This window comes from Microbacterium sp. CSI-V, assembly GCF_001984105.1.
Taxonomy (GTDB): domain Bacteria; phylum Actinomycetota; class Actinomycetes; order Actinomycetales; family Microbacteriaceae; genus Microbacterium.
On record NZ_MTQM01000009.1, the window covers coordinates 282,570 to 396,099 of the forward strand.

The window sequence follows — 113,530 nt, forward strand, 5'->3', positions numbered from 1 at the left end:
CGCGGCGGCCCTCATCCGCAAGAACGCGGAACGGCTGCGCGGCGCCGGTGCGAGCGGCACGGCCCGGGTGCACCGCGCCAACGCCGCGACCTACCTGGAGACCTCCTCCGCCGAGTGGGACCTCGTTTTCCTCGACCCCCCGTACGACGTCTCGGACGACGAGATCGCCCGGGTCCTCGCCGGGGTCGCCCCGCGACTGAGCGTCGATGCCGTGGTCATCGTCGAACGGGCGAAGCGTTCCCCCGCCCCGGACTGGGATGCCGCCGGCCTCGAGGCCGATCGCCACCGCACCTACGGCGACACGACGCTGTGGTGGGGGCGCCCCGCGCTTCCGCGCGCGTGAGTCGCCGCTCCCGCGCGCGTGAGTCGCCGGTGCCGCACCCGTCAGCCGCGGCCGGCGTCCCAATCGCGGTACGGATCCCATCCGGTGCGGCCGGTCCACGGGCGGCGGTCGACCGTCACGGCGACCTCGCCACGGGCGACGACCGTGCCGACACGCCGCCCCGGGCCGACGGTCCCCGCGGGGTAGGTCACGAGGAAGCCGTGGTCTTCTCCCCCGCCGAGCGCTCGCTCGAGGTCGTCTCCCAACGCACCCGCGTCGAACGCGATCGTCACACCGGACGCGTCGGCCAGGCGCTCGGCATCCAGGGCCAGTCCGTCGGAGACGTCCATCATGGCGGTGGCTCCCGCGTCCGCGGCGCGCAGCGCGTCGGCGATCGGCGGACGCGGGCGCAGCTGCCGGTCCAGGCCTTCCGCGTCCTCGGCTCCGAGTGAGGCCCGCGCCTCGGGAGTCACCGGGATCGGCGCACCGGCCGCATCGACGAAGCGGGTGAACAGCACGTCGAGGCCCCGGCCGGCCAGGCCCAGATCGCCGATGACGTGCACGGCATCCCCCGCCCGCGCTCCGGATCGGCGCACCGGTTCGCGGCCGTCGAGACTCCCCAGTGCGGTGACGGCGATCGTCAGCGTGTCCGAGACGGTGAGGTCGCCGCCCTCCACCGCACAGCCCGGCGCGAGCTCGGCGCACGCCTGCGCGAGACCGTCCGCCAGCCCGCGGACGAACGACAGCGGGGTGCTGTCCGGCATCGCGAGCGCCACGAGCAGCGCGATGGGCCGGGCGCCCATCGCGGCGACGTCGGCGAGGTTCACCGCGGCCGACTTGTACCCGAGGTCGACCGCCGACGACCAGGCCAACCGGAAGTCCGGACCGTGAACGAGCGTGTCGGTGGTGGCGACGACACGGCCGTCGGGGACGGCCAGAACCGCCGCATCGTCACCGGGGCCCACGGGCGCGGTCGAGGCGGGCAGGCGGTTCAGGATGCCGCGGAGCACCTGCCCCTCGGACAGCTCCCCCACGGTGGTCTCGGCGTCGGTCACCCTCCCACGCTATTAGCCTGGAGGGGTGCTCCGCTCCCGTCGCCCCCTCGCGCTCCTCGCCGTCCTCGCCCTGCTGCCGGGACTCGCCGCGTGCACCACGACGGTCTCGATGGAGCCGGCCAAGGCGGCGAACGACCCGGCCTGCGCGCAGATCACCTCGCGTCTGCCGAAGTCGATCTCGGGCCAGGACCGTCGCTGGACGGACGCACAGGCGACCGGCGCGTACGGGAATCCGGCCAGCATCCTCATCACATGCGGCCTCGAGGCCCCGGGTCCCTCGACCCTGCCGTGTCGCACGTTCGACGGGGTGGACTGGCTCGTGGACGAGTCGCAAGCGACCGATCAGAAGTACACGCTGACGACGTTCGGGCACCAGCCGGCCATCCAGGTCTTCCTGAATGCCGGTACTGCCAGCAGCGCCGACATCGCGCGGGCGCTGGCGCCGCTCATCCGCGACTACCTGCCCGCGACCGGTCAGGTCTGCACCTCCCCGGCGGACGCGACCCCCGCGCCGACCCCCTCGTCCTGAGCGCGGGCGCCGGTCGAGTCAGTCGCGCGTCAGAGCCGCGTCGAGCAGGTCGCTGATGAGCTCGGGGTACGACAGGCCCGAGGCGATCCAGCAGGTGGGGAACATCGAGATCGGCGTGAACCCGGGCATGGTGTTGACCTCGTTCACGTAGAACTCGGTGCCGGTGTAGAAGAAGTCGACGCGCGCGAGCCCCTCACCGCCGAGTGCCTCGAAGGCCTGGGCGGCGATCCGCTGCATCTCGGCGAGCTCGCCGTCCCGGAGGTCGGCCGGGCACACGAGGTCGACGCCGGGCGCGTTCATGTACTTCGCCTCGAAGTCGTAGAACTCGCGCCCCGTGACCACGATCTCGCCGGCGACGCTGACGCGCACCGGTCCGCCGTCGCGACCGGGCAGCACACCGCACTCCAGCTCGCGCCCGACGACGGCCTGCTCGACCAGCACGAGGCGGTGCTCGGCGAAGGCCGTGTCGAAAGCGGCATCCAGGTCTTCCCAGCGCGAGACCTTCGTGACGCCGACGCTGGAACCGGCCTCGTTGGGCTTGACGAAGACCGGGAGGCCGAGCGAGCGGATGCGGCGCTCCCACAGGTCGCGGTTGCGCGCGAGATCGGCCCGGGTGACCGCGACCCACGGCACGACCGGCACACCTGCGGAGCGCAGTACGCGCTTGGTGACGTTCTTGTTCATGCCGATCGCCGACATGAGGACTCCCCCGCCGGCGTACGGGATGCCGAGGAGCTCGAGGAGCCCCTGGATCGTGCCGTCCTCACCGAACCGACCGTGCAGGATCGGGAGCACCACGTCGATGTCGCCGAGGGAACGTTCGCCGTCGGTATCCGTGACCGTCCACTCCCGCGAGAGCACGGATTCCGGCAGTCGCACGCGGGTACCGTTGTCGCGCACCTCGGGCAGCGCCTCGGGGCGCAGCGCAAACTTGTCGGGGTCGTCGTCCTCGAGCACGAAGGCGCCGTCGCGGGTGATCCCGACGGGGATCACGCGGAAGCGGTCACGATCGATCGCCCGCAGCACCCCTCCCGCCGTGGCGGAACTGATCGAATGCTCGCTGGAGCGCCCGCCGAAGAGCACCGCCACCGCCGGTCTGGTCATTCTGCGTCCTCTCGCCCTGCGGCTGGTCGTCGTCGGTCGTGAGATGGGGCGCGATGTCGCGCGGGTCCATGGTGCCGTCCAGCACCATCTTCACCTGCCGCACGATCGGCATGTCGACACCGACCTCGCGGGCGAGCTGCAGGACGGGGGCCACGGATGCCAGCCCCTCCGCCGTCTGCTGCATCTGCTTCACGACGTCCTGGTAGCCGTAGCCCTGACCCAGCAGGCGTCCCGCCGTGTTGTTGCGGCTCAGCGGCGACTGGCACGTGGCGATGAGATCGCCCAGGCCTGCGAGACCCTGGAGGGTCTCGGGCTGCGCCCCCTGCGCGACGGCGAAGTCCGTCATCTCCACCAGCCCGCGCGTGATGATCGACGCCTTGGTGTTCTCGCCGTATCCGACGCCGTCGACGATGCCGATGGCCACGGCGATGAGGTTCTTCAGCACACCGCCGAACTCGGTGCCGATGACGTCGGTGTTCACGAAGGAGCGGAAGTAGCGGTTGCGCGCGCGCCGGGCGACGGCTTCGGCGGTCTCGGGGCTCAGCGAGCTGATGACGGCCGCGGTCGGCTGCTCGCGCGCGATCTCGAGGGCGAGGTTGGGTCCGGATGCCACAGCGATACGCGCCGGATCGCATTCGAGCACCTGCGCGATGACCTGACTCATCCGCAGCCCCGTCGACTTCTCGACGCCCTTCATCAGCGACACCAGGGGGACGTCGGTGCGCTCGACGAGGGGGCGGATCGCGGCGAGGTTCTCGCGCAGCGACTGGCTGGGCACGGACAGATAGATCTGCTCCGCGCCGTGGAGGGCCTCGGCGAGGTCGGTCGTCGCCGTCATCGTGCGCGGCAGGTTGATGCCCGAGAGATAGCGGCTGTTGCGCTTGGACTCGGTGATCTCGGCGGCCAGTTCGGGCCTCCGTGCCCACATGACCACCGATGCGCCGCCGTCGGCGAGGATCTTGCCGAACGTCGTGCCCCAGCTACCGGCACCGACGACGGCGACCTTGGGCGCGGGAGCTTCGCTCTTACGACTCAAGGCGGCCCGTCTCGTTCTGCCCGTGCTGCGACGGGTTCCAGCGCTCGGCCGGTGCCGGCAGACCCCGGAGGCCCGAGAGCATCTCGGAGATGCGGGCCATGAGCGCATCGGTCGCGCGCGTGAGCGTGGCCGGCTGCGTCGCGGTCGCGCGGTACTCGGCGACGTCGAGCGCCGGACCGAACTCCACGATCACGTGGGCGCGTCGGGGGAAACGGAGCTTGCCGTAGCGCGGAAGGATCTGCTGCACGCCCCACTGCGCCATGGGGATGAGCGGGAGGTCGCCACCGAGCGCCAGACGCACGGCCCCGGTCTTGCCGCGCATCGGCCACAGCTCCGGGTCGCGGGTCAGCGTGCCCTCGGGGTAGACGATGACGCCGCGGCCGTCGCGGGCGATGTCCTGCGCCGCCGTGATCGACTGGTTCGCGCTCGTCGACGTCCGGGGAACGGGGACCATTCCGGTCGCCCGCAGCGACGCGCCGAGGACGGGGACCTTGAACAGGCTCTCCTTGGCCATGAACCGCGGTGCGCGACCGGCGCGCCACACCGAGACGGCGACGATGAGCGGATCGAACTCCGAGTTGTGGTTGGGCGCCAGCACGTAGGCGCCCTCCCGCGGGAGGTTCTCCACGCCGCGCATCTCGATACGGGCGAAGAGACCCGTGAGCGGCACCACGATCGCGGCGAGAGGCCAGAAGGCGCTGGGCCGGCTCTTCTCCGGGGAGGCCGCCATGGGTCAGCCCACGACGTCGAAGTCGGCGTCGAGAGCGGTCAGCTTCTCGAGGAACTTCTCGTATCCGCGACGGATGATGCCGATGTTGCGCACCGTCGATTCACCCTCGGCCGCCAGAGCGGCGATGACGTAGCTGTAGCCGCCTCGGAGATCCGGCACCTCCACGTCCGCGCCGTGCAGGGGCGTCGGGCCGTTGATGACGGCGGCCTGCTCGAGGTCGCGGCGCGGAACGCGGCGGTCGGGGCTGTCGAGACCCTTGGGGTGCACGACGATGTCGGCGCCCATCTTGTTGAGCGCCTGCGTGAAGCCGAGGCGGTTCTCGTACACCGTCTCGTGCACCGTCGAGGTGCCGTGCGCCTGCGTGAGGGCGACGATGAGCGGCTGCTGCCAGTCGGTCATGAAGCCGGGGTGCACGTCGGTCTCGACCATGACGGGCTTGAGGTCGCCGCCACGGCGGAACAGGATGCCGTCCTCGCGCACGTCGAACCACCCGCCGGCCTTGCGGAAGACGTTGAGGAACGTGAGCATGTCCTGCTGACGTGCGCCCTTGGCGAAGATCTCACCGTCGGTGGCCAGGGCTGCGCACGCCCACGACGCGGCCTCGTTGCGGTCGAAGATCGCGCGGTGGTCGTATCCGGCGAGACGGTCGACGCCCTCGATGAAGATCACGCGGTTGGGCTCGTACGAGATGATCGCGCCCATCTTCTGCAGCACCGCGATGAGATCCATGATCTCGGGCTCGATCGCGGCGTTGCGCAGTTCCGTGACGCCCTTGGCGCGGACGGCCGTGAGCAGAACCTGCTCGGTCGCGCCGACGCTCGGGTACGGCAGGGTGATGTTCGCCCCGTGCAGACCGTTGGGGGCCGTGATGCGGATGCCCTCGTAGCTCTTGTCGACCACCGCACCGAAGGCGCGGAGCGCATCCATATGGAAGTTGATGGGGCGGTCGCCGATGCGGCATCCCCCGAGGTCGGGGATCAGCGCTTCGCCGAGCAGGTGGAGCAGCGGACCGCAGAAGAGGATCGGGATGCGCGAGGCACCCGCGTGCGCGTCGATCTCCTCGAAGTGCGCGGCGACCGCTCCCGACGGGTCGAGGTGGAGCGTGCCCTCCTCGTCGCCCTCGGTGACGGTCACGCCGTGCACCTCGAGGAGCGACCGGACGACCTTGACGTCGCTGATCATCGGGACGTCGCGCAGCGTGCTCGTGGTGTCGCCCAGAAGGGCGGCGACCATCGCCTTGGTCACGAGGTTCTTGGCCCCCTTGACCTCGACCGTTCCGCGGAGCGGTCGGCCGCCGCGGATCGAGAGGGTCTCCGCCGCTTCCCAGTCCGGCTGCCCGGGGATCTGATCTCCGGATTCGGTGACGAGTGTGCTCATAGGGGGGTGGACCTCACTTCGTGGACGAGGGGCGGCGGACCGGCCCGATCGGGCCGACCGGGCTTAGCGGACCGGAAGGGTCCGCGGCCGCCATGCCTCGCGGCGCGCCTCGAACTGCGCGATCTTGTCTTCGTCGCGCAGAGTGAGCCCGATGTCGTCGAGCCCTTCGAGAAGCCGCCACCTAGTGTAATCGTCGATCTCGAATGAGACTCGGAGGTCGCCGAGTACGGCGGTGCGCGCCTCGAGGTCCACCGTCATCTCCACACCGGGCTGCGCCTCGACGGCCGCCCAGATGCGCTCGACGTCGTCCTCGGTGATCACACTCGTGACCAGGCCCTGCTTGCCGGAGTTGCCGCGGAAGATGTCGGCGAACTTCGGGCTCAGCACCACCCGGAAGCCGTAGTCGCGCAACGCCCACACGGCGTGCTCGCGACTCGACCCGGTGCCGAAGTCCGGTCCCGCGACGAGGATGGATGCCGAGCGGTAGGCATCCTGATTCAGGACGAACTCGGGGTCCTGCCGCCAGTTGGCGAACAGCGCGTCCTCGAAGCCCGTCTTGGTGACGCGCTTGAGGTAGACCGCGGGGATGATCTGGTCGGTGTCGACGGCCGAACGCTTGAGGGGGGCGACGACACCGGTGTGCGTGGTGAACTTCTCCATGTCAGGCCTCCGCCCCGGTCGTGACGGCCTCCGCGGGCAGCGGATCCAGGTCGGCGGGGCTCGACAGGGTGCCCCGCACGGCGGTCGCCGCCGCCACGAGCGGCGACACCAGGTGCGTGCGACCGCCCTTGCCCTGGCGGCCCTCGAAGTTGCGGTTCGACGTCGAGGCGCAGCGCTCGCCCGGAGCGAGCTGATCGGGGTTCATGCCCAGGCACATCGAGCAGCCGGCGAAGCGCCATTCCGCGCCGAAGGCGGTGAAGACCTTGTCCAGGCCCTCCGCCTCGGCCTCGAGCCGCACACGGGCCGAGCCCGGCACCACCATCACGCGGACGTTGTCGGCCTTGGTGCGCCCCTGGATGACGGAGGCGAACGCGCGGAGGTCCTCGATGCGGCTGTTGGTGCACGAGCCCATGAAGACGGCATCCACCGGGATGTCCTTCATGGGGGTGCCCGGCGCGAGGTCCATGTACTGCAGGGCGCGCTCCGCGGCCGCGCGCTCGTTCGCGTCGGCGATCTCGGCCGGCGTCGGCACGACGTCGGATAGCGACACGCCCTGGCCGGGGTTCGTGCCCCACGTGACGAACGGCTCGAGCTCGTTCGCGTCGAGGAAGACCTCGGCGTCGTACACGGCGCCCTCGTCGCTGGGGAGCGTGCGCCAGTAGGCGACGGCGTCGTCCCAGTCCTGACCCTGCGGGGCGTGGGGCTTGTCCTTGACGTAGGCGAAGGTCGTCTCGTCGGGGGCGATCATGCCGGCGCGGGCGCCCGCCTCGATCGACATGTTGCACATCGTCATGCGCCCCTCCATCGAGAGGGAGCGGATCGCGCTGCCGCGGAACTCGAGGACGTAGCCCTGGCCGCCGTTCGCACCGATCTTGGCGATGATGGCGAGGATGATGTCCTTCGCGGTGACGCCCGGCTTCAGCTCGCCCTCGACCGTGATCGCCATCGTCTTGAACGGCTTCAGCGGCAGGGTCTGCGTCGCGAGGACGTGCTCGACCTCGCTCGTGCCGATGCCGAACGCCATGGCGCCGAACGCGCCGTGGGTCGAGGTGTGGCTGTCACCGCACACGACGGTGATGCCCGGCATCGTCAGCCCCAGCTGGGGGCCCACGACGTGCACGATCCCCTGTTCCTTGTCGCCCAGCGAGTGGATGCGCACGCCGAACTCGTCGGCGTTGCGTCGCAGCGTCTCGATCTGCGTGCGGCTGGTCAGGTCGGCGATCGGCTTGTCGATGTCGAGCGTCGGGGTGTTGTGGTCTTCGGTGGCGATCGTCAGGTCGAGGCGGCGCACGGGGCGCCCCTCGGCGCGCAGGCCGTCGAAGGCCTGGGGGCTGGTGACCTCGTGCACGAGGTGGAGGTCGATGTAGATCAGGTCGGGCTGACCGTTCTCGCCCTTCACTACCAGGTGGTCGTCCCAGACCTTTTCGGCCAGGGTGCGCGGGCGATCGGGAACCTGGATGCCGTCGATCGATGTCGTGCTCATGAGACTTGCGTTTCTCCTCGGATGGGATGTGAGGCCCGCGACGAACTCCGCGACGAGAAAGGCCTAGAACAAGGTCTCGTCGCGGCCGCTAAGGAGGAGGCCGGCGATCCGCACGTCGCCACGATACCACCGGGCGAACGGACCCCTCCGCGTAACACGGCGCCGCACGGTTGGGCGGCGGGTGGGCCGACGTGCGAGCCTGTCGCCACGCCGTTGGAAGGAGAGTGCCGCATGAGCGCGCAGGAAGACACCGGGTTCTCGACCCGTCAGGTGCACGTGGGAGCGTCGGTCGCCCCCGCCTCGCCCCGGGCGACGCCCATCTACCTGACCGCCGGGTTCACCTTCTCCGACCTCGACGAGTCCGCCGCGCACTTCGCCACCGGGAGCGGCTTCGGGTACACCCGGACCGGGAACCCGACGGTGCAGGCGGTCGAAGAGCGCCTCGCGTCCCTCGAGGGAGGCGACCAGGCGATCCTCGTCTCCAGCGGGCAGGCGGCGGTCACGGTCGCGCTCCTCGGACTCCTGGATGCCGGCGACCACATCGTCGTGTCCGAGCACATCTACGAGGGCACCCGCGGCCTCCTCCTCGACAATTTCTCGCGTCTGGGTGTCGAGGTGACCTTCGTCGACACGGACGACCTCACCGCGTGGCGCGCCGCCATCACGCCGCGGACCAAGGCGCTCTTCGCCGAAACGCTCTCGAACGCCCGCAACGACGTGCTCGACGTCGCCGCCGTTGCGGCGATCGGCGCCGAGCGCGGCGTCCCGCTCGTCGTCGACAGCACGTTCACGACCCCCTACCTCCTCCGGCCGATCGAACACGGCGCGGCGATCGTCGTGCACTCGGCGAGCAAGTTCCTCGCCGGGCAGGGGGCCGTGCTCGGCGGCGTCATCGTCGACGACGGGCGCTTCGACGCGACCGCCTCGGGACACCTTTTCCCCCACCTCGTCCAGACCGACCGGCTCGGCGGGGCGAGCTACGCCGAGAAGCACGGGCGCCGCGCGCGGGGGCAGTACCTGCGCGAGAGCGTCGCCCCGCGGTTCGGCCCCTCGCCGTCGCCGCTGAACGCCTTCCTGATCGGTCAGGGCGTCGAGACGCTGAGCCTGCGGGTCGAGCGGCAGTCCGCCAACGCACTCGCCGTCGCGCGGTGGCTCGAGGGCCGACCCGAGGTCGAGCGTGTCGACTACGTCGGCCTCCCCTCCCACCCGCACCACGAGCTCGGTCGGCGGTACCTCACGCGCGGCAGCGGCTCGGTGTTCACCGTGACCCTCCGCGGCGGGCTCGAGGCTGCGCGGCACCTCGTGCAGTCCGTCCGCCTCGTGACCCACATGACGCACCTCGGCGACGTGCGTTCCCTCGTACTGCACCCGCAGAGCACGAGCCATTCCGCCCGGACCGTGCCCGAGCGCGAGCGCGCCGGGGTGTTCCCCGGCACGATCCGACTCTCGATCGGCATCGAGGACGTCGACGACATCATCGGCGACCTCGCCCAGGCTCTCGAAGGGCTGGCATCCCTCGGTCTTGACGACGAGCTCGCGGGCGCCCTGGACGAGCGCGAGGTCGTCGTCCTGTGAGCCGTCTGCAGCACTTCGGCTGGTTCCTCGCGCGCGGCTTCGGTCCGCACGGCTGGGGTCACCCGTACCTCCGCTGGAACCACCGTTGGACCGAGCCGGGGCTGTACCAGGACTCGGCGCGCACGCTCGAGCAGGCCGGCTTCGACCTGCTGATCATCGAGGACGCCCCCTCGCTCGGCAGCGCCGAGACGATCGATCTGCGCGTCCGGCACGCGTTCGGCGGTCCGAAGCACGATCCGCTGCTCCTCGCGCCCTATCTGTTCGCCGCGACGCAGCACCTCGGCGTCGTGCCCACCGTGAACCCCGCCGCGTACCTGCCGTACACGGCGGCGCGCCAGTTCGCGACTCTCCAGCACCTCAGCGGCCACCGGCTCGGCCTGAACGTCGTCACCGACACCGGCAGCGCGCGGCACTTCTCGACCGCTCCGCAGCTCGGCCACGACGCCGCCTACGACCGTGCGGAGGAGTGGATCGACGGCCTGCGCGCCCTCTGGCGCAGCTGGGGTGACGGCGCCCTCGTCGAGGACGAGGAGTCCGGCGTGTACGCCGACGGGACGCGGCTCGCCGACACGGAGCACCGCGGCGAGTACTTCGGCTTCGACGGTCCGCTCAACGCGGTGCCGTTCACCGACGGCGAGCCCGCGATCGTCTCCCCCGGCGGGTCCGGACGCGGACTCGCGTTCGCCGGACGCAACTCCGACGTGCAGCTGGCCCTCGCCCCGCTCGACGAGCAGAGCATCCGCGCCTACCGGGGCCGCATCCACGCCGCCGCCGAGGCGGCCGGGCGCACGCCGCGCGACGTGAAGATCCTCTTCGCGATCCAGCCCGTGCTCGTGTCGTCACCGGAGGAGGCCGACCGCCTGGTCGCGGCATCCGCGGATCCCGACGAGGCGGCGCTGCTCGCCATCGCGCGCAAGCAGTCCAGCGACCTCGAGACCGACCTCACCGGACTCGACCTCGATCAGCCCCTGGACCGCGCGATCTTCGGCGAGCACGTCTCGGAGGGAAGCGTGCGCCGTCTCGTCGGGAAACACGAGCCCGACGCTCCGCTGCGGGCGATCCTCGCCGCGCACGCGCGTCTCGGGCGTCTGAACGACGGCTCGGGCTTCGTCGGCACCGCGGACGAGTTCGCCGACCGCATCGAGGAGCTCGGCGACTGGGGCAACGACGGCGTCCTGCTGTGGGGCGACCTGCACCCGGTCACCGTGCACCGGCTGCTCGACGAACTCGTCCCGATCCTGCGGCGCCGCGGCATCCTCCGCGAGGAGTACGTCGAGGGCGGTCTGGGCGCGAACCTCCGCGCCTTCTGAGCCCGGTCAGTCCTTCGCGTCGACCTTCTGGGGGATCGTCAGGCTCGCGATCGTCGCAACCGCCATCGACAGCACGATCACCGCGAGCGACACCCACGTCGAGATCTCCGGAGCCCACTCGATCGGCTCACCGGCATTGAGGAACGGCAGCTCGTTCACGTGCAGCGCGTGCAGGATCAGCTTCACGCCGATGAAGGCCAGGATGAACGCGATGCCGTAGTGCAGGAACCGCAGTCGCTCGAGCAGGTCGCCGAGCAGGAAGTACAGCTGCCGCAGGCCCATCAGCGCGAACAGATTCGCGGTGAAGACGATGAACGGGCTCTGCGTGATGCCGAAGATCGCCGGGATCGAGTCGATCGCGAACAGGAGGTCGGTCACGCCGATCGCCGCGAACACGATGATCATCGGCGTGAACACCCGCTTGCCGTCGATGCGCGTGAGCACCTTCTTGCCGTCGTACGCCTCGCTGATGGGGAGCACGCGGCGCAGCATGCGGACGATGAGGTTCTCTCGCTGGGTGTCGTCCTCGTGGTCGTCGCCGGGGAACGCCTGACGGATCGCCGTGTAGATCAGGAACGCCCCGAAGAGGTAGAAGATCGGGCTGAAGTTCTCGATGATCGTGGCGCCGACGAGAATGAACGCGCCGCGCAGGACGAGGGCGATGATGATGCCCACCATCAGCACTTCCTGCTGATAGCGCCGCGGAACCGAGAACTGGCCCATGATCAGCACGAAGACGAACAGATTGTCGATCGACAGGCTGTACTCCGTGAGCCAGCCGGCCACGAACTGTCCCGCGACCTCTCCCCCGGCGACAACCACGAGCACGCCCGCGAACGCCAGCGCGAGCACCACGTAGAACACGACCCACAGCGTCGATTCCTTCGGCGAAGGGATGTGCGGACGGGCGAGGATGATCAGCAGATCCGCGGCGAGGATCAGTACGAGCACCACGAGGGTGACCGTCTGGAACACCGGGTCCAGCTGCAACTCCATGACGGGCCTTTCGTTCGGGGAAACGCTCGAGTTTATCCGCCGATCACGGGCGCGCATTGGATTCCGCACGTAGTGCTCATTGCGCGCGTACTTCCGTGAGACGTTCCGGCGCGAGCGGACACCTCTGAGTGAGAGAGTGCTCGCACGGGTGCCGGATCGAGGGAACGGATGCCATGACCGACGACGTCATCGACGACAGGGCGCTGGTCGCGCGCGCCGCCGGCGGGTCGGAGGACGCCTTCCGCTCGCTGTACCGCGCCTACGTGCGGCCGGTGTACTGGATCGCGTTCGGACTCGTCCACGACGAGAGCGATGCGGAGGACGTCGTGCAGGAGACCTTCGTCGTCGCCTGGCGGAAGATCCCGAAGCTGCGGTTGGAGGGGGCGTCCCTCCTCCCGTGGCTCGCCACGGTCTGCCGCCTGCAGGCGCAGAATCGGCTGAGGTCGAAGCGCCGACACGGAGGCACCACGGAACTGGACGAGCGCATCCCCGCACTCGTCGACGTCGAGAACCAGGTCGTCGAAGCCGAGACGGTGGCCGCGATCCTGGCCGCCGTGGAAGGGCTCGGCGATCTCGACCGCGAGATCTTCCGCCTGTGCGCGGCCGAGGGCTACGGCTATCAGGCTGCGGCCGAGACCCTCGGCGTCTCGCACGGGACCGTGCGCAACCGCCTCTCCCGCATCCGTTCCCGGGTGCGCGCCACCGCGATGGAGACGGAGACCCCATGACCACCCCCAGCCTTCCCCCCCTCCGCGCCGAGCGCGTGGATGCCATCGAGTCCGCCGTGTTCGCGCGGATCGCCGACGAACGAGCGGCCCGCCGTCGCCGCCGGCGCAACATCTGGACGGGCGTCGGCGCCGCGGCCGCCGTGGTCGTCGTCGCTGCCGTCGTCGGGCCGGCGTTGACCGCCTCGACCGGCACGTCGGGGTCGTCGGTGTCCACCGTCGGCGAGGCCGGCGGTGCCGTGGACCCCGGCATGGGCACCGAGGCCGGCACGCGCGACATGAGCGCACCGCTCGTCCCCCAGGGCGCCGCGGGCGGGTCGGCGGACTCTTCGACCTCCTTCGCCGCCTCGGACTCCGGGACGTCTACGACCGATGGCACGCGAGACATCGTCGCGACCGGATCCAGCACCGTGGAGGTCGAGGACGTGCCCGCGGCGATCACGCAGATCTCGGATGCCGCGACCTCCGCGGGCGGATACGTCGAGTCCTCGCAGGTCGGGGGCGGCTACGGCGTGGTGCCCCTGGACGCGACGGCGTCGCAGCCGGCTGTGTCGTCCGGCTGGGTCACGGTGCGGGTGCCGGCCGAAGCCCTGACCTCGGTGATGGACGGGCTGTCCGCCGTCGGTGACGTCACCGCGACCAGTGTGAACCGCTCCGACGTCACCGAGCAGACGGTCGATCTCCGGGCCCGCGTCGCCGCCGGCGAGGCATCCGTCGCTCGTCTGACCGAACTGATGGCGCAGGCCGGGTCGGTGTCCGACCTCATCGCCGCCGAGTCCGCCCTGTCGGAGCGTCAGGCACAGCTGGACTCCGATCGCGCGATCCTGACCTCGATCGAGTCGCAGGTCGCGATGTCGTCGCTCAGCGTCCAGCTGAACATGCGGTCGCAGACCGTGGCGGCCGATCCCGCGGGCTTCGGCGACGGACTCGTCGCCGGGTGGAACGGCCTGATCGCCACACTGAACGGCGTCGTGATCGGCCTCGGCTTCCTGCTCCCGTGGATCGCCGTCGCGGGCATCGTGGTGCTGATCGTCTGGGGTGTCCGTCGAATCGTGCGAAAGCGTCGGGGGTCGCGCGAGGCGTAGGACGACAAGGCGTACTCGTCTCGCGCGATCCGCGGGCATCTGCGCTCCCGCGGAACCTCCGTCGGAAAGACGACGGTGGCGCGAGTCCTCGGCTAAGGAGCTTTCGGGAGTCCGTACTTGTTCCGGCGCTCATCGGGGAGAGCGGCGATCGGATCGAACCCGCGACGCGTCCAGTATTTGCCGGTGGAATCACGAAAGGCGATGTTGGGCAAGTAGCGGGTATCTCCGAATGGCACGAGGAACTCGAACGCGGCGCTGTCGTCCGGGAGCAGCACGATCCATCCAGGAGCAGTGTCGAGTTCGAGCTTCTTACTTTCGTCAAACAGTGTCACTCGGATCGAACTGATGATCTCAGCGCTGCGGTTGTGAACGCGCACGACGACCGTCCGAGCCTCTTCACTGACGTACGGGACACCGCTCTCGTGCCCGTAGGTCATCCCCTGCAACGGCACAAGCGCTGCCTCTTGAACCCAGGGCTTTGGCACTTCCGTGCCCCCGAGGATCACAGGATGCCCAGCATCGAGCGTGGCATACACCAGGCGGGCCTGTGCTTCTTCGCGCACACGCACGTCGTCACTGTATGCCCGAGCCGTCAACTCGTTAGATCTCGCGGCGGCGTCCGCCGCATCCCGCGCGTGGGCGTTCGCCGCCTCGTTGTACTTGAGCGCCCAGAACGCCGCACCCGCAGCAGCGACTGCGACCCCGGTAGTCACCCACTCGGCGATCGATCCCCACTCAACGCACATCGGCGGGCTGTTCCAGGATGTCGCGGAGGTGCGGCTGCTTTCCGTCGCACACGGCACGCATGAAGGCATCCACGAGCGCAGCGCGCTGGTCGAGGAACGCCTCGAAGTCGGGCTGCACTGCCGCACGCAGTTCAGCGCCCGCAGGCTGATCATATGGACCCGAGTTCGCGATGATCTCGTAGGGCACGAGGTGGGACTCCAGCCGATCTTTGATGTCGCGCGGATCAGGAGCGTTCTTCGCGCGGTTCTCCAGATACGTCAGAGGGTCGAGACGACCGATCGAGCGGTTCGTCTTCCAGGTGATGAGCGCGCAGTTGAGCGCAAGCATCGATTCGATCCCCGCCTCTGAGAGCAGTTGGTTCGGGAAGATGTGGTGGTACTCGCGCTTGACGACGTTCTCTCCAGACAGCGGAGTGTCGTCGGCGAAGTCCCGAGCGCCGAAGAAGTTCGATGCCGCGAGGATCGCTCGCGCGAGCGAGCGCTTGCTCTTCGCCCAGCCCGCGCCCTTAAGCTCGCGCAGGCTCGGCAACGGGTACAACTCCTCGTCGAACAAGGGTACGTCAGAGACGGAGCCCTCACAGGCGAGAAGCGCAGTGAGCCCCCGGAAGTCAGCATACGCGCGGGTCGCGGCTGTCGCCTCGTAGCGGTTCGAGAAGAAGGAGCGCCACAGGTACTGACGAATGACCTTGTCAACGGTCGCGCGGCGGTCGCCGTCTTCTGTTTCATCCGCAAGCAGAGCGGCGATCACCGGGATCGGGATAGCGGAGGGGAGACGGTCTCCGTCGAAGATGCGCATCGACTCGACGACCTGAACCGCGCGTCGAAGCCCGCGTGTCATCCGCTCCCAGTTCCCGACGAACACCGAATAGTCCATGTCGTAGAACCCGCGTTGGTTCGGCAGCTTGCCCTGGAGGAGCGCAGAGGTCTGGAGCACAGCGCTGTCAAGCGAGAGGTATCCCGCGAGGCGTGGCAGTTCGACGTCGAGGCTCGCTTCCATCTCCTTGAGCCGGTGACCGGTTGCACCTTCGAGTTCGGCGACCACGATGTCGTACGCCTTGAGCGGCTTCGCATTCGTGTTCATGTTGACGAAGACGCTCAGCGCGATGTCCTTGCTCGTCGAGGCAGGCAGCCGAAGGTAGGGCAGGTTGAAGTGCCGAACCGTCTCGCGCTTCTCGCTGATGACCTTCTTGAGGTGGTCACGCAACTCGGTGACTCTGGTGGACATCGAGCGGTACTCCGCGATGTCCGTCACATCGTCTCCGGGTTCGAGATGCGCCGTGGCGGCTTCCACCCACGAGGTCGTCTCATCTCGCGACGGATCGAGCAACCGCACGGGGACGAGCCCCCGCCGCAGACACTCCTCGGGCGAATCCACCCAGAGCGGGTACATCGTGCCGTCCCGGCTCTCCCAGCGCTTCTCGATGCGGATTGCGGGCTCCTCGTCGTCGTTCCTTGGCTCATCGTCGAGATCAGCGAAGTGAACGAAGTAGGTCTGCTTGCGGTCATTGTCTCGGAGGGCGCGGTAGAGCGCGGTGAGGCGCTGTTGCCCGTCGAGAAGGTGCTCGGTGACCGCCTCCGTCGTCTCCGGCGCAGACACCAGGGGGCGAGAAACGAACTGCTCCTTGTCGCCGACGTTGAGCACGAGCGCGACGCCGAGCGGGAGGTCGTGGATGATCGTGTTGAGCATCGAGACGACGCGCTTCGGCTCCCAAGCGACGCCGCGCTGGAAGCTCGGGAGACGAAGCTGCCCTCGGTCAATGCTGACCATCCAGTCCTTGACCGTCCGATTCTGCGCTTCGCTACCTGCACCCATCCTCTGTCCTTCCTCAACGAACCGTAGGATCGCTCACTTGGTTTACTGCGCCTTACTAAACAGCCCAACCATGCGATCTGACGGTATCCAGCTATTCGTTGGACACGACATTAGGTCCGCGCGAACCGCCTTGCGACAATCTGAGCAAGATCGCGCCGACGACATGAACGGTGAACCACACGTCCTCCCGGCTCGCCTCGTCGGCGTTATGCGCGTCGCCGGTGTTGCTCCGGTCGGCGGACGCCCACCGACACGCCTTGTCGATGGTCTGGAGCAGCGGGGCGTCATGTGACGCGATGATCCCCTTGTTCTTCGCCGAGGTCGTTAGGTCTCCGAGCTGATTGCCTTCTGCTCCGAGGTGGGCGAGCGCTTCTCGGAGCGCGGTTCCCGTGTCGGTGATTGCGTCGGTTCCGTCGCCGCGCGCGATCTGCGAGAGCGCGCTCTGGTAGCTCTTCTCCACGCGCTGCCATCCGGGCTTCGCGAGGAGCCGTAAAACTGGTTCAACAACCTCGATATGAAGCTCTCGTGACGCGAACGGCACCATCTCACCGTCGATCAACTCAAATGCGATCCGATCCTCCGCGAGGACACCGTTGATCTCGCGAATCAGCGAGGCATTGAACGGGATGCGCGAGCCGCTCGGGACAAGCCCCGAGGCGAACGCTTCTCTAGCCGCATTCTGCTGGAATGCGGTTGCGTACCCCTCCATAAACGCTTCAATGACCGAGGGCACCATGTCGTCGTCGCACTCAGCGAGGTAGCGGAAGAGGTGTTCCCGCGAATCCCCTTGACCGTTGCCGAGGAGCGCGAGCTGACCAAGGTCTGCAAGCAGGACGCGCTTCGCCGCCTCCATTGTGCGGTAGTCGCTGCCACCGTCGCTGTGCGCCATCACCAACAGGAGCCGGTTCCGGATCTCTGTGGAGAAGGACTCCGTCCAGAAGGACTCTCCCTGGCGCTCACACTCTTCGAGCGCAGCAAGCGCGCGACGACGCTTGAAGAGGGGGACACGATTTACCTACCTGTTCGACACATGACTCGGCAACAGCTTCACGTTACGCGAGGGCCTCTGCACGGGAGAAACACCGCCCCCGTTGAACTCGATGTGGTCACCAACCATCTGCACTCCGAGGAGATTGGGATCGGGAAGAGGTCTCGGCACGAACCTCGCATCGTTTGGGGTGGTGGCAGACCCATTCCCGAGCGCCGCGCACGGTCATCTCGTTGAAGAGCTTCTCGACGGCTGTCGTGCCCTGCATCGTCTGGTCAAAATGACCAGCGCGCACGCGCCCGACCGGCACGATGTCGGCAAACGCCATCGGGTCGGACATCATGATGCCTGCCTTGCGCGTCAACGAGAATGTGATTCCGCACGCGCCCATGAAGCCAACGCCGCCCCACGGATTGTCGTCTTCATCATCGGGGTGCGGGATGAGCCCGACCGGCGAATCCGAGACGATCAGCGATCGCTGATCGAAGCCATGCACCGTCCACGGGCGAACCGAAATGTACGCCAAGAGCCCCTGTGTGGTCGTGACGATTTGCTTGACGAAAGCAAGGTTGGTCATCGAGGCGACGACGGCACCCGGCTCCATGGCCCGATCCCAGAGCGCTTCGACTTCGTCGTCAATGGGCTCGTGTTCCGCCCCTTAAGCGACCTTGCGTCGCAGCGCCTCTTTGCCGCTAGCGCCGATCGTCGATCCCAGAACCTCGCTCGCGACGTGCTCCATGCTGCGCTTGGTCTCTGGTCCGCGAGCCGCTTGGAGCGCTATGAAGAACGCGAGCCTGCTGCGATCCTCTTCACTCAGGCGCACACGTCCCTCGACGACCTGACGGATGATCCGACTCGCGTCGGCTTCCACCTCGCCGAGGGACTTCTCGAACGCATCGAGTGCTTGTCCCTCCGCCTCAACGGAGTAGAAGTGCTTCTGCGCACCGTTGCTCTTCGTTGTCGCGGTGAACGTGGTGTCACCAGGCAGGCGGACGGCGGTGATCATGTCCCTGTCAGTTGCGAATCCGCACAGCAGCATCCGGGGAACATAGTGGTGCCATCTCGCCAGGTTCGGCTCCGTGGCCATACGCACCTCCCGCTTCTCGCCCTCACATGCCGAAAACAAAGGCGAAGGTCGACGCGCTGGCGTCACGCCCTAAGGAGGGCGTACCGAAACCGGTAGCTTCGAAGGTATGCCATTAGCCGTGCCGCTGACACTTAACGAAGTTCGCGAGAACCTGTCGAAGTTCTCTGTGGAATGGAAGGGCGCGGACTACGAGCGCGGTCAGGCTCAGGGGTTCTGGCGCGAGTTCTTCGTGTGCTTCGGCATCGGCGGCAAAAGCGCCGTCCTCTACGAGCACCAGGTCAAGAAGCTCGGAGGTGCGAAGGGCTACATCGACTCGTTCATCCCCGGCAAGCTCATTGTCGAAGCGAAGAGCAGCGGGAAGAACCTCAACTCGGCGTTCGACCAGGCATCCGAGTACGCACTCGCACTCACGGAAGCGGAGCGTCCTCGCTACGTCATCGTCTCCGACTTCCAGCGGTTCGTCCTCACCGACCTGTCCAAAGACAAGGTCACCGAGATCACCCTCGGCTCTCTGGCATCGAACGCCGAGAAGTTCCGCTTTCTCATGGAAGACGCGCCCGAGGAGATCGCCGAGGAGCGTGAAGCCGATCGCGCGGCTGCCTACCGTGTGAGCAAGCTCCACAAGATGCTCCTCGATGGTGGGCTCAGTGGAGAAGCCCTCGACGTGTTCCTCACGCGTCTGCTGTTCCTGTTCTTCGCCGATGACACAGGTCTGCTGAATGTCAACGGATCGTTCCACCGGCTGCTCAAGAAGACCCCAACGAGCGTGCTCTATGGCACCCTCTCGCTGCTCTTCCGCACTCTCGATCAAGACCCCGCGAAGGGTGAGCGTCCCGCCGCCCTCGACGAGGACATTGCGCGGTTCCCGTACATCAACGGTGCGCTGTTCAAGAAGCCAGGTGACTTCCCTGTGTTCGACGAGAAGACCCGAAACTTGCTCGTCGAGTGCTCGTCGCTCGACTGGTCGACGATCTCCCCGGCGATCTTTGGCGCGATGTTCCAAGGCATCCTCGAAGGCGAGTTCAAGACAGAGGGAGACGAGCCTGTAAGCCGACAGGCGACTCGTCGCGAGATGGGTGCTCACTACACGTCCGAGCGCAACATCATGCGCGTGATTCGACCGCTGTTCCTCGACGAACTGCGCGCTGAGTTCGAGGCGGCTAAGGGTGACGCCACCGCGCTCAAGACCCTCTACGACCACCTCCCGACGATCACGTTCCTCGACCCTGCGTGCGGCTGTGGTTCGTTCCTCGTGGTCGCGTACCGCGAACTGCGGCGGCTTGAGCTGGACATCATCGACACGATGCTGCACGACAAAGACCTCTCGAAGGTCGATGTCGGTGCATTCATCCGTGTGCGCGTGAACCAGATGCACGGGATCGAGTTGTTCGACAGCCCGGCACAGATCGCAAAGGTTGCGCTCTGGATCACCGACCACCAGATGTCGATGGAAGCCGCAGCCCGATTCGGCTCGTCGCGCCGATCGCTGCCGCTCGCTGTCTCGCCGACCATCAAGGTAGGCAACGCATTACGGGTGCCGTGGGAAGAGGTCATCCCGGCGACCTTCTGCGACTACGTAATCGGCAACCCGCCGTTCCGTGGGAAGCAGTACCAGACCGACGAGCAGAAAGCCGACCTCGACATCGTGTTCGGGAAGGGCAAGCACGAACTCATCAAGGGTCGTGGCGTGCTCGACTTCGTCACGGCGTGGTTCGTGAAGGCGGCGCAGTACATCGAGAAGTCGTCCTCGACCGCGCGTGAACTCGATCTCTTCGCCACAGACGCGAGCGCATGGGGATCGCGTGGCAACGAGGCAATGATCGACATCGACGCTGGCTGGCAGAACTGGAAGCCGACTCGCGTGGGTCTCGTCTCGACGAACTCGATCGTGCAGGGCGAGCAGGTCAGCATCCTGTGGGACTGGATGCTCGCGCAGGGAATGCAGATCACGTTCGCGCACCGGACGTTCTCGTGGGCGAACGAGGGCAAGGGTAACGCGGCTGTCCATTGCGTCATCATCGGATTCAGCAGTGAGGCTGCCGAGACAAAGCGGCTCTACTTCTACCCCGATCTCAAGGGTGAGCCGGTGGAGACGAACCCGTCCAATATCAGCCCCTACCTGGTCGACGCTCCGAACGTCGTCGCTGTGGGTCGCACAACGCCGCTGTCGCCTGTTCCTGGGCTTCGATTCGGCAGTATGGCGAACGATGGAGGGCACCTCGTCCTGAACGCAGCGGAGCGCGCTGCGGCGATCGCCGCCGACGCGACTCTGGAATCCCTCATCCGACCCTTCGTCGGCGCTCAAGAGATGCTGAACGGAGACGAACGATATGCGCTCTGGCTTGCCGATTCAACACCTGAGCAGCGCAACCGCCCGCTCGTGGTCGAGCGGGTCAGGGAGGTGCGCACCTACCGCGAGAAGTCGAAGCGAGACACGACCCGCAAGCTCGCGGCAACACCGTTCCTGTTCGGTGAGATCAGGCAGCCGAAGACCCCGTACCTGATGATCCCGCGTGTGTCGAGCGAGCGTCGGCAGATCATCCCGATCGCGTACTGCGAGCCGGAGATCGTCGCGAGCGAGCAGGTCTTCACGCTCCCAGACGCGACACTCGCGCACTTCGGTGTCCTCACGTCAACGATGCACAACGCTTGGGTGCGCACGGTCGCCGGTCGGCTCAAGAGCGACTATCGGTACAGCGCGGGGCTCGTGTTCAACACCTTTCCGTGGATCGACCTCGACGACGACCTCGCGACGATCGAGACGACGGCGCAGGCGGTGCTCGATGCTCGTGCGCTCTACCCAGACTCAACGCTGGCAACGCTCTACGACCCGAACCTGATGCCCGCCGAACTCGTGAAGGCGCACGCGGCGCTCGACCGAGCAGTGGACAAGCACTACGGCTACAAAGCGGAGCAGAGCGATATCGCTCGGGTGTCATTCCTCTTCGAAAGGTACGCCGCACTCATTGCGACCGCAGCCGCCAACGCGCACGATGCCGCAGAGTAGGGCGCACTCTACTTTGTGCAGGGTGAGGGTCAGAACGGCTCCTCGTCGTGCAACTGCTCGATCGGGACTCGGGGAACGCCATCAGCGCCTTGTACGCCGCGAGTTCGTCAGCGATCAGTTGCCCGTCAAACCGGTCCCCCACCTCGACGATGAGCTCGCGCACGCGATCCGCGTGCAGGTCGTACAAAAAGCGCCCCTCGGGGCGGCTGAGACCGTCCGGGCGAACATGCCAGAGCATTCGAGTGCGTTACCGCTCGATGACTGAGTAGCCGCGACACGAGACGCGCAGTCCCTCGGAGTGCATCCGCGCTCGAATCCACTTGCCGTACGTCGAGAGCGCGGCGTCCTTCGTGATGAGCGCACCGCTCGTCCCCCAGGGCGCCGCGGGCGGGTCGGCGGACTCGTCGACCTCCTTCGCCGCCTCGGAGTCCGGGACGTCTACGACCGATGGCACGCGAGACATCGTCGCGACCGGATCCAGCACCGTGGAGGTCGAGGACGTGCCTGCGGCGATCACGCAGATCTCGGATGCCGCGACCTCCGCGGGCGGATACGTCGAGTCCTCGCAGGTCGGGGGCGGCTATGGCGTGGTGCCCCTGGACGCGACGGCGTCGCAGCCGGCCGTGTCGTCCGGCTGGATCACGGTGCGGGTGCCGGCCGAAGCGCTGACCTCGGTGATGGACGGGCTCTCCGCGGTCGGTGACGTCACCGCGACCAGTGTGAACCGCTCCGACGTCACCGAGCAGACGGTCGACCTCCGGGCCCGCGTCGCCGCCGGCGAGGCATCCGTCGCTCGTCTGACCGAACTGATGGCGCAGGCCGGGTCGGTGTCCGACCTCATCGCCGCCGAGTCCGCCCTGTCGGAGCGTCAGGCACAGCTGGACTCCGATCGCGCGATCCTGACCTCGATCGAGTCGCAGGTCGCGATGTCGTCGCTCAGCGTCCAGCTGAACATGCGGTCGCAGACCGTGGCGGCCGATCCCGCGGGCTTCGGCGACGGACTCGTCGCCGGGTGGAACGGCCTGATCGCCACACTGAACGGCGTCGTGATCGGCCTCGGCTTCCTGCTCCCGTGGATCGCCGTCGCGGGCATCGTGGTGCTGATCGTCTGGGGTGTGCGTCGCATCGTGCGGAATCGTCGGGGGTCGCGCGAGGCGTAGGACGGCGGCGGCCCCGGCCCGCAAGGGTCGGGGCCTGGCCGGCTCGTCCGGCTACGGCACTGAAGCGAGAAGAAGCCCCGACCATTCGGTCGAGGCTTCTTCTCATTGGTGACCCCAGCGGGATTCGAACCCGCGTTACCGCCGTGAGAGGGCGGCGTACTAGGCCGCTATACGATGGGGCCGCGTCGCAACCGTTCAAGTATGCACTACGGGTGCCGCGCACGACAAATCGGGCCGCGAATGACTCGCAGCCCGGGCGTGTCCGGCCCACCGTACCGCGACCGCGGCTCCGAGGGAAGAGCCGGGCCGGAGCGGACGCACGACGTTCACCCTGTGGCATCCCGATGACTCGCCGTCCAGCGGTTGCAGGCTCCCGCACCGCGGAGTTGACTCGAGCGCATGCAGGTCACCAAACGCGAACACGCGGCCCTCGTCCTCACGGAGGCCGGACACACCCTGGTCATCGATCCCGGCGTCTTCACCTCGCCGCTCGAGGAGCTCACCGGACTCGTCGGCGTCGTCATCACGCACGAGCACCCCGACCACTGGACCCCCGAGCACCTCACCCGACTCCAGAAGGCGCACCCCGGCGTGCCGATCTACGGCCCCGAGGGCGTGCAGAAGGCGGCCGCGGGCTTCGATGTCGTCGCGGTCCACCCCGGTGACTCGCTCGACCTCGGACCGTTCCACCTGGAGTTCTTCGGCGGCAAGCACGCCGAGATCCACTCGTCGATTCCGATCGTCGACAACGTCGGCGTCCTCGTGAACGACGCGTTCTTCTACCCCGGCGACTCGTACACGGTCCCGAAGGGGGCGCACGTCTCCCTCCTCGCCGCCCCGGTCGGCGCCCCGTGGCTGAAGATCTCCGAAGCGATCGACTACGTGCTGGCCGTCAAGCCCGCCCGCGCTTTCGCGACCCACGACATGACGCTCTCGGTCGCCGGGAAGCAGATGGGCGACGCGCGCCTCACGTGGGCCGTCGAGCAGAACGGCGGATCGTTCGTCGACCTGGGCCCGGGCGACTCGACCGAGGTCTGACACCACCCGCAGACGGAACACCGGATGCCACGACCCCTGGGGGCCGTGGCATCCGGTGTTCTGCGTGCGACGTGCTTACTGCGCGTCGAGGTCGGTCTCGAGCAGGGCGACCAGCTCGTCGAGCGCCTGCTCGGCGCCCTCGCCCTCGGCCTTCAGCGTCACGACGGTGCCGTGACCGGCGCCCAGGCCCATGAGCGACAGGATGCTGCCGGCGTTGAGGTCGGGACCGCCCGCGGCCGCGATGGTGACGGGCACCTTCTTCTCCTGCACGGCCTGCACGAAGAGCTTCGCGGGGCGGGCGTGGAGACCCGAGCTGCTGGCGATGGTGGCCTGACGTTCTGCCATGGTGATTCCTTTCGAACCGTTGGGGCCTTATGCGGCGACCGGGACCGCCGTGGCGGACTCGGCGACGGGGGCTTCTTCCTTGCGTGTGCCACCGATCCGCTTGAGGGCGACGACGAGCACCGCCGAAACGACCGTACCCACGATGATCGCGAGCGGGAAACCCCACACGGGGTTGATCGCGAAGAGCACGAAGATGCCGCCGTGCGGAGCGTACGACTGGACCCCGATGAGCATGCTCAGACCACCGGTGATCGCGCCGCCCACCATCGAGGCGGGGATCACGCGCAGCGGGTCGGCCGCCGCGAACGGGATCGCGCCCTCGGAGATGAACGAGGCGCCCAGGAGCCAGGCGGCGGCGCCGTTCTCGCGCTCGACGGGCGTGAACCGGCCACGGGCGAGGACCGTGGATGCCAACGCCATCGCGAGCGGGGGCACCATGCCGGCGGCCATGACCGCGGCCATGATCAGGTACGGCGCGGTGTTGGTCTGCGTCGCCGCGGCGAGGCCGGTGGTGGCGAAGACGTAGGCGACCTTGTTGACGGGTCCGCCGAGGTCGAAGCACATCATGAGGCCGAGGATGACACCGAGCAGGACAGCACCGGCGCCCGAGGCGGCGAGCGACGTCAGGCCCTCGGTCAGCGCGGCCATGAGCGCGGCGATCGGACGACCGAGGAACAGGATCATCAACCCCGAGGCGAAGATCGAGCCGAGGAACGGCACGATCACCACCGGCATGAGGCCGCGGAGCCAGCGGGGAGCGTCGAAGCGACCGAGCCACCAGGCGATGAAGCCGGCGAGCAGACCGCCGATGATGCCGCCGATGAAGCCGGCGTTCATGAGCACCGCGACGGCACCCGCGACGAAACCGGGCGCGATGCCGGGCCGGTCGGCGATCGCGTAGGCGATGAAGCCCGCGAGGACCGCGACGATGAAGCCCATCGACGTGGCGCCGATCATGAAGGCCACCGACCCGAGGTACTGCCCGAGCGGGCCGAGCGACGAGGTGATGTTCTCGGTCGGGAGGTCCCACAGCGAGTTCTGGATGATGACGTTCGCGGCATCCTTGGTGACCTGGTATCCGCCGAGCAGGAAGCCCAGCGCGATGAGAAGGCCACCGCCGGCGACGAACGGGATCATGTAGCTGACACCGGTGAGGAGCCACCGCTGGATGCGACGTCCCACGGACTGCTGGACGACCGGAGCATCGGAGGCGGATGCCGCCGCCGCGCCGCCCTGCACGCGGGCGGCGTTCGGGTTCTCGCTGGCGGCGACGGCCTCGGCGATGAGCTGCTTCGGCTGCTCGATGCCGCGCTTGACACCGGCGCGCACGACGGGCTTCCCCGCGAAACGCTGCGGCTCGCGCACGTCGACGTCGACCGCGAAGATCACGGCGTCGGCGTCGTCGATGACGCTCTGCGGGAGGGCCTTGTAGCCGCTCGAGCCCTGCGGCTCGACGACGAGCTCGACGCCGTCGGCCTCGAGGCCCGCGGCGGTCAGGGCGTCGGCGGCCATGAAGGTGTGGGCGATGCCCGTGGCGCACGCGGTGACCGCGACGATCTTGGTCGTCTTCGTCGCCGTGGCGGTGCGGGCCTCGGCACGCGTGGCCGCGGGAGCCGCGGCCGCAGGCGCCTCGGGAGCGGGGGTGATGGCATCCGTGATGATCCGGACCGCGTCGGACGGCGTCGCCGCGGCGCGAAGGCCGCCGGTGAACTCGGGCTTCATGAGGCTCCGAGCCAGCTGCGACAGGACCGCGAGGTGGGCCTCGTCGGCACCGGCGGGCGCGGCGATGAGGAACACGATGTCCGCGGGACCGTCGGGCGCGCCGAAGTCGACACCCGGGGTCAGGCGCGCGAACGCGAGGGTCGGTTCGGTGACGGAGGCGCTGCGGGCGTGCGGGATGCCGATGCCGCCCGGGAGGCCCGTCTCGTCCTTCTGCTCGCGGGCCCACGCATCGTCGAAGAGTTCCTGCGCGCTGGTCGCGCGGCCCTGCGCGACGACACGCTCGGCCAGAGCACGGATGACCGACTGCTTGTCGGCCCCCAGGGGCGCGTCGAGGCTGACGAGCTCCGGTGTGATGATGTCGGACATTTTCTGGTGACCTTTCGTGGTCAGGGTGTTGCGGTGGGAGGGGAGAAAACGGTCACGGCGATCGGCCCGGCGGGCAGGTCGGCCGGTGTCGGGGCTTGCGTCCCCGGCAGGGTCGCCGCAGCCGCGCCGTACGCGATGCTGCGGGCGAGTCGATCGGGGGCGGCGGCCCCCTCGAGGTCGGCGAGGAGGTAGCCGGCGAGCGAACTGTCGCCCGCGCCCACCGTGCTCGCGACCTGGATCTTGGGGGCGCGCCCGCGCCACGTGCCGTCCGCGTCGAACAGCAGGGCACCGTCGGCCCCGAGGGTGACGAGGGCGGATGCCACGCGCCCGGGGACCAGCTCGGCGGCCCGGCGAGCGGCCGCGGCGATCACGTCGAGGTCGTCCGCGGCGTCCTCGCCGACGAGCTCGGCCAACTCCTCGTGGTTCGGCTTGATGAGGTCGGGATGCGCCGATGCGACGACGGCGGCGAGGGCGGCGCCCGAGGCGTCGACGGCGATGCGCGGAGCCGCGGCCCCCCACCGATCGCGGACGGCGGCGATGAGGTCGGCATAGAACGTCGCCGGCACACCCGGCGGCAGCGACCCGGCGAGGACGAGCCAGGTGGCGTTCTCCGCCGCCGCGACCACACCCGCGGTGAGCGCGGCGGCCTCGGAGGACGAGAGCTCGGCGCCGGGGAGGTTCAGCTTCGTCGTCTCGCCCGTGGGATCGGTGATGGTGAGGTTCGCCCGCACTCGACCCGCCACCGGCACGATCGCCACGTCGACCTCGGCGTCGTCGAGGAGCAGACGGTACGGGTCGTGGTCGTTGACCGGCACGACGGCGCGCGCGGGAGCGCCGGCGGCCGAGACGACCCGGGCGACGTTGACGCCCTTGCCCCCGGCATCCTCCCGCGAGGACTCGGCGCGCTGGACCTCGCCGGGAACGAGCGGGCCGGTGAGCTGCACGGCGCGGTCGGCCGACGGGTTGGCGGTCAGCGTGACGATCATGCGACACGCACCTCGGCGTCGGCGTCGGCCAGAGCCTGTGCGAGCGATTCCGGCGGTGTGCCGTCGGTGACGAGCACGTCGATCTCATCGAGGCGGGCGAAACGCACGAGCAGTTCCTCTCCGAACTTGGCGGTGTCAGCGACGACGACGACGCGGCGGGCGGCACGGATGATCGCGGTCTTCACCGCGGCCTCCTCCGGGTCGGGCGTGCTGAGGCCGAACCCGGCGCTCAGCCCGTTGGTGCCGACGAAAGCGATATCGGGGCGCAGCTCGCCGATCGACCGCACCGTGTGCGCGCCGACGGCCGCCGCGGTGACCCCGCGGATCTTGCCGCCGATCACGGTGAGCGAGACACGGTCATCACCGGCCAGGATGTGGGCCGCCTCGAGCGAATGCGTGACGATCTCGACCGCGCCCGCGCTGTCCCCGAGAACCTGCGGCAGTTCGGCCGCGACCGCGGCCGGCGTGGTGCCGGCGTCGATGAAGATCGAGCCGCGGAAGCCGGGGGTGAGCAGCCGCGCCGCCGCGATGCCGATCGCGCGCTTGGCCTCGCCCTGCCGCAGACGGCGCTCGGAGAGGGATGCCTCGGTCGTGCTCGCGCGGTCCACACCCACGGCACCGCCGTGGACGCGCCGCAGTGAGCCGGTCTGCTCGAGGCGGTCGAGGTCACGGCGCACGGTCTCGGTGGTGACGTCGAAACGACGAGCGAGGTCAACGACGCTGACGCGTCCGATCTCTCGCAGTTCGCGCTCGATGAGCTGCTGGCGCTCCATTGCGTACACGGGATCCCCTTCGAAGATTCCCACACGATACAACACGAAGTCACACGAATCAACACCCTTTCGAGACAAACACAGACCGCGGCGCAACCCTAAGGTCACGCCGCGGTCGTTGCCCCGTCACCGGAAGCGTCGCGCGCAGGCGAGAGGCGGCGGAAAGCCGCCTGTCGACGCGGCTCGTGTTACGCGTCGGCCGCGCGCGACCCGGACTCGCGAAGGGCGATCGGTGCGGATGCCGCGCGGATGTCCCGCACCTGCGTGCGACGCAGTTCGGCGTCCGCGCCGAGGTCGCGCGCGAGGGCGGGGCGAAGACGGGACAGCCGGTCGACGAACGCGATCGGCAGCGTCAGGACCGTCACGACGGTCGCGGCCGTGGCCGTGGTGAGCGAACGCTCGCGTGTCAGCGCCGAGGTTCCGAGCCAATCGCCGCGTTCCACCGTCCCCGGGAGAGGCTCGCCGTCGGGCCCGGTCAGGATCACCCGCCCCTCGAGCACCCGGCGGACGGATGAACCCATCTCGCCCGCCCGGTCGATCGTCTCCCCCATGCCGAACTGCTCGACGCGGCACTCCCGGAGCGCGTCGTCGCGGAGGGCATCGTCGAGATGCAGCGCCCGCGAGGCACTCTCGAGGGCGTGGCCGAGCGCCGCCTCGCGCACCGCGGCATCCACGGGGATCTTGTCGAGAGAGAGCCCGCGGCGGCGAGCGGCGTACCAGAGCCAGGAACGGAAGGTGCTCAGCGTGCTGTCGGCGTAGACCGGCGAGTCGAGCGGGATCGCGACGGTCCACGAACCGCCGCCGGCGTTGGTGACCTCGATCTCGCCGCCCGGAGTCAGAGTCGGGAGGTCACCGGCCACCTCCCGCAGCGTCGCGATCACGACGTGCGGAGGATCGGCGGGGGCGAATGTCGCGGTGGCGACCGCGGTGAACGGTCCCGGCGGACGGCTGAGGTTCAGGAACGACGCGTCGGCAAGGCCCGAGTTCGGGATGATCTGGAGACCCGAACCGGTGTCGATGTGCAGCGCGCGCCAGTTCACCTCGACGACGCGTCCGGTCGTGCCCCCGGTCGTGATCCAATCCCCCTGACGGAACGGCTGCTCGAACAGCACCAGCAGACCCGACACGATGCCGCCGGCCGCGTTCTGCAACGCGAGGCCGATCACGATGGAGGTCACCCCGAGCGCGGCGATGACCCCCTCGACGTCGGCTTCCCACACCCACTGGAACAGGAAGGCGACGCCGACGACGACGAGCAGGAGCCGCACGATCTCGATGAAGATCTGCGGAACGCGCTGCCGCCACGATCCGCGGTCGGCGGTGGCGAAGAGCGCGTAGTTCAGGACGCTCAGAGACAACAGGATGACGAGGAAGCCGAAGATCGTCGCCACGACGCGCGGCCACACGAGATCCTGGTCGGAGCGCGTGGCGAACACGAGAAGCCCGACGAGACCGCCGAACGGGACCACCCAGTTGCGCAGCAGGAGGAGCGGTTTGACCGCCGGACTCCGCCGCCGACGCAGGATGCCGATGACCTCCGTGAGGATCACCATCAGCACCGGCACCGCGACGACCGACGCGATCGCCCACCCGATCGCCGTCCCGTCGAACACGGGAGTCATCACGCCACCCGCCAGACCGCGGTCGCCTGGCCGTCGACCTCGACGGCATCCGCCTCGACGAGGTCGAACAGCCCCTCGACGCGCGTGCGCACGGCATCCGTCACGAACACCCCCGGCTCCTCCCCCGCACGGCGCAGCCGCGAGGCCAGATGCACCGCGTCACCCCACAGGTCGTACGCGAGACTCGCCCGCGCGACGATACCGCTGGTCACGCTGCCGGTGTCCACCCCGGCGCGCAGGTCGAGGGTCGCGCCCGTACGGTCGTTGAAACGCTGCACGCTCTCGCGCATCCCGACGGCGAACTCGACCGCGCGGCGCGCGTTGTCCACCCGCGGGACGGTCAGACCGCTACTGGCGAGGTAGCCGCCACGGAGCGTGCGCACCGACTCGACCCCGCAGCGCGCGGCCACCTCGTCGAAACCGCGCATGAGGTCGTTCAGCGCCGACGTCTCCTGCGCTCCATCGAGGTCGCGTGAGAAGTCGTCGAACCCGAGGAGCTCGGCGAAGACGACGGCGACGTCGTCGTGCCGCTCGGCGAGCGTCTCGGCGCCCTCGCGATACTTCTCGGCGAGACTCTCGGGCATGATGCTGCGCAGCAGACGCTCGTTCTCGTCACGCTGGTGGTCGATGAGCTCCTGCTTGAGGCGCAGCCCGGACGCCATCTCGTTGAACGACGACGCCAGGTCGGCCAGTTCGTCGGTACCTCGGGTCTCCACGCGCGTGTCGTAGTCGCCGTCCGACACCCGGCGCACGGCGGTCGCCAGGCGCCGGATCGGTCGGGTGAAGCTCTGCGACAGGATCAACGACAGCAGGCTCACCAGCAGCATCAGGCCAAGGGTCGAGAGCAGCAGCGTGCGGGTGAAGTCGGTGACGGGCGCGAACGCCTCCTGCGACTCCATGCGCGCCACGATCACCCAGTCGACACCGTCGATGTCGAGCGGCGCGTACGCCGTGATGCTCTCGCCGCCGATGTAGTCCTGCGTGACCTCCGCCCCGGTCTGGCCCGCGACAGCCGCGTCCACCGCGGCGCCGCGCGTGGGTTGCAGCAGAACGGTGCCCCCGGCGCGGACGATCTTGTCCGCGGTGTCGGCGGTCGTCCCGTCGGCGATCACCGCCGCGGCGTAACCGTCAGGATTCTGGATCAGGCTGCGCGAGTTCGACCGCATGAGGTGGTCGGCTCCGGCCAGATAGGTCTCCCCCGTCTCGCCGAATCCCTGCTTCTCCCACTCGCCGTAGCCGGTCATGACGTCGTTGATCCACTGGATCGGCACCTGCAACGCCAGCACACCCGTGATCCCCTCGTCATCGCCGATCGGCGAGACGACCCACATCACCGGAAAGCCCAGCGCGGGCGTCCACTCCTCGATGTCGGTGGTCACGACGTCGTTCACGGAGTTCGCCGCGACGACCTCGCTGAACCCCTTCGCCAGCTGGCTCTCGCGGAACGGCCCATCGGTGAGGTTCGAGCCGAGATCGACACCGCCCGCGGCGGTGTAGACGACGTCGCCGTCGAGATTGGCCACGACGACGTCGGTGTAGCCCACCGTCTTCACGAGCTCGGAGAAATAGGAGTCGGCCTCGAGGTAGGCCTGCGAGTACGGGCTCCCGTCGCCGGGGTCGGACACCGGACGGTCGGCGGCCCCGTCCTGACGGGTGAAGAGGTACTGCGCCATACGGCCCGCGGGAGAGGGGGGCACGAAAGCCCGATCCGCGAAGTCCTCGCCGGTCGCCCCCTCCAGTCGCGGCAGGAAGGTGTCGGCGTAGAACGACGACAGCGCGGCATCCTCCGTGGAGGTGAGCGAGCGACCGGAAAGCTCGTCCCAGCCGGCGTTGAGGGCGACGGAAGCCCCGCGGGCGCTGGCGTTGTTACTCGCCAGCGCGGACTCGCGCTGCACCTCGCCGAGCAGCGACGTGATCTCGCCCGTACGGAGTTCGCGCATCGCGGTGAGCTTGTCGACCACCTCGGCACGCAGGGATTCCCGCCCGTTGACGTACCCGACCGCCCCGACCACCGCAGCACTGACCAGGCTCACCGCCAGCAGCATGATCAGGAGCCGGGACTGGATACTCAGGCCCCCGCGTCGTCTCTCGTCCGTGCGCGCGCCTGCGGAATCGTCATGCCCCATGTCGCTCACAGTACGGAGGGAAGGGTCGTTTCACCCCGCTTTTCGCCCCGTGGCGGAATTCAAGGGGCGACGACGTCGACAGTGAAGCGGATCTCTCGACCGTCCGGAGCGGTGAGTGTCGCCGTCGTCGATCCGATCCCCCTCGCGACGAAGCCGGGGCGGAAGGTCGCCCCCTCGTCGGATCCGCCCGCCGAGAACTCGGCGATCGTGACGTCGGCGGTCGTCCCGTGCCACTGGTCCTCGGTGCCGTCCTCGACGGCGATGACGAGCGCGGTTCCGATGACGACGGCGATGTCGGTGCCGTCGAGCTGGCCGGGCGACACGATCGTCGGAGGAAGAGCCTGCAGACCCGCGGTCGCGGTCGTGCTCGACGACGGGGCGGGAGCGGCGGGGACCGCGGGCTCGGTGGTCGCCGTGCAGCCGCTCGTGACGAGCGCGACAGCGATCACGGCGGCGACGGCGAAGGAGGAGCGGATCACGCCGACCCCCTTTCCGAATCACACCTGGATCGGATGCTATCGCGACGCGCGGTCCCCCTTACACGATCCGACGTACCCGGCGCACGCCTTTGCCGTGCCGCTGCGGGTCGGGAAGCATCGGGTGTTCAGACCCGGGGGGGGGGAAGGCCGAACGCATGTCCGATGAGCCGAACAACACGCCGGAGGGCTGGTACGCCGACCCCTGGGACCCGCGCCGGTTGAGGTATTGGGACGGCACGACGTGGACGGGGCACGTGCACCCGGCATCCACGGGCGCATCCGTGCCCGCCGGCGTCGCCTCCGCAGAGGCGACCGGACCGACGTCCGCCGATGCGCCGGCGACCCCCGTATCCGACGAGCCCACACCGCGCCGCCGCCGCGGGCTGAAAGTCGGGCTCCTCGTCGGCGGCATCGCCGTCGTCACCGTCCTCGCGGTCATCGCCGCCTTCGTCATCGTCCCTGCGGTCACCGGATCCAACGAACGCATCTACGCCGACCGCTCGACGCTGTACGACTTCACCGAACCGCAACTGGGTCTGCCGCGCGACCACGAGTTCGAATTCGACGCCGACTACGACTTCGACGCGGTCAACGCCGCTCACGAGGCGGAGAACCCCACTCCCGACCCGGACAAGAATCCCGAGGCGGACGCGCCGGACTGGGCGATCGAGGTCTACTACGACGCGGCGTTGACGAGGCCCGCGGAGTTCCGTGCCTACCAAGCCGATCCGGGCGGGAAAGTTCTGGTCAGCGGCGACGAATCGGGGAGAGCCTCCGACGGGGCCGGCAATCGCCAGATCCAGGAGAGGGACGGTGATCTCGCATTTCCCTGGGGCCTGCACGAGGACTACTTCCTCGTGCGTCACCTCGAGAAGGACGGCACTCCGCGCGCGAAGCCGCTGGTCACCCGGTTCACGGTCGAGTCGACGCTCGCGACACCCGACGTCACCTTCGGCTCCGGCGCCGAAGCCGGCAGCCTCACCATGTCGTGGGCGCCCGTCAGCGGTGCCACCAGCTACCTGATCGTGACCAATGAGGTCGAGCGCGACGGGCAGGCCATCCAGAAGGTCGTGGCCGAAGTCAGAGAGACCGAGTGGTCGTCCGCGGGCCAGACCGAGAACAATCAATCGAATCGGGCCTCCTTCGTCACGGCCCAGAACCTGGGGCTCGAGGGCTTCAACTACCGCGCCCTCACACAGGACCAGGTCGACGGCGGAGACACGCTCGACTCCGAGGAGGCCGCGCGAGTCGCACAGTCGCTCGGCTCGGACATCGGTGTGATCGCCACCGACGGCACGCGCTATTCGTCCTATCAGGCCAACGACCTGGAGCAGGTGGCGGGATGGATGCCGCTGGAGGTCGCCTTCAACGCCGCCTCCGCGCTCAAGAACTGGGGAGCGAGCGGGTTCATCGAGGGCATCGAGAACGTGCAGAAAGTCCTCCCCGTCACCTCGGTCGACGGGCGCACGCGAAGCACCGTCGCCTTCCTCGACGAGAATGCCGTGCTCGACTACGGCGACCGCTGGATCATCGCCCTGCGCGGCCGGAACACGCTGTTGGGAGAATGGATCCCGATCACCAAGATCTCCACCCCCGACCCGGCAGCGGCCATCGCCCAATTCAACGCCGCGGCGCTGGCGGTAGCGCCGCCGACCGGTCAGCCGCGGTTCGAGTCGTTCGAGGTGCCCGAGGACAGCCGCGACACTCCTGTCTCGGAGACTCCCGAACTCGGCTACCCCGTCTACGGGAGCACCGAGTTCACGCGCTACCTGGGGGCGCATCTGATCGCGCAGACCAAGGTGATCGACATCTCGGCCTACGTCGACCAGCCCGGCGCTCCGGATCCGTACGACGCCGTCTACGAAGCGCGGTACCAGAACCCGTACGCGTTCAACATGAACTACGTCGGACTCCGCAACGGCGGCAAGTCGTTGCTGGTCACGTATTCGCTTCCCACCGACCAGGTGCGCACCCTGCAGGCGGAGATGAAGGCCAAGGTGGACAGCGTCGTCGGCGAGGTGACGAACGACGCGATGAGTCCCCGCGACAAGGTCGCCGCGCTCAACGACTGGCTGATCTCGAACGCCGAATACGACGACGAGGCGTTCGCCGCTCTCGAGTCCTACGAGTTCGACGGCACACCCCCCGGATACGAGGCGGCGTGGAACGCCACGGGAACGCTCCTCGACGGCACCGGTGTCTGCGCGAGCTACGCCTACGCGTTCTCCGCCCTCGCCAACGCCGCGGGGGTGGAGACGGTCGTCGTGGCCGGTGACGTCCTCTCCGGCGGCCCGCACGCATGGAACAAGGTGCGTGTCGACGACCAGTGGCTGGCGGTCGACGCCACGTGGAACGACGGCGGCGACCCGACCCGATACCTCATGATCCGGGATGCCGACTTCACCGACGTCTCCGCGCGGACGCAGTCCGAGTACTGGATGATCGACTCCGCCATCCCGGCGTACGCGACGCCCTGATCCCGTCCCCGCCGCAGACGCCCCGCCAACCGGGCGGAGGCGTCTGCGGCGACACACTGACGCCGTGTTGCGCGTGCAGCCGCCCCGCGGCGCGCGGTGGACCACCATGGACGAGTGACGCGAACGCAGGAGAGCACCGCCCACTGGGGGACGTTCCAGGTCGAGATCTCGGATGATGGCCGCACGGTCGTCGAGACGCGACCGTATCCGGACGACCCGGATGCCGCCCCGGCGATTTCCGCAGTGGCGGAAGGGCTCCGTCACCGGTCGCGTGTCACGCGTCCCGCGGTCCGCCGTCGCTGGCTGGAACGGGGCCCCGGGCCCGACCCGCTCCGCGGCTCCCCCGACGACCCGTACGTCGAGGTCGACTGGGACGAAGCCCTCGACCTCCTCGCGGACGAGCTCCGTCGTGTGCGCGCCGCCCACGGAAACCGGGCGATCTTCGGCGGGTCGTACGGCTGGGGAAGCGCCGGCCGGTTCCATCACGCGCAGAGCCAGTTACACCGGTTCCTCAACTCCATCGGCGGTTACACCCGCTCGATCAACGACTACAGTCGCGGCGCGAGCCTCGTCCTGCTCCCCCATCTCATCGGGCCGATCGGTATGCGCGAGCTGCGCAACCGCCCGCCGTCCTGGGGACACATCGCCGAGCACACCGACCTGCTGATCGCCTTCGGAGGACTCCGCCGATCCAACACCTGGGTCGTGCCGGGCGGGCACGACCGTCACGTGGGGACGCGTTTGGCGCGCGACGCCGCCGCTTCGACCCGCATCGTGTCCGTCTCGGCCCAGCGCGACGACACCCTGACCGAACTCGATGCCGAGTGGGTCGGCATCCGCCCCGGCACCGACACCGCGGTGCTGCTCGCCCTCACCCACACGCTGGTGGCGGAGGGGCTCGCGGACGACGCCTTCCTCGCCACGCACACGGTCGGCGCCGACCGCGTCCGGGCCTACCTCCGTGGCGAGACCGATGGCGTCGAGAAGACGCCGGAATGGGCGGAAGCGCTCAGCGGGGTTCCGGCCCGGACGATCCGCGACCTCGCCCGGCGCGCGGCCTCAGGACGCACCCTCGTGAACGTGACTTACTCCCTGCAGCGGGCGGAGCACGGAGAGCAGGCGGTGTTCGCGGCGGTGACGTTTGCCGGGTTCCTCGGCCAGATCGGACTGCCCGGCGGCGGGTTCACCCACGGGTACGGGTCGATGGGCGACTACGGCGTGGGCGTCGCACCGGTCCCCCTGCCGACCTTCCCGCAGGGCCGGAACCCGGTCACGGACTTCATCCCGTGCGCGCGCATCACCGACCTCCTGCTCCGCGGCGGTGAGACGATCCCCTACGACGGCGGGACGCTCGACCTCCCCGACATCCGGCTCGTGTACTGGGCGGGCGGCAACCCCTTTCACCATCACCAGGATCTCCGTCGCCTCAGCGAGGCCCTCACCGGGGTCGACACGCTCGTGGTCAACGAGTTCCACTGGACCCCGACGGCCCGCCACGCCGACATCGTGCTGCCCGCGGCAACGGGCCTCGAACGAGACGACCTCGCGGCCGGCGCCGGCGACACGCGCCTTCGCACCATGCCGCGGGCCGTCGACCCCGTCGGCGACGCGCGCGAGGAGTTCTGGATCTACGACCAGCTCGCACGACGACTGGATGCCGACTACGCCGAGGGCCGCGACAGTCGCGAGTGGCTCGAGAAGATCTACGAGGACTGGCGCGAGCGGCCGGACACCCCGAACGCCCCTCCGTTCGCCGGCTTCTGGCGGGACGGCAGCACACCCCTCCCCCAGCATCACTACCGCGACGGCGCCTTCACCGACTTCCGCGCGGATCCCGTCGCGCACCCGCTCGACACCCCCAGCGGCCGCATCGAGCTGTTCTCCGACACCCTCGACGGGTTCGGACTCGACGACACCGCCGGGCACGCCGTGTGGATCGACACCGCGGAACCGCCGGGTTCGCCCTACGACCTGCAGCTGCTGTGCACGCAGCCGTCGCACCGGCTGCACAGCCAGCTCGACATGGCCGCCCCCAGCCGCTCGAACAAGGTCGCCGGGCGCGAACCCGTCCGGCTGCATCCCGAAGATGCGGCGGCACGCGGCTTGACGGACGGCGACGTCGCTCTGGTCCGCAGCGCCCAGGGCAGCCTGCTCGCGGGCGTCGTGACCACCGACACGCTGCTGCCGGGCGTCGCGCGAATGCACACGGGAGCCTGGTACGACCCCAGCGCTCCGCGGATCGCCGACTGCATCAACGGCAACGTCAACGTCCTCACGAAGGACATCGGCACCTCGCAACTCACGCAGGCGTCGAGCGGTGCGCGGGTGGCCGTGTCGATCGCGCGGTACGACGGGGAAGTGCCGCCGATCCGGGCGTACGAGCCGCCGCCCCTTGGGACGCGCTGAGACAGGGGTCAGCGCGTCAGCGTGTACACGAGCTGGAGCGATCCCCCGGCGGTGACGTTCACGTCGGCGGTGATGCCCAGACCCTCGGATGCCACCGCGGGAAGGCTCACGGTGGATGCGACACCTTCCCTGCGCCCCGCGTCGCCGACCTGGTCGCCCAACGTCGCGAGGTCGGCATCCGTCCAGCCCCACGCGGTCGCACGGGAGCGGAGATCCGCGGAGATCGCCGACCACGACCCGCTGGATGCGGGCTCGACGGAGATGCGGGTCACCCTGTCCTGACCGGTCGTGATCTCGAAGTGCGACACTCCCCCGAAGGCGATGTCCTCACCGCCCGTCCGGATATCGAGCGACAGCGGGACGAGCGTATCGACGGCGGTGGTGCCGGCGAGGGGAAGACCGAGATCGGATGCCGAGGTCGTCGAGGACAGATCGACGGTCACTCGTCCCTGCCGGTTGAAGAAATCCTGACCCGCCTGATCGAAGCGCGACTGGCCGTCGGGCAGCTGCTGATCGGACGCGGCGACCGGCGATTCCTCGGTCCACCACGAGGTGTTCATGGCGTAGGCGCCGACTCCGATCACCGCGCAGATTACCGCGGCGATAGCCAGCGTGATCCACGTCAGCAGCCGGTTCTTCCGCGCGGCGCGCGCGCTCGGCGACTCTTTCCGCGGGCGAGTGGCGGTGGAGGTCATGCTTCGTGCCTATCAAAGCTCGCGCAAAGCCTCCAGGGGCTCCAGAATCCTCGGAGGAAAAGCAAGAGCCCCGGCTCTTCGCAGAAATGCGATGTGACCGGGGCTTTCGTCTTGCTGGGGTACCTGGACTCGAACCAAGAACAACGGAACCAGAAACCGCCGTGTTGCCAATTACACCATACCCCAAGGCGCTGAACCGAAGTTCGTGCCGAGGATCAAGCTTACGTGACGCGGGGCCGAGCGCCAAACCGGCACCCACCCGCGCGCGTCGCGCGGCGCCGTGACCCCCGCTTCGGTGTCCAGAACACGCGGATGCCGAGGCATGGCATCCGCGTGTCTGGGACACTCGACGAAGGCGCGGGGGTGCGCGCGACGCGGGCTCAGCCCAGGTGCTGCACCAGGGCGTCGAGGCGGCGAAGGGTCGCGGCCTTACCGAGCAGTTCCATCGACTCGAACAGCGGCGGCGACACGCGGCGTCCCGTCAGTGCGACGCGGGGCGGGCCGTAGGCGACACGCGGCTTCAGGCCGAGTTCGTCGACGAGAGCGACTGACATCGCCTCCTGCACGGCCGCGGCGGTGAACTCCCCCTCGGGGACGAGCTCGAGCGCGCCGACGGAGGCCACGAGCACCTCGCCCGCGTTCGCGGGGAGACCCTTGAGCGCGTCCTCCGCGTACGACACCTCGTCGACGAAGAGGAACCCGAGCATCCCCGGAACCTCGCCGAGCAGCTGAACGCGCTCCTGCACCAGAGGCGCGGCGGAGGCGATGATCGCGCGGTGCTCCTCGGACGGCTCCTCGGACACATACCCCGCGCCGGCGAGGTACGGCACGATGCGGGCCGCGAAGTCGTCGGCATCCAGCAGACGGATGTGGTCGCCGTTGATCGCCTCGGCCTTCTTCTGGTCGAAGCGGGCCGGGTTCGGGTTCACGTCCGCGATGTCGAAGGCCGCGACCATCTCATCGAGCGAGAACACGTCACGGTCGCTCGAGAGCGACCAGCCGAGCAGCGACAGGTAGTTGAGCAGACCCTCGTGGATGAAGCCCTTCTCGCGCTGCAGGAACAGGTCGGCCTGCGGGTCGCGCTTCGACAGCTTCTTGTTGCCGGTCTCCCCCAGCACCAGCGGCATGTGACCGAAGCGCGGGATGAACGTCGTCACCCCGGCATCCACCAGGGCGGAGTACAGAGCGAGCTGACGCGCCGTCGACGGCATGAGGTCTTCGCCGCGGATGACGTGGGTGATGCCCATGAGCGCGTCGTCGACGGGGTTCACGAACGGGTAGAGCGGGACTCCGCCGGCGCGCACGAGGACGAAGTCGGGGAACGAGCCCGCGGGGAACGTGACCTCGCCGCGGATGAGGTCGACGTAGCTGAGGTCGTGATCGGGCACGCGCAGTCGCCACGCGGGCTGACGCCCCTCGGCGCGGAACGCCGCCTTCTGCTCGTCCGTCAGGTCGCGATCGTAGTTGTCGTAGCCGAGCTGCTTCGCGCGGCCGTTGGCCTCGTTGCGCGCGTCGATCTCCTCCGCCGTGGAGTAGCTCTCGTACACCGCGCCGGCGGCGATCAGCTTGTCGAGGACCTCGCGGTAGATCTCGTGGCGCTGCGACTGCCGGTACGGGGCGTGGGGTCCGCCGACCTCGACACCCTCGTCCCAGTCGATGTTCATCCAGCGCAGGGCTTCGAGGAGCTGCTGGTAGCTCTCCTCGCTGTCGCGGGCGGCATCCGTGTCCTCGATGCGGAAGACGAGCGTGCCGCCGTTGTGGCGCGCGTAGGCCCAGTTGAACAGGACGGTGCGGATGAGACCGACGTGCGGCAGCCCCGTCGGGGAGGGGCAGAACCGGACGCGGACGTCGGCGCCGGTGGCGGTCGTAGTGCGGGGATCGGGTGTGGCAGACACCCCCCGATCCTACTCGGCGGCGCCCGCGCGGCCCCGGCGCCCCGGCGCCGGACGCGGGTGATCCACGAGCACCTCGTCGACGATGCCCAGCGCCGCACCGACCGCGGGCACCCGCTCGGCGCCGCGCGCGGTGACGACGTGAAGCGTGCGAGCCTCGGCGACGGGGAGGCGCGGCACCGCGATCCCCGCGACGAGCGGGAGGGATGCCACGGCCATTCCCGGCAGGATCGCGACCCCGACCCCCTGGGCGACGAGGTTCTCGACGGCGACGTAGTTGTCGGTCTCGAAGGCGATGTCGGGCGTGAACCCCGCCCGACCGCACGCCTCGAGGAGGTGCCCCCGGCACTGCGGGCAGCCGGCGATCCACCGCTCCCCCGCGAGACGCGACAGATCCACCGGATCATCGCCGGCGACCGGGTGATCGGCGGGCACGACGACCACCGTGTCGTCCCCCCCGACCGTGCGGACGCTCAGACCCGTCGCCGCCGACTCGAGCTGCTCGCGGCGGTCGCCCGGGAAGCTGTAGGTGAGGGCGATGTCGGCGCGATCCTCGCGGACGGCGGCGATCGCCTCGGGCGGTTCGGCCTCGACGAAGCTCAGCGACACCCCCGGCCGACGCGCCGACAGCGCGGCGATCACCCGCGGGACGACGGTCGAGGATGCCGACGGGAACGCGGCGATCCGCACGCGCCCCGCGCGCATGCCGCGCAGCTCGGCCAGGTCGCCCGCGGCGGCGTCCAGCGCGGTCGTGACCGTCGCCGCGTGCCGGGCGAGGACCCACCCGGCCTCGGTCAGCCGGACGCCGCGCCCCACGCGCTCGACGATCGGCAGACCCGATCGACGCTCCAGCCGACGCAGCTGCTGACTCACCGCGGGCTGGCTGTAACCGAGCGCACGGGCCGCGGCCGTGATCGACCCCGTGTCGGCGATCGCCTTCACCACGCGCAGCGCGTGCGCGTCGAGTCCGTCGTCGTGGGGAACGTCGCTCATCCTCATACATAAGCAGACCGGATGCTTTTCATGCAAAACCTCCCGTAGTGCAATGCACCGGCCGGGAGGCACCCTGGACCCATGACCCTCGCCCCGCACTTCGCCGGTGGCCGCGACTACCTCGCCGCCTGCACGCTCGGACTCCCGCCGCGCGCCACGGTCGCGGCGGTGACGGCCGACCTCGAGGCCGCAGCATCCGGTCGCCCCGACGTCGCCGCGGCCACGCGAGCGGTCGAGGACGCCCGGCGGTCCTACGCCCGGCTCGTCCACGCACCGGTGTCACAGGTCGCGATCGCCGCGCAGACCTCGGTCGCCGTCTCACTCATCGCCGCGGCCGTCCCCGACGGGGCGGAGGTGCTCTGCGCGGACGGTGACTTCGCGTCGCTCGTGGCACCGTTCGCGCACGCGGGTCGGGGCGTGCGTCTCCGGTCGGTTCCGCTGGCGAGCCTCGCCGCCGAGATCGCCGCCGACACGTGGCTCGTGGCGTTCTCCCTCGTGCAATCCGCCACCGGCGAGGTCGCCGACGCCGCCGCGATCGCCGCCGCCGCGGCGCGCACCGGTACCCGGACGCTGTGCGACCTCACGCAGGCGGCCGGCTGGCTGCCGGTGGATGCCACCCTGTTCGACGCGACGGTGTGCCACGCCTACAAGTGGCTGTGCGCTCCGCGGGGGGTCGCGTTCCTCACGCTCTCCCCCGCCCTCGCCGGAGAGCTCCGTCCCGTGCACGCCGGCTGGTACTCGGGGGACGATCCCTGGGCGTCCTGCTACGGCACCTCGGCGCCGCTCGCGCCCGACGCGCGTCGCTTCGACGTCTCACCGGCCTGGCAGGCCTTCGTCGGGGCCGCGCCCGCTCTCGCCCTGTTCGCCTCGGCCGATCCGGCCGCCGTCCACGCGCACGCCACGGGGCTCGCCGAGCGTTTCCGTGCGGCGATGGAGCTCGACGAACCCGGCCGCTCGTCGGCCATCGTCACTTGGCCGGATGCCGAGGGCTGCGCGCTCGCCCGGCTCACGGCATCCGGGATCATCGCCTCCGGACGCGCCGGACGCGCACGCGTCGCGTTCCACGTCTTCAACGACGAGGACGACGTCGACCGGGCGCTGTCGGCCCTGCAGGGGCGGCGCACCGCCACGCTCAGCGTCGTGATCTGACCGCGACCGCGCCGACGCACACCGCCGCGACGGGAAGGAGCGCCCAGAGCGCCAGCCCGCCGTACCCCGCGATGTTCAGGATGACGCCCGCGAGGACCGACCCGACCGCGGCGCACGCCGTCATGAGAGTGTCGCTGCGCCCCTGACGGCGGGGACGGGCGGCGACCGGTGTCACCTCGGTCAGCAGCGCCGACCCCGCGACCGTCGCCGCGCTCCACCCGAGCCCCAGCAGCACGAGAGCGACGAGCACCCCGGCTTGCGACCACGGCAGCATCGCCGCCACCGCCAGGGCCGAAGCCAGCAGAACCTGCCCGAGGAGGACGACGGGGATCCGCCCCACGCGGTCGGCGAGGATTCCGAACACCGGAGAGAGTCCGTACATCCCGAACACGTGGAGCGCGATCGTGACGCCCACTGCGAGGGTGACGGCATCAGGAGCGACGATGTGCGAGAGGTGCACGGGCGTCATCGCCATCACGGATGCCATCGTCACGTGCGACGCGGCCACGGCGAACATCGCGTAGCGAGCCACGGCGGGCCGATCGGCCACCGCGTCGACGACCGTCGCAGCGTCCGCACGGTCCCGCCTCTGCGCGAGGAGCAGCGGGTCGGGCCGCAGCACGAGGACGTACAGCGCGAGCGCGCACGCCTGGGCGGCGAAGGAGAACAGGTACGCGCCGGTGAGGCGCGGCATCCCGATTCCCGCTCCGAGCACCTCGCCGGGCGCCAGCAGCAGGGGTCCGACGACGCCGCCGACTGTGGTCGCCCAGACGACCGTCGCGAGGTCTCTGCCCCGACGCGTCATGCTCGCGAGGTCGGTCGCGGCGAACCGCGCCTGCAGGGTGCCGGCGTTCCCCGCGCCGATCAGGGCGATCCCGGCGAGGAGCAGGGGGAACAGCCGCAGGGCGGCGGCGACGATCACGACCGCGATGCCGATGAGCGCGGCGATGTTTCCCGCGCTCAAGGCGAAGCGACGGCCGCGCGCCGCGGCGAGGCGCGCGAGCGGGATGGCGGTCAGCGCCGCACCGAGCGTCACCGCGGCGGTGGCGAAGCCCGACAGCGACTCCTGGCCCGAGAGGTCGGCGGCCAGCAGGGCGCCGAGCGACAGGGTCGACCCGAATGCGACGCCGGTGAGCACCTGCCCGGCCGCGAGGACCCGAACGGTGCGGCGCTGCACGAGCGCGACGTCGACCGCCGCGCTCGTCGTGGGGTCAGGCATCGCGCGCGGTGTTGCGCAGCACTCCGATTCCGCTCACCTCGACCTCGACGGTGTCGCCAGCCTCGAACGGGCCGATGCCGGCGGGCGTGCCGGTGAGGATCAGGTCGCCGGGCAGCAGCGTGAACACCGACGAGGCGTACGCGATGAGGTCGGGCACCGAGTGGATCATGTCGGACATCGGTCCGTTCTGCCGCACCTCGCCGTTGACGCGGGTCGTGATGATCGCGGCATCCACGTCGAGGTCGGTCTCGATGACCGGTCCGACGGGGCAGAAGGTGTCGAAGCCCTTCGCGCGCGTCCACTGCCGGTCGGTCTTCTGCAGGTCGCGAGCGGTGACGTCGTTCGCGACGGTGTACCCGAAGATGTAGTCGGCCGCGCGCTCGGCGGGGACGTTCTTGGCGATGCGTCCGATCACGACGGCGACCTCGCCCTCGTAGTCGGTGCGGGAGCTGAGCGCGGTCGGTCGCACGATGACGTCGTCGGGCCCGATCACCGACGTGTTCGGCTTGAGGAACATCAGCGGCTCGGCCGGCGCCTCACCGCCCATCTCGGCGGCGTGGTCGTGGTAATTCTTCCCGATGCAGACGACCTTCGAGCGCGGGATCACCGGGGCGAGGAGCGTCACCTCGGACAGCGGGATGCGCTCCCCCGTCGTGTCGAACCCGGCGAAGAGGGGGTCACCACTGAGGACCACCAGTTCGGTGTCGTCGACGATGCCGTAGCGGAGGGTTTCCTGGTAGCTGAACCGAGCGATCTTCACCCGTTCAGCCTAACCGGGGCCTCCGACGTGGCATCCGCGGTTCTGCGCCGTCACGCCGGGCGCGGGGGTCGGCCCGGTACGCCGGGCGCGGGCGACGCACCCCCGGCTCCCCACGCATAAACGCGATTCGCTCGCATAAACGCGCTCCGCACGCGTTTACACGCGGAAATCGCGTTCATGCGTGCGGGTAACCCGCGCGGAAACGACGAAGGGGCCCCGATGTCGGGACCCCTCCGTGTTGGACGTGCGCTCAGGCGTCGAGGCGGTACAGCCAGTCGTGCTTGTCTTCGACCCGGCCGTACTGGATGTCGGTGAGCTCCTGGCGCAGCTCCAGCGCGAGGGTGCCGGTCGGCTGCTCGTCGATGAAGTCCTTGCCCTTGAGGATGCCGATCGGGGTGACGACGGCGGCGGTGCCGCACGCGAAGACCTCGACGATGTCCCCGGATGCCACGCCCTCACGCCACTCGGTGAGCGAGACGTTGCGTCCGACCACGTGATGCCCGCGGTCACGGGCCAGCTGCAGGAGCGAGTCGCGCGTGATGCCCTCGAGGATCGAGTCGGACTGCGGGGTGACGATGGTGCCGTCCTTGTAGACGAACACGACGTTCATGCCGCCGAGCTCCTCGATGTTGCGGTCCTGGTCGAGGAAGACGACCTGGTCGCACTCGTTCTCGTACGCCTCGGACTGGGGCAGGAGGCTCGCGGCGTAGTTGCCGCCCGTCTTCGCCGCGCCGGTGCCGCCCTTGCCGGCGCGCGAGTAGTCCTCGCTGAGCCAGATCGAGACCGGCTGCACGCCGCCCTTGAAATACGCACCCGCGGGGCTGGCGATCAGGTAGTAGGCGACCTTGTGCGCCGGGCGCACACCGAGGAACGCCTCTTTCGCGAACATGAACGGCCGCAGGTACAGGCTCTGGTCGGCACCCGACGGCACCCACGCACCGTCCACGGCGATGAGTTCGCGCAGCGACTGCAGGAAATACGGAACGGGCAGTTCGGGCAGCGCCAGGCGACGAGCCGAGCGCTGCAGGCGCCGCCCGTTCTGGTCGGGACGGAAAGTGTGGATCGAGCCGTCCGCGTGGCGGTACGCCTTGATCCCCTCGAAGATCTCCTGCCCGTAGTGCAGCACGGCCGCGGCGGGGTCGAGCGAGATGGGGCCGTACGGCGAGACGCGGGGCCGGTGCCACCCACCGCGGACCGACCAGCAGACGTCGACCATGTGGTCGGTGAAGTGCTGCCCGAATCCCGGGCTGGCGAGGATCTCGTCGCGCTGCGCGGGGCTCTTCGCGGCGAGGTTGCGGGTGACGGCGAACTCGAGCGGGTCGAGTCCGGTGTCGGGGTCGGTGTCGATGGTCGTCATGGTCTCTTTCACACGGTGTCGGGGGGCGCAGGGGCGGCGGCGCGTGCCGATCGGTCCAGGTTACGCCTGGACGCGGTCGACGATGGCGTCGCCGATCTGCGCGGTGCTGCGCGGGGTGGCATCCCGGCCGGCGATGTCGTCTTCCACCGCGCGGGTGACGCGGGCGGCTTCGTCGGTGAGCCCGAGGTGATCGAGCAGGAGGGCGACGGAGAGGATCGCAGCCGTGGGGTCTGCCTTCTGGGTTCCTGCGATGTCGGGCGCCGATCCGTGGACGGGCTCGAACATCGAGGGGAACGCGCCGTCGGGGTTTATGTTGCCCGATGCGGCGAGGCCGATGCCACCGGTGACGGCGCCGGCCAGGTCGGTCAGGATGTCTCCGAAGAGGTTGTCGGTGACGATCACATCGAAGCGGCTCGGGTTCGTGACCAGGAAGATGGTGGCCGCGTCGACGTGCAGGTAGTCTACGTCGACCTCGGGGTGCTCCGACGCCACGGCGTCGACGATGCGCTTCCACATGCCGCCGGCGTGCACGAGCACGTTGGTCTTGTGCACCAGCGTCAGCTTCTTCCGGCGCCGCCCGGCGAGGGTGAACGCGTAGCGCACGACGCGCTCGATCCCGTAGGCGGTGTTGACCGACGTCTCGTTGGCGACCTCGTGCGGGGTGCCGCGGCGGATCGACCCGCCGTTGCCCACGTACGGTCCCTCCGTGCCTTCGCGGACGACGACGAAGTCGATGTCGCCCGGGTCGGCGAGCGGACCGGCGGCACCGGGGTAGAGCTTCGAGGGACGCAGGTTGACGTAGTGGTCGAGCTCGAAGCGGAGCTTCAGCAGCAGGCCGCGCTCGATGTTCGCGTCCTTGAGCCGCGGGTCGCCGGGCACTCCCCCCACGGCGCCGAGGAGGATGGCGTCGTGCTCGCCGATCGCGGCGAGGTCGGCATCGGTGAGGGTGTCGCCGGTCTCGAGATACCGAGCGGCGCCGAGGGAGAACGGCGTCTTCTCGAACTCCACTCCCGATCCGGCGGTGACCGCGTCGAGGACCTTCACGGCCTCGGTGACGACCTCGGGACCGATGCCGTCACCGGGGATGACGGCCAGTTTGACGACGCGCGACATCGCACTCCTCAGCGCTCAGGGCGCATCGCTTCGTCGACGCGCCGCGGGTTCCTCCCAGGGTAGTGGCAGCGATGAGGGCCGCCACGACGATCAGCCCGGCGCCGATCAACGCGGTGACGACGACGCCGGAATCGAACGCGTGCGCTGCGGCCAGGCGCAGCGACTCCGCCAGGGCGGCGTCGTCCAACGTGTGCGACACCGCAACGGCTCCGGCGAGCGTCTCCCGAGCGGCGTCGGCCGCGGCATCCGGGAGTCCTGCCGGAAGGACGAGCTGAGCCCGGTAGAACGCGGCCAGGATGCCACCGAGCACCGCCGTGCCGAGCACGGCGCCGACTTCGTACGCCGTCTCCGAGACGGCGCTGGCGGCACCGGCCTTCGCCGGCGGAGCGCTGGAGAGGATGAGTTCGTTCGACACCGTCTCGGCCGCGCCGATGCCGATGCCGAGGAGTGCGAACGCGACGATGAGCAGCAGCAGGTTGGCGGTCGACACCGCGACCAGGACGTATGCCACGACCGAGAAGGCGAGCGCGACCGGGACGACGATCCGAGGGGCGAAACGCTGCGCCACGGGGACGACGGCCAGACCGGACACGATCATCAGGACGAGGCCGGGCAGCAGCGCGAAGCCCGCGACCATCGGCGTGAGACCGACGACGAGCTGAAGGTGCTGCGCGACGAAGTACAGGAAGCCGACGAGACCGACGACGCTCAGCAGGTTGACCAGGATCGCGCCGGAGAACGTGCCCCGACGGAACAGCGTCATGTCGAGCATCGGGGTGGGGAGCGAGCGCTGCCGCCGCACGAACAGCCAGCCGAACACGACACCGACGACGAAGAGGGCACCGGTCGTCAGCGTGGGACCGTCCACCGCGAGCTTCTTGATCCCGTAGACGACGGGCACCATGGTGGCGAGCGAGAGGACGACGCTCACGGGGTCGAACCGGCCGGGCGCGGGGTCGCGGCTTTCGGGCACGAAGAACGGGGCGAGGACGAGCAGCGGCACGAGCACCGGCACGGCCATGAGGAACACCGAGCCCCACGTGAAGTGCTCGAGGAGGAACCCGCCGACGATGGGGCCGAGCGCGGCGCCCGCGGAGAAGCCCGACGCCCACACCGCGATGGCGAGGCGCCGCTCATCGCGGTCGCGGAAGATGCTGCGGAGCAGCGAGAGGGTCGAGGGCATCAGCATCGCACCGAAGACACCCATGAGCGCACGGCCGGCGATGAGGAGCGCCGCGGTGGGCGCGAAGGCCGAGAGCGCGGAGACGACGGCGAATCCCGTCGCGCCGATCAGCAGCATCCGACGACGACCGAAACGATCACCGAGCGTTCCCATGGTCACCAGCAGCCCCGCGAGGACCAGCGGATACACGTCGATGATCCAGAGCTGCTCGATGCTGGAGGGCTGCAGCGACAGGGCGATCTCGGGCAGCGCGAAGCTCAGCACGGTGTTGTCGACCGACACCAGCAGCACCGGCAGCATCAGCACAGCCAGCGCGAACCACCCGCGCCAGCCGGCACGGGGGGCGTTGATCTCTTGAGTGGGCAACGACGAGGTGAGCATTCTTCCCAGTTCCGTTTCTAAACCGTCTAGCCGGTATAGTAACAGAATCCTCACACCACCCGCCACTACGATCGAGAGGCCATGAGCAGACCCCCACTCGCCCGCGAAGCCGTCCTCGACGCCTTCACCCGCATCCTCGTCGACGACGGCGAACGTGCCGCGACGATGGATGCCACGGCGCGTGCCGCCGGGGTGAGCAAGGGCGGCCTGCTCTACCACTTCAACTCCAAGAGCGCGCTCGAAGAGGCTCTGGTGAAGCGCCTCGAGACACTCGCGCAGCAGGACGTCGACGAGATCGAGAACTCCCCCGAGGGGGTCGTGGCCGCCCATCTGCGCTCGTCGCAGAACACCGGATCACCGCTGGATGTCACTATCCTCGCGGTCTCGCGGCTGGCGCAGAACGGCAGCGACGCCGCGTCCGCGAGCCTGCGCCGGGTGCGCGAACTGTGGGAGGACAGCCTGCGCGCCCACACCCGCGACGAGACGGCTCTGCAGATGGTGCTGCTCGTCAGCGACGGCCTCTACTTCAACGCCGTGCTCGACCTCAACGCGCTGCCCGGCCCCACGCTCGAAGGCACCGACCTCGACGCCTTGATCTCCGCCGTGGTCGCCGCGACGACCTGACGTCGGTGCATGGCCGCCCGCGGGACGCGGATGATCCCGGATGCCTCCATCGCGACGCACAGCAGGATGCCGACCGCACCGACCAGCGCGAGGAACCCCCACCCCCGGCCGTGGGCGGTCTCAGCGAGCCCGACGATGAGGAGCGCCGAACCGACCGCCACCATCGCGAGTCGAGTGGCGAGGAGTGAGGCCATGCCTTGAGCGTGACGGCGAGTCCGCACGGAGTCCGCGAATCCGATCGGAATCCGTCCTCCACGGGTCGTATCTCACCCCGTGGCGCACCTCGCCCCGCGTCCAGGCGTCGGAGGTCGAGCGCCGGGGCAGCGTCGCAGAGATACGAGAGGAGGGGGCCGCTCCCGCGACCCCCTCCCCCGGTACTGCTCAGGACGTCAGCTCTCGACGATCTCGATCTGACGGAAGAGGTCCGCGTTCACCGCCTGGCGCATCGCGTCGAGGATCTCGTCGGACACCGGCGAGTCGACCGTGAGGACCGAGAGGGCACGGCCCGTGGCATCCGGACGGGCGACCTGAAGACCGGCGATGTTGATACCCGCGTCGCCCAGCTTCTGTCCGTAGATGGCGACGATGCCGGGACGGTCGGCGTACCGCATGACGATGTGGTGCGCCTCGATCGGCACCTCGATCTCGTACCCGTTGATCCCGACGACCTTCGGCACCATGCGCGTCCCCGCGAGCGTACCGGCGACCTCGAGGGTCGACCCGTCCGCGAGCGTGCCCCGCAGGATCGTGATGTTGCGGTAGAGCGGGCTCTCCGACTCGACGACGAGACGGGTCTCGACCCCGCGCTGCTCCGCGAACAGCGGCGCGTTGACATACGAGACCGTCTCGCTGACGATGCGGCTGAAGATGCCCTTCAGCGCGGCGAGGCGGTACACGCTCACGTCGTACTCGGCGAGCTCGCCGCGCACCTCGATGTCGAGGCTCGACAGTGCGCTGTCGGCGAGTCCGCTGAAGAACTGACCCAGCATCTCGACCAGCGCGATACCGGGGCGCACGAACGGGTCGATCGCGCCACCGGCGACGTTGACGGCATCCGGGACCAGATCGCCCTCGAGGGCGAGCTTGACCGAGCGCGCCACGGACACGCCGGCCTTCTCCTGCGCCTCTTCGGTGCTGGCACCGAGGTGGGGGGTGACCACGACGTTCGGGAGGTCGAGCAGCTTCCGGGCCGGACCGCCCTCGGCGGGGGGTTCGGTCGAGAAGACGTCGAGGCCGGCTCCGGCGATCTCGCCCGAGGTGAGCGCGTCGTACAGGGCGTCCTCGTCGATGAGCCCACCGCGCGCGACGTTGATGACGTAGGCCGTCTTCTTCATGCGACGCAGCTGCTCGGTGCCGATCATGCCGGTGGTCTCGGGGGTCTTCGGCATGTGGATCGTCACGAAGTCGCTCTGCTCGAGGAGCTCGTCGAGGGTGACGAGCTGCACGCCGAGCTGCTGCGCGCGCGTCGCGGTGACGTACGGGTCGTACGCGATCACGCGCATGTCGAACGCCTGCAGGCGTGCCGCGATGAGGGCGCCGATGCGGCCGAGGCCGATGATGCCGATCGTCTTCTCGAACAGCTCGGTGCCGGTGAACGAGCTGCGCTTCCACAACCCCTGGGCGAGCGACGAGTGGGCGGCCGGGATGTGGCGCGCGAGGCTGAGAACGTGCCCCACGGTGAGCTCGGCTGCCGAGATGATGTTCGACGTCGGCGCGTTGACGACCATGACGCCCGCGGCCGTCGCCGACTTGATGTCGACGTTGTCGAGTCCGACGCCGGCGCGCGCGACGACCTTCAGAACCGGCGCGGCCGCGAGAGCCTCGGCATCGATCTTGGTGGCCGATCGCACGAGCACCGCGTGCGCGTCGGCGAGAGCCGAGAGCAGCGCGGGGCGGTCGGTCCCGTCGACGTTGCGCACGTCGAAGTCGGGGCCGAGCGCGTCGATCGTGGCGGGAGAGAGTTCTTCGGCGATGAGCACGACGGGCTTCGTCACGGATGCGTCCTTCGAAACGGTGCTGGGGAGCAGCGCGCACCGCCGCGCATCGCCGGCGCGAACCGGGCGCGCGACCCGTGCGGGCCGTCTGCCAGCCTAGCGCTGCCGCGACAGCCGCCCGACCGTATGACGCCGTGGTCCGCCCGGAGAGGACGTCCCGCGACCCGACGGAAGGCGACGGGCGTCAACCGCCGTAGAGCCCGTACGACGTTGCGCCGTAACCGACGATCGCCAGCCAGAAGGCGGCGGAGAGGGTGAGTCCTGCGAGCAGCGCGAGCGAGAACTCCCCCGCCCGTCGGCGCGCGCCGATCGCGAAGGCCACACCGAAGGCGACCAGGGGGAAGACGATCGGCAGGATGTAGACGAACCAGCCGAGTCCGTTCAGCCCGAGGGTGCCCGTGGCCTGCTGCACCAGCAGCGAGACCGAGCTCCAGACGACGAAGGCGTAGAACAGACCGAACAGCCCGGCGATGGTCACGATGACCCACGTCGGCAGACGGCGAGGACGGGTGGTCGTGCTCATGCGGAGGCCCCCAACGACAGGAACGGCCACGGCACGAGCAGCAGGATGCCGAGGATCAGGAGCAGGAACCGCTGCCAGGTGCGCCAGGTGCGCGTCAGAGCGAGCACGGTGACGAACCACACCAACGGGGCGAGGGCCGCGCCGATCGTCAGGGCGAGGACCGTGACGTCGGGAATGGGGAGACCCAGGTCGCGCAGACGGAATCCAGCGACCAGCCAGCCGATCGCGAACAGCAGGAACGTCGCCGCGATCATCCCGATGCCGACGAGCCCGACGTTGCCGAGCGGGGCTCGCGCGGCCTCGTCTTCGACCGCGGCCTCTCCAGTGGGAGCGGAGTCGACCCCCGGAGCCCGGGGACCCGGATCCCCGGAGGTCGGGCGCGGCTCGGGCCGAAGGGGCTCGGGCTGGAGCGGCTCGGGCTGATCCGGATCGAGGACCCGCTTCTCGCCCACGTCGAGCGTCGGGTCGTCGTCACCGTCCCAGGAGAGGGCGTCGTCGTCGCGCGGTGTGCTCACGCGTCCACGCTAGCGCCGACCTTCGACACCGCGGCGCCGCCCCGCCGCAACGGCGAACGCCCCGGTACCGAGGACGGTTCCGGGGCGTTCGCGGACGGGATCAGCGCGCGGCGGAACCCTCGACGTAGTCGCTGTCCTGCTGCTTCCACGCGAAGAGCCCGCGGAGCTCCTTGCCGGTCGCCTCGATCGGGTGACCCTGCTCCTTCTCGCGGAGTGCGAGGAACTCGGGGGCGCCGTTGTCCTGGTCGGCGATGAAGCGCTGCGCGAACGCACCCGACTGGATGTCGGCGAGGACGGCCTTCATGTTCTCCTTGACCTCGGGCGAGATCACGCGGGGGCCGGAGACGTAGTCGCCGTACTCGGCGGTGTCGGAGATCGACCAGCGCTGCTTGGCGATGCCGCCCTCCCACATGAGGTCGACGATGAGCTTGAGCTCGTGCAGAACCTCGAAGTACGCGATCTCGGGCTGGTAGCCCGCCTCGGTGAGGGTCTCGAAGCCGTACTGCACGAGGTGGCTCATGCCACCGCAGAGGACGGCCTGCTCACCGAACAGGTCGGTCTCGGTCTCTTCGGTGAAGGTCGTCTTGATGACGCCGGCACGGGTGCCGCCGATGGCCTTCGCGTACGACAGGGCGGTGTCCCAGGCCGAACCCGAGGCGTCGCGCTCGACGGCGATGATGTCGGGAATGCCACGACCCGCGACGTACTCGCGACGGACGGTGTGACCGGGGGCCTTGGGGGCGACGAGGATCACGTCGACACCCTCGGGGGCGTCGATGTAGCCGAAACGGATGTTGAAGCCGTGCGCGAAGGCCAGCGTCTTGCCCTCGGTGAGCTTGTCCTTGATGGAGTCCGCGTAGATCGAGCGCTGGTGCTGGTCGGGCGCCAGGATCATGATCAGGTCGGCCCACTCGGTCGCGTCGGCGACGTTCTTGACGTCGAAGCCGTCCTCCTGCGCCTTCGCGGCCGACTTCGAGCCGTCCTTGAGCGCGATGACGACCTCGACGCCCGAGTCGCGCAGGTTCTGCGCGTGAGCGTGACCCTGCGAGCCGTAGCCGACGATCGCGACCTTCTTGCCCTGGATGATCGAGAGGTCGGCGTCGTCGTCGTAGAAGATCTCTGCCATGGGGATGCTTTCTCCTTGGATACAGGTCCCGCGACGCAGGACCGGGGGTGTGTGGAAAGGGTGGGAGGGTCAGCCGCGCAGGACGCGCTCGGTGATGCTCTTGCCGCCGCGGCCGACGGCGAGCAGGCCCGACTGTGCGAGCTCCTTGACCCCGAACGGCTCGATGGCCTTGAGGAACGCGCCGACCTTGCCCGAGTCGCCGGTGATCTCGATCACCAGGGCGTCCTGGGCGTAGTCGACCACCGACGCACGGAAGAGGTTCACGACCTCGAGCACGGTGGAGCGGCTGGCGTTGTCGGCGCGCACCTTCACGAGGACGTGCTCGCGCTGCACCGAGCTGGCGGGATCGAGCTCGACGATCTTGATGACGTTGATCAGCTTGTTCAGCTGCTTCGTCACCTGCTCGAGGGGCAGACCCTCGACGTCGACGACGACCGTGATGCGGGACAGGCCCGGCACTTCGGTCACCCCCACGGCGAGCGACTCGATGTTGAAGCCGCGACGGGCGAAAAGGCCGGCGACGCGGGTCAGCAGACCCGGCTTGTCCTCCACGAGGAGGCTGAGAACGTGCCTCGACATGTCAGTCCTCCTGCTCGGCGAAGGCCGGCGAGTGATCGCGGGCGTACTGGACGTAGCTGTTGCTGACGCCCTGGGGAACCATCGGCCACACCATCGCGTCGGCGCTCACGACGAAGTCGATCACGACCGGGCGGTCGTTCGTGGCGAGGGCCAACTCGATCGCCGCGTCGATCTCGTCCTCCTTCTCGACCCGGATCGCGAGGCATCCGTAGGCCTCGGCGAGCTTGACGAAGTCCGGGATGCGACGCGTCCCGTGACCCGTGTTGAGGTCGGTGTTCGAGTGACGGCCGTCGAAGAACAGCGTCTGCCACTGGCGCACCATGCCGAGCGAGGAGTTGTTGATGATCGCGACCTTGATCGGGATGTCGTTGATGACGCAGGTCGCGAGTTCCTGGTTCGTCATCTGGAAACAGCCGTCACCGTCGATCGCCCACACCACGCGCTCGGGTTCGGCGACCTTCGCGCCCATCGCCGCGGGGACGGAGTAGCCCATGGTGCCGGCACCGCCGGAGTTGAGCCACGCGTTGGGGCGCTCGTACTTGATGAACTGGGCCGCCCACATCTGATGCTGACCCACGCCCGCGGCGTAGATCGCCTCGGGGCCGGTGAGCTCGCCGATCCGCTGGATCACGTGCTGCGGCGAGAGCAGGCCGTCGGTCGTCGGGGTGTAGCCGAGGGGGAACTCCTCGCGCAGACCGTTGAGGAACGACCACCACTCCGAGTAGTCGACCTCGGTCTCGGATGCTGCCTGGCGGAAGGCGGCATCCAGGTCGACGAGCACCTCCTTGAGGTCGCCCACGATCGGCACGTCCGCCGTGCGGATCTTCGAGATCTCGGCGGGATCGATGTCGACGTGCACGACCTGAGCGTTCGGAGCGAACAGCGCGGCCTTGCCGGTGACGCGGTCGTCGAAGCGGGCGCCGAGCGACACGATCAGGTCGCTGTCCTGCAGGGCGAGCACCGCGGGCACCGTCCCGTGCATGCCCGGCATGCCGAGGTGCTGATCGTGCGAGTCGGGGAACGCCCCGCGCGCCATGAGCGTGGTCACGAGCGGAGCGCCGGTCGCCTCGGCGAACGTCTTGAGTTCGGCCGACGCCTTCGCGCGGATGACACCGCCCCCGACGTAGAGGACGGGCTTCTTCGCGTGGGCGATGAGCTGGGCCGCGGCCTGGATCTGCTTGCCGTGGGCCTTGGTCACGGGGCGGTAGCCGGGCAGGTCGATCTTGGGCGGCCACACGAACGGAGCCGAGTTCTGCTGCGCGTCCTTCGTGATGTCCACGAGCACCGGACCGGGACGCCCCGTGGAGGCGATCTCGAACGCCGCGGCGATCGCGCCGGGGATCTCCTCGGCGGTCTTCACCAGGAACGAGTGCTTCGTGATCGGCATCGTGATGCCGACGATGTCGGCCTCTTGGAAGGCATCCGTTCCCATGAGGGTCGAGAAGACCTGACCGGTGATGCACACGAGCGGCACGGAGTCCATGTACGCGTCGGCGATCGCCGTGACGAGGTTGGTCGCCCCGGGGCCGGAGGTCGCGATGGCGACTCCGGTGCGTCCGGAAGCGGCGGCGTAGCCTTCGGCGGCGTGGCCGGCGCCCTGCTCGTGGCGAACCAGGATGTGGCGGACGTTCTCGTCGTCCATGAGCGGGTCGTAGACGGGCATGATCGCGCCGCCCGGCAGACCGAACACGTCGGTGACGCCGAGCAGATCGAGCGAACGGACGACCGCCTGGGCGCCCGTGAGCACGGGCGCCGGGGCGGTGCGAGCGGGGGGCCGGGGAACGGCCGTGGCGGATTCGGCGGACATGGTGGTACCTCGGAACCAGGTGGGGGTGAAAGGGGGACGGCCGTCAGCCCGTGACCGCGCCCTCCGCAGCGGAGTGCACGAGCTTGGAGTACTTGGCCAGAACGCCACGGGTATAGCGCGGGGGAAGCGGTTCCCAGCCTTCGCGGCGGGAACTCAGCTCGGCGTCATCGACGATCAAGTCGAGAGTGCGAGCGGCGATATCGACCCGTATCAGATCACCATCGCGCACGAAGGCGATAGGACCTGCGTCCACCGCTTCGGGAGCTATGTGGCCGATGCAGAGGCCGGTTGTGCCGCCTGAGAATCGACCGTCCGTCAAGAGTAGTACATCTTTTCCGAGCCCCGCGCCCTTGATGGCTGCGGTGATCGCCAGCATCTCGCGCATGCCCGGGCCGCCCTTGGGGCCCTCGTAGCGGATGACGATGACGTCGCCGGCGTTGATGTCGCCGGCCTCGAGGGCGTCCATGGCCGCACGCTCACGCTCGAACACGCGGGCCGGGCCCTCGAACACCGAGGCGTCGAAGCCGGCGGTCTTGACGACAGCACCCTCGGGGGCGAGGGAGCCGTGCAGGATCGTGATGCCGCCGGTGGAGTGGATCGGGTCGTCGAAGCGGTGGATGACATTGCCGTCCACCGGGTCGGGGTTCAGGTCGGCGAGGTTCTCGGCCAGGGTCTTCCCCGTGACGGTGAGCGCGTCGCCGTGCAGGAGGCCCTCGTCGAGCATGGCCTTCATGATGACCGGGATGCCGCCGTGGCGGTCGACGTCGTTCATGACGTACTTGCCGAACGGCTTCATGTCGGCGACGTGGGGCACCTTGTCGCCGATGCGGTTGAAGTCGTGCAGAGACAGCTCGACCTCGGCCTCGTTGGCGATCGCCAGGAGGTGCAGCACGACGTTCGTCGAGCCGCCGAGGGCCATCGCCAGCGCGATGGCGTTCTCGAACGCCTCCTTGGTGAGGATGTCGCGCGTCGTGATGCCCTGGCGCAGCAGGTTGACCACGGCCTCGCCCGAGCGGTGGGCGAAGTAGTCGCGACGGCGGTCGGCCGACGGCGGGGCGGCGGAACCGGGGAGGCTGAGGCCCAGGGCCTCGGCGACCGAGGCCATCGTGTTGGCGGTGTACATGCCACCGCACGCACCCTCGCCCGGCGCGATCGCGCACTCGATGCGCTTGAGGTCGGCCTCGCTCATCTTCCCCGCGAGGCACGCGCCGACGGCCTCGAACGAGTCGATGATCGTGACGTCCTTCTCGGTGCCGTCGCTGAGCTTGACCCAGCCCGGAGCGATCGAGCCCGCGTAGAGGAAGACGCTCGAGAGGTCGAGACGAGCGGATGCCATGAGCATGCCCGGGATCGACTTGTCGCAGCCGGCGAGGAGCACGGATCCGTCGAGGCGCTCGGCCATCATGACGGTCTCGACCGAATCGGCGATGACCTCGCGCGAGACGAGCGAGAAGTGCATGCCCTCGTGGCCCATCGAGATGCCGTCGGAGACGGAGATGGTGCCGAACTGCAGCGGGTAGCCGCCACCGGAGTGGACGCCCTCCTTGGCGCCCTGCGCGAGCCGGTCGAGACTCAGGTTGCAGGGCGTGATCTCGTTCCAGCTCGACGCGATGCCGATCTGGGGCTTGTCCCAGTCCTCGTCACCCATGCCGACGGCGCGGAGCATGCCGCGGGAGGTGGTGGCTTCGATGCCGTCGGTGACGACGCGACTGCGGGGCTTGATGTCGAACTCACCGGTGTTCGGATTCTGCGGAGCGGGCATTCTCGCAGTCTATTGCGCGTGGGCGACACGCTGATGCGCGACAGCCTCGAGGACGTCGACCAGTCCGTCGATGTCGGCGACCTTCAGCGTGGCGGCCGTCTCACCGCTTCCCACGTGGATGCCGAGATCCCCCGACGCGAGCGCGCCCAGCGCGTCTTCATCGGTGACGTCGTCGCCCGCGAAGATCACCGCGGTGGCCCCGATCCGCTCGCGCAGGTGCTCCACCGCGGAGTCCTTGCCCTCGTGGCGGAACGCGAACTCGAGGATGTCGTGGCCGGTGCGTCGTCGCCAGTCGGGCGCCTCCTCCGCGACGAGGCGATCGGCGAGACCACGCGCCTCCTCGGTCGCCGCGGCATCCGCTCGCCGCGTGTGCACGCCGACGCCGAACTCCTTCGGCTCGATCCACACGCCGTCGAGATGGTCGACGCCGTCGGAGATCGTCGACTGAAGACGGTCGCGGAGCGCCAGGTCGTCCGCGTCGTCGGGGGCGGGCTCCTCCCCCGCGCCCGGCGTCCAGAACTGCGCCCCGTGCGAGGCGGCGAGCCAGATGGGCGAGGCGTCGTCGTGCTCGGCGATCTCGCGGAGATGTCCGAGCGAACGACCCGACACGAGGGCGACGACCGTGTCGGGCAGCGCCGCGAGGGCATCGACGGCCGCGCGGGCGCGCGGCGTCATGCGCGCCGTCATCGGGTCGTCGACGAGCGGCGAGAGGGTCCCGTCGAAGTCGAGCGCGACGAGCAGGACCGCCGTCGTCGACACCGCCTCGATCGCCGCATCCGCCGCGGTCACGACGCGTCCTCCGGCTCGTCCATGTTCGCGTCGACCTCGGCGGCCGCGGCGGCGCTGGAGGCGCGGTCGTGGAACGCCGACAGAGCGTCGAGGAATTCGCGCGACCAGTCCTCGACGTCGTGGTCGCGGACGCGCTTGCGCAGTGCCCGCATGCGGCGTCCCTGCTCGGCGGCCGGCATCTCGAGGGCGCGGACGATCGTGTCCTTCAGTCCGTCGATGTCGTGAGGGTTGATGAGCAGCGCGCTGCCCATCTCGTCGGCCGCACCGGCGAACTCGCTGAGCACCAGGACACCGCGGTTGTCGATTCGGCTGGCGACGTACTCCTTCGCGACGAGGTTCATCCCGTCCCGGAGGGCCGTGACGAGCATGACGTCGGCGGCGAGGAAGAGCGCCACCATCTCCTCCCGCGGGTAGGACTGGTGCAGGTAGCGGATCGCCGTGTGGGTCGTGCTGTCGTGGTCGCCGTTGATGCGCCCTACGGTCATCTCGATCTCGTCGCGCAGCTGGACGTACGCGTCGACGCGCTCGCGGCTCGGGCTCGCGACCTGGACGAGGGTGGCATCCTCCACCGTCGCCCGGCCGTCCTCGAGGAGTTCGCCCCACGCCTTCAGCCGGTGGCGGATGCCTTTGGTGTAGTCGAGACGGTCGACACCGAGCAGGATCTTGCGCGGGTTGCCGAGCCCCTCCCGGATCTCCTTCGCCCGCTGCTGGATGTCCGGACGCTGCGCGAGCTCGATGTACGAATCGGCGTCGATGGAGATCGGGAACGCCTTCGCGAGGGCGACCCGCGTACCGCCCTGTCCGTCCGGCACCGAGATGCCGCTCGCCTTGGTCTCGTACCGCAGCTGGCGCCGGACCGCTCGGGCGAAGTTGCCGGCGTCGGCGACGCGTTGGAAGCCGATGACGTCGGCGCCGAGCAGTCCCTCGAGCACCTGCTTGCGCCACGGGAGCTGCGAGTAGAGGCCGTAAGCGGGGAACGGGATGTGGTGGAAGTAGCCGATCGTGAGATCCGGGCGCAGTTCGCGCAGCAGCTTCGGTACGAGCTGCAGCTGGTAGTCCTGCACCCAGACGGTTGCCTTCTCGGACGCCGCCGCGGCGGCCGCCTCGGCGAAACGCCGGTTCACTCGGACGTACGCCTCCCACCACGCGCGCTTGTACGTCGGCTCGGCGATCACATCGTGGTACAGCGGCCAGATCGTGTCGTTGGAGAAGCCCTCGTAGTAGTGCTGCACGTCGGCGGCGGACAGCTCGACCGGAACCAGGTGCGTTCCGTCGAAGTCGAACGGTTCGAGGCTCACATCGGGTTGGCCCGCCCAGCCGACCCACGCACCCTCCGCCCCACGCATGACGGGCTCCAGCGCGGTGACGAGACCGCCGGGTGAGCGCCGCCACCCCTCCCCGTCGGGGGTGCGATCCACCGGTAGACGATTGGCGACGACGACGAAATCGGCCTGCGACACAGGTCCTCCTCGGTAGCTTCCTCTCAGGCTAACAGCGGGGTGGTGTCGTTCCACGGGCGGTCCGGAATGCGATACGGGCAGCGGGATGTCAAGGCGCACGCGCAGAGAGTCGGCGGCTCGATAGGTTGAGGACATGCGTCAGTACATCTTCGGAACCGGTCTCCTCAGCGCCATCACCGGCGGCGTCACGTTGCTGCGCGGACTCCGCAACCACGAGGAGTTCACGTGGCGCACGGCTCTCGCGTGGCTGAGCTGGGGCATCACGCTCGCCCTGGCGGTGGGCGCCGTCGTCGACACCCGCCGCGCGCGTCGCGGGCGCACCGTCGCAGGCGATTCGCCCGTGTCGAAGAAGCAGCAGAAGCTCCTGAAGAAGCGCCTCGCCCGCTGACACGACGACGGATGCCGCGGCCTCGGGGCCGCGGCATCCGTGTGTCCAGGCGAGGTCAGCGCGTGAGGATCAGCGCGTCTCCCTGACCGCCTCCGCCGCACAACGCCACCGCGGCCGTGCCGCTCCCCCGCCGCACGAGCTCGTGCACCGCGTGCACGACGAGACGGTTGCCGGACGCCCCGATCGGGTGGCCGATGGCGATGCCGCCGCCGTGCGGATTGACGACGTCGTCGGACAGACCCAGCTCGGCCTGCGACCGGGCCACGACGGCGCCGAACGCCTCGTTGATCTCGACGTGATCGAGATCGGATGCCGCGATCCCCTGCTTCTCCAGCGCGCGGGCGATCGCATGGGCGGGCTGGGCGTGGAGCGAGTTGTCGGGCCCGGCGACCTGGCCGGACGCACCGACCGTCGCCAGCACGTCCCATCCGTACTCCTCCGCGACGGCACGCGTCGTGAGGACGACCGCCGAGGCTCCGTCCGAGATCGGCGAAGCGTTGCCCGCCGTGATCGATCCCCCCTCCGCGAAGGCCGGGCGCAGCTTGCCGAGGACCTCGACCGTCGTCTCCGGGCGGATGCCCTCGTCGGCGGTCACGAGGACCGGCTCGCCCTTGCGCTGCGGGATGGACACCGGAACGATCTCCGCGTCGAACAGGCCGGCCTCTCGCGCCGCGGCCGCGCGCTGATGCGACCGGGCGGCCACGGCATCCTGAGCCTCCCGTGTGATCTCGTACCGGGCGTTCGCGCGTTCGGTGGAGGCCCCCATGCTCTCGCGGTCGTACGCGTCGGTGAGGCCGTCGTACGCCATGTGGTCCAGGACCTCGATCGAGCCATAGGCATAGCCCTCGCGCGAGTTCGTGAGCAGGTGCGGGGCGCGGGTCATGGACTCCATACCCGCGGCCACGACGACGGTCGCGTCTCCGAGGCGGAGCATGCGGGAGGCGTCGATGACCGCGGTGAGGCCCGACAGGCAGACCTTGTTGATGGTCGCGGCGTGGACGTCCCAGCCGATGCCCGCGGCGATCGCGGCCTGCCGTGCCGCGTTCTGCCCGGCTCCGGCCTGCAGCACCTGTCCGACGAGCACGGCGTCGACGGCATCGGCGGGGATGCCGCCGCGCTCCAGGGCGCCGGAGATGGCGGCCGCGCCGAGTTGCACGGCGGTCAGCGGCGCGAGCTGTCCCTTGAGGCGCCCCTGGGGCGTGCGGGCGGCGGCGACGATGACGACGTCGGTGGCGGAGGTCATGCGTTCTGCTCCTCGGGGATGCGGACGGTGAGCGGGGGTTCGGTCGCGGCGACGACGTCGTCGACGGTGACGCCGGGGGCGAGCTCGACGAGCACGAGACCGTCGGGCGTCACGTCGATGACGGCGAGGTCGGTGATGATGCGGTCGACCACACCGCGACCGGTGAGGGGCAGCGAGCACGCGTCGACGATCTTGGGCGAGCCGTCGCGCGCGACGTGCTCCATCAGGACGATGACGCGGGCCGCGCCGTGGACGAGGTCCATCGCTCCACCCGGACCCTTCACCATCTTGCCGGGGATCATCCAGTTGGCGAGGTCACCGGATGCCGAGACCTGCATCGCGCCCAGGATCGCGGCGTCGATCTTGCCCCCGCGGATCATGCCGAAACTCGTGGCCGAGTCGAAGAAGGCAGCCCCGGGCAGCGTCGTCACCGTCTCCTTCCCGGCGTTGATGAGGTCGGCATCCACCGCATCCTCCGTCGGGTACGGGCCGACGCCCAGGATGCCGTTCTCGGACTGCAGCACGACGGTGACGCCGTCGGGCACGTGGTTGGGCACGAGGGTCGGGAGACCGATGCCGAGGTTGACGTACGAGCCGTCGGCGAGTTCGCGGGCGGCGCGCGCCGCCATCTCGATGCGGGTGAGGGCCATGTCAGCGCGCTCCTTCGGTGACGGTGCGCTTCTCGATGCGCTTCTCGATGTCGGGACCGACCTCGACGAGGCGGTGGACGAAGACGCCGGGCAGGTGCACGTCGTCGGGATCGATCTCGCCGGGCTCGACGAGGTGCTCGACCTGGGCGATGCACACGCGCCCGGCCATCGCAGCCAGCGGATTGAAGCTGCGCGCCGCCTTCCGGAAGACGAGGTTGCCGTGGCGGTCGCCCTTCCAGGCGTGGACGAGGGAGAAGTCGGTGGTGATCGCCTCTTCCAGGACGAACTCGCGCGGCTCGCCCTGCACGTCAAAAGTGCGGACGTCCTTCCGGGGCGACGCGACCGCGATGCCGCCCGCGCCGTCGTACCGTTGCGGCAGGCCACCCTCGGCGACCTGGGTGCCGACGCCGGTCTGCGTGTAGAACGCGGCGATCCCGGACCCTCCGGCGCGCAGCTTCTCGGCGAGCGTGCCCTGCGGCGTCAGCTCGAGCTCGAGTTCGCCGGAGAGGAATTGACGCTCGAACTCCTTGTTCTCGCCGACGTACGACGACGTCATCTTCCGGATCCGGCCGGCCCCGAGCAGGATGCCGAGACCCCAGTCGTCGACGCCGCAGTTGTTGGACACGACGGACAGGTCGCTCGTGCCCTGGGCGAGCAGCGCCTCGATGAGGGCGATGGGGTTGCCGGAGAGGCCGAACCCCCCGACCGCGAGCGAGGCTCCGTCGGGGATGTCGGCGACGACCTCGCTCGGCGAGGACCAGGTCTTGTCGATCACGCGGACTCCTTCGTGCAGGGATCGGTGGATTCATCCTGCGCCCGTCCCGCGCCCCCGGTCGCGTCCCTTCTTGCGATGTGGATGCCGAACCGCGTACCGTCCACATCGTGGACACAACCCCGCTCCCCCCGACTCGCGGGAACGTTCCGGGCGCTCAAGCCGTCGCGCGCGCGGCGCACCTGCTCCGACTGGTGACGGCGGCGGGGACGGAGGGGGCCGCGGTGGGCGATCTCGCGCGCCTCGCCGACCTCACACGACCGACGGCGCATCGCCTGCTGTCCGCACTGCGGCAGGAGGGCCTCGTGGACCGCGACGACGCCACCGGCCGGTGGCTGCCCGGTCCCGAGCTGTATCTGATGGGGACGATCGCGGCATCCCGGTTCGACGTGACCTCCCTCGCGCGCGACATCGTGCGCTCCCTCGCCGTCCGGACCGAGGAGAGCGCGTTCCTCTCCGTCCGCCGCGGCGATGAGACCGTCTGCCTCGTCCGCGAGGACGGCAGCTTCCCGATCCGGTCGTTCGTGCTCTCCGAGGGCGTGCGGTTCCCGCTCGGGGTCGCGTCCGCGGGGTTGGCCATCCTGGCGTTCCTGCCGCCGGACGAGGTCGACGCCTACCTCGATCGGCATGACGAGCTGTCCGACCGCTGGGGTGCGGCCCATGCGCCGACGCGCATCCGCTCGCGCATCGCCGACACGAAGGCGCGCGGCTACGCGGTGAACCCGGGCCTCATCGTCGAGGGCAGTTGGGGCATCGGCGCGGCCGTCTTCACCAGTACGGGCGAACCGCAGTGGGCGCTGAGTCTGACGGGGGTCGAGTTCCGCTTCGGCGGTGAACGCCTCGCCGAGCTCGGTCGCCTCCTGCTCGCGCACGCCCACCAGCTCTCGACCAGGATCGCCGGTCGATAATCTATACCCACGTTATATAACAGGGGTATACTTTGAGGAATGACCCGCGACGACGATCTCCAGAGACTGATCCTCGCGGTGCACGCCTTGACGCGCATCGCGGCCATCGACACCAAGAACGACGCCCCCGGTGCGCAGTGGCGCACCCTCACGCTGCTGCGTGACCACGGACCGCAGCGCCTCGGCGACCTCGCCACGCTCAGCCGCGTCTCGCAGCCCGGCATGACCCGACTCGTGCACCAAATGGAGGAGGCCGGGCTTGTCGCCCGCGGCATCCACCCCGACGATTCGCGCGTGAGCGTCGTCTCCGCGACCGACGAAGGGCTGCGCGAGCTGGACCGCTGGTTCGACGCGCTCAGCGCCGCGCTGACCCCCCACGTCGCCGATCTGACGGATGCCGAGTGGGATGCCGTGCGCACCAGCGCCGACGCTCTCGCCGCCCGCGTCGGCCTGCAGCCGGAGGTCGTGCGATGAGCTCCACCCCCAGCATCTGGAAACAGCCCGCTCAGGTCTGGGCCGTGGCGTTCGCCTGCGTGGTGGCGTTCATGGGCATCGGCCTCGTCGACCCCATCCTCCCGGCCATCGCCGAGTCGTTGGAGGCGAGCCCCGTCGAGACGGAGTTGCTGTTCACCAGCTACCTCGTGGTCACCGGACTCGCGATGCTCGTGACGAGCTGGATCTCCAGCCGGATCGGCGCGAAGGCCACCCTGCTCGTCGGACTCGGCCTGATCGTCGTGTTCGCCCTCTTCTGCGCCCTGAGCGGCAGCGTCGACGCCGTGATCGGCTTCCGCGCGGGCTGGGGCCTGGGCAACGCCCTGTTCATCTCGACGGCCCTCGCGACCATCGTCGGTGCCGCCTCGGGCGGAAGCTCCGCCGCGATCATCCTGTACGAAGCCGCCCTGGGCCTCGGCATCGCCGTCGGCCCCCTCCTCGGCGGCATCCTCGGCGAAGCCAGCTGGCGGGGACCCTTCTTCGGCGTGGTCGTCCTCATGGCGATCGCGTTCGTGGCCGTTGCGGTGCTGCTGCGCGGACCGTCGCCCGCCCGCACACCGATCCCGTTCAGCGCCCCGTTCCGCGCCCTCGGGCGTCCGGCGCTCGCGATCCTGGCCGCAACCGCGCTGTTCTACAACATCGGCTTCTTCACGCTGCTGGCGTTCTCGCCGTTCCCGCTCGGCTTCGGCGCGATGGGGATCGGACTGACGTTCTTCGGCTGGGGCCTGGCGCTGGCGATCACCAGCGTGTGGGTGGCTCCCCTGCTCCTGCGCCGGATGCGGTTGACCTCCGTGCTGCTCGTGGCCCTGCCGCTGTTGGCGGCGGACCTGCTCGTCGCGGCCTTCGTCGTCGGCTCGGCCCCCGGACTGGTGGCCTGCATCATCGTCGGCGGCCTCGTGCTCGGCATCGTCAACACCGCGCTCACCGAGGCGGTCATGGAGGCGACGGACCTCCCCCGCTCGGTCGCGTCGTCGGCGTACTCGGCGGTCCGGTTCCTCGGCGGCGCCGTGGCCCCGCCGCTCGCCGCGTTCCTGTGGCACGCCGTCAGCGCGGGAGCGCCGTACATCATGGCGACCGTCTCGGTGTTGATCGCGGCCGCGTGCGTGCTGTTCGGTCGCCGCGCGCTCGCGCACATCGATCAGGCGCACCCGACCGCTGCCGACGAAGGGGCTGCCGTCCTCGTGGGCGACGCGGCCTGACACCCGCACGCGACGAGCGCCCGGTCACCGACATCGTGTCGGCGGCCGGGCGCTCTCGCGTGGATCGGGTCAGTCGCGCACGCGTCGACGCCGAAGGACGATCGTGACGATCCCACCCGCGATCAGCGTCACGATGCCGATCCCGATCGCGGTCGCGACCGAGGGCGCGCCGGTCGAGGCGAGCCCCGCGGGAGACGCCGCGGCGGCGGATGCACTCGCGCTCGGCGTCGGCGTGGAGGTCGTCGTCGGCGATGCGGTGGGCTCGGGCGTCGCTGTGGGCTCCGGCGTCGCCGTGGGCTCGGTGGTCGGAGTTGAAGTCGGGGTCGGGGTCGGAGTGGGAGTCGGCGTGGGGTCCGGCTCCGCGAAGAGTTCACGGACGACGTCGGCCGCATGACCGGCCGCGAAGACCGCACCGGACGCGTTCGGGTGGAGGGCACCGATCTTGACTCCGCCGAACGGCAGTCCGCTCACGGGGATGCTGTCGGGCGACAGCGTGAGGCTGATGCCGTTGACGTAGGAGTCCGCGGGGGTGCACGGGCTGTGCGCCACCGAGTCGGCGAGGAGCGACACGTAGGTCGCCCCCGCCGCCTGCGTCGCCGCGGACATGGCGTCGTCGAGGTACACCTGGGTGTCGTGCAGGAGCGCAACGTCGACGTCGGTGTACGGGTAGGCGTTGGCCCGGAACCCGAGCCCCTGGAACAGTCCGGAGTAGCAGCCGGCGCTCGGGGTGTGAGCGGCGTCGGGGGCGAGAGCGGGGTAGCCGATCACCACGATCTTCGCGTTCGGCGCCCGCGTCTGGATCGTGGCGATCGCGGACTCGAGTGCCGGGGCGACCGTCTGGTCGACCTGCGTCTCGAGCGTGTTGACGGGGCCCGCGGGCGTGTCGACGACGAACTGCTCCCGGCACGTCGCATGCGTCTGCCCGTCGATGCTGCCCGCCACAGGCCCCACCGCGGAGAGCGCGACGCACATCTGACCGATGTTCCAGAAGCCGAGATCGTTGCCGCCGATGGTGAGCGTCACCAGGGCCGTGTCGGCATCCAAGGAGTCCGACTGCGCCGGAGCGGTTCCGCCGGCAACGGCCTGGGGAGTGTCGACGACGTTGGCGATCACGGCGCCGCCGCACGAGCGGTCGGTGAGGGAGAAGCCGAACTGAGCGGCGAGGAGGTGGGGGTAGTTCTGGTCGGACTGGTCGCAGCCCTGCGCGGGCTGGGTCGACGAGAGGGGCAGCCCCCACGCGGCAGCGTACGAGTCACCCAGGGCGACGTACGAGCGGCCGGTCAGGTCGGGGACGGCGGCGGCCGCCGGATTACCGGCGACGAGGAACGCCGAGAGGGCGAGGGCGACCAGGGCGGCACCGGAAACAAAGAGACGACGCATTCGGCCGACGGTAGGCGCATGCCGCGCCACGACACCGGAATCCGGCCTGCAGCCCGGCGAAGTTCACCCGGCTGCTTGACGACACCGCCCTCGCGCGTCGCCCGGGGTCACAGGCTCCCGACGACCGCGCGCGCGGCCACGGCGACCTCGCGGGCCCCCTCCGCCGACATCACGATCGAGTAGTGGTCGGTCCCCTCGCAGCGCCGTGCATCTTGCAGTCCGGGCACGTCGCGCCGCACGCGGGCGAGATCGGGGTAGAGCGGCGGGAGCTCACCCCTCAGCCCGCGTTCGGCGGCCAGCAGCACGGTGGGTCGCGGCATCCGGTCGAGGGCCCGGGTGATGTCGTCGCCGGTGTTCTGATCGAGCGAGTCGGCCTCGACGGTGGCCGGCGATGTGGCGGGCCGCCACCCCGACTCCGTCTCGATCAGGTCGTAGGCGAAGTACTCGTCGAGCAGGGGGTCCTCCCGCCCCACGAACGCCGGATGCGACCGCCAGAAGTCGCGATAGGCCGCGGCATCCCGGAAGCGCATCTCGAGACGCGCCGCCGTGGGGCCGAGCACATGCCGGATCGCTTCGCGGGGCGGCATCCCCGGTGGAAGATCCAGGGGCAGTCCCCCGTCGACGAGAACCACCGCCGCTGCCCGCTCAGGATGACGGTCGGCGAACACGGCCGACACGAACGCCCCCATGGAATGCCCGACGACGAGCGCGCGCTCGACGCCGGCGGCATCCAGGACCGCGGCGAGGTCGTCGGCGTGCGCGGCCATCCCGAACGGCCCGCCGACCGGGGCGCTGCGACCCCGCCCGCGGAGATCCGGGGCGATCAATCGGACGTCCGAAGTCTCACGCGCCACCCACATCCACGCGAGGTGCGAGGCCGTGACCCCATGCACGAGGAGCCACGGGAGGCCGTCGGCATCCGGATGCCACTCCCCCGCGTGCAGCGCCCCTCCGGCGACCGGGACGTCGAACGTGCGTGCGGTCACGACTCGGCCCGGACGGCGCGCTCGAGGCTCGCCCACAACTGCGCGAACCGGGCGTTCCAGGGACTCGCGAACACCCCCGCCTGCCAGCGGCGGTGCACCTCGTCGAGGTCGACCCATTCCGCTTCGCGCACTTCCTCCGGGTCCACCACGACGGCCGGCTCTCCGTCGACGTGGACGGTCCACAGATCGAACAGCGCCCGCTCCTCGATCACCCGCCCGACCAGGACCAGGTCATCCGGAAGGACGGAGATCCCCACTTCTTCGTCGAGCTCCCTGATCGCGCCGCGGCGACTCGATTCTCCGCGCAGCGCGCTCCCCGCCGGGAACTCCCATGCGAGCGGATAGTCCTTGCCCTCGGCCCGCAGACTCACGAGCACCCGACCGGTGGATGCCACCACGCACACGGATGCCACGATGTGGAACGACCCGGCCGGCACCGGCCCGTCGCCCCTCCGGTGGAGCGTTCCGGTGGGTGTCCCCTGGACGTCGGTGACGTCCCACATCTCGTCGTCGGCCATGCCGCCATCCTCGCGCCGCGGCGATGGAATCGCGAGGTGCACCACACGGCGACACGAAACAGGCCCCCACCCGCGAGGGTGAGGGCCTGTCGGTGCACCCCCTGGGACTCGAACCCAGAACCCACTGGTCTCCCCGGTGCGAGAACTGTAGAGATGGCGCGTGATGCGGTGGAGCTTGTTCCGCGAATTTTCGGCATCTTGTACCCGCTTCATGAGCTGAAACGTCACGCAGCTAGACGCGGTATTCCGAGGTCATCTTGCAAGAATCTTGCATGGTCTACGCATTGGACTGGTCACTCCAACCATCGCAGAGTCTCGTCTGAGACCCATGCTTCTAGCCCATCCGCCGTGACCTCGACCTCTGCCTCCAACGCCACAGTCGCTGTGAAGTCGACTCCGATCATGGGGTCGTGCAACTCGCCGTAATTCCACTCCACAAAATCGCCGTACTCCTGCACATACTCGTCCGTACGCATCCAACCCGAAATTGTGATGTCTGCGGTTGCGGTGAGACTCGTCGGCGGGATGCCCTCGGCCCTCTCGATTGTGATTGAGTCCACGGCCACCACCACCCCCTCCTCGATTCCGTATGGCAAGTGGGCCTCGCCCGCGACATCCACACCGGCCCAGGTCTGCCCGTCGAAGGCGGCGAGGTGGTCGATTACCGCCTGACGGATCAACCCGTCCTGCTCGGTCAGCAGATCTCTGCGCTCATTGACTCTGATGAGGGCCGTTGCGAACTGCGTCACGACCTCCAGACGGTCTGTGTCGAAGCCCCCGTCTTCAATTTCCTGAAGGAGATCGGGCGCAAGTGCGTCACCCTTCACAAAACCGGAATCCGCTGTCATGAAGAGAACACGGTCCTCATCCTCGACCGACGCCAGAAGCTCGATCAACCCGTGCCAGATAATCGTGTCGCGTAATCCGGTGGACTGACCCCCTTGCAGCCGACTAGGGAGCCGCCGTTCGATCTCGCGCGACACCAACTCCTGGCTCTCAACCTGGGGCCAATCGAGCACTTTGCATGCGGAACTCGCGAGGAGAGGCGCGAGTGCCCGATTGCCCGCGAGGGCGACCTGAGTCATGAGGTGAGCGAGAGCACTCTCCGCACCGGGAGCCGAAACACCGAACCGACGCTCTATCCCCCGGACATAGCCGTCCATTTCTCGTGCCGACCTCTCGGTCTGTTCCCGCACTTGCCTTTGCGCTTCAGCGAGAACCACGGGAGACAGAGCGACCTCGACCTGACCCTCCAGCAGCGCCCCCACAAGCTCACGGCTGTTGGATCTGAGCATCAGCAAGTCCGCGTGAAGCGCGTTGGTATCTGGATAGAGAATCAGCACGGAATCATCCTGGCTCGTAGTTGCAGCTAACTCGAATATTTCTCAGGTTGCAGCTGGCACAGCCCCGCGGGCGGAAACGCAGCACGACGCGCCGACCGGCTGGGCGATACCCCTCGCGTCCGGCGTATTCTGAGCACCTGGACCCCGGCGAGCGCGACCCGGGGCCGCACCTCCTCGACACTGAGCATCGACTCCAGTTGAGCAAGGGCCGAAGCGCGGGACCACAGGTCCCCTTCTGCCCCGTACATGGCGAAAGCCGCCCCTGACGACCAATCAAACGGGCGGCTCCCGCTGGAGTCCTGCTATGACCAGCGTACCCCTGCGCTCTCCTGCCCGCGTATCGTTCGATACCCCCTTGCGCGGGGTGGCTCCCTCTCTTGATTGCTCATTAGAGGCACAAAACACGCTCTCCGACGCCCTGGAGATCAAGCGCTTCATCTCCGAGTTCTCAACTCTCCCCAAGCTGAGGTCGTGCGGCACCGTCTACTTGAAGCAGCATCACAAGTGGAATCGGTGCGATCACGCTCTCTGCTCCTCGTGCTCGCGACAGCGAGCCCATGGGCGGGCCGCGATCCTGCACAGTCTCTCCGACGACCACGCCGAGATCATGACTCTGACCCTCAGCCTGGCCAGCACCCCCACGACGCCCCTCGTGGACCTCTGGGACGCTCTCGATGCCCTTCGGTCCCGATGGGTCGGGAGCCACTGGCTCCGCTCCCAGATCGACGGCTGGCGCTGGAGCATGGAACTCACCCACGCCTACAACGGCTGGCACCCACACCTGGCGTTCGTCCTATTTTCTAGAAAGACCCTCAGCCCCGCCGACTACGACAGGTTGCAGACTGACAGCGCGACCCGCTGGGCCACCATGGCATCCAAACTGGGCCACCACGCCGAGGCGGACGTGCAGATCTTGGCCAAGGTCACCCGTACGAGCGGACGCGCCGTCCGATACGCGACTAAGGGGATGATCGCGAGCCCGAAGCACAGCACGACGCCGGGGACCATCGTCCGGCGTGCAGCACGAGGTGACGCCGACGCCGCCGACCTCTGGGGGGAGATCGAGTCCGCATCCGTGGGGCGGCGCTTCCAAGGCACGGGCGGCAGCCTCCGCAAGGCCCGCAGCTCACCCCCTGGACCCCTCGTACGTGCCCACAGCGTCAACGGCGTTTAGCTGCAACTGTCCTAAGACCCACGCCTACAGGCGACGATCTCGAAAACTTCCCGCATATTGCGCCATCCGAGGTAGCTAGGGGCCGATATGACAGGACGTGAAGACCATTCAGACTCGGGCGAACGGCGCGCCAGTGTGCACCGTGTGTTCCTCGCCCCATGCCGACGCGATTCGCGACGGCCTGTCTTCAGGCGAGTCGGCTACCTCCCTCGCGCAGCGCTTCGGAGTCTCGGTAGATGCCCTGGGCCGTCACCGCCGCGCCGGTCATGACGCCGCCCGCCTAATCGTGATTGACCCCGACACCGCCGCCCTCGGGCTCATCGACAGCACCGTCGATCTTCTCCGCATGGCTCGCACCGCCTCCGAGATCGAGTACAGCCGGGGTAACCACCGTCTCGGCGCGCAGATCAGCGACAGCGCCCTCCGGGCAATTGGCACCCTCCGCGATCTCGGCATCGACTCTGACTCGATCACCGCTGACATCGCGGACGCCAAGGATGCCCGCCGCCGCGCCTACAGGCTCGCTAAGGCCTTCGATGACCTTGTGGACGCGCACCCCGAGCTGGCCCCCGAACTGGCCGAGTACGCCGAGGCGCGAGGTCTTCCCGAAGTCGCCGCCCTCCTTCGCGACGAGCCCGAGGCGGTGACGCAATCGTGACCGACCGCGACGTGGACGACATCCGTCGTCGTGCCGACGCACTCACCGAGGCGATCCAGGCCCACCCCGAGCGCATGTCTAAGGTCCGAGCCCCGGCTGCGGATCTCTTCCGCACAATCGACGCCGCGCTGGCGACAGAAACCAACTGAACCCGAGGAGAAGGACATGACCATGGACACCGACGACGGCTACGACGACCTCCTGGCCGAGCCCACGCCAACCGGCCCCTGGAGCCCCGGAGAGTGGGTCACGATCTTCGGCACCATCACGGCGAACTTCGGCGTTCCGTTCCTCGACATTTCCAAGGTCTATGCACGCGGTGACGTTGTTCAGATCACCGAGGCGACGATCCAGCACCAGGGCTACCTCCTCACGCTGGCCGACGACGAGCAGGCGCAGCTCAACCGATGGGGAGAGGTTCGCATCCGTCGCGGGCGTCACGAGATCGAGCGCTGGACCAAGCCGGGCGATCCGATCTGGACCATCGAGCACTCTGAGGCCCGCCGCGTCGCTCTTGCCGTGGTTGATCACGACGAGCGGAACGCCGCCCTCCGCGCCGTGCGTGATCGTTTCGGCGCGGCTCCCTCCGCCGACAGCGCCTTCTCATACAAGGATCTGGCCGCAGAGCGTCGCGCCTCCGACGACGCCGCCCTCCGCCGCACCCACGGTCGCCACACGTACGCGAGCAGCTGACCATGACCACCAACAACGGGATCAGGCGAGCACGCTCGACGCACCTCGTGGCAGCGCTCCTCGACCTGGGAAACGTGCCCGCCGCGGTTGTGGACCGCGCCGCCGACGACCTGTCACCCGACATCGCGACGGATCTCGTGTTCATGGCCTCCGAGCACGCCGCGATGACTCGTGCGGGCGACTACCTCGACAAGGCACGAGCCCGGGCACGAGCAGCCGGGGACCGCCGACCGGTCGCACTCGCGTACGGGTCCGACCGTCAGACGGGGCGCATTGAACCCCTCGTCCTCATGACTGCCGAGGACTTTGCCCGCCTCGTCGCGCGAGTGGCCGACGCCGAGGAGGTCGCAGCGTGACCGACCCGCATCCGCGCGTCATGGACGAGATCAGCGTGCCGACCGGCCCAAAAACGCTCAGGATCGGCGCACTCACCATCCCGGCCCCCGCCGACGCGACCTTGGCAGCTGGGCCCTCCGGACTGACATACATGCTGACAGGCGGTCGCGTCCACTGTTTCTCGCCCCGAGGCCAAGAGATCAGCGTGCCTCCGACCATCCAGGCACCCCTACGCCGCAGCTACTTCCCCTAACTTCACAGACCGCCCGTCGTGAGTCGAGACACGACGGGCACAGGGACCCGGTGTCGGCCCAACCCTTCTCCTGGGAGCGGCCCGTTTCACGGCACCCGACGCCGGGTCCCCCTAAATGGGGCGCTGCCTTTCGCGCCCCGCCGTCCCCGGGGAGCGCTCGCCCGGACCCGTGAACGCTGGCGCGTCCGCACGGGAGCCTGGAGATTCTGCCCGGGGACGGCCCCCTCGATATGTTCGTCAAATGACTTCCAAGACCAGACCTTCTCGGAACGAGTTCGGGCGGAATCGGGGAGCAAAGTGGCTACATTCCGCCGTCGCGGCTCTCATCTTCGGCCTTGCACTTCGAGGAGTGATGGCGATCTTCTCGGGTGTCTCGCAGCCCGCACACAGCAGCCCGACCGCCCCCGCGCCTCGCGCGCGCTGGGTGGTCCTGATTTGGGTCACTGCGTTTTGCGGGCTCCTGATCGGTTTCCTTTTGCGGCAGTTCACGGGGCTGGACTATGCCTTTTACGCGGTCCTCGTCGGACTCCTTGCAACAGTGCTTGGCGTAGGAACCAGCAACGCTTTCACTCCCCCCGGAACAGCGCCCTACAAGGCCCCGATTCAGCGCTTCACTGCGTTTGCTGCGGTCTTTGCCCTCGGAGTGTCACTGCCTGGAATCTCGCCCACGTGAAGTCCGGGCAGAGTCTCGAATCCAAGGATTTGAGACGAACGCCGATCACACCGCGGCGAGCGCCGCGCGAGGTGTTGCAATTGCCTCAAAACTTGTCTCTGCTACTTATCTCAGAAGTCGCGTAACAGATACAGTATGAGACATGACCACTTCGAAGAGCTTCGGGTACATCCGCGTTTCGACCCTCGCGCAGAACTTGGACCGTCAGACGGATGCTCTGATCGGCGCGGGTATCGACGCATCCGACATCTACAGCGACAAGATTTCAGGCGCGAGGCAGAGCCGCCCCGGCCTGGATGACCTCCTGTCACGTGTGCGACCGGGCGACTCGATCACCGTCGTGTCCCTGGATCGCCTGGGCCGCAGCGCGCTCCACGTGCTCAGCACCATTGCAGACCTCGAAGACAAGGGCGTCGAGGTCATCTCGTTAAAGAAGGGTGAGAACTTCGCCGGAGCCACCGGCAAGCTCATGCGCGGACTCATGGCCCTGGTGGCTGAGTGGGAGCGCGACATGAACGCCGAACGCGTCGCAGAGGCACGCGCCGCGAAAGCCGCACGCGCCAAGACCGGCGAGCAGGTCGCGGGACGACCCCGAACCGCCATGAGCGACGCGAACGTCCGCCAGGTGCGCAAGCTGCGAGCCAAGGGCCGCACCGTGGCCGAGATCGTCAAGCTGACGGGTATCTCGCGCGCCTCTGTCTATCGAGCCCTGGGCACCACCGACGCCAAGTAGACCGAGCGGCGGCGAGTCTCCACCGGCCCCTCAGCAACGCGCACAGCGCCTCTGGGAGGCTTTTCATGCACGAGTAGGTAGCTCTCCACGTCGAGCAAGCATCCCCGCGCCCTCCGAGGCCATGTCGATCATGTAGCCCGGATCGATACGAACGGCGGCGACAAACTCCCTCGTGAGGCTGTCCAGCCACGCGGCGAGCGCTGGATTGGTGGTGGCCATCTTGGCTCGCGCCTCGCACCGCCGACCGCAGAATTTCACTGCGAACCTGGCGAGCGCATACGACGCACCGCATTCTGGGCAGACGAGCGGCGTCGAGGTGGGGGCGTCGGGCATGCTCCGAGGCTACGACCTCACCCCGCCACCCCCTCGTAATCGGCGTTGTCACCCTCAAACGTCACCCTGGACTCTCGACCCGCGCAGGAGGCGGCATTCTCGAACTCCGCGAGGGCGTCGCACATGACCGAGGAATCCGCCGTTCGATACCAACGCGCACAGGAGACCGCGACCTGCGCCAGCAGTTCGAGATCAGCCCCGGCGACCGCGCGTAGCTCCTCGATCACGGGGGCGGGACTGCCCACGAGCAGGTTTCGCGCGATGATCGCGCTCAGACGCACGTCCAAGGCAGTGCGAGGTGTAAGGCGTCGCGAGGGCACGCCTGCACGATAGGTCAGGCCTCCGACGCCCGGGCTCCAGCCTCGCGGAGCGCCTGCGCCACGTCCGGGGGTATCGAGTTCACAAGGCGAGCTTCATGCGCGGGGTTGACGAAGGGACCGGGGGTAACGCCGACCCAGGCATGCAAGGACTTGGACCACGCTTCAACTGCCCTCTGAACGGTCAGCCCGATGAGCCGAGCGGAGGTATCGGGGCGATCCCAAGTAGAGACCGCGTGTACCTGCTCCCCGTGCGCCATCCCAGACAGGCCCGCGTACAGCCCGGCAAGCGAAGGGATTTCCGCGTCGATGCGCTGCGTGTATTGAAACCCGGTCTTTGCCTCTGTCCTTCCGACCCTGACGGTTGAGATGTCATCGAAGACAATCTGGCCGCGCGTGCGCGGAACTACATGGACCCGCTGTGTCTTCAGGTATCCGATGAGTTCGTTCTTCAGTTCTTTGAACCGCTCCGCGTCCTTGTCGAGCGTGTTGGCGATGCCTTTGTCAAAAGCTCGGAACATTGCTGCGTAAGCGCGCGCGGCGCGTTCGTCCGTGTTTGCCTCCGCCGACAGTAGCCAGGACGAGTTCGCAGCCACCTCGACAACCGCGCGGGCGACCGCAACGGACGGAAGCGCGAAATAGGTTTCGTTCACTAACAGGACGTTGAGCCCCTGGAGGTTCGCCACGAGAGCGTTGCCCAAGGTCTCGACGTGGGTCAGTCGGTAGTCCATGGCCAGCTTGTGCGAACCGCTCCGCACCGCGGCCATGTCCGCCCCTAGCGGACTGGAGAGTGAGGCTCTCTCGATTCTGTCACTCAGCTTCTCCATTGATGCGTCCGCGTGATTTAGGCACTGCCGCACAATGGCCACCGCAGCGGCGAGCGCCATCTGAAAGTGAGGATTTCCAACCTCGCTTCTCATCAGACACAGGCGTTATCGAACACCCGTCACCTCCGACACGCGCTGCCAACAGACGAACTGGCGCATGCCCCGAATGGGAGGATGCGGCTGTGTTCGTACCGCTCACGATAATCGCAGCCTCCGTCAGTTCTGAACCAGCTTCGGTCACGGTGGACCCGCTCGCGCTCTACGTCCTCCCCTTGGCGCTGGCACTGCTGGGAGTTGTCGGGGTCGCCATCGGCGCGTGGATTTCCGCCCGCTCCGCGCTTCGCAGTCGTCTCATCGACATGAACGCGAAAGAAGCCGAGGCCGAACGCGAGTTCGGCGTGCGCGCAGTCGCGGCGGTCACGGACCTCGGCATCGCCACGCATCATCTCATCGAGGACTTGCAAACGCGGGGCGCGGAGCTGGCGCGGGGCGCAAAGGGCCAACCTGTCTCCGTGCTGCTTACGCTCGACCCTGCTCGGATGGCGCGGGTGACCGAACTGACAGACACGTGGCGGGCTGTACTCGCGGAGTCTCAGTTCTATACGGCAGGAGCCCTTGCGGATGCGCTTCGAGATTTCGACACCCAGAGAGACGTGGTGGTTCGAATGGTGAACGCGGCGGGCACCCCGCAGGACCTCGAAGAGGCCATGAAGGAGTGCGATGCGTTCCGAGACTTCTACGCTCGCCAGGTCTACCTGCGGCTCCAGGTGGAGAAGATGCGCGGGCGCGCTCGCATCTATCACCTAGCGCACGTTCGGCGTCTTCGCCACCTTGCGAGGTCGCTGACCGACGACCTTCAACGGGAGATGATCACTGGGGAGAAGTTGGCTCGCATCGCTCAGGCTGAGCGAGTGTTGCGCACCAGCAAGCCGGGCTAGGGCCTGTGGAGTACCGCGCAGATGGACAAAACGACTTGTGTACGCTCGCCCTCGTGGACGGGCTGGACACTCCGAATTGCACGGTCTGCCTCGTTTCGGCCGGAGTCGTTCGGACCTGCCATCGATGCCCAGCGTTGCCCGTCCTGCCGGGCCGTCACAGCACCGTGAGAGCCCCGCCCCGGCACCCTCTCAGGTCGCGTCACGCTCTCCCTCGTCCAGCCACGCCTGAATCGCGCTCTCGCGGTAGCGGATGCGCCCGCCCGCGCGAATGTAGGTCGGGCCGGTTCCGCGATACCGCAGCTGGGCGAGCGCGGCGACGCTACGTCCCAGGTAGGCGGCGGCGTCAGTCGGCGTCAAGAGTCGATCACTGTTGTTAAGGTGCGTCACATGGTGTTCTACGCAGTTGCAGCCGGGAAAACTAAGGGATGAGCCAGAAAGTTTGGATCACCGACCGGTGGTTCTACACCGACGGGCCTCGCATAGGACAGAAGAAGCCGACTCACGGCGACGGCTCGCGCTGGATGGTGCAGTACTACGAAACCGTGAATGGCGAACGCAAGATGCGCAGCCGCAGCTTCCCGAAGAAGGTCGATGCGGAAAGCTTCAAAGCGAGCACGGAGAATGCGCTACGCGAGGGCTCCTACGTCTCAGATGAGATCCGCAAGAAGACCGTGGCCGATGCCGCCGCCGCCTGGATCGCCAGCAAGAAGAAACAAAAGCCCGCGAGCTTGGCGAAGTACGCCGACGCGGTAGAGAACTATGTGCTCCCCCGGTGGGGCTCGACTCGCCTAGACGCCGTCACACGCACCGACATCGACCAGTGGGTGTCTGCCCTTATGGACGGCTCCGCGCCCCGCAGAGAGGGCATGCAAGGCTCCGCGAAGGGGCTCGCACCGGCCTCGGTCGCGGCAGTAAAGAACCGGCTGAACTCCGTGCTCCTCCATGCCTTGCGTGAAGGGTGGATTTCCCGTAATCCAGCGTCCGGCGTGGAATCCCCGCGCATCGAGTCGGACCCCATCGTGTTCCTGACCTACCCCGAGCTGGAACGTCTGATCGACGCAGCGCGAATCGTCGCGACCGACCAGGACGCGCTCATGATCGCCGTCATGGGCAACATCGGACTTCGCCCCGGAGAGGTGGTCGCCCTTCAGGTCGGAGATGTCCTACTAGATCGCCGTCGCATCTCGATCTCGCGCACCGTGACGACCGACGCGGGCAACAAGCCCGTCTTAGGCACCAGCACGAAGACCCCGGCTGGGTCGCGCCTCGTCCCGATTCCTCCCCATCTCATTGAAGATCTCAGAACGCAGCTCGGCAAGCGTCGCTCTACCGCCCCCGCGTTCCCCAACAGCGTCGGCAACGTCGAGTCGCTCTCTAACTGGAGGAACCGTGTGTGGTCGAAGGCGAAGGCCGCAGCTGACGCCCCCGAGAAACTAACGCCGAAGGGCCTCAGGCACACCGCGGCGTCGCTGGCCGTCGCTGCGGGAGCCGACGTTCTGATGGTGCAGCGCATGTTGGGTCACGCCGACGCGAAGGAGACTCTGAACACCTACGCCAAGCTGTTTCCCGACCGCATGGATGAGGTCACCGCCAAGATGACGAGGGCCCGAGATAAGGCGCTTCGGAGAGCCTCGTAGCAGTAGTCATCTTGCAGAAATCTTGCATCGGCCCAAGTATGCAGAACGCCCCTCACCTAAAGAGTCCAGGTGAGGGGCGATTTCTGGTGCACCCCCTGGGACTTGAACCCAGAACCCACTGATTAAGAGTCAGTTGCTCTGCCGATTGAGCTAGAGGTGCGTTCCGTTCGGCCCGGAAAACGCGTTCCGAACCGAGGAATTACGTTACCAGGGTGACGCAGGCTCACCAAATCGGCTCAGGCTCGCCGTCTATCCTGGTCGCGTGTCCCCCATCGATGAGCCGCTCTCGAGTGCCGCGTCCGTGACTTCCGACCCGTCGCTGCGCGACGACCTCGCCCTCGCGCTGCGTCTCGCCGACGCCGCCGACGCCGTCGCCATGGCGCGGTTCGACGCGGCCGATCTGCGGATCGACACCAAGCCCGACCGCACTCACGTGACCGAGGCCGACCTCGCCACCGAGCGCGCGATCCGCGGGAACCTGGATGCCGAGCGCCCCGACGACGCGATCCTCGGCGAGGAGTACGGGACCTCCGGAGACACCGCGCGCCGATGGGTCATCGATCCGATCGACGGCACGCACAACTACATGCGCGGCATCCCGGTGTGGGCCACGCTCATCGCGCTCACCGTCGACGGCGTGCCGCAGGTCGGCGTCGTCAGCCAACCCGCGCTGGGACGCCGGTGGTGGGCGGCGACCGGCCTCGGCGCGTGGACCAACGGCCGCGACGGCGAGCCCCGTAGCATCCGCGTGTCCGGCGTCGACGACATCGCGCACTCCAGCATCAGCTTCCAGAGCATCGAGCAGTGGGACGACGTCGACCTCGTCCCGACGCTCGAACGCCTGGCACGCGCCGTGTGGCGCGACCGCGGGTACGGTGACGCGCTCCCGTACATGTGGCTGGCCGAGGGCCGACTCGAGCTCGTCGCCGAGTTCGGCGTCAAGGAGTACGACATCGCCGCGATCGCGCCCATCGTGCGCGAGGCCGGCGGCCGGTTCTCGGCGTTCGACGGTTCCGACCGGCTCGACGCGGAGTCGTCGCTCGCGACGAACGGCGTTCTGCACGACGACTTCCTCGCCTTCCTCCACGCGGAGGACACCCCGTGACGCGGCGGACCCTCGCCGCAGCGTCGGCGGCACTCCTGACAGCGATCGCGCTCGCCGCGTGCGCCCCGAGCACGGCAGCCGCCCCCAGCGCGACCCCGATCATCCTCGAGGGCGGTCCGACCTCGACGCCGGACGCGTCCCCCACCGACGAGTCCGACGCCGGGACGACCGACCCGACGTGCGAGACGATCATCCTCTCCTCGACCGCCGCCGACTTCGAGAGCATCGGGTGGAAGCCGCAGAGCGAGCCCCTCCGCGTCGGAGCGACGGAGGTGCCCGACGGCATCCTGTGCAAGTGGAGCGACGGCTCTGCGACGGCCGCGGGCGTCCAGATGTTCGGCTGGGCGCCGATCGACGCCACCGCCGCCGACAAGGCGGAGGACGATCTCGTCGCCTCGGGCTGGAAGCGGGAGGATGGCGCGAACGGCGAGGTCTACGTGACCGAGAATCCCGACTGGCTCGCGGGGCGCGGTGCGGACGGCTACGGCATCACGTATCTCTTCGGCGACGGCTGGGTGAAGGTGGCCGACACGAAGCAGAGCCTGGTGCTCATCGACTGGCCGCAGGGTCAGCGGTAGGGATTCACCGCGTCGACGGATCCGGATGCCGCGTGCCCCTGGTCCCACGCGTCGCCTCGCGCTTCGCGCTCGCGCCAGATGCCGTCGAGCCGCAGCACGCGCTCGGCGAGGGCGACCCAGTCGTTCCACGACCCCGCGGGCACGGAGACGCCGTCGGAGGCGACGGCGCGCCACGCCGAGGAATCGGCATCCGGGTCGAGCTGGAACGGACCGACATCGATGCGCTGGGTGCGGGGATCGGGCATCCTCCGACGCTAGGTCGCCGGCGCGGTGGGCGGCAAGCGGTCGCGTAGGCTCGACCCTCGTGGCTATCGGCGCGACCATTCACACCTTCACGGTGCAGCTCTCCGACGTCGATCGCGGCGTGTACGAAGAATTGCAGCTGCGGGTTGCCCGGCATCCATCCGAGACCGACCCGTACATGCTCACGCGCGTCCTGGCCTACTGCCTCGAGTACGAGGAGGGCATCGCCTTCAGCGAGGGCGTCGCCGCGACCGACGAACCCGCCGTCTCGGTGCGGGATCTCACCGGCGCACTCGTGGCCTGGATCGAGGTGGGAGCCCCGGATGCCGCCCGCCTCCACGCCGGCAGCATGAAGGCCGAGCGGGTCGCCGTCTACACCCACCGCGACCCCGAGAAGGTGGCCGCGCCATGGGCCGGCAAGCGCATCCACCGCGGTGACGAGGTGCTGCTGCACTCGTTCGACCCGGGATTCGTCGAGCGGATGGCGGGCGCGATCGAGCGCCGCAACACCGCGACCCTCACCCGCACCGAGGGTCGCGTCTACCTCGAGTTCAACGACGCGTCCGGCGAGAGCGACGTGCACACGCGGTCCGCGGCATAGATCCGAAGGTCGCCGCATCGATAGCCTGGTCGCCGAAGCCGACCAGCATTCATCGACGTCGGCAACACTTCTCGCGATCCGGAGGATCCCCTTGGACGACCTCGTCATGGAGATAATGACCCTCGCACAGCGCGGCGAGGCCGAGATGGGATCTGGAGTCTCTGAGCAGGAGATAAGCGAGGCAGAGTCACTCCTCGGGTCTTTCCCGCCCGACTTCCACGTCTACCTCCGGACGTTCGCGTGGATGTCGATCGGGAGCAGTGAATTCTTCGGACTCGGTCCCGACGTCGAGTACCCGTCGATGCTGGTCACGCAGGCGACGCTTCACGAACGCGCCGACGGCGGGCTCCCGTTGGACATGATCACGTTCTTGAACAATGGAGCTGGAGATCTGGCGTGCTTTCGCGGTCACCCGGACACCGACGACGTGGGAGCGGTCTACTGGTTCCTGCATGAGACCCGTGAACTCGAAGCGACGGGTCGGACGTTCACCGAATTCGTGCGCGAGTGCATCGACTGGGTCCTCGACGAATCGAATTCGTGATGGTCACGGCCACCCGCGCGGGGAGCCCGGTGACCGATCTGCCCTGCACAAGGACTCACGCCCCGAGGGCATAAAGCAGAAGACCGCCCCGTGGGGCGGTCTTCCGTACTCCGTCGGTGTGACGATGGTTCGTGGAGCTGGGGGGAATCGAACCCCCGTCCAACGCTGGGTCTCCGCGTTTTCTCCGGGCGCAGTCTGTGCAGACGTTCTGCTCGGCCCCGACCTTTGTCACAGACACCTAAGTCGACAGGCCCAGTCCGGGAAAAGTCCCGCGTGACGTCCGGACGCCGTCACACAGCAAGACCCCTAAATGACGCCAGGATCCGTGGCGGGGTCACACACGGTCTGACGGACTATCGGGCTCGCTTACGCAGCGAGGGCGAAGTCAGTGCGCTTGGTTTCGGCACTTATTGTTTTGCAGGGAGCGTTTACGAGATAACCCCACATCCTCGGCCCGCTTCTCGCAGGTTCGCAGGCGCTGTCGAAACCGATCAGCCCCGGGAACTCCGTGTAGGAGCGACCATCGTCACACTGTGGAATTGCCATCCTCGGATGCCGAAGCACCCGAGCATCACAGACTACAACGGATCGCGCCCCTGGGCCATTCCCGGCCTCTCCCCTAGGCTCGCCGCATGAGTCAGGTCACCATCACCGTCCGCGGCGAGAGCGAAACGCGCGTGCGCGCCGAAGAGGCCGCGGTGCGCGTCACCGTGTCCACCGACGGTCCCTCTCGCGGTCCCGTGGTCGAGCGCGCGCAGGAGCGGGCGGCATCGGTCCAGGACGGGCTGGTCGCGCACCTGCGGTCGGGCGAGGTCTCGGAGTGGTCGAGCGCACGCGTGTCCGTCTGGTCCGACCGCCCCTGGAACAGCGAGGGCGCCCAACTGCCCCTCGTGCACCACGCGAGCGTGGAGCTGTCGGCCACCTTCACCGACGCCGGTGCGCTGTCGTGGTGGCTGGGCGACGTCGCCGAGTCGGACGACGTGCAGGTCACCGCGGTGGACTGGCGCCTCGCCCGCGACACCCGCGTGGGCGTCGAACGCAAGGTGGCCGCCGCGGCCGTGCAGGTCGCCGTGGGGCGGGCGGCCGCCTACGCCGAGGCGCTGGGACTGGCGTCCGTCACCGCTGTCGAGATCGCGGACGCGGGCCTGCTGGAGTCGCGACAGGATGCCGCGGCTCCCCGCATGATGTTCGCGAAGGCGGACACGGGTACCTCGTTCAGCCTGCAGCCGCCCGAGTTGGTCGTCGGCGCGACCGTCGAAGGCCGATTCGTCGCCGAGTGAGGGTCACTCCCCCAGGCGGTTCTTCGTGCGCATCGCGCGTTCCGCCTCGCGCTTGTCTTCGCGCTCGCGGATCGTCTGGCGCTTCTCGAACTCGCGCTTGCCCTTCGCGACCGCGATCTCGACCTTGGCGCGGCCGTCGAGGAAGTAGAGGCGCAGGGGCACGAGCGTGTACCCGCCCGCGGCGACCGCGTGCGAGAGCTTCACGATCTCGTCCTTGTGCAGCAGCAGCTTGCGCGTGCGCTTGGCGGAGTGGTTGGTCCAGTGGCCCTGCGAGTACTCCGGGATGTGGACGGCATCCAGGTACGCCTGACCACCGTCGATGTAGGCGTAGCCGTCGGTGAGGTTCGCCCGCCCCTGCCGGAGCGATTTCACCTCGGTGCCCGTCAGCACGAGCCCGGCTTCGTACGTCTTCTCGATCGCGTAGTCGTGACGCGCCTTCTTGTTCGACGCGATGAGCTTTTCACCCTGCTCACGAGGCATGGTGCCACCTCCTCATGATTCCGGGCACACAGAGCCCCTCAGTCTACGCGATCAGGCGCGCAGCCAGCGGCGGATCGCGAAGCTCGCGCTCAGCGCCGCCAGCAGCACGCCGATGACGATGATCACCGGCACGACGATCGCGACGTCGGAGAAGCCCACCCACGACGTGATGAACGAGATCCGCTCGCGCAGATACTGGTTGACGCCGACCTCGACGATCGCCCACACCGCGACGCTCGCGAGAGCCGAACCGATGAGCGCGGCCAGCACGCCCTCGAGCACGAACGGCGTCTGGATGAACCTGTTCGACGCGCCCACGAGTCGCATGATGCCGAGTTCGCGGCGCCGGGCGAAAGCCGACAGCCGGATCGTGGTCGCGATGAGCAGCACGGCGGCGATGAGCATCAGACCGGCGATGCCGACGGCGACGTAGGTCGCCACGGTGAGCGTCTGGAACAGCGGCTCCAGATACTGCATCTGGTCGGTCACCTCTTCGACGCCGGCTTGGTTGCTGAACGCCTCGGAGATCACGTCCGACTGGCTCTGATCGACCAGGTTGATGCTGAAGGTGGCGTTGAACTGGTCGGCGGTGACGACGTCGGCGATGTCCGCCGACAGCAGCCCCTTGGCGTTCTCGAAGGCCTCGTCACTGGTCTGGAACGTGAAGTTGCGGATCAACGGCGCCAGTGAAGGGCCCTCGAGCGTCGCGCGGACCTGGTCGATCTGGTCCTGGCTGGCCGCTTCACCCGCGGTGCAGGACGGCTTGTCCGACACGGTCGAGCACATGAAGACGGCGACCTGGGCGCGATCGGTCCAGTACGACTGCATCTTGCCGATCTGCATCTGCATGAGCATCGCGGCGCCGACGAACGTGAGCGAGACGAACGTCACCAGGATCACCGAGATGACCATCGAGGCGTTGCGACGCAGACCGGAGAAGGCCTCCGAGAGGATGAGACCGAATCTCATGAGGTGGGTCCCACTTCGTCGTCGCGGTCGTTCTTGTCGGCGAGGCCGAGGCGGTCGGCGAGTCCGAGCGCATCGACATCGGGCGTCGTGACGGGGACCGAGCGCGTGTGCGTCGAGGGCTCCGGCGCCGCTTCCGTCGCCGGCGCGGCCGCGGCCCGCTCGGCCTCGGCGCGCTGCGCGTCCTCGAGGTTCAGCGGCTCGACGGCGCCGGTGATATGCGCGACCTCGCGCTGCACCTCCAAGACGGCGGTCAGGGCGGCGACCGCGGCCGCGCCCCTCTCGACCTCGGGGGCGAGCCGGGGCAGACCGGACGTGTCGCCGTATCCACCGCGCCGCTCGTCACGGACCATCTCGCCGTTGCTCAGCTCGATCACGCGTCGCTGCATCTGGTCGACGAAGCCTGCCTCGTGCGTGGCCATGACCACCGTCGTGCCGCCGGCGTTGATCCGCGCGAGCAGCTGCATAATGTCGATGGAGGTGCCGGGATCCAGGTTTCCGGTCGGCTCGTCGGCGAGCAGCACCTGAGGTCGGTTCACCAGCGCGCGGGCGATCGCGACACGCTGCTGCTCACCGCCGGAGAGCTCGTGAGGAAGTCGCTTCTCCTTGCCGTCCAGTCCGACGAGCGCGAGCACCTCGGGCACGGCCTGCTGGATGAAGCCGCGCGAGGCGCCCGTGACCTGGAGGGTGAAGGCGACGTTCTGGTGCACGGTCTTGTTGGGCAGGAGTCGGAAGTCCTGGAAGACCGATCCGATGTGGCGCCGGAAGTACGGCACCTTCCGGTTGGAGAGGGTGCGCAGGTCTCGCCCGAGGACGACCACCCTCCCCTCGCTCGGCGTCTCCGCCCGCAGGATGAGCTGCAGGCACGACGACTTGCCGGAGCCGGAAGCTCCGACGAGGAAGACGAACTCTCCGCGCTGCACCTCGAAGTCGACGGCGTTCAACGCCGGTCTCGTGGTGCCGCGATACCGCTTGGTGACGTTCTCGAACCGGATCATGGCTCGACGAGCCTAAGCGCGCGATGCGCCCAGCTCGACAGGACGCGCCGGGTCTCGAAACCGGGAGAGTCCTATGGATGCCACGACCGTGGCATCCCGGGATCAGTCGTCGTCGTCCTTGCGCTTGCGCCAACGGATGCCGGCGGCGATCAGGCCGTCGAGATCGCCATCGAACACGACGGCGGGGTTGCCGACCTCGTATCCGGTGCGCAGGTCTTTCACCAGCTGCTGGCCGTACAGGAAGTAGGAGCGCATCTGGTCACCCCAGCTCGCGGTGATCGTACCGGCGAGCTCCTTCTTCTTGGCCGCTTCTTCTTCGCGCTTGAGCAGCAGCAGGCGCGTCTGGAGGACGCGCATGGCGGCCGCACGGTTCTGGATCTGCGACTTCTCGTTCTGCATCGAGACGACGAGGCCGGTCGGGATGTGCGTGATGCGCACCGCCGAGTCGGTCGTGTTGACCGACTGGCCACCGGGGCCGGACGAACGGAAGACGTCGACGCGGATGTCGCCCTCGGGGACCTCGACCTCGACGGCCTCTTCCATGACGGGGATGACCTCGACGGCGGCGAAGCTCGTCTGGCGCTTGTCGGCGCCGCCGAACGGGCTGATGCGCGCGAGACGGTGGGTGCCGGCCTCGACGGACAGGGTCCCGTAGGCGTAGGGGACGTCGATCTCGAACGTGGCCGACTTGATGCCCGCGCCCTCGGCGTAGGAGGTGTCCATGACCTTCACGGGGTACTTGTGGCGCTCGGCCCAGCGCAGGTACATGCGCAGGAGCATCTCGGCGAAGTCGGTCGCGTCGTCGCCACCGGCGCCGGAGCGGATCGTCACGACCGCGGACCGCGCGTCGTACTCGCCGTCCAGGAGCGTCTGCACCTCGAGCTGCCCGATCACGTCACGGAGAGAGGCGAGCTCCTTGCGCGCCTCCTCGGCGGACTCCTCGTCCTCCATCTCGTTGGCGAGTTCGACGAGCACCTCGAGGTCGTCGAGACGCTGCTCGATCTCGGTGATGCGCTTGAGCTCGGCCTGACGGTGGCTGAGGCGGCTGGTGACCTTCTGGGCGTTGTCGACGTCGTCCCAGAGGTCGGGGGCACCGGCCTCCTCGTTCAGGCGTTCGATGTCGGCGGTGAGTGCGTCGACGTCGACCACGGCCTGAATATCGGCGAAGGTCGAGCGCAGCGCCTGGATGTCGGCGGCAAGGTCCAGTTCGAGCATGACACTCCAGCCTATCGTGGACACGATGACGAGCGACTCCCCCCGAGACGTGCTGGTGCGCTTCGCGCCCATGATCTACGGCCCCACCCTCCTCTTCGCCCTCGGCGAAGGGGCGGTCATCCCGCTCATCCCGGTGATCGCGAACCGGCTCGGCGCGGACGTCGCCCTCGCCGCGCTCATCGCGTCGGCGCTCGTCGTCGGGCAGCTCTGCGGCAACATCCCCGCCGGGTGGGCGGTGGCGCGGTTCGGAGAACGCCTTACGATGGGTGTCGCCGGCATCGTGATCCTCGGCGGTCTCGTCGGGGTGGTGCTCGCGAACTCGCTGGCCGTGTTCGCGGCCGCGGTCTTCCTGATCGGGTTCTGCGCGGCATCCTTCGCCCTCGCCCGACACTCGTTCATGACCACGCGCGTGCCGTTGCACTTCCGCGCGCGGGCGCTGTCGCTGCTGGGCGGGACGTTCCGGCTCGGCATGTTCGTGGGCCCGTTCATCTCCGCCGCCCTCCTCGGGATCTTCGGAGAGGAGTCGGCATCCATCGCGTTCTTCGCGGTCTGCCAGGTGGCGACGATCCTTCTGGTCTTCCTCGGTCCGGACCCGGAACGCGCGATCGCCGCACCGACCGCGCGAGCGACCGGAGGGGTGGATGCCGAGGACACCGGCGAACCCGTCACCGGCTCGATCCCGACGGTGGAGCGCACCGGCGTGTTCCGCACGATGTGGCGGTTCCGCGGTGTGCTCGCACGCCTCGGCCTCGCCGCCGCCTCCCTGTCGGCCGTGCGGTCGGCCCGTCAAGTCGTGCTGCCTCTGTGGGGCGTCTCGCTCGGGTTGGACGCCTCGACGATCGCCGTGGTCGTCGGCGTGTCCGGCGCGATCGATTTCGCGCTGTTCTACGCCAGCGGGCAGGTCATGGACCGGTTCGGACGCCTCTGGGCCGCGCTCCCCGCCATGATCCTGATGGGTGCGGGATTCTTCGCCCTCTCGGTCACGCACGAACTCGACAGCGCGTCCATGTGGTTCGCCATGTTCGCGGCCGTACTCGGCGTCGGCAACGGACTGTCCAGCGGCATCCTGCTGACCCTCGGCGCCGACATCGCACCCACGACCGATCCGGCGGCGTTCCTCGGATCCTGGCGCACGCTCACCGACGGGGGCGGGGCCGTCGCCCCCGTTCTCATCTCCGTCCTGACCGCTGCGGTGTCGCTGCCGGTCGCGGTCGCGGCGATGGGCGTGATCGCGGTCCTCGGGGCCGCGGGGTTCGTGCGCTGGGTACCGAGGTACGTGCCGCGCACGCGCTGATCCGCACCGCGGGATGTTTCTGTCCCGTAAACATTCCTGCACCTGTTGTTCATCGCCGGAAATTGTGGTCACAATCGTGACCACTGCCGTCTCCTCACGACGGCAGGAGTCATTCCCCCCTGGATGATGCGGGCAGAGGTGCCCGCGGAGAGGTGCATTCACGTGCCCAGAACCACTTTGTCGACCCCTCCCCCGCGCGCGAGACGCGCGACCTGCCTGATCGCGGCCGGAGCTCTCGTCGGCGGCTCGCTCCTGATCGCCCCGGCGGCCACCGCGGCGCCGGAGGACGGCCCCGAGACGCTCGGCCTGACCGGCGCGGACGTCATGACGCACCTGACCGAGATCGCGGAGATCACCGAGTCGTACGCCGACCAGGACTACCGGGCGTTCTACGCCCCCGGCTACACCGCCGCCGCGGAGTACGCCGAGCAGGTACTGGAGGACACCGGCGCGTTCACCGTCACGCGCCAGGAGTTCGAGGAGCCGTACTCGGTCTTCGGCGATGCGAGCCTGACCGTGGACGGCACCGTCTACGAGGGCTCGCACTTCGACCTGTCCGAGGGAACCGACGCGCCCTACACGGCGCCGCTCGCTCAGCCCGCCGCCGACGATGACGGCCTGCGGCTCGGCTGCGTCGCCGACGACTTCGCCGACATCCCCGACGGGGCGATCGTGCTCGTGCAGCGAGGAGTCTGCACGTTCGAGGAGAAGATCGGCTTCGCCTCGACCGCCGGAGCGGGCGCGGTGTTCGTCTACAACAACACCCGTCCGACCGAGGAGGGCGTCGGCCCCGAAGACCAACTCACGAACGTCGCATCGGGTCCCCGCAACGAAGACAACGCCCCCGCCGCCACCCTGCCGCAGGCCTCGGGCGAGACCCTGGCGGCCCTCATCGCCGCAGCCCCGGCGGACACCCCGGTGGAGGGGACGGCCGAGATCGTCAAGGAGTTCCTCATCGGCAAGACGTTCAACGTCATCGCCGACAGCATCGCCGGCGACCCCGAGGACACGATCGTCATCGGTGCGCACCTCGACAGTGTCCCCGAGGGACCGGGCGTGAACGACAACGCCTCCGGCTCCGCCGCGATCCTCGCGCTGGCCGAGAAGATCGCGGCATCCGACGTCCCGAACGACAAGCGCATCCGCCTCGCGCTCTGGAGCGCCGAAGAGGTCGGGCTCGTGGGTTCGACCCGCTACGTCGAGGACCTCGCGGCCAACGATCCGGCCGAACTCGGCCGCATCTCGGCGTACCTCAACTACGACATGATCGGTTCGGAGAACTTCACGGTCGGGGTGTACGACGCCAACCGCTCGACGTTCCCCGCGGAGGGCGTGGACATCCCCGAGGGCTCCGCCGAGTTGGAGAAGGTCTACACCGACTACTTCGACGGCATCGACCAGCCCTGGATCGACAGCGAGTACTCGGGACGCTCGGACTACCAGGCGTTCATCGACAACGGCATCCCCGCGGGCGGCCTCTTCTCGGGCGCCGACGACGTGAAGACCGCCGAGCAGGCCGCGGTGTTCGGCGGCGAGGCCGGGGTCATCATGGATCGCAACTATCACACGGTCGATGACACGCTCGCGAACGTGAGCCGGGAGTCGATCGACATCTTCGCTCCCGCGATCGGCAACGCCGCCGCGGTGCTCGCGTGGAACGCGGTCGTGCCTCCGGTCGAGCCGTCGCCCGAGCCCACCGACCCCCCGGTGGAGCCGTCACCCGAGCCCAGCGTCTCGGCCAGCGCGTCCCCGACCGCGACCACCGCACCCGCGGGGACCACGGGTTCGCGCGGGAATCTCGCGAACACCGGCTCGGAGGTCGAGGGCTCGCCGCTGCCGCTGATCGGCGCCGGCATGCTCGGCCTCGGCGTGCTCATCGCGGCCGGAACGATCATCCACCGTCGTCGCTCGCAGAGCGGAGACGCCTCGTAACACCACGCACCGGCGGGGTCGCGCACCGATGTGCGCGACCCCGTCGCCGTGTCGTGGCCGCAACCGGCGTCCACGCCGATTTGCCGACGACGCCCCCGACGCCGGACGATGATCCCGGACGCGCACCGATCGTCGGAAGGGATGCCGTCATGAGAGACGTCGACCGCGGATCGCTCGCCGTTTCCGCCGCCCTGGCCTCCGTCGCGGGCTTCGTCGACGCGATCGGCTTCCTCGACACCGGCGGCCTGTTCGTCTCCTTCATGAGCGGCAACTCCACCCAAGCGGCCGTCGAAGTGATCGGTCCGGGAGCGTTGATCGCCCTCGCATCCGCCGGCATCATCGCCGCGTTCGTCGCGGGCGTGGCGCTCGGCGGCGTCGCGAACACGGCTCTGGCGAGACCCCGGCCCTGGATCGTCGCGGGAGCGGCTCTCGTCGTCGGCTCGGTGGCGCTGCTCGCTCTCGCCGGCTCCGCCACGCTGTGGCGCGCCGGACTCCTGGCGGCCGCGATGGGAGCCCTGAACACGCTGTTCCTCGCCGACGGCCGTGCGCGCGTCGCGATCACCTACAGCACGGGAACACTGGTCAGTCTGGGACTCGCCCTCGCCGCGCTCGTCACGGGCGGCGCCCGGACGGCGTGGAGGCGACCGCTGCTGCTGTGGGGCGCGCTCGTCACGGGAGCGGTCCTGGGTGCGGTGGCGCACCGGGCCGGCAGCCCGCTCGCGCTGGCCCTCGCGTGCGTCGCGCTGGGGATGTGCGCGATCACCCTCGCCCGTCAGCCGACGTGACGTCGAAGCGCGGGTCTTCTCGACCCGCGCCTCGACCCGGCTCAGCGAGACCGATCAGTCGTCGGCATCCGCCACCCGGATGAGCACCTTCCCGGTCGCGCCGCCCTCGACGGCGTCATGCGCCGCGGCGGTCTGCTCGAGCGAGAACAGCTTCAGGGGAAGACCGGCGTCCTCCCCCACCGGCAGCACCCCGTCGGCGACCGCGGCCGAGACATCCTCCGCCGCGGCGGCGAGAGCCTCCTCGCCCACCGTGTAGAGCAGCAGTCCCTGCCAGCGGACGTTCTTTGCGAAGCTGTCGCGCACGGCCGCGGTGAAGGTGTCGCCGCCGTTGTCGGCGTAGTACCCGATCGACCCGTGGTTCGCGACGACCTCGACGTCCAGCCCTGCGTTCTCGGCGATCGCCACCTCGACGATGTGGTCCACGCCCTGCGGGGCGAGCTCACGGACGCCATCCGCCAACCCGGCATCGGGATAGCGCAGCACGTGGTGGGCGCCGGCGGCGCGGGCGAACGCCTCCTTCTCGGCGCTGCTGACGGTCGCGATGACGGTGGCGCCGGCCCAGACGGCGAGCTGGATCGCCGCGTGCCCCACGGCACCGGCGCCGCCCTGCACCAGGACGATCCGACCCTCGAGCGCCCCGGGCGTGAGGCGCGCCGGGCCGAACTCGTGCACGGTGAGGGCGCGGTGGGCCGTCATGGCGGGGACGCCGAGGCTGGCCCCGAGCTCGAACGACGCCCCGTCGGCGAGGGGCACGGCGCGCGCAGCCGGGATCACGGAGTACTCCGCCGCGGTCCCCGTCGGCCGCTGGTGAGCAGCCAGGTGGATCCACACGCGGTCGCCGACGGCGAGGTGGTCGACGCCGTCGCCCACGGCATCCACCGTTCCGGCACCGTCCTGATTCGGGGTGACCTCGTCGGCGACGAGGGGGCGTCCGACGCTCGCTCGCGCCTTCCAATCGGTTGGGTTGACGCCGGAGACGGCGATGCGCACCCGGACCTCGCCGGGGCCGGGTTCGGGGATCTCGCGGTCGACGAGCGAGAGGACGGACGAATCACCGGGGGTGGAGTAGACGATTGCCTTCATACGAAGGTGAAGGACCGGGGGCGAGTCCGCATTCCCGCGACACGCGCCTGCTCCCGACATGGGGTCGTCGTCGTTGACGGCGGCTTCACATGGAGCGCGGGACGGTCAGCCCTAGAATGAGTCATCTCGCGGGAGTGGTGAAACCGGCAGACACGCAGGATTTAGGTTCCTGTGCCTTCGGGCGTGGGGGTTCAAGTCCCCCCTTCCGCACGGACATCCCTTCCACGACACCGTTTCTTCCGACCCGACGGGACCGATGTGATCCACTCCGCAGGCCTGCTCCCCTGGCTGGACCCGGCCGCCATCATCACCAACTCCCAGCCGTGGGCGCTGCTGGTGGTGTGCTTCATCATCTTCGCGGAGACGGGGCTGCTGATCGGCTTCCTCCTCCCCGGTGACACGCTGCTCATCATGGCGGGGCTCCTGTCGCACTCGACTCCCGCGGCACCGAACGGCGTGTTCGGGATCAACGCCTGGTGGGTCGCCTTGGCGATCGGCGTGTCCGCGTTCATCGGCGGCGAGGTCGGCTACTTCATCGGCCACAAGGCCGGACCGTCGATCTTCGAGCGCAAGGAATCCGGCATCTTCAGCCGGAAGAACGTCGAACGCACGAACGCGTTCTTCGAGCGCTTCGGCGGCATCACCGTGATCCTCGCCCGCTTCGTGCCGGTGGTACGAACCTTCGCGCCCATCGCCGCCGGCGTCGGCCACATGCCGTGGCGCAAGTACTCGCTCTACAACCTGATCGGCGCCATCATCTGGGGTGTCGGCCTGACGATGCTGGGCTACGCCGTGGGCTACATCCCGTTCGTGCGCGACATCGTGACCGAGTACATCGACGTCATCCTGCTCGCCGCCGTCGCGGGCACGGCGATCTTCATCGCCGTGCACTACTTCCGCGAGCGTGCCGCGGCCAAACGCGAGGCGGCTGCCGGCACCTCGACCGATTCGGCGTCACTGGTCCTCGACCCCAAGACGCTCGAGGACGGCGACCACCGCTCCCACTGAGCGCGGCGGCGATCACGACGCCTTCGAGGCCTTCTTCTTCGGCTCCGCCTTCTTCTTCGGGGCGGGTTCCTCGGCCTTCCCGGAACGCGCCGCGCGACTGCGTTCGACGCTCGCGCGGAGCGCCTCCATCAGGTCGATGACCTCTCCGCCGTCGTCGTCGGCATCCTGCTCCCCGAACGTCGCGGCCGTGTCGATCGCATCGCCCTGTTCGAGCTTGGCGTCGATGAGCGTGCGCAGCTCGCGCTGGTACTCGTCGCCGAACTCCTCGGCGTCGAAGTCCTTCGAGAAGCTCTCGACGAGGGAGGCCGACATCTCCAGCTCCTTCGCGGAGATGCGCACGTCCTCGTCGAGGGCGGGGAACTCGGCCGCACGCACCTCGTCGGCCCAGAGCAGCGTCTGGAGCACGAGGACGTCACCGCGCGTGCGGAGCGCCGCCAGCCGTGTCTTCTGCCGGAGCGAGAATCGGACGATCGCGGTGCGGTCGGTCTGCTCCAGCGTCTTCCGCAACAGGACGTAGGCCTTCGGCGACGCGGAGTCAGGTTCGAGGTAATACGCCTTGTCGAGGGTGAGCAGGTCGACCTGGTCGCTGGGGACGAACTCGACGACCTCGATCTCTCGGCTGCGTTCGCTCGGGAGCGACGCGAGGTCGTCCTTGGTCAGCACCACGGTCTGCTCACCGTCGTCGTAGGCGCGGTCGATGTCCTGGTACGGGACGACCTCGCCGTCGACCTCGCAGATGCGCTGGTAGCGGATGCGTCCGCCGTCCTTGTTGTGCACCTGGTGCAGCGGGACGTCGTGGTCTTCGGTCGCGGAGTACACCTTGACGGGCACGTTGACGAGACCGAAGGTCAGTGCGCCTTTCCAGATCGATCGCATGGGTCCAGTGAACACCCCCGGCAGCCCGGATGCCGAGACCCTTGCGCGGCATCCGCGCCCTCGTCCGCTCTACGCTGGGGCGATGGTGGAGCAGACAGTGCGGATCGACGGCCGTCGCCTGCGCCTGTCCAACCTCGACAAGGTGCTGTACCCCGAGACCGGGACCACCAAGGGCGAGGTCATCGACTACTACACCCGCATCGCTCCTCGGCTGCTCCCCCACGTGCAGGGTCGACCCGTGACCCGCAAACGCTGGCCGGACGGCGTGGGAACCGCGGCCGAGCCGGGTGAGCCGTTCTTCGCGAAGGCGCTGGAGCCGGGCGCACCGGCCTGGATGCCACGGCATCCGATCGATCATTCGTCCGGCGCCAAGGACTACCCGCTCGTCGAGGACGTCCCGGCGCTGGTGTACCTCGCGCAGGTCGCGAGCCTGGAGCTGCACGTGCCGCAGTGGCGGTTCGACGCCGCCGGTACCCGCCTCGATCCCGACCGAATCGTCCTGGACCTCGACCCGGGGCCGGGAGTGGGGCTCGCGGAGTGCGCCGAGGTCGCCCGGTGGGCGCGGGCGATCCTGCTCGACATCGGCCTCGACCCGCTGCCGGTCACCAGCGGCAGCAAGGGCATCCATCTGTACGCCCACCTCGACGGGCGGCAGACGAGCGACGCGGTCAGCGCCGTCGCGAAGGAACTGGCGCGCGCGATCGAGGCCGACCACCCCGACCTCGTCGTGAGCCAGATGTCCAAGGCCGCGCGCCCCGGCAAGGTGTTCATCGACTGGAGCCAGAACAACGGCTCGAAGACGACGATCGCGCCGTACTCGCTGCGCGGCCGCGCTGAGCCCACGGTCGCCGCGCCGCGCACGTGGGAGGAACTCGACGATCCGGGACTCCGGCACCTGCTGTTCCACGAGGTCCTGGAACGCACGGGCGATCCCCTCGCCGCGATCGATCGCCCGGAGGGTCCGCTGCGCGCCTATATCGCGAAGCGCACGGCCGGCCGCACGCCCGAGCCCGTCCCCGAGCACCCGCATGCCGAAGCCGGCGGCGAGGGACTCCCCCGCTTCGTCATCCAGGAGCACCACGCGTCGCGCCTGCACTGGGACCTGCGGCTCGAACGCGACGGCGTGCTGGTCAGCTGGGCGGTCCCGAGAGGGGTTCCGCCGACGACCGGCAAGAACAGCCTTGCGGTGATGACCGAGGACCACCCGATGCAGTACCTCGACTTCGCGGGCGAGATCCCGCGCGGACAATACGGCGCGGGCACCATGACCGTCTGGGACACCGGCACGTACGAGCTCGAGAAATGGCGGGACGACGAGGTCATCGCGACCCTCACCGGCCGCTCGGACGGTCCGCTCGGGCGCGTTCGGCTCGCCCTCATCCGCACCGAGGGCTCCGGCGAGAAGTCGCAGTGGCTGCTCCACCGGATGAAGACGGATGCCGAGGGCCGGCCGCAGCGTGAGGGGTCGGCCGTGGCCCCCCGCGCGGATCCTGCACCCGCGGCCGCCGCAGCGCCGTCGCCCACCTCTGCACCCGCGACCGCCGGCGACCTGCGCCCCATGCTCGCCACCTCCTCCACGCCGGGACTGGCGCGCGCGGCCGCCGAGCGCTGGGGACGGGAGTGGGTGGAGATGAAGTGGGACGGCATCCGCGGGATCGGGATCTGGGACGGGGAGCGCCTTCGGCTGCGGTCGCGCAACGGCAACGACCTCACCGCCACCTACCCCGAGCTCACGTCCGTCGACCTCGGTCTGGGCGCAGCTCCCGCGGTGCTCGACGGGGAGATCGTCGCGCTCGACGCCCAGGGGCGGCCGAGCTTCCCGCTGCTGCAGAAGCGCATGAACCTCGCCCAGGCGCGCGAGATCACGCACGAGGCCGCCCGCACCCCGGTGCAGCTGTACCTGTTCGACGTGCTCGAGGCGGACGGCCGCGATGTCACGGGACTCCCGCTGGCAGAACGCCGCGAGATCCTCGAGCACCTGGCGGCGGATGCGGCAGCCGTCGTCGTGGTGCCGCCCGTCTTCGACGACGTCGAGGCCGCACTCGCGGCCAGCGGACGGTTCGGACTCGAGGGCATCGTCGTGAAGGATGCCGGATCGCCCTACCGCCGAGGAGAGAGATCCGACCGCTGGCTCAAGGTCAAGCACTCCCGAACGCAGGAGGTCGTCATCGGCGGCATCCGTCCCGGGAAGGGCAACCGCTCGGGCGCGATCGGGTCGCTGCTGGTCGGTGTGCCCACGGCCGATGGGCTGCAGTACGCCGGGCGCGTCGGTTCGGGCTTCGGCGAGCGGACGCTCGCGCGCCTGTCCGAGGTGCTGGAGCCTCTTCGCACGGATGCCGATCCCTTCGTCGGCGTGCCGGCGGCCGACGCCCGCGACGCCCTGTGGGTGCGCCCCGACCTCGTGGGCGAGGTGGAGTTCGCCGAGTTCACGCCCGGTGGCATCCTGCGCCAGGCACGGTGGCGCGGCCTCCGGCCCGACAAGGACCCGGCGGACGTCGTCCGTGAGGACTGAGCGCTACGCGTGCTGCGCGTCGTGCTCCACGTGACCGGCGGGTTCGAGCTGGAACGTCGAGTGCTCGACGTCGAAGTGGTCGGCGAGGCACGTCTGAAGGGATGCCAGGATCCGCGATGCGCGACCGTCGGTGAGGGCCGCCTCCTCCACGACGACGTGCGCGCTGAACACCGGCGCTCCGCGCGTGAGCTGCCACACGTGCACGTCATGCACGTCGACGACGCCGTCGGCCCCGCGCAGGTGCTCGCGGATCTCCGCCACATGCACGCCGGTCGGCGCCGACTCGGTGAGCACGACCATGACCTCGCGCAGCAGGCCGAGGGCCCGCGGGACGATCATCACCGCGATGAACAGCGAGGCGATGGCATCCGCCTGCACGAATCCGGTCGTGACGATCACGATCGCCGCGACGATCACCGCCGCGGAGCCGATCAGGTCGCCCAGCACCTCGAGATACGCGCCACGCACGTTGATGCTGCGCTTCTGCGCGCGGCCCAGCAACCACATCGACACGGCGTTCGCGAGGAGACCGACGACGGCCACGACGAGCATGAGCCCGCCCTGCACCTCGGCCTCGGCCGGCGTGAGCAGCCGCTGAACCGCCTCGAATGCGACCCACAGGCTCAGGACGATGAGCACGATGCCGTTGACGAGCGCGCCGAGCACCTCGGCACGCTGGTACCCGAAGGTGCGGCGGTCATCGGCCGGACGCGCCGCGATCGCCGTCGCGATGAGCGCGACGACGAGCGCCGCGGCGTCGGTGAACATGTGCGCCGCATCGGCGAGCAGCGCGAGCGATCCGGTGAGGATCGCGCCCACGACCTGCACCACCATCACGGTCGCCGTGAGACTCAGCGCGATCGCGAGCAGGCGTCGGTTCCCGGCATCGCGAATGCCGCCGGCGGGCGCGTGATCGTGCATGGATCCAGGCTAGAGCCGCGCCGGGGCACCCCGCGGCGATTCGGGCTAGTCGGGAATGAGAGCGGTTTTCGCTCTCGCCGCGCGGCTCAGAGCGTCCGCAGCAGCGGCACGAGGCTGCGGAACGCACGCGCCCGGTGCGAGTGCGCGTTCTTCTCCTCGGCCGACCACTCCCCGACCGTGCGCTCGGCCGTGGCATCCTGCCCGTCCGGGATGAAGATCGGGTCGTAGCCGAAGCCGCCGGGCCCGGCGGGCGCCGTCGCGAGGCGGCCGGGCCAGCGGCCCTCGACCGTGTCCTCGGTGCCGTCGGGACGCACGAGCGCGATCACCGACACGAACTGCGCCGTACGGTGCGGGTCGGCGACATCGGAGAGCTGGTCCAGGAGCAGCTCGAGGTTGGCCGCGGCATCCTTCTTGTGACCTGCCCAGTAGGCGGAGAACACGCCCGGCGATCCGCCCAGGACGTCGACCGCGACACCGGAGTCGTCGGCCAACGCGGGCAGCCCCGTGTGCGCGGCGGCCGCGCGCGCCTTGATGAGCGCGTTCGCGGCGAACGTCACACCGTCCTCGACCGGCTCGGGGCCGTCGTACCCGACGACCTCGAGGTCGGGACGGGTCGCTGCGACGATCGCCTGGAACTCCTCGACCTTGTGCGGGTTGTGGGTGGCCAGGACGATGCGCGCCACGTCAGCCCTCCAGCGCCGCGGTCTGCAGGTCGCGCAGCTGCGCGCAGCCGTTGACGCCGAGCTCGAGCAGCTGGTCGAGCTCGCGCTTGTCGAAGGGCGCGCCCTCGGCCGTGCCCTGCACCTCGACGAACAGGCCGCGGCCGGTGACGACGACGTTCATGTCGGTCTCGGCGCGCACGTCCTCGACGTACGCGAGGTCGAGCATCGGGGTGCCGTCGATGATTCCGACGGACACGGCCGACACCGAGTCCACCAGCACCTCGGAGCGCTGCGCGATGAACTTCTTCTCGCGGCCCCACGCGATGGCATCCGCGAGGGCGACGTACGCGCCCGTGATCGCCGCAGTGCGCGTGCCGCCGTCGGCCTGCAGCACGTCGCAGTCGATGACGATCGTGTTCTCGCCGAGCGCCTTCGTGTCGACGACGGCGCGGAGCGCGCGGCCGATCAGGCGCGAGATCTCGTGCGTGCGACCCCCGACCTTGCCCTTGATGCTCTCGCGGTCGTTGCGGCTGTTCGTCGCGCGCGGGAGCATCGCGTACTCGGCCGTGACCCAGCCCTTGCCCTTGCCCGTGAGCCAACGCGGCACGCCGTTCGTGAACGACGCGGTGCACAGCACCTTCGTGCCGCCGAACGTGATGAGTGCCGAGCCCTCGGCGTGCGCCGACCATCCCCGCTCGATCGTCACGGGGCGCAGCTGGTCGTCGGTCCGGCCGTCTTTACGGGTCATGGGTCCTCCTCAGGACGGAATGGATGCCGCGCCTCAGCGCGGCAGGTCGATGGCGCCGGTCTGCACCAGCTGCACATCGCGGATCTCGCGGCCCATCAGGCGATGGGCCAGGCGGACGAACTCGTCGGCCGACGCTCCCGTCGCCTCGTAATGATGGGTGGGGATGGCATCCGGACCCGCGAGCAGGTCGCCGGACACGAGCTGTCGGTACACGTCCTTCGCGGTCTCGCTGTCGCTGGACACGAGGCTCACCTCGGGCCCCATCACGTAGCTGATGGCGCCCTCGAGGAACGGATAGTGGGTGCAGCCGAGGACGAGCGTGTCGACGCCGGCGCGACGCAGCGGCGCCAGGTACTCCTCCGCGACCGCGAGCACCTCGGGCGAGTCGGTGACCCCCGCCTCGACGAACTCCACGAACCGGGGAGCCGCCTCGGCGAAGACGGTGAGGCGCTCATTGACCTCGAGCATGTCCTGATAGGCCCGCGAACCGATCGTGCCGACCGTGCCGATCACGCCGATGCGGCCGTTGCGGGTGGTGGACATCGCGGTGCGGACGGCGGGCCCGATCACCTCGACCACCGGCACGTCGTAGCGCTCGCGCGCGTCACGCAGCATCGCGGCGGATGCCGTGTTGCAGGCGATCACGAGCATCTTCACGCCCTGCTCGACGAGCGTGTCGAGCACCTCGAGCGCGTACCGCCGGACGTCGGCGATTGGCTTCGGCCCGTACGGCGAGCGAGCCGTGTCGCCGATGTAGAGGATCGACTCCCGCGGCAGCTGCGCCGAGACCGCGCGGGCGACGGTGAGACCACCGACTCCCGAGTCGAAGATGCCGATCGGCGCGTCGTTCATAGGCATCCAGCCTACCCGGCGGCCACCGCGCGACCCCGGTGCGCCCGCCGCTCGCGGGCCGAACTCCGGAGAATGTGGGCGCGAGGCCGGGTTCAGTGCTCGCGGCCCCGCCGTTCTACCGGAAACTCAGGAGTTTCGCACGGGGCGCTGCTGCAGCAGACCCCGGCATAGGCTGGCGCGATGACCCGCAGTACGGCTCTCCACACCGATCGCTACGAACTCACCATGCTCGACGCGGGCCTCCGCGACGGCACGGCGCAGCGGCGCTGCGTCTTCGAGGTGTTCGGTCGGCGCCTCTCGGGCGGGCGGCGATTCGGCGTCGTGGCCGGGACCGGGCGACTGCTCGACGCGATCCGCGACTTCCGCTTCGGCGACGACGAGCTGCGCTACCTGCGGGACAACCGGATCGTGGATGCCGCCACCCTCGACTTCCTCGCCGGATACCGCTTCACGGGGTCGATCACCGGCTACCGGGAGGGCGAGATCTACTTCCCCGGATCTCCGCTGCTCACCATCGAGGGGACGTTCGCCGAGGCGGTCATCCTCGAGACTCTGGCCCTGAGCGTCCTGAACTTCGACTCGGCGGTCGCCACCGCGGCCGCCCGCATGAGCGTCGCCGCCGGCGACCGCCCCCTGGCCGAGATGGGATCGCGTCGGGCCGGCGAGGAATCCGCCGTGGCCGCTGCGCGCGCCGCGTACATCGCCGGGTTCTCCGCCACGAGCAACCTCGAGGCGGGCCGCCGTTGGGCGGTGCCGACCATGGGCACCGCCGCGCACGCCTGGACGCTCCTGCACGACAGCGAGGAGGACGCGTTCCGCTCCCAGATCGCGGCCGTCGGCACCGACACGACGCTGCTGATCGACACGTACGACATCCCCGAGGGAGTGCGCACCGCCGTGCGCGTCGCGGGGACCGGGCTGGGAGGGGTGCGCATCGACTCCGGCGACCTGCCGATCGTGGCGGGAGAGGTGCGCGCGCTCCTCGACGAACTCGGCGCCACCGGTACGCGGATCACGGTCACCAGCGACCTCGACGAGTATGCGATCGCCGCGCTCGCCGCCTCCCCCGTCGACAGCTACGGCGTCGGCACCTCAGTCGTGACCGGCTCGGGTGTGCCCACCGCCGGTCTCGTCTTCAAGCTCGTGGCGCGGGCGGACGCGGACGGCTCCTGGGTGCCCGTCGCGAAGGCCTCGGCTCAGAAGGCCTCGCACGGAGGCCGCAAGGCGGCGTTCCGCACACTCGACGCGGGTACGGCCACGACCGAGCTCATCGTCGTGAGCGACGGCTTCGAAGAGCTCGCCACCGCCGCCCAGCACCCCGACGCCCGGGCACTCCAGGTTCCGCTGATGGTGGACGGGGAACCGGATGCCGCCGCGCTCGGCCCTGACGGAGTGGGAGCCGCCCGGGCCCACCATGCCCGTGTGCGCGAGGAGCTGCCCGTGCGCGCTCTTGCGCTCAGTCGCTCCGACCCTGCCCTGCCGACCGAGTACGTGGAGGTGTGAGCGCACTTCCGGCGCTCTCGGGGCGAAAGCCCTGACGTCGTGGGTGAGATTCGTCTCGCGTCCGGGGCGGGGCATGCTCGCGCTGCCTAGCGTGGAACCTCGCCCCGGTGCACCTGCTCTCGAGCTCTCAGCGATCGGGCGACCCCAGCACCGAACGGAGAGTTCCATGCCCGACGATGCGTCATCGCCCCGATGGCTCGAGCCCACGCGCCGCACCGTCCTCTCGGCGACGGCGTGGGTCGCACCCGCGTTCGCGGCGACGTTCGTGCCCGCCGTCGCGCAGTCGGCGACGTCGGTACCGATCTCCAAGCTGCGGATCAGCGAGGGCTGGGCGGTGACCGACGCGAGCAGGTACGACCCCGCGACCCACACCACGCGCGGTCCCCTCGCGATCTACGCCGCAGCCCACTACGACCAGAACATCACGTGGTGGCCGACACGCGACCCCGAACCCGCGGTGGTGCAGTACACGATCGAGGTCGTGCCTCCCGCACCCGCCGCGACCACGACGCTGTCGGGTTACTTCTCGATCACGCTCGGCGGATACGCGCAGAACCTGAACTGGTATCCCGGCGAGAACGTGTACCCGATCGCTCCGGGAACGTACACGATCACGTTCACGATCTACGGCTCGGACGGATCGACCTCGCAGACGAAGTCGCTCACCCTCGGGTGATCGGCGAGGGATTCAGCCGTTCAGGGATTCGTAGATCTCTTTGCACTGCGGGCAGACGGGGAACTTCTCGGGATCGCGGCCCGGCGTCCACTTCTTCCCGCACAACGCGCGCACAGGCTTGCCCGTCAGGGCCGACTCGAGGATCTTGTCCTTCTTCACGTAGTGGGAGAACCGCTCGTGATCACCCGGCTCGATGTTCTCCTCGCGGATGAGCTCTTCGAGCTCGCGATCCAGGGTCGCGAGACCCCCGCTGTCCGGTCGGTCGAGAGGCGTGCTCATGGTCTGCCAGTGTAGCCGCGGACCGCGGGGCTCGGACGGTTCTCCGCTCCGACCACCGGCGGGGGCCGCCGGCGACGGGCGTCAGGTGGCTTCGGCGAACTCCATGAGCCGCGTCCCCCGCCGCTCGAACTGCGCCGCTCCTACCGCGACCCCGACCACGAGGACGACGACCCCTGCCCCGAGACCCGCCCACAGCGCGGCGAAGGCATCGGCGGTGTCGGATGCCACGGCCTGCCAGGCGAACCAGATCGCCGGGCTCGCCGCGATCAGGGCACCGATCATGACCAGGGCCTGAGACGCGACGCCACCGGAGCCCGTGCGCTGCGGCTGCTGGAAGGGGCTGTCGCCGGGACGGGAGACGGCGTACGGAGCGACGACCGACGCGATGCTCGACAAGCCCAGCCCCGAGAGGAAGAGGGCCGCGCACACGCCCACGAGCGCGGGAGCGAAGGCCCACCGACCATGGACCGCGATGGCGAGCGGGATGGCGATGGCCAGGAGCGGAAGCGCGATGAGCACGACCGGCACGAGGCGACCCAGTCGGTCCGAGAGCCCCCGGACACCGCTCGCGATGTGCATCCAGAGCGCCGTCGAGTCGTACGCCAGATCGTTGTGGGGCAGCCATCCCAGGAACAGGGCGATGATCGGCGCAGGGAGAAGAACGGCGTACTCGACGGGGACGCCGGCGACGATGAGCGGGAGGGTCGTGAGGACCGCGGCGATCGGAACGACCACGACGTTGACCACGTAACGGCGGTCGCGGAACCAGTACGACAGGCTGCGCGCCGCGACAGCGCCTCCGGGCGTGCCGGGGAGAAGGGCGAACCACCCCAGGCCCGCGCGCTCGCGGACGGTGAAGGGGCGCGGCGTCGTCGTCAGCAGGACGCGGACGAGGACGAACCAGGCGGCGGTCAGAAGGGCGACGGTCGCGAGGGCGACGACGACGCTCGCTGCGGCGGCACCCGCGGTCGGAGCCACAGCGATGTTCCATGCCGCGCCGACAGGTGTCCACCCGAGCACTTCGGCAGCCGAGACGAGCTGCGAGGGAACGGCTCCGCGCCACTCGAGCGAGCCCAGGAAGATGCCCACGGGAACGACCACGACGAGCACGGCGACGAGGTAGACCCCGATCAGCTCGCGCGATTGCCGGGGACGACGCACGAGGGCTCCGAGGGCGAGGCTGACACGGGCGAGCAGGACGCAGGTGGTCACGCCGAGCACGATCGACACGATGCTGCCGCCGACGGGCGCCCCGTGAGCGGTCCACGCCACCGCGACGCTGACGGCCAGGACGACCACGACGACCACGGGGACGCTGAAGAACCCGGCCGCCAGCAGTGCGGCCGCGAGCGGTCGGGGCTCGGGGCCGATCACGGCGAACCGACGCGGGTCGAGAGGGTCGACGGAGGCGGTGACCGGCGGGGCGATCGCGAAGCCCAGGGTGACCGCCGAGCCCGCGAGCACCGTCACCACCGCGGTCGTCAGACGGTCGGAGTCGGCCAGGGCGACGACGTTGACCGCGGCGAAGACGGTGCCGGCGATGAGGACGAACAGACCGACGGCGCGGCGCAGCACATGATCCCGATCGCCCCGGAGGGCGCCGAGCATCATCGCGAGCCTCAGGCGGAGAACGTGTGCAACCACTCGAGCCCCTCCACGTCGCCGAGCCCGCCGGAGAGCTCGAGGAAACGCTGCTCGAGCGTCGACTCGCCGCGCACCTCGTCGACGGTGCCCTCGGCGAGCACCTGCCCCGACACGATGACCGCGACACGCGAACACACGCGCTCCACCAGCTCCATTCCGTGGCTGGAGAGGATCACCGTGCCACCGTGGTCGACGTAGGCGCGCAGGATGTCGAGGATCACCGCACTGGAGACCGGATCGACGGCCTCGAACGGCTCGTCGAGGACGAGCAGGCGCGGCGAATGGATCATCGCCCCGGCCAGCATGACCTTCTTCGTCATGCCCGCCGAGTAATCCGACACCGGTCGACCGAGCGCCTCGACGAGGTCGAAGGCGCGAGCCAGGTCGGCGGCGCGACTCTCGACGACGGGCGACGGCAGACCGCGCAGCGCGCCGTAGTACGACAGCAGCTGGCGGCCGGTGAGACGGTCGAACGTGCGGAGGCGATCCGGGAGGACGCCGATCAGCTTCTTGGCGGCGCGCGACTGGCGTCCCGCGTCGACGCCGTTGATCTCGACCGTTCCGCCGTTCGAGCGGAGGAGACCCGCGATGATCGAGAGCGTCGTCGTCTTCCCCGCCCCGTTCGGTCCGACGAGACCGTAGAACGAGCCGGCCGGGACGGTCAGGTCGACGCCGTCGACCGCCCGCACCTCGCCGAACAGCTTCGTGACGTTGCGCAGACGCAGCGCCGGAACGTCGCTCGCGACGTCGCTCTGGTCCGCGGCGGCCGGGGCGGCCGCGGCACCGGCGACTTCGGCCGCGGACGCGTCCTGCGCCTCCGCCGCTCCCGTCGCGGCGATGTCGGCGTCGGCGTCGGCGTCGACCGAATCGATGTCCTGGTCGGTGAGCGACGACTCCTCCACCGCGGGGTCGGATGCCGACTCCCCGGGGACGCTCTCGTCGGCGATCTCGGATTCCGGGACCGCGGACTCATTCTCGGCGGATTCGTCGACGGTCAGCGGCTCGGCGGCGGCCGGCTGCGCGGCGGCGGACTGCTCGACGGCAGACTCTTCGGCGGCGGACTGCTCGACAAGCACCGGCTCGTCGACCACCGTCTCGTCGACCACCGGCTCTTCGGCCGCCGCTTCTTCGGCAGCTGCAGGCGACGCGTCCGTCAGCGTCTCCACGGACACCGGCTCCGCGAGCGTCGGCGTCTCGACGGACACTGGCTCCGCGACCGTCACCGGCTCCTCAGACACCGGCTCCGCGGCGTCCGCCGTCTCGTCGTCGACCGCAGGCTCGACGGCCGCAGGTTCGTCGGCCGCGGGCTCCTCGACCGCCACCGGCTCCTCGACGACGGCCTCAACCGGGGTCGCATTCTCATCCGATGGGATGAGGGCCGGAGAGGAGGATGCCTCGACCGCGATGTCGTCGCCGCCCGCAGCCTCCTCGGACACCGGCTCGGCGACAGCCACCGGCTCCTCGACGACCGCCGACTTATCCACCGGCTCCGCGACAGCCACCGACTCGTCGACCGGCAGCTCGTCGACCACCTTCGGCTCCTCGACGGCCACGTCCGCCGGCGTGGGATCGGCGACGGACGGTGAACCACCCACGGGCGGCAACGGCGGCCTCGGCGGCACGACCAGATCGGCGGGCAACGGCGGCGGCGGACCGGGATCGACCACCGGACGCGCCTCGTCCGGAACCGCCGACGGGGCGGTCCGCGGGGTGGCCGGCTTCTTCGCGGCGGCGGATGCGCGCGGCGTGGTCGGCTTCTTCGCGGCCGGCGTGCGCGGAGTCGCCGGCTTCTTCGCCGCGGACGTGCGCGGCGTCGCGGGGTTCTCAGCCGCGGATGTGCGCGGCGTGGCCGGCTTCTTCGCGGCCGGCGTGCGCGGCGTCGCCGGCTTCTTGGCCGCGGGCGTGCGCGGGCTGCGCGGCGCGGCCCCGGTGGAGGCGTTGCGTGCCGACGAAGTTCGCGGCGTCGACTTCTTCACCTCCGGCGTGTCGCCCTGATCGGCGGCATCCGATTCGCCCGTTGCGCGAGGCGACGACGATGCGGTGCGCCGGGGCGTCCGGGGACGCGGTGGGGGCGTGGGAGAGGCGTCAACGCTCGCCGCATCGTCCTCCGACCCAGCGGAGGCGGACTCAGGGGGCTGCGGCAGCGACGCTGTCATCGTTCCAAACTATCAACCCCCTCCGACACCCACCCCAGCGGGTGACACGCGGCGTCCGAGACGGTAGGCATCACGAAAGGACAACGACCATGGCGAATTCTGCACCTTCCCAGAGCGTTTGACTAGCATGAATTCGACACGAAGGCGTGACATTCCGGTGAACCGGAAATGACAACTCATCCCCCAGGAGCCTGCCTTGACCCTTCAGATCGTCATTCTCGCCGCGGGCATGGGCTCGCGATTGGGGAGAAGTCTGCCCAAACCGCTGACCGTTCTCGCTGACGGGCGCAGCATCATGCAGCAGCAGCACGACAACATCCGCGCGGCGTTCGGCCGCACTGCCCGCATCACCACCGTCGTCGGCTACCGGGCGGAGACCGTCGTCGACGCGTTCCCGCGTGTGGATTACGTCTACAACGACCGCTACGACCAGACGAACACCTCCAAGAGTCTGCTGCGCGCCCTTTCGGCGACCGGCCGCGACGGAGTGCTGTGGATGAACGGCGACGTCGTGTTCGATCCCGACGTGCTCGGCCGCGCCCTCGAGCTGATCGAGGGCGACCGGTCCTTCGTCACGGTCAACACCGCCAAGGTCAGCGACGAAGAGGTGAAGTACACGGTGGATGCCGAGGGCTTCGTCGCGGAGCTCTCCAAGACCGTCCGTGGCGGCCTGGGGGAAGCCGTGGGCATCAACTACGTCGCCGCCCGCGACAAGAAGACACTCCAGCGCCACCTGCAGCGCGTCGACGACCAGGACTACTTCGAACGCGGTATCGAATTGGCCATCGCCCAGGACGGGATGCGCGTCGAGCCTCTCGACATCTCCGACCTCTACGCCGTCGAGGTCGACTTCGCGGAAGACCTGGAGCGCGCGAACCTCTTCGTCTGATCTCCGACGCGCGTCAAGGCCCGGACGACATCGCCCCACGGGGGCAGGATGGAATCATGGCTGAGAAGGTGCATCGCATCCATTCCCTGCCCGACGACGCGCCGTGGAAGGGCGGGCTGCCGCCGGCGGGGTCGGAGGAGCATCCCCGCACGATCCGCATGCTCGACCGCGTGCTGTCCGTGCAGCGTCCCGCGGTGCTGGCCCACCTGCGGAGCATCCGACTGCGGCATCCGGATGCCTCCCCGCAGGAGATCCTCCGGATCCTCGAGCGGCGTTACCTCGCGGCCGTGACCACGGGCGGCGCGGCCGTCGGCGCGACCGCCGTCGTGCCGGGCATCGGGACCGGTGTCACCCTGGCGCTGAGCGGCGTGGAGACGGTCGGCTTCCTGGAGGCCACGGCGCTGTTCGCGCAATCGGTCGCCGAGGTGCACGGGGTCGCGATCGAGGACCCCGATCGTGCCCGCGCCCTCGTCCTGACCCTGATGCTCGGCAAGGAGGGGACGGACCTCGTCGCCCAGCTGGCGTCGCAGGCCGCCGGACGCGGGACCACCCGCGCCGGCTACTGGGGGGAACTCGTCACGAAGACGCTCCCCCGCGCGGCCGTCGGACCCCTGGTCGACCGCCTCAAGACCACGTTCGTCCGTCAGTTCGCGGCCCGGGGCGGCGCCTCGTGGCTCGGCAAGGCGCTCCCGTTCGGCGTCGGGGCCGTCGTGGGCGGGGCCGGGAACAACATCCTCGGCCGTCGCGTGCTCGTCACGTCGCGGCGGGCCTTCGGGACGCCTCCGCTGATCCTCCCCCACGACCTGGAACCGCGACCCGGAGCCGACAGACTCGAGCGCCGAGCGGTGGGCGGCGTGCAGCGCGTCGGCGGCGCCATCGCCGGAGCCGTCGGCTCCGCGGGCCGGCGGACGGGGTCCGTCGCCCGGAAGGCATTGCCGCGCCGCAAAGACCGCGACGACGCGGCGTCGTCCGACGCGCCCTGACGCCTTGTCATCGACGCGGCCCGCGCGCAAGACCCGAGCGCTCGACACCCGATCGCGTTAGCCTCGCCGCATGGGTGACCTCCTCGATCTCCTGACCGTGTGGATGCCGCGACAGCGGTGGTACGGCACGAAGGGTCGCGATCCGCGACTGACCCTCGTCGCCGATGAGGAGCTCGTCATCCCCGGCACGCGGGTGCTTCTCGTCCGAGACGAGGCGGTGACCCCCGCATCCGTCTACCAGGTGCCGGTGTCAAAGCGCGACCCGGACGCCGTGCTCCCCGGGAGTCTCATCGGCCCTGCGGGCGACGGGCGGGTGTGGGCGGATGCCGTCACCGACCCCGCTTTCACCGACCTGTTGTTCCATCTCGTCACCGAGGGCGGTGCGGGGGCGACAGGCGACGGCGGGTTCATCGGCATCCCCCTGACGGCACCGCCCGCGACGACCGCGACCGCCGTTCCCGCGCGCGTGCTGAGCGGCGAGCAGTCCAACACCTCGATCATCTTCCGCCCGGAGGGTGCTGCCCCGGTCATCTGCAAGCTGTTCCGTCAGGTCAACGCGGGGGTGAACCCGGACGTCGAACTGCAGTCCGCGCTCGCCGCCGGCGGGGCGACGTTCGTGCCGGCCGCGATCGGCGAGGTCCGGGGCACCTGGACGACGGCGGACGGCGACGAGGCGACCGGGTCGCTCGCCTTCGCGCAGGAGTTCTTCGACGGGGTCGAGGACGCGTGGCGGGTCGCCCTTCTCGCCGCCACCGCCGGAGACGACTTCAGCGCCCCGGCTCGAGCGCTCGGGGCCAGCGTCGCGCGGATGCACGTGGCGTTGGCCGACGCCTTCCCCACCGTGGCACCCGACGCCGAGGTGCGTGCGCGGGTGGCCGCTGCCTGGGAGAGGCGCCTGGCCATCGCGGTGTCCGAGGTGCCCGCGCTCTCGCCCTACGCCGACCGCATCCGGCAGGTGTACGCCGACGCCGTGGCGGCCGCGTGGCCGCCCCTGCAGCGCGTGCACGGCGACCTGCACCTCGGTCAGGTCCTGCATACGCCCGCGAACGGGTGGGTACTGCTCGATTTCGAGGGAGAACCGCTGCGCCCGATCTCGGAGCGCCGCAGCCCCGACCTCGCCGTGCGCGACGTCGCCGGCATGCTGCGCTCGTTCGACTACGTCTCGGGCGCCGTGGCCGACGACGACGGCGCGGCCGTGCGCGCCTGGGTCATCGCGGCGCAGCAGGCGTTCCTGTCCGGCTACGCCGAGACGGTCGGCGCGGGCCAGACGGCCCCCGATGCACTGCTGGCCGCGTTCGAGCTCGACAAGGCCGTGTACGAAGCGATCTACGAGACCCGCAACCGTCCCGACTGGATCGGCATCCCGCTCGCCGCCATCGGGCGACTCGCGCCGCTCACCGCCTGATCACCCGGTGGCCGGAGACCGGCATCGGCGAGGTCACGCGGGGACGCCCGCGTTCCAGCTCTCCCAGCGCTCCATGAGCGTGCGGACCGCCGAGTGGAAGCGCTCGGTCGAGGCCCCGGGAGCCGTGTCGCCGAAGTAGTACCGCACCCAGTGGTCGAGGCGCGCGACGGCGTCGGGGTCGTCCAGCACCCGGTCGGCGCGTGCCACGATGTCGGCCGCGGACTCGGCATCCAGCCATTCGGCATCCGACAGGTACCCGGTGTCGTCCACGAGGGCCTCCGGGTCGACGGGCCGCGTGACCAGCAGTGGTCTCCCCGCGGCGAGCCGGTCGTACACCATCGCGGAGATGTCGACCACCGCGAGGTCGGCGGCGGCGAGTTGCCACCCGAGATCGGCCCCGGTGTCGTGCACGTGCTGGGCGGTCGGATCGGCGGCATTCGCGGCGCCGAGGGCGGCGACGATCCGATCGTTCGCCGCGCCGTAGGCCGCGTCGACCACGCCGGACCGCGGATGGGGTCGGTAGATCACCCGATGACGGCCGGTGGCGAGCAGTGCCGTCACCAGCGCTTCGCCGTGCGTGAGGATCGAGCCGTAGTGGGCAGCGGGACGATCCCCCTCCCACGTCGGGGCGTAGAGCACGACGCGGCGACCATCGGGCGTGTACGGCAGGTCGCCGGAGTAGTGGTCGGCCTGCGGACGGCCGATGGCGAATGTCCGGCGGTCGAGGTCGTAGTCCCAGAGCGTCCGGGACAGACGCGCCCGAGCGGCGTCACCGGCGACGAACGCGTAGTCGTACGCGGTGAACTGGTTGGTCGTCATGTACATCTTGTCGGACTCGCCGTGGTTGATGAACACGTGCCAGCGCCGCCCGTATCGGAACATCTGGAAGTTGCGGGTGTTCTGGTTGACGTAGAAGACGATCCGCACGTCCTGCTCGTCGAGCACCTGTTCGACGTCGCGCACCGTGGGGGCGTAGGCCACCGGCAGTGCGTCGTCGCGCAGCAGCGCGTCGGCGCCGCGGATCGAGCGGGCGATCACCACGACGGGCCACTCGCGCGCGAGCTCGCGAAGCGGTGCGTACCACTGGCGCATCTGGTACATGTTCACGGGGCCGTCGGCGAAGTAGACCGCGATGCGGAAGCGGTTCTGCGGCAGGGGTCCGCGTTCGGCGAGCGCTCGGCGGAGGTCGGTGCGCGCACGGCGGGTGGCCAGGGCCTTGCGGAGGAGCCCGACGGCGAGCCGGGCGTCGCGGGCGAGGGGCATCCTTCCAGGGTACCGGCCAGGTCGGCGTGGAACGATGGAATGATGCACCTCGCGACCCCCGGCCGCCGAGACGCGCCCGTTCCCCCCGACGACGCCGGCGTGAGCTTCGTCATGCCCGTCCTGAACGAAGAGCGGTACCTGCGCCGCGCGGTCGCCTCGACGCTGGCGCAGGACGTGCCGGGCCCGGTCGAGCTCGTGCTGGCGCTCGGGCCGTCCACGGATGCCAGCGACGAGATCGCCCGCGAGATCGCCGCCGTGGACCCCCGGGTGGTGCTGGTGGACAACCCCGCCGCCGATATCCCGGTGGGGCTGAACCTCGCGATCGGTCGGAGCCGCTTCGCCACGGTCGTGCGGGTGGACGCGCACTCCGAGCTGCGGCCCGGATACGCGCGACGCGCCTTGGCGACGCTCCGGCGTACGCGCGCGGCGAACGTCGGCGGGGTGATGCGGGCGGACGGACGCTCCCCGTTCCAGCGCGCGGTCGCCCGCGCCTACAACTCCCCCGTCGGCCTCGGGGGCGGGGCGTACCACGGAGGCACCGAGGAAGGGCCGGCGGAGTCGGCGTACCTGGGAGTGTTCCGGCGCAGTGTGCTAGAGGAGGTGGGCGGGTTCGACGAGACCCTCCGCCGCGGCGAGGACTGGGAGCTGAACCTGCGCATCCGCCGCGCCGGCTACCGCGTGTGGTTCGATCCGGCGCTGTCGGTGGTCTATTGGCCGCGGGAGAGCTGGACGCGACTGGTGCGGCAGTTCCGGGCGACGGGCGCGTGGCGCGGCGAACTCGTACGGCGCTACGGTCGGCGCAACTCCCTGCGCTTCTTCGCTCCCCCGGCACTCGTCGGTGCGGCCGCACTGTCGCTCGTCGTCGCCGTCGCGCAGGCTCTCGGGATCGTGCGCTCCCCCGCGGCCCACGCGGTGCATGTGCCCGTCGCCGCGTACGGGGTGCTCGTCGCCGTCGTCGCCCTGGGGCGCGGCGGAGGCCGGGGATGGCGCGATCGCGCCTGGACTGCGGCCGTCCTGCCCTCGATGCACCTGCCCTGGGGAGCCGGGTTCCTCTGGGGTGTCGCGCGCGGAGCCCGCGACACCGTCGACACCTCGCGGCTCGACGGCCGCAATACGCCTCTGCCCTGAGCAGCGGCATCCGCCTCATTCCCGGGCGACGAATCCCTGGTCGAGGAGTCGGGCGACGACCCGCTCCGCCGCCCGACCGTCCTCGCGCGCGACGAACACGCGCTGGAACCGCTCGTAGCGTTCGCGGAAGATCGCCGGGTCGACCTCCGCGATCGCCCGCTCGAGGTCGTCCTGCGACCGCACGACCGGTCCGGGGGCGGCATCCAGCAGATCGAAGTAGAACCCGCGCAGCTCTCCGCGATAGTGCTCGAGGTCGGGCACGAGGAAGTACATCGGTTTGCCGGTGATGGCGAAGTCGAACATCACCGACGAGTAGTCGGTGATGAGGGCGTCGGATGCCGCGAGCAGCCGCGCCGTGTCCGGGTAACCGGTGACGTCGACGACGCGCGGCCCGCGCGAGTCCTCGCCCGGGTGGAGCGTCCGGGTATGGCCGCGGACGAGCACCACGGCATCCGTGGCCCGTGCCAGGGCGGACGGATCGAGGAAGTCGACGATCGCCTCCCGGTCGTCGCGCCACGTCGGGGCGTAGAGGAGGACACGCTCGTCCGCCCCGATGCCGAGCGCGCGGCGCGTCGCGGTGCCGTCGTCGGTCCGAAGGACGTCGTTGCGCGGATACCCCTCGATCCACACGGGGCGCCGCAGGAACGCGTACGCACGGGAGAGGAGCCGCGCCGCGTAGGGACTCTGCGCGAGCAGCACGTCCCAGCGCCGGCTCTCGCGGAGAACGGCCAGTGTCCTCCGCGGATCGAAGCCGGGGCGGTGGAGCGCGAGACGCTTCAGGGGTGTGCCGTGCCAGGTCTGCAGCACACGCTGACCGGGCTTGCGGACGAACTTCCTACGCAGCCAGTCGTTGACGACGAGCAGTCGGGATGCCGCCCGGGCACGCCACCATTCGGGGCTGCCCTCCACCACGGCGACGGCCCCGGGGGGAACGTGCACCGACAGGTCGACGACGCTCCAGTAGCGCGTGACGACGGGGGCCACGCGCGCGAGCTCCCGGTCGATGGCGAGCGGGTTGCAGCCGGCAGTGCGCCCGTAGAAGCTCTCGAAGAACACCGCGTTCTCGAGCGGCTGCCGGGAGGTCGCGTACCGCCGTTCGAGCGCGGCCTGCCCTTCGCCGGAGTCGTAGGCGGGATCGACCGGCGGACCGACCCGCAGCCATCGGCCATCCCAGTCCGCCCGGAGCCCCGGAAGTTGCGTGAGGGGCAGCGATGCCGCGGGCGGCGCGGCATCCGTCGCCTCCCCCGGTTCGATGCGCAGCCGGTATTCGCCCGTGGGAAGCGGTAGCTCGGGTCCGCCCCACCGAGCCGCGCGGAGGGGGAGCTCGGCCCGCCAGGTCCGTCCGCGTCCGTGCAGGCGCCCAGTGACGCGGGCGCGCGGACCCTCGAGCGTCACGCCCGTCGGCCGCGGTCCCGTTCCGGAGATCTCGAGCACGGCGCGCCCGTCGTCGTGGAGGAAGCGCACGTCGGTCATGGGATGGTCCTCCTCGGGGGCGCCGCGAAGCGACGAGCGGTCAGTCGGGCGCGGATCGCGCGGTGGACCCGCTCGGCATTGCGCCCGTCGTGGTGAACGTGCACGCTCGCGCTCAGCCGGCGCGAGGCCTCCACAGCGTCGGTCGGATCGTCCAGGATGCCGTCGAGCCGGGCGAGCGCGGCTTCCCACGTTCGCGGGACGTCGTCGCCGGCGACGTCGCGGTATCGGCCGTAGACACCCCGGCGCGCGGTGTACGCCTCGACGTCGGGGGCGAAGAACACCACCGGGAGCGGAACGAGTCCGGCGTCGAAGGCGAGCGAGGAGAAGTCGGTGACGAGGGCGGCGAAAGCCGGCAGCAGCGGAGTGACGTCGGCGACGCGGTCACTTCCGAGCATCTTCACGCGCTCGCTCGTGAGGCGGTACTCCCCCGCTCCGAGCGGGTGGGGTCGCACGAACAGCACGGCGTCGTGGTGCGCCAGCACCGCGTCGATGCGATCCGCGTCGGAGGTCGTGGGGATCGCCGGGTCGACATCGCCGTCGCGCCAGGTCGGGGCGTAGAGCACCAGGCGCCGATCACCGAGATCGGTGCCCGTCACGGCGGCGAGCGCGTCGCGCGCTACGCTGCGCCGCTCGTCGGCGGTGCCTTGAGAGAGCACGTCGACCCGCGGCTCCCCGGTCACGGGCACCCGCGCGTCGTCGAGACCGAACGCGCTCTCCAGGCGTCCGCGGACGAGATGCGAGGCGGCGGGGAGCAGGGAGATCTGGCGCATGGTGCGCCGGTACAGCACGGCCAGGAGCCGCGTGACGGCGCGAGACCCCGGCAGCAGGGCACTGCGGGTCGTCTCGGGCGAATCCAGACCGATGCGCTTGAGCGGGATCCCGTGCCACAGCTGCACCATGAACGCGCCCGCCACCGCGTAGCGGTTGACGTCTCCGAAGCCGTGGGTCACCACGACCACACGCGCTCGGGCCGTCGCCCACAGACCCCGCAGCGAATCGCGCCGGAGGGAGGGGATGCCGAGCCTCTCGGCCTCCTGCATCTGACCCTCGTCGGCGACGAGCCACATCGTCCGCTCGCCCGCGGCATCCGCCACGCGCCAGAGGGCCAGGGCACCGTCGGCCACGCCGACCGCGCAGCCGAACACCCAGCGCTCCCGCGAACGCGGGACCACCGCGGTCAGCAGTCGCCCCGCGAGATACAGCGGAATGCGCCGGAGTTTTCGCGCATTCCCCGCACCGAACGAGAAAGACGCCACCCCGCGAGCCTATCGCGGGGTGGCGTCCGGAGCGGAGGGCTCAGCTGGCGGGCATCGAGCCCAGCGTCACCTGAGCGGTGGCCTGCTTGCCGCCGCGGAGGTAGGTCACCGTGGCCTCGGACCCCGCGGCGAGCGCGCGCACCTGCGCCGTGAGGTCCACGGAGCTGGTGACGGGGATGCCGTTGAACTCGGTGATCACGTCGCCCTTCTGCAGACCGCCGGCCTGGGCGGCGCCCCCGGCGGTGACCTCGGCGACGTAGGCACCGGTGGTCGTCGCGCCCTGGATGGATGCGGCGTCCTGGACGCTCGCGCCGAGCAGGCCGTGGGTCGCCGAGCCGTTGTCGATGATCTCCTGCGAGACGCGCTTGGCGATGTCGGAGGGGATCGAGAATCCGACGCCGATGTTGCCCGACTGACCGCTCGACGACGAGGACGAGCCGGCGCTCGCGATCGCGACGTTGATGCCGATCAGCTTGCCCTCGTCGTCCACGAGCGCGCCACCGGAGTTGCCGGGGTTGATCGCGGCATCCGTCTGGATGACGGCGATCTTGATCGTCTGGGTCGTCTGCGTGCTCTGCTGGCCCTGACCGAAATCGAAGAAGAACGGGCTCTCTCCGCTGCCCTGGCCGCCCTGGCTGCCCTCGCTCGAGTCCGAGCTGTCGCTCGGCGCCGCGGACGACGCGACCTCGATG

109 protein-coding genes, 4 tRNA genes and 1 other RNA gene (2 of these 114 only partly in view) are annotated in these 113,530 nt (G+C 69.4%); 43 read left to right on the forward strand and 71 right to left on the reverse strand.

The genetic code is table 11. The features are described from left to right. Positions 1-343, forward strand: the 3' portion of a protein-coding gene (gene rsmD, locus CSIV_RS12095; RefSeq protein WP_077051652.1) for a 16S rRNA (guanine(966)-N(2))-methyltransferase RsmD. 230 nt of this gene lie to the left of the window's left edge; the window shows 343 of its 573 coding nt (coding positions 231-573); the start codon falls outside the window, past its left edge; its stop codon occupies positions 341-343. Positions 344-384: 41 nt separating this feature from the next. Here the strand turns inward: rsmD and thiL are convergent, their stop codons facing one another. Further along, the gene (thiL, locus tag CSIV_RS12100) at positions 385-1,377 is read right to left on the reverse strand and encodes a thiamine-phosphate kinase (protein WP_077051653.1); all 993 of its coding nucleotides are present in this window, start codon (positions 1,375-1,377) and stop codon (positions 385-387) included. A gap of 25 nt (positions 1,378-1,402) precedes the next feature. Here thiL and CSIV_RS12105 point away from each other — a divergent pair, with 25 nt between their 5' ends. After that, a complete protein-coding gene (locus CSIV_RS12105) occupies positions 1,403-1,906 on the forward strand; it encodes a DUF3515 family protein (RefSeq protein WP_077051654.1) in 504 nt (167 codons plus the stop codon). 18 nt (positions 1,907-1,924) lie between these two features. Here CSIV_RS12105 and CSIV_RS12110 read toward each other — a convergent pair whose 3' ends face one another. The 6 genes from CSIV_RS12110 to leuC all read right to left on the reverse strand — a co-directional run bounded on the left by CSIV_RS12110 (position 1,925) and on the right by leuC (position 8,296). Beyond that, positions 1,925-3,010: a D-alanine--D-alanine ligase family protein gene (locus CSIV_RS12110; protein WP_077051655.1), complete on the reverse strand. Its 1,086-nt coding sequence runs from the start codon at positions 3,008-3,010 to the stop codon at positions 1,925-1,927. Next, entirely contained in the window at positions 2,910-4,046 is a 1,137-nt protein-coding gene (locus tag CSIV_RS12115) for an NAD(P)H-dependent glycerol-3-phosphate dehydrogenase (RefSeq protein WP_077051656.1), read from the reverse strand. Before CSIV_RS12115 ends, CSIV_RS12110 begins: the two co-directional genes overlap by 101 nt. Further along, a complete protein-coding gene (locus CSIV_RS12120; protein WP_077051657.1) occupies positions 4,036-4,776 on the reverse strand; it encodes a lysophospholipid acyltransferase family protein in 741 nt (246 codons plus the stop codon). Before CSIV_RS12120 ends, CSIV_RS12115 begins: the two co-directional genes overlap by 11 nt. Positions 4,777-4,779: 3 nt before the next feature. Continuing rightward, positions 4,780-6,153 carry a UDP-N-acetylglucosamine 1-carboxyvinyltransferase gene (murA, locus tag CSIV_RS12125; protein WP_077051658.1) on the reverse strand — a complete coding sequence of 458 codons (1,374 nt, stop codon included), beginning with the start codon at positions 6,151-6,153 and terminating at the stop codon, positions 4,780-4,782. 63 nt (positions 6,154-6,216) lie between these two features. Next, complete coding sequence (leuD, locus tag CSIV_RS12130; protein WP_077051659.1) at positions 6,217-6,813, reverse strand: 3-isopropylmalate dehydratase small subunit; 597 nt, start codon at positions 6,811-6,813, stop codon at positions 6,217-6,219. A 1-nt stretch (position 6,814) separates the two neighbouring features. Then, positions 6,815-8,296: a 3-isopropylmalate dehydratase large subunit gene (gene leuC / locus CSIV_RS12135; protein WP_077051660.1), complete on the reverse strand. Its 1,482-nt coding sequence runs from the start codon at positions 8,294-8,296 to the stop codon at positions 6,815-6,817. Positions 8,297-8,527: 231 nt separating this feature from the next. Between leuC and CSIV_RS12140 the strand changes: the two genes are divergently transcribed. Beyond that, entirely contained in the window at positions 8,528-9,871 is a 1,344-nt protein-coding gene (locus CSIV_RS12140) for an O-acetylhomoserine aminocarboxypropyltransferase/cysteine synthase family protein (RefSeq protein ID WP_077051661.1), read from the forward strand. Next, the gene (locus CSIV_RS12145) at positions 9,868-11,181 is read left to right on the forward strand and encodes an LLM class flavin-dependent oxidoreductase (protein WP_077051662.1); all 1,314 of its coding nucleotides are present in this window, start codon (positions 9,868-9,870) and stop codon (positions 11,179-11,181) included. The genes CSIV_RS12140 and CSIV_RS12145 overlap by 4 nt, the downstream gene beginning before the upstream one ends. 6 nt (positions 11,182-11,187) lie before the next feature. On the opposite strand, the gene CSIV_RS12150 is transcribed toward CSIV_RS12145, so the two are convergent. Then, positions 11,188-12,177: a TerC family protein gene (locus tag CSIV_RS12150; RefSeq protein WP_077051663.1), complete on the reverse strand. Its 990-nt coding sequence runs from the start codon at positions 12,175-12,177 to the stop codon at positions 11,188-11,190. A 173-nt stretch (positions 12,178-12,350) separates the two neighbouring features. On the opposite strand from CSIV_RS12150, the gene CSIV_RS12155 reads away from it, so the two are divergent. Together CSIV_RS12155 and CSIV_RS12160 are read left to right on the forward strand one after the other, a co-directional pair. Further along, entirely contained in the window at positions 12,351-12,905 is a 555-nt protein-coding gene (locus CSIV_RS12155) for an RNA polymerase sigma factor (RefSeq protein WP_077051664.1), read from the forward strand. Continuing rightward, the gene (locus CSIV_RS12160; RefSeq protein WP_077051665.1) at positions 12,902-13,987 is read left to right on the forward strand and encodes a DUF4349 domain-containing protein; all 1,086 of its coding nucleotides are present in this window, start codon (positions 12,902-12,904) and stop codon (positions 13,985-13,987) included. The genes CSIV_RS12155 and CSIV_RS12160 overlap by 4 nt, the downstream gene beginning before the upstream one ends. 92 nt (positions 13,988-14,079) lie before the next feature. Here CSIV_RS12160 and CSIV_RS12165 read toward each other — a convergent pair whose 3' ends face one another. From CSIV_RS12165 to CSIV_RS12185, 5 genes are all read right to left on the reverse strand, one after another. Continuing rightward, a complete protein-coding gene (locus CSIV_RS12165; RefSeq protein WP_077051666.1) occupies positions 14,080-14,733 on the reverse strand; it encodes a hypothetical protein in 654 nt (217 codons plus the stop codon). After that, on the reverse strand, positions 14,723-16,546 hold the full coding sequence (locus tag CSIV_RS12170) for a DUF262 domain-containing protein (protein ID WP_077051667.1): 1,824 nt from the start codon (positions 16,544-16,546) through the stop codon (positions 14,723-14,725). The genes CSIV_RS12165 and CSIV_RS12170 overlap by 11 nt, the downstream gene beginning before the upstream one ends. A gap of 91 nt (positions 16,547-16,637) precedes the next feature. Beyond that, the gene (locus CSIV_RS12175) at positions 16,638-17,435 is read right to left on the reverse strand and encodes a hypothetical protein (protein ID WP_139340699.1); all 798 of its coding nucleotides are present in this window, start codon (positions 17,433-17,435) and stop codon (positions 16,638-16,640) included. A 217-nt stretch (positions 17,436-17,652) separates the two neighbouring features. Continuing rightward, positions 17,653-18,138: a hypothetical protein gene (locus CSIV_RS12180; protein WP_077051669.1), complete on the reverse strand. Its 486-nt coding sequence runs from the start codon at positions 18,136-18,138 to the stop codon at positions 17,653-17,655. A gap of 54 nt (positions 18,139-18,192) precedes the next feature. Further along, entirely contained in the window at positions 18,193-18,621 is a 429-nt protein-coding gene (locus CSIV_RS12185) for a DUF4238 domain-containing protein (protein ID WP_077051670.1), read from the reverse strand. A gap of 106 nt (positions 18,622-18,727) precedes the next feature. Between CSIV_RS12185 and CSIV_RS12190 the strand changes: the two genes are divergently transcribed. Further along, positions 18,728-21,628: a DNA methyltransferase gene (locus CSIV_RS12190; RefSeq protein WP_139340701.1), complete on the forward strand. Its 2,901-nt coding sequence runs from the start codon at positions 18,728-18,730 to the stop codon at positions 21,626-21,628. Between the two features lie 247 nt (positions 21,629-21,875). On the opposite strand, the gene CSIV_RS18435 is transcribed toward CSIV_RS12190, so the two are convergent. Further along, positions 21,876-22,082, reverse strand: a complete 207-nt coding sequence (locus CSIV_RS18435) for a hypothetical protein (protein WP_160897406.1) — start codon at positions 22,080-22,082, stop codon at positions 21,876-21,878. Between CSIV_RS18435 and CSIV_RS12195 the strand changes: the two genes are divergently transcribed. Further along, positions 21,982-22,788: a DUF4349 domain-containing protein gene (locus CSIV_RS12195; protein ID WP_274519549.1), complete on the forward strand. Its 807-nt coding sequence runs from the start codon at positions 21,982-21,984 to the stop codon at positions 22,786-22,788. The two genes, CSIV_RS18435 and CSIV_RS12195, sit on opposite strands and share 101 nt — an antisense overlap. A 106-nt stretch (positions 22,789-22,894) precedes the next feature. Here the strand turns inward: CSIV_RS12195 and CSIV_RS12200 are convergent. Beyond that, a tRNA-Glu gene (locus CSIV_RS12200) sits at positions 22,895-22,970 on the reverse strand. 217 nt (positions 22,971-23,187) lie between these two features. On the opposite strand from CSIV_RS12200, the gene CSIV_RS12205 reads away from it, so the two are divergent. Beyond that, a complete protein-coding gene (locus tag CSIV_RS12205; RefSeq protein ID WP_077051673.1) occupies positions 23,188-23,826 on the forward strand; it encodes an MBL fold metallo-hydrolase in 639 nt (212 codons plus the stop codon). A gap of 75 nt (positions 23,827-23,901) precedes the next feature. On the opposite strand, the gene CSIV_RS12210 is transcribed toward CSIV_RS12205, so the two are convergent. The 7 genes from CSIV_RS12210 to CSIV_RS12240 form a co-directional block, all read right to left on the reverse strand. Next, on the reverse strand, positions 23,902-24,171 hold the full coding sequence (locus CSIV_RS12210) for an HPr family phosphocarrier protein (protein ID WP_077051674.1): 270 nt from the start codon (positions 24,169-24,171) through the stop codon (positions 23,902-23,904). Positions 24,172-24,198: 27 nt separating this feature from the next. Next, complete coding sequence (locus CSIV_RS12215; RefSeq protein ID WP_077051675.1) at positions 24,199-26,259, reverse strand: PTS fructose transporter subunit IIABC; 2,061 nt, start codon at positions 26,257-26,259, stop codon at positions 24,199-24,201. 20 nt (positions 26,260-26,279) lie between these two features. After that, positions 26,280-27,245: a 1-phosphofructokinase family hexose kinase gene (locus CSIV_RS12220; protein WP_077051676.1), complete on the reverse strand. Its 966-nt coding sequence runs from the start codon at positions 27,243-27,245 to the stop codon at positions 26,280-26,282. Further along, positions 27,242-28,027 (reverse strand): DeoR/GlpR family DNA-binding transcription regulator, encoded by a 786-nt coding sequence (locus tag CSIV_RS12225; RefSeq protein ID WP_175627610.1) that lies wholly within the window; start codon positions 28,025-28,027, stop codon positions 27,242-27,244. Before CSIV_RS12225 ends, CSIV_RS12220 begins: the two co-directional genes overlap by 4 nt. Before the next feature lie 179 nt (positions 28,028-28,206). Beyond that, complete coding sequence (locus CSIV_RS12230) at positions 28,207-29,640, reverse strand: mechanosensitive ion channel domain-containing protein (protein WP_077051678.1); 1,434 nt, start codon at positions 29,638-29,640, stop codon at positions 28,207-28,209. Then, entirely contained in the window at positions 29,640-31,766 is a 2,127-nt protein-coding gene (locus CSIV_RS12235; protein ID WP_083735124.1) for an adenylate/guanylate cyclase domain-containing protein, read from the reverse strand. The genes CSIV_RS12230 and CSIV_RS12235 overlap by 1 nt, the downstream gene beginning before the upstream one ends. A gap of 59 nt (positions 31,767-31,825) precedes the next feature. Continuing rightward, a complete protein-coding gene (locus tag CSIV_RS12240) occupies positions 31,826-32,245 on the reverse strand; it encodes a hypothetical protein (protein WP_077051679.1) in 420 nt (139 codons plus the stop codon). Positions 32,246-32,400: 155 nt separating this feature from the next. On the opposite strand from CSIV_RS12240, the gene CSIV_RS12245 reads away from it, so the two are divergent. Further along, positions 32,401-34,722, forward strand: a complete 2,322-nt coding sequence (locus CSIV_RS12245) for a DUF2510 domain-containing protein (protein WP_077051680.1) — start codon at positions 32,401-32,403, stop codon at positions 34,720-34,722. A gap of 114 nt (positions 34,723-34,836) precedes the next feature. Beyond that, on the forward strand, positions 34,837-37,128 hold the full coding sequence (locus CSIV_RS12250) for a molybdopterin-dependent oxidoreductase (protein ID WP_077051681.1): 2,292 nt from the start codon (positions 34,837-34,839) through the stop codon (positions 37,126-37,128). A gap of 8 nt (positions 37,129-37,136) precedes the next feature. Here CSIV_RS12250 and CSIV_RS12255 read toward each other — a convergent pair whose 3' ends face one another. The 4 genes from CSIV_RS12255 to CSIV_RS12270 all read right to left on the reverse strand — a co-directional run bounded on the left by CSIV_RS12255 (position 37,137) and on the right by CSIV_RS12270 (position 40,708). After that, entirely contained in the window at positions 37,137-37,823 is a 687-nt protein-coding gene (locus CSIV_RS12255; RefSeq protein ID WP_077051682.1) for a hypothetical protein, read from the reverse strand. Between the two features lie 114 nt (positions 37,824-37,937). After that, positions 37,938-38,009 (reverse strand) — tRNA-Gln (locus CSIV_RS12260). A gap of 194 nt (positions 38,010-38,203) precedes the next feature. After that, on the reverse strand, positions 38,204-39,718 hold the full coding sequence (gene gltX / locus CSIV_RS12265) for a glutamate--tRNA ligase (RefSeq protein ID WP_077051683.1): 1,515 nt from the start codon (positions 39,716-39,718) through the stop codon (positions 38,204-38,206). 9 nt (positions 39,719-39,727) lie between these two features. Then, on the reverse strand, positions 39,728-40,708 hold the full coding sequence (locus tag CSIV_RS12270) for a LysR family transcriptional regulator (RefSeq protein ID WP_077051684.1): 981 nt from the start codon (positions 40,706-40,708) through the stop codon (positions 39,728-39,730). A gap of 81 nt (positions 40,709-40,789) precedes the next feature. Between CSIV_RS12270 and CSIV_RS12275 the strand changes: the two genes are divergently transcribed. After that, the gene (locus CSIV_RS12275; RefSeq protein WP_077051685.1) at positions 40,790-41,857 is read left to right on the forward strand and encodes an aminotransferase class V-fold PLP-dependent enzyme; all 1,068 of its coding nucleotides are present in this window, start codon (positions 40,790-40,792) and stop codon (positions 41,855-41,857) included. Here CSIV_RS12275 and CSIV_RS12280 read toward each other — a convergent pair. The 5 genes from CSIV_RS12280 to CSIV_RS12300 all read right to left on the reverse strand — a co-directional run bounded on the left by CSIV_RS12280 (position 41,841) and on the right by CSIV_RS12300 (position 47,870). Then, positions 41,841-43,076: an MFS transporter gene (locus CSIV_RS12280; protein WP_077051686.1), complete on the reverse strand. Its 1,236-nt coding sequence runs from the start codon at positions 43,074-43,076 to the stop codon at positions 41,841-41,843. The genes CSIV_RS12275 and CSIV_RS12280 overlap by 17 nt on opposite strands. Then, complete coding sequence (locus CSIV_RS12285; RefSeq protein ID WP_077051687.1) at positions 43,069-43,836, reverse strand: fumarylacetoacetate hydrolase family protein; 768 nt, start codon at positions 43,834-43,836, stop codon at positions 43,069-43,071. Before CSIV_RS12285 ends, CSIV_RS12280 begins: the two co-directional genes overlap by 8 nt. 250 nt (positions 43,837-44,086) lie before the next feature. Continuing rightward, entirely contained in the window at positions 44,087-45,193 is a 1,107-nt protein-coding gene (locus CSIV_RS12290) for a branched-chain amino acid aminotransferase (RefSeq protein ID WP_077051688.1), read from the reverse strand. 60 nt (positions 45,194-45,253) lie between these two features. After that, a complete protein-coding gene (locus CSIV_RS12295; RefSeq protein ID WP_077051689.1) occupies positions 45,254-46,306 on the reverse strand; it encodes a 3-isopropylmalate dehydrogenase in 1,053 nt (350 codons plus the stop codon). Then, on the reverse strand, positions 46,269-47,870 hold the full coding sequence (locus CSIV_RS12300; protein WP_237488622.1) for an MFS transporter: 1,602 nt from the start codon (positions 47,868-47,870) through the stop codon (positions 46,269-46,271). Before CSIV_RS12300 ends, CSIV_RS12295 begins: the two co-directional genes overlap by 38 nt. 81 nt (positions 47,871-47,951) lie before the next feature. Here CSIV_RS12300 and CSIV_RS12305 point away from each other — a divergent pair, with 81 nt between their 5' ends. Beyond that, positions 47,952-48,494: a TetR/AcrR family transcriptional regulator gene (locus CSIV_RS12305; protein ID WP_077051690.1), complete on the forward strand. Its 543-nt coding sequence runs from the start codon at positions 47,952-47,954 to the stop codon at positions 48,492-48,494. A 389-nt stretch (positions 48,495-48,883) separates the two neighbouring features. Here CSIV_RS12305 and serA read toward each other — a convergent pair whose 3' ends face one another. The 9 genes from serA to CSIV_RS12350 form a co-directional block, all read right to left on the reverse strand. Further along, positions 48,884-50,488 carry a phosphoglycerate dehydrogenase gene (serA, locus tag CSIV_RS12310; RefSeq protein ID WP_077051691.1) on the reverse strand — a complete coding sequence of 535 codons (1,605 nt, stop codon included), beginning with the start codon at positions 50,486-50,488 and terminating at the stop codon, positions 48,884-48,886. Positions 50,489-50,672: 184 nt separating this feature from the next. Then, a complete protein-coding gene (locus CSIV_RS12315) occupies positions 50,673-51,011 on the reverse strand; it encodes a bacitracin resistance protein (protein ID WP_077051692.1) in 339 nt (112 codons plus the stop codon). Continuing rightward, positions 51,008-51,526 (reverse strand): hypothetical protein, encoded by a 519-nt coding sequence (locus tag CSIV_RS12320; protein ID WP_077051693.1) that lies wholly within the window; start codon positions 51,524-51,526, stop codon positions 51,008-51,010. The genes CSIV_RS12315 and CSIV_RS12320 overlap by 4 nt, the downstream gene beginning before the upstream one ends. A 100-nt stretch (positions 51,527-51,626) precedes the next feature. Next, positions 51,627-52,652 (reverse strand): ketol-acid reductoisomerase, encoded by a 1,026-nt coding sequence (gene ilvC, locus CSIV_RS12325; protein ID WP_077051694.1) that lies wholly within the window; start codon positions 52,650-52,652, stop codon positions 51,627-51,629. 69 nt (positions 52,653-52,721) lie between these two features. Beyond that, entirely contained in the window at positions 52,722-53,231 is a 510-nt protein-coding gene (gene ilvN, locus CSIV_RS12330; RefSeq protein WP_077051695.1) for an acetolactate synthase small subunit, read from the reverse strand. A gap of 1 nt (position 53,232) precedes the next feature. Further along, positions 53,233-55,038 (reverse strand): acetolactate synthase large subunit, encoded by a 1,806-nt coding sequence (locus CSIV_RS12335; RefSeq protein ID WP_077051696.1) that lies wholly within the window; start codon positions 55,036-55,038, stop codon positions 53,233-53,235. A gap of 43 nt (positions 55,039-55,081) precedes the next feature. Then, on the reverse strand, positions 55,082-56,800 hold the full coding sequence (ilvD, locus tag CSIV_RS12340) for a dihydroxy-acid dehydratase (RefSeq protein WP_077051697.1): 1,719 nt from the start codon (positions 56,798-56,800) through the stop codon (positions 55,082-55,084). Between the two features lie 9 nt (positions 56,801-56,809). Next, positions 56,810-57,589, reverse strand: a complete 780-nt coding sequence (gene otsB, locus CSIV_RS12345; protein WP_083735125.1) for a trehalose-phosphatase — start codon at positions 57,587-57,589, stop codon at positions 56,810-56,812. Beyond that, positions 57,586-59,049 (reverse strand): alpha,alpha-trehalose-phosphate synthase (UDP-forming), encoded by a 1,464-nt coding sequence (locus CSIV_RS12350; RefSeq protein ID WP_077051698.1) that lies wholly within the window; start codon positions 59,047-59,049, stop codon positions 57,586-57,588. The genes otsB and CSIV_RS12350 overlap by 4 nt, the downstream gene beginning before the upstream one ends. Positions 59,050-59,182: 133 nt before the next feature. Here CSIV_RS12350 and CSIV_RS12355 point away from each other — a divergent pair, with 133 nt between their 5' ends. Next, the gene (locus CSIV_RS12355; protein ID WP_077051699.1) at positions 59,183-59,437 is read left to right on the forward strand and encodes a hypothetical protein; all 255 of its coding nucleotides are present in this window, start codon (positions 59,183-59,185) and stop codon (positions 59,435-59,437) included. 55 nt (positions 59,438-59,492) lie between these two features. Here CSIV_RS12355 and CSIV_RS12360 read toward each other — a convergent pair whose 3' ends face one another. Genes CSIV_RS12360 through CSIV_RS12370 form a run of 3 tightly spaced genes read right to left on the reverse strand, consistent with a single transcriptional unit; the run spans position 59,493 to position 62,105 of the window. After that, positions 59,493-60,680 carry an acetyl-CoA C-acetyltransferase gene (locus CSIV_RS12360; RefSeq protein WP_077051700.1) on the reverse strand — a complete coding sequence of 396 codons (1,188 nt, stop codon included), beginning with the start codon at positions 60,678-60,680 and terminating at the stop codon, positions 59,493-59,495. Further along, a complete protein-coding gene (locus tag CSIV_RS12365) occupies positions 60,677-61,330 on the reverse strand; it encodes a CoA transferase subunit B (RefSeq protein ID WP_175627611.1) in 654 nt (217 codons plus the stop codon). The genes CSIV_RS12360 and CSIV_RS12365 overlap by 4 nt, the downstream gene beginning before the upstream one ends. Before the next feature lies 1 nt (position 61,331). Then, entirely contained in the window at positions 61,332-62,105 is a 774-nt protein-coding gene (locus tag CSIV_RS12370; protein WP_077051701.1) for a CoA transferase subunit A, read from the reverse strand. A gap of 107 nt (positions 62,106-62,212) precedes the next feature. On the opposite strand from CSIV_RS12370, the gene CSIV_RS12375 reads away from it, so the two are divergent. Genes CSIV_RS12375 through CSIV_RS12385 form a run of 3 tightly spaced genes read left to right on the forward strand, consistent with a single transcriptional unit; the run spans position 62,213 to position 64,701 of the window. Beyond that, positions 62,213-63,010 (forward strand): IclR family transcriptional regulator, encoded by a 798-nt coding sequence (locus CSIV_RS12375; protein WP_077052643.1) that lies wholly within the window; start codon positions 62,213-62,215, stop codon positions 63,008-63,010. Between the two features lie 39 nt (positions 63,011-63,049). Next, on the forward strand, positions 63,050-63,484 hold the full coding sequence (locus tag CSIV_RS12380; protein WP_077051702.1) for a MarR family winged helix-turn-helix transcriptional regulator: 435 nt from the start codon (positions 63,050-63,052) through the stop codon (positions 63,482-63,484). Next, the gene (locus tag CSIV_RS12385; protein ID WP_077051703.1) at positions 63,481-64,701 is read left to right on the forward strand and encodes an MFS transporter; all 1,221 of its coding nucleotides are present in this window, start codon (positions 63,481-63,483) and stop codon (positions 64,699-64,701) included. Before CSIV_RS12380 ends, CSIV_RS12385 begins: the two co-directional genes overlap by 4 nt. Before the next feature lie 69 nt (positions 64,702-64,770). Here CSIV_RS12385 and CSIV_RS12390 read toward each other — a convergent pair whose 3' ends face one another. The 4 genes from CSIV_RS12390 to CSIV_RS12405 form a co-directional block, all read right to left on the reverse strand. Beyond that, a complete protein-coding gene (locus CSIV_RS12390) occupies positions 64,771-66,081 on the reverse strand; it encodes an SGNH/GDSL hydrolase family protein (RefSeq protein ID WP_077051704.1) in 1,311 nt (436 codons plus the stop codon). Positions 66,082-66,188: 107 nt separating this feature from the next. Next, on the reverse strand, positions 66,189-67,067 hold the full coding sequence (locus CSIV_RS12395) for an alpha/beta hydrolase (RefSeq protein ID WP_238592374.1): 879 nt from the start codon (positions 67,065-67,067) through the stop codon (positions 66,189-66,191). Continuing rightward, complete coding sequence (locus CSIV_RS12400) at positions 67,064-67,585, reverse strand: NUDIX hydrolase (RefSeq protein WP_077051706.1); 522 nt, start codon at positions 67,583-67,585, stop codon at positions 67,064-67,066. The genes CSIV_RS12395 and CSIV_RS12400 overlap by 4 nt, the downstream gene beginning before the upstream one ends. A gap of 293 nt (positions 67,586-67,878) precedes the next feature. Then, positions 67,879-68,928 (reverse strand): PIN domain-containing protein, encoded by a 1,050-nt coding sequence (locus CSIV_RS12405; RefSeq protein WP_077051707.1) that lies wholly within the window; start codon positions 68,926-68,928, stop codon positions 67,879-67,881. 607 nt (positions 68,929-69,535) lie between these two features. Between CSIV_RS12405 and CSIV_RS12410 the strand changes: the two genes are divergently transcribed. The 6 genes from CSIV_RS12410 to CSIV_RS12440 all read left to right on the forward strand — a co-directional run bounded on the left by CSIV_RS12410 (position 69,536) and on the right by CSIV_RS12440 (position 73,448). After that, entirely contained in the window at positions 69,536-70,102 is a 567-nt protein-coding gene (locus CSIV_RS12410; protein WP_139340703.1) for a hypothetical protein, read from the forward strand. 97 nt (positions 70,103-70,199) lie between these two features. Further along, the gene (locus tag CSIV_RS12415) at positions 70,200-70,760 is read left to right on the forward strand and encodes a hypothetical protein (RefSeq protein ID WP_077051709.1); all 561 of its coding nucleotides are present in this window, start codon (positions 70,200-70,202) and stop codon (positions 70,758-70,760) included. Continuing rightward, a complete protein-coding gene (locus tag CSIV_RS18440) occupies positions 70,757-70,909 on the forward strand; it encodes a hypothetical protein (RefSeq protein ID WP_160897410.1) in 153 nt (50 codons plus the stop codon). Before CSIV_RS12415 ends, CSIV_RS18440 begins: the two co-directional genes overlap by 4 nt. Positions 70,910-70,925: 16 nt before the next feature. After that, on the forward strand, positions 70,926-71,453 hold the full coding sequence (locus CSIV_RS12420; protein WP_077051710.1) for a hypothetical protein: 528 nt from the start codon (positions 70,926-70,928) through the stop codon (positions 71,451-71,453). Between the two features lie 2 nt (positions 71,454-71,455). Continuing rightward, complete coding sequence (locus CSIV_RS12425) at positions 71,456-71,809, forward strand: hypothetical protein (RefSeq protein ID WP_077051711.1); 354 nt, start codon at positions 71,456-71,458, stop codon at positions 71,807-71,809. 1,048 nt (positions 71,810-72,857) lie between these two features. Beyond that, positions 72,858-73,448: a recombinase family protein gene (locus CSIV_RS12440; protein WP_077051714.1), complete on the forward strand. Its 591-nt coding sequence runs from the start codon at positions 72,858-72,860 to the stop codon at positions 73,446-73,448. A 63-nt stretch (positions 73,449-73,511) separates the two neighbouring features. Here the strand turns inward: CSIV_RS12440 and CSIV_RS18105 are convergent, their stop codons facing one another. Genes CSIV_RS18105 through CSIV_RS12450 form a run of 3 tightly spaced genes read right to left on the reverse strand, consistent with a single transcriptional unit; the run spans position 73,512 to position 74,865 of the window. Beyond that, positions 73,512-73,781, reverse strand: coding sequence for a hypothetical protein (locus CSIV_RS18105; RefSeq protein ID WP_139340704.1), 270 nt, complete (start codon positions 73,779-73,781; stop codon positions 73,512-73,514). A gap of 17 nt (positions 73,782-73,798) precedes the next feature. Next, positions 73,799-74,068 (reverse strand): hypothetical protein, encoded by a 270-nt coding sequence (locus tag CSIV_RS12445; protein ID WP_139340705.1) that lies wholly within the window; start codon positions 74,066-74,068, stop codon positions 73,799-73,801. 47 nt (positions 74,069-74,115) lie between these two features. Continuing rightward, positions 74,116-74,865 (reverse strand): hypothetical protein, encoded by a 750-nt coding sequence (locus CSIV_RS12450; RefSeq protein WP_139340706.1) that lies wholly within the window; start codon positions 74,863-74,865, stop codon positions 74,116-74,118. 242 nt (positions 74,866-75,107) lie between these two features. Here CSIV_RS12450 and CSIV_RS12455 point away from each other — a divergent pair, with 242 nt between their 5' ends. Further along, on the forward strand, positions 75,108-75,863 hold the full coding sequence (locus CSIV_RS12455) for a hypothetical protein (protein ID WP_077051717.1): 756 nt from the start codon (positions 75,108-75,110) through the stop codon (positions 75,861-75,863). 189 nt (positions 75,864-76,052) lie between these two features. Here the strand turns inward: CSIV_RS12455 and CSIV_RS12460 are convergent, their stop codons facing one another. After that, the gene (locus CSIV_RS12460) at positions 76,053-76,220 is read right to left on the reverse strand and encodes a helix-turn-helix transcriptional regulator (RefSeq protein WP_202400770.1); all 168 of its coding nucleotides are present in this window, start codon (positions 76,218-76,220) and stop codon (positions 76,053-76,055) included. Between the two features lie 68 nt (positions 76,221-76,288). On the opposite strand from CSIV_RS12460, the gene CSIV_RS12465 reads away from it, so the two are divergent. Then, entirely contained in the window at positions 76,289-77,500 is a 1,212-nt protein-coding gene (locus CSIV_RS12465) for a tyrosine-type recombinase/integrase (protein ID WP_077051719.1), read from the forward strand. Between the two features lie 84 nt (positions 77,501-77,584). Here CSIV_RS12465 and CSIV_RS12470 read toward each other — a convergent pair. Then, a tRNA-Lys gene (locus CSIV_RS12470) sits at positions 77,585-77,660 on the reverse strand. Positions 77,661-77,762: 102 nt separating this feature from the next. Here CSIV_RS12470 and CSIV_RS12475 point away from each other — a divergent pair. Continuing rightward, positions 77,763-78,605: an inositol monophosphatase family protein gene (locus tag CSIV_RS12475; protein WP_077051720.1), complete on the forward strand. Its 843-nt coding sequence runs from the start codon at positions 77,763-77,765 to the stop codon at positions 78,603-78,605. Continuing rightward, the gene (locus CSIV_RS12480) at positions 78,602-79,183 is read left to right on the forward strand and encodes a hypothetical protein (protein WP_077051721.1); all 582 of its coding nucleotides are present in this window, start codon (positions 78,602-78,604) and stop codon (positions 79,181-79,183) included. The genes CSIV_RS12475 and CSIV_RS12480 overlap by 4 nt, the downstream gene beginning before the upstream one ends. On the opposite strand, the gene CSIV_RS12485 is transcribed toward CSIV_RS12480, so the two are convergent. Then, on the reverse strand, positions 79,174-79,428 hold the full coding sequence (locus CSIV_RS12485; RefSeq protein ID WP_077051722.1) for a hypothetical protein: 255 nt from the start codon (positions 79,426-79,428) through the stop codon (positions 79,174-79,176). The genes CSIV_RS12480 and CSIV_RS12485 overlap by 10 nt on opposite strands. Positions 79,429-79,487: 59 nt before the next feature. On the opposite strand from CSIV_RS12485, the gene CSIV_RS12490 reads away from it, so the two are divergent. Together CSIV_RS12490 and CSIV_RS12495 are read left to right on the forward strand one after the other, a co-directional pair. Beyond that, positions 79,488-80,027 carry a YaeQ family protein gene (locus CSIV_RS12490; RefSeq protein ID WP_077051723.1) on the forward strand — a complete coding sequence of 180 codons (540 nt, stop codon included), beginning with the start codon at positions 79,488-79,490 and terminating at the stop codon, positions 80,025-80,027. A gap of 91 nt (positions 80,028-80,118) precedes the next feature. Beyond that, positions 80,119-80,571 (forward strand): SMI1/KNR4 family protein, encoded by a 453-nt coding sequence (locus CSIV_RS12495; RefSeq protein ID WP_077051724.1) that lies wholly within the window; start codon positions 80,119-80,121, stop codon positions 80,569-80,571. A gap of 129 nt (positions 80,572-80,700) precedes the next feature. Here CSIV_RS12495 and ssrA read toward each other — a convergent pair. Next, positions 80,701-81,070: a transfer-messenger RNA gene (ssrA, locus tag CSIV_RS12500) on the reverse strand. A 133-nt stretch (positions 81,071-81,203) separates the two neighbouring features. On the opposite strand from ssrA, the gene CSIV_RS12505 reads away from it, so the two are divergent. Next, positions 81,204-81,851 (forward strand): SIMPL domain-containing protein, encoded by a 648-nt coding sequence (locus CSIV_RS12505; RefSeq protein ID WP_077051725.1) that lies wholly within the window; start codon positions 81,204-81,206, stop codon positions 81,849-81,851. A 3-nt stretch (positions 81,852-81,854) separates the two neighbouring features. Here CSIV_RS12505 and smpB read toward each other — a convergent pair whose 3' ends face one another. From smpB to prfB, 4 genes are all read right to left on the reverse strand, one after another. Further along, a complete protein-coding gene (gene smpB, locus CSIV_RS12510) occupies positions 81,855-82,331 on the reverse strand; it encodes an SsrA-binding protein SmpB (protein WP_022878410.1) in 477 nt (158 codons plus the stop codon). 51 nt (positions 82,332-82,382) lie between these two features. Next, positions 82,383-83,300, reverse strand: coding sequence for a permease-like cell division protein FtsX (gene ftsX / locus CSIV_RS12515; protein WP_077051726.1), 918 nt, complete (start codon positions 83,298-83,300; stop codon positions 82,383-82,385). Then, complete coding sequence (ftsE, locus tag CSIV_RS12520) at positions 83,297-84,295, reverse strand: cell division ATP-binding protein FtsE (RefSeq protein WP_077051727.1); 999 nt, start codon at positions 84,293-84,295, stop codon at positions 83,297-83,299. The genes ftsX and ftsE overlap by 4 nt, the downstream gene beginning before the upstream one ends. A gap of 102 nt (positions 84,296-84,397) precedes the next feature. Further along, positions 84,398-85,510, reverse strand: coding sequence for a peptide chain release factor 2 (gene prfB / locus CSIV_RS12525; protein ID WP_077052644.1), 1,113 nt, complete (start codon positions 85,508-85,510; stop codon positions 84,398-84,400). Here prfB and CSIV_RS12530 point away from each other — a divergent pair. From CSIV_RS12530 to CSIV_RS12540, 3 genes are all read left to right on the forward strand, one after another. Further along, on the forward strand, positions 85,509-86,804 hold the full coding sequence (locus CSIV_RS12530) for an MFS transporter (protein ID WP_237488623.1): 1,296 nt from the start codon (positions 85,509-85,511) through the stop codon (positions 86,802-86,804). The genes prfB and CSIV_RS12530 overlap by 2 nt on opposite strands. 162 nt (positions 86,805-86,966) lie before the next feature. Next, positions 86,967-88,736 carry a M20/M25/M40 family metallo-hydrolase gene (locus CSIV_RS12535; protein WP_160897413.1) on the forward strand — a complete coding sequence of 590 codons (1,770 nt, stop codon included), beginning with the start codon at positions 86,967-86,969 and terminating at the stop codon, positions 88,734-88,736. Positions 88,737-88,885: 149 nt separating this feature from the next. Next, the gene (locus tag CSIV_RS12540; protein ID WP_077052646.1) at positions 88,886-89,521 is read left to right on the forward strand and encodes a YoaK family protein; all 636 of its coding nucleotides are present in this window, start codon (positions 88,886-88,888) and stop codon (positions 89,519-89,521) included. A 54-nt stretch (positions 89,522-89,575) separates the two neighbouring features. Here CSIV_RS12540 and CSIV_RS12545 read toward each other — a convergent pair whose 3' ends face one another. After that, entirely contained in the window at positions 89,576-90,604 is a 1,029-nt protein-coding gene (locus CSIV_RS12545) for an NADPH:quinone reductase (RefSeq protein WP_077051729.1), read from the reverse strand. A gap of 128 nt (positions 90,605-90,732) precedes the next feature. Between CSIV_RS12545 and CSIV_RS12550 the strand changes: the two genes are divergently transcribed. Next, a tRNA-Leu gene (locus CSIV_RS12550) sits at positions 90,733-90,814 on the forward strand. Positions 90,815-90,865: 51 nt separating this feature from the next. Continuing rightward, the gene (locus CSIV_RS12555; protein ID WP_077052647.1) at positions 90,866-91,612 is read left to right on the forward strand and encodes a DedA family protein; all 747 of its coding nucleotides are present in this window, start codon (positions 90,866-90,868) and stop codon (positions 91,610-91,612) included. A 12-nt stretch (positions 91,613-91,624) separates the two neighbouring features. On the opposite strand, the gene ku is transcribed toward CSIV_RS12555, so the two are convergent. After that, complete coding sequence (gene ku / locus CSIV_RS12560) at positions 91,625-92,488, reverse strand: non-homologous end joining protein Ku (protein ID WP_077051730.1); 864 nt, start codon at positions 92,486-92,488, stop codon at positions 91,625-91,627. 82 nt (positions 92,489-92,570) lie between these two features. Here ku and CSIV_RS12565 point away from each other — a divergent pair, with 82 nt between their 5' ends. Beyond that, positions 92,571-95,000, forward strand: coding sequence for an ATP-dependent DNA ligase (locus CSIV_RS12565; protein ID WP_077051731.1), 2,430 nt, complete (start codon positions 92,571-92,573; stop codon positions 94,998-95,000). 3 nt (positions 95,001-95,003) lie between these two features. Here CSIV_RS12565 and CSIV_RS12570 read toward each other — a convergent pair whose 3' ends face one another. The 4 genes from CSIV_RS12570 to murI all read right to left on the reverse strand — a co-directional run bounded on the left by CSIV_RS12570 (position 95,004) and on the right by murI (position 98,183). Continuing rightward, positions 95,004-95,921, reverse strand: a complete 918-nt coding sequence (locus CSIV_RS12570) for a cation diffusion facilitator family transporter (RefSeq protein WP_077051732.1) — start codon at positions 95,919-95,921, stop codon at positions 95,004-95,006. 86 nt (positions 95,922-96,007) lie between these two features. After that, a complete protein-coding gene (gene rdgB, locus CSIV_RS12575; RefSeq protein ID WP_077051733.1) occupies positions 96,008-96,604 on the reverse strand; it encodes an RdgB/HAM1 family non-canonical purine NTP pyrophosphatase in 597 nt (198 codons plus the stop codon). A gap of 1 nt (position 96,605) precedes the next feature. Next, a complete protein-coding gene (rph, locus tag CSIV_RS12580) occupies positions 96,606-97,331 on the reverse strand; it encodes a ribonuclease PH (protein ID WP_076490178.1) in 726 nt (241 codons plus the stop codon). Between the two features lie 33 nt (positions 97,332-97,364). Then, positions 97,365-98,183 (reverse strand): glutamate racemase, encoded by an 819-nt coding sequence (murI, locus tag CSIV_RS12585; RefSeq protein WP_077051734.1) that lies wholly within the window; start codon positions 98,181-98,183, stop codon positions 97,365-97,367. A gap of 180 nt (positions 98,184-98,363) precedes the next feature. Between murI and CSIV_RS12590 the strand changes: the two genes are divergently transcribed. Then, the gene (locus CSIV_RS12590; RefSeq protein ID WP_077051735.1) at positions 98,364-99,686 is read left to right on the forward strand and encodes a nicotinate phosphoribosyltransferase; all 1,323 of its coding nucleotides are present in this window, start codon (positions 98,364-98,366) and stop codon (positions 99,684-99,686) included. A gap of 166 nt (positions 99,687-99,852) precedes the next feature. Continuing rightward, positions 99,853-100,362 carry a hypothetical protein gene (locus tag CSIV_RS12595; protein WP_077051736.1) on the forward strand — a complete coding sequence of 170 codons (510 nt, stop codon included), beginning with the start codon at positions 99,853-99,855 and terminating at the stop codon, positions 100,360-100,362. A 12-nt stretch (positions 100,363-100,374) separates the two neighbouring features. On the opposite strand, the gene CSIV_RS12600 is transcribed toward CSIV_RS12595, so the two are convergent. From CSIV_RS12600 to CSIV_RS18575, 3 genes are all read right to left on the reverse strand, one after another. After that, positions 100,375-100,641 carry a DUF3039 domain-containing protein gene (locus CSIV_RS12600; RefSeq protein WP_077051737.1) on the reverse strand — a complete coding sequence of 89 codons (267 nt, stop codon included), beginning with the start codon at positions 100,639-100,641 and terminating at the stop codon, positions 100,375-100,377. Positions 100,642-100,722: 81 nt separating this feature from the next. Continuing rightward, entirely contained in the window at positions 100,723-102,285 is a 1,563-nt protein-coding gene (locus CSIV_RS12605) for a hypothetical protein (RefSeq protein ID WP_077051738.1), read from the reverse strand. Further along, positions 102,261-103,838 (reverse strand): ABC transporter ATP-binding protein, encoded by a 1,578-nt coding sequence (locus tag CSIV_RS18575; protein WP_238592375.1) that lies wholly within the window; start codon positions 103,836-103,838, stop codon positions 102,261-102,263. Before CSIV_RS18575 ends, CSIV_RS12605 begins: the two co-directional genes overlap by 25 nt. A gap of 10 nt (positions 103,839-103,848) precedes the next feature. Here CSIV_RS18575 and CSIV_RS18650 point away from each other — a divergent pair, with 10 nt between their 5' ends. From CSIV_RS18650 to CSIV_RS12630, 4 genes are all read left to right on the forward strand, one after another. Further along, positions 103,849-104,280, forward strand: a complete 432-nt coding sequence (locus CSIV_RS18650; RefSeq protein WP_077051739.1) for a hypothetical protein — start codon at positions 103,849-103,851, stop codon at positions 104,278-104,280. Positions 104,281-104,637: 357 nt separating this feature from the next. Then, entirely contained in the window at positions 104,638-105,330 is a 693-nt protein-coding gene (locus CSIV_RS12620) for a phosphocholine cytidylyltransferase family protein (RefSeq protein WP_077051740.1), read from the forward strand. A 56-nt stretch (positions 105,331-105,386) separates the two neighbouring features. Then, positions 105,387-106,313: a hypothetical protein gene (locus CSIV_RS12625; RefSeq protein WP_077051741.1), complete on the forward strand. Its 927-nt coding sequence runs from the start codon at positions 105,387-105,389 to the stop codon at positions 106,311-106,313. A 70-nt stretch (positions 106,314-106,383) separates the two neighbouring features. Then, entirely contained in the window at positions 106,384-107,718 is a 1,335-nt protein-coding gene (locus tag CSIV_RS12630; protein WP_077051742.1) for a maltokinase N-terminal cap-like domain-containing protein, read from the forward strand. A gap of 33 nt (positions 107,719-107,751) precedes the next feature. Here CSIV_RS12630 and CSIV_RS12635 read toward each other — a convergent pair whose 3' ends face one another. Further along, entirely contained in the window at positions 107,752-108,981 is a 1,230-nt protein-coding gene (locus tag CSIV_RS12635) for a CDP-glycerol glycerophosphotransferase family protein (RefSeq protein WP_077051743.1), read from the reverse strand. A 42-nt stretch (positions 108,982-109,023) separates the two neighbouring features. On the opposite strand from CSIV_RS12635, the gene CSIV_RS12640 reads away from it, so the two are divergent. After that, a complete protein-coding gene (locus CSIV_RS12640; RefSeq protein WP_077052649.1) occupies positions 109,024-110,109 on the forward strand; it encodes a glycosyltransferase family 2 protein in 1,086 nt (361 codons plus the stop codon). Between the two features lie 15 nt (positions 110,110-110,124). Here CSIV_RS12640 and CSIV_RS12645 read toward each other — a convergent pair whose 3' ends face one another. The 3 genes in view from CSIV_RS12645 to CSIV_RS12655 are tightly spaced (at most 40 nt apart) and all read right to left on the reverse strand, a layout consistent with a single transcriptional unit that may run on beyond the window. Beyond that, the gene (locus CSIV_RS12645) at positions 110,125-111,582 is read right to left on the reverse strand and encodes a CDP-glycerol glycerophosphotransferase family protein (RefSeq protein WP_077051744.1); all 1,458 of its coding nucleotides are present in this window, start codon (positions 111,580-111,582) and stop codon (positions 110,125-110,127) included. Then, a complete protein-coding gene (locus tag CSIV_RS12650; protein ID WP_077051745.1) occupies positions 111,579-112,838 on the reverse strand; it encodes a CDP-glycerol glycerophosphotransferase family protein in 1,260 nt (419 codons plus the stop codon). Before CSIV_RS12650 ends, CSIV_RS12645 begins: the two co-directional genes overlap by 4 nt. A 40-nt stretch (positions 112,839-112,878) precedes the next feature. After that, positions 112,879-113,530: the final stretch of a S1C family serine protease gene (locus tag CSIV_RS12655; protein WP_077051746.1), read on the reverse strand. The gene runs 1,001 nt beyond the window's last position; the window shows 652 of its 1,653 coding nt (coding positions 1,002-1,653); the start codon falls outside the window, past its right edge — the gene reads right to left on this strand; the stop codon is at positions 112,879-112,881.

Excerpts from the sequence above, each read along its gene's own strand:
- CSIV_RS12110 (WP_077051655.1), bottom strand. The coding sequence starts at position 3,010 with ATGACCAGACCGGCGGTGGCGGTGCTCTTCGGCGGGCGCTCCAGCGAG.
- CSIV_RS12120 (WP_077051657.1), bottom strand. The coding sequence starts at position 4,776 with ATGGCGGCCTCCCCGGAGAAGAGCCGGCCCAGCGCCTTCTGGCCTCTC.
- murA (WP_077051658.1), bottom strand. The coding sequence starts at position 6,153 with ATGAGCACACTCGTCACCGAATCCGGAGATCAGATCCCCGGGCAGCCG.
- leuD (WP_077051659.1), bottom strand. The coding sequence starts at position 6,813 with ATGGAGAAGTTCACCACGCACACCGGTGTCGTCGCCCCCCTCAAGCGT.
- leuC (WP_077051660.1), bottom strand. The coding sequence starts at position 8,296 with ATGAGCACGACATCGATCGACGGCATCCAGGTTCCCGATCGCCCGCGC.
- CSIV_RS12140 (WP_077051661.1), top strand. The coding sequence starts at position 8,528 with ATGAGCGCGCAGGAAGACACCGGGTTCTCGACCCGTCAGGTGCACGTG.
- CSIV_RS12150 (WP_077051663.1), bottom strand. The coding sequence starts at position 12,177 with ATGGAGTTGCAGCTGGACCCGGTGTTCCAGACGGTCACCCTCGTGGTG.
- CSIV_RS12155 (WP_077051664.1), top strand. The coding sequence starts at position 12,351 with ATGACCGACGACGTCATCGACGACAGGGCGCTGGTCGCGCGCGCCGCC.
- CSIV_RS12160 (WP_077051665.1), top strand. The coding sequence starts at position 12,902 with ATGACCACCCCCAGCCTTCCCCCCCTCCGCGCCGAGCGCGTGGATGCC.
- CSIV_RS12165 (WP_077051666.1), bottom strand. The coding sequence starts at position 14,733 with ATGTGCGTTGAGTGGGGATCGATCGCCGAGTGGGTGACTACCGGGGTC.
- CSIV_RS12170 (WP_077051667.1), bottom strand. The coding sequence starts at position 16,546 with ATGGGTGCAGGTAGCGAAGCGCAGAATCGGACGGTCAAGGACTGGATG.
- CSIV_RS12175 (WP_139340699.1), bottom strand. The coding sequence starts at position 17,435 with ATGGCGCACAGCGACGGTGGCAGCGACTACCGCACAATGGAGGCGGCG.
- CSIV_RS12180 (WP_077051669.1), bottom strand. The coding sequence starts at position 18,138 with ATGGAGCCGGGTGCCGTCGTCGCCTCGATGACCAACCTTGCTTTCGTC.
- CSIV_RS12185 (WP_077051670.1), bottom strand. The coding sequence starts at position 18,621 with ATGGCCACGGAGCCGAACCTGGCGAGATGGCACCACTATGTTCCCCGG.
- CSIV_RS12190 (WP_139340701.1), top strand. The coding sequence starts at position 18,728 with ATGCCATTAGCCGTGCCGCTGACACTTAACGAAGTTCGCGAGAACCTG.
- CSIV_RS12195 (WP_274519549.1), top strand. The coding sequence starts at position 21,982 with ATGAGCGCACCGCTCGTCCCCCAGGGCGCCGCGGGCGGGTCGGCGGAC.
- CSIV_RS12205 (WP_077051673.1), top strand. The coding sequence starts at position 23,188 with ATGCAGGTCACCAAACGCGAACACGCGGCCCTCGTCCTCACGGAGGCC.
- CSIV_RS12210 (WP_077051674.1), bottom strand. The coding sequence starts at position 24,171 with ATGGCAGAACGTCAGGCCACCATCGCCAGCAGCTCGGGTCTCCACGCC.
- CSIV_RS12215 (WP_077051675.1), bottom strand. The coding sequence starts at position 26,259 with ATGTCCGACATCATCACACCGGAGCTCGTCAGCCTCGACGCGCCCCTG.
- CSIV_RS12220 (WP_077051676.1), bottom strand. The coding sequence starts at position 27,245 with ATGATCGTCACGCTGACCGCCAACCCGTCGGCCGACCGCGCCGTGCAG.
- CSIV_RS12230 (WP_077051678.1), bottom strand. The coding sequence starts at position 29,640 with ATGACTCCCGTGTTCGACGGGACGGCGATCGGGTGGGCGATCGCGTCG.
- CSIV_RS12235 (WP_083735124.1), bottom strand. The coding sequence starts at position 31,766 with ATGGGGCATGACGATTCCGCAGGCGCGCGCACGGACGAGAGACGACGC.
- CSIV_RS12245 (WP_077051680.1), top strand. The coding sequence starts at position 32,401 with ATGTCCGATGAGCCGAACAACACGCCGGAGGGCTGGTACGCCGACCCC.
- CSIV_RS12255 (WP_077051682.1), bottom strand. The coding sequence starts at position 37,823 with ATGACCTCCACCGCCACTCGCCCGCGGAAAGAGTCGCCGAGCGCGCGC.
- CSIV_RS12270 (WP_077051684.1), bottom strand. The coding sequence starts at position 40,708 with ATGAGCGACGTTCCCCACGACGACGGACTCGACGCGCACGCGCTGCGC.
- CSIV_RS12275 (WP_077051685.1), top strand. The coding sequence starts at position 40,790 with ATGACCCTCGCCCCGCACTTCGCCGGTGGCCGCGACTACCTCGCCGCC.
- CSIV_RS12280 (WP_077051686.1), bottom strand. The coding sequence starts at position 43,076 with ATGCCTGACCCCACGACGAGCGCGGCGGTCGACGTCGCGCTCGTGCAG.
- CSIV_RS12290 (WP_077051688.1), bottom strand. The coding sequence starts at position 45,193 with ATGACGACCATCGACACCGACCCCGACACCGGACTCGACCCGCTCGAG.
- CSIV_RS12295 (WP_077051689.1), bottom strand. The coding sequence starts at position 46,306 with ATGTCGCGCGTCGTCAAACTGGCCGTCATCCCCGGTGACGGCATCGGT.
- CSIV_RS12300 (WP_237488622.1), bottom strand. The coding sequence starts at position 47,870 with ATGCTCACCTCGTCGTTGCCCACTCAAGAGATCAACGCCCCCCGTGCC.
- CSIV_RS12305 (WP_077051690.1), top strand. The coding sequence starts at position 47,952 with ATGAGCAGACCCCCACTCGCCCGCGAAGCCGTCCTCGACGCCTTCACC.
- CSIV_RS12315 (WP_077051692.1), bottom strand. The coding sequence starts at position 51,011 with ATGAGCACGACCACCCGTCCTCGCCGTCTGCCGACGTGGGTCATCGTG.
- ilvC (WP_077051694.1), bottom strand. The coding sequence starts at position 52,652 with ATGGCAGAGATCTTCTACGACGACGACGCCGACCTCTCGATCATCCAG.
- ilvN (WP_077051695.1), bottom strand. The coding sequence starts at position 53,231 with ATGTCGAGGCACGTTCTCAGCCTCCTCGTGGAGGACAAGCCGGGTCTG.
- CSIV_RS12335 (WP_077051696.1), bottom strand. The coding sequence starts at position 55,038 with ATGTCCGCCGAATCCGCCACGGCCGTTCCCCGGCCCCCCGCTCGCACC.
- ilvD (WP_077051697.1), bottom strand. The coding sequence starts at position 56,800 with ATGCCCGCTCCGCAGAATCCGAACACCGGTGAGTTCGACATCAAGCCC.
- CSIV_RS12355 (WP_077051699.1), top strand. The coding sequence starts at position 59,183 with ATGCGTCAGTACATCTTCGGAACCGGTCTCCTCAGCGCCATCACCGGC.
- CSIV_RS12360 (WP_077051700.1), bottom strand. The coding sequence starts at position 60,680 with ATGACCTCCGCCACCGACGTCGTCATCGTCGCCGCCGCCCGCACGCCC.
- CSIV_RS12365 (WP_175627611.1), bottom strand. The coding sequence starts at position 61,330 with ATGGCCCTCACCCGCATCGAGATGGCGGCGCGCGCCGCCCGCGAACTC.
- CSIV_RS12380 (WP_077051702.1), top strand. The coding sequence starts at position 63,050 with ATGACCCGCGACGACGATCTCCAGAGACTGATCCTCGCGGTGCACGCC.
- CSIV_RS12385 (WP_077051703.1), top strand. The coding sequence starts at position 63,481 with ATGAGCTCCACCCCCAGCATCTGGAAACAGCCCGCTCAGGTCTGGGCC.
- CSIV_RS12390 (WP_077051704.1), bottom strand. The coding sequence starts at position 66,081 with ATGCGTCGTCTCTTTGTTTCCGGTGCCGCCCTGGTCGCCCTCGCCCTC.
- CSIV_RS12400 (WP_077051706.1), bottom strand. The coding sequence starts at position 67,585 with ATGGCCGACGACGAGATGTGGGACGTCACCGACGTCCAGGGGACACCC.
- CSIV_RS12410 (WP_139340703.1), top strand. The coding sequence starts at position 69,536 with ATGACTCTGACCCTCAGCCTGGCCAGCACCCCCACGACGCCCCTCGTG.
- CSIV_RS12420 (WP_077051710.1), top strand. The coding sequence starts at position 70,926 with ATGACCATGGACACCGACGACGGCTACGACGACCTCCTGGCCGAGCCC.
- CSIV_RS12425 (WP_077051711.1), top strand. The coding sequence starts at position 71,456 with ATGACCACCAACAACGGGATCAGGCGAGCACGCTCGACGCACCTCGTG.
- CSIV_RS12440 (WP_077051714.1), top strand. The coding sequence starts at position 72,858 with ATGACCACTTCGAAGAGCTTCGGGTACATCCGCGTTTCGACCCTCGCG.
- CSIV_RS18105 (WP_139340704.1), bottom strand. The coding sequence starts at position 73,781 with ATGCCCGACGCCCCCACCTCGACGCCGCTCGTCTGCCCAGAATGCGGT.
- CSIV_RS12450 (WP_139340706.1), bottom strand. The coding sequence starts at position 74,865 with ATGGCCGCGGTGCGGAGCGGTTCGCACAAGCTGGCCATGGACTACCGA.
- CSIV_RS12465 (WP_077051719.1), top strand. The coding sequence starts at position 76,289 with ATGAGCCAGAAAGTTTGGATCACCGACCGGTGGTTCTACACCGACGGG.
- CSIV_RS12485 (WP_077051722.1), bottom strand. The coding sequence starts at position 79,428 with ATGCCCGATCCCCGCACCCAGCGCATCGATGTCGGTCCGTTCCAGCTC.
- CSIV_RS12505 (WP_077051725.1), top strand. The coding sequence starts at position 81,204 with ATGAGTCAGGTCACCATCACCGTCCGCGGCGAGAGCGAAACGCGCGTG.
- smpB (WP_022878410.1), bottom strand. The coding sequence starts at position 82,331 with ATGCCTCGTGAGCAGGGTGAAAAGCTCATCGCGTCGAACAAGAAGGCG.
- ftsX (WP_077051726.1), bottom strand. The coding sequence starts at position 83,300 with ATGAGATTCGGTCTCATCCTCTCGGAGGCCTTCTCCGGTCTGCGTCGC.
- ftsE (WP_077051727.1), bottom strand. The coding sequence starts at position 84,295 with ATGATCCGGTTCGAGAACGTCACCAAGCGGTATCGCGGCACCACGAGA.
- CSIV_RS12530 (WP_237488623.1), top strand. The coding sequence starts at position 85,509 with ATGACACTCCAGCCTATCGTGGACACGATGACGAGCGACTCCCCCCGA.
- prfB (WP_077052644.1), bottom strand. The coding sequence starts at position 85,510 with ATGCTCGAACTGGACCTTGCCGCCGACATCCAGGCGCTGCGCTCGACC.
- CSIV_RS12540 (WP_077052646.1), top strand. The coding sequence starts at position 88,886 with ATGAGAGACGTCGACCGCGGATCGCTCGCCGTTTCCGCCGCCCTGGCC.
- CSIV_RS12545 (WP_077051729.1), bottom strand. The coding sequence starts at position 90,604 with ATGAAGGCAATCGTCTACTCCACCCCCGGTGATTCGTCCGTCCTCTCG.
- ku (WP_077051730.1), bottom strand. The coding sequence starts at position 92,488 with ATGCGATCGATCTGGAAAGGCGCACTGACCTTCGGTCTCGTCAACGTG.
- CSIV_RS12565 (WP_077051731.1), top strand. The coding sequence starts at position 92,571 with ATGGTGGAGCAGACAGTGCGGATCGACGGCCGTCGCCTGCGCCTGTCC.
- CSIV_RS12570 (WP_077051732.1), bottom strand. The coding sequence starts at position 95,921 with ATGCACGATCACGCGCCCGCCGGCGGCATTCGCGATGCCGGGAACCGA.
- rph (WP_076490178.1), bottom strand. The coding sequence starts at position 97,331 with ATGACCCGTAAAGACGGCCGGACCGACGACCAGCTGCGCCCCGTGACG.
- murI (WP_077051734.1), bottom strand. The coding sequence starts at position 98,183 with ATGAACGACGCGCCGATCGGCATCTTCGACTCGGGAGTCGGTGGTCTC.
- CSIV_RS12590 (WP_077051735.1), top strand. The coding sequence starts at position 98,364 with ATGACCCGCAGTACGGCTCTCCACACCGATCGCTACGAACTCACCATG.
- CSIV_RS12595 (WP_077051736.1), top strand. The coding sequence starts at position 99,853 with ATGCCCGACGATGCGTCATCGCCCCGATGGCTCGAGCCCACGCGCCGC.
- CSIV_RS12600 (WP_077051737.1), bottom strand. The coding sequence starts at position 100,641 with ATGAGCACGCCTCTCGACCGACCGGACAGCGGGGGTCTCGCGACCCTG.
- CSIV_RS12625 (WP_077051741.1), top strand. The coding sequence starts at position 105,387 with ATGGCTGAGAAGGTGCATCGCATCCATTCCCTGCCCGACGACGCGCCG.
- CSIV_RS12630 (WP_077051742.1), top strand. The coding sequence starts at position 106,384 with ATGGGTGACCTCCTCGATCTCCTGACCGTGTGGATGCCGCGACAGCGG.
- CSIV_RS12635 (WP_077051743.1), bottom strand. The coding sequence starts at position 108,981 with ATGCCCCTCGCCCGCGACGCCCGGCTCGCCGTCGGGCTCCTCCGCAAG.
- CSIV_RS12640 (WP_077052649.1), top strand. The coding sequence starts at position 109,024 with ATGCACCTCGCGACCCCCGGCCGCCGAGACGCGCCCGTTCCCCCCGAC.
- CSIV_RS12645 (WP_077051744.1), bottom strand. The coding sequence starts at position 111,582 with ATGACCGACGTGCGCTTCCTCCACGACGACGGGCGCGCCGTGCTCGAG.